The organism is Rathayibacter sp. AY1G1 (assembly GCF_002932095.1).
Classification (GTDB): Bacteria; Actinomycetota; Actinomycetes; order Actinomycetales; family Microbacteriaceae; genus Rathayibacter.
In genome coordinates this window covers 1-111,639 of sequence record NZ_PSUZ01000003.1, presented here as the reverse complement: position 1 = coordinate 111,639, position 111,639 = coordinate 1, and the positions used below count along the sequence as shown (strand labels likewise).

Here is a 111,639-nt window from a genome sequence, read left to right as displayed (position 1 = left end):
CGCCCACGAGTCCGCGAACCGGGGGCTCCTCGCCGAGAGCTCCCCGACGACCGTCAGGAACTCCCGGTCCCCCCGGTGCCGCTCGAGCGAGTCGCGGAGCATCGCCGCGACCTGGTCGGCGGCGGAGCCCCAGCAGGGCAGGTCCTCGACCTCGGACGAGTCCAGGAAGGTGAAGCGGGCGATGCTCACTCCCGGGGCGAAGGCGGGCGAGAGCGCCCGCGCGAGCGGAGTCGCGCTCAGCACGCGCAGGTGCCGGTCCAGCAGCACCGCCGCCCTCCCCGCCCACGGCAGGAGCGCCGCCTCGTGATCCTCCGCCATGTCCCCGTCCCCTCCGCGCGTCCCTCCCTCAGCGCAGCGGAGTGATCCCCTGCGTCCCGAGCGGGAAGGTCGCCAGCACCTCCTCCGGGATGTTCAGGTGCTGCGCGACCAGCGACGGCGGCAGGTGGCTCAGCCACTGGGCGAGCGACACCTCCTCGTAGCGGGAGCTCTTGAACGTCTCGATGTAGACGAGCGTGTCGTCGCCGGTGTTCTCCACGTAGTGGCCGAAGTTGCGGCGCACGACGCCCACGTCTCCGGCGTGGAAGTCGGTCGTGTTGGCGTGCGGGCCGGTGTTGAAGACGGTCATCCGAGCGGATCCGCGGAGGTAGTACTGCCACTCGTCGGCGTTGGGGTGCCAGTGCAGCTCGCGCATCGAGCCGGGCTCGACGGTCGTCAGCGCGGCCGAGACCGTGCGCGAGGCCGGGAAGTTCGTGCTGTCGGCGATCTGGATCCGGCCGCCGCTGTTCTGGTACGCGGGCTCGGAGCGGGAGAGCCGGAAGATCACCGCCTCGTCGCCGTCCTGCACCCCGGCCGCGGCCCGGTCGGCCTGGAGGTCGCCGGGCACGTCGCCCGGGAAGATCCAGAGGTCGTGCAGCGGGATGTCGCGGAAGACCTCCTGCGCGACGCCGAAGTTCTTCGCCAGCACGTCCGGCGGCGTGTGCGCGAACCAGTCGGTGAGCAGGAGCGTGTTGCTCTCGGACTGCTCGCCGTCGTCGAACGCGAGCACGAACTCCGCCCCGTCCGGGCCGAGGCCCTGCAGGGAGTGCGGCAGGCCGGGCGGGAAGTACCAGAGGTCCCCCTCCTGCACGTCGTCGACACTGGGCCGGCCGGTGCGGCTGAGCGTGGTGATGCGGCAGTTCCCCTTGGTCATCAGCGCCCACTCGGCGCTCTGGTGCCAGTGCAGCTCGCGGATCCCGCCGGCCTCGAGGTACATGTTCACGCCGGCGATCTCGTTCGAGATCGCGAAGTCGGCCTGCGTGAGCTCGCGCGCCCAGCCTCCCCGCTGCACCCGCCGCGGCGAGATGTTGAAGGAGGACCAGAAGAACGGCTGCGTGCTGATGTCCGTCGCGGGCGCGGCGATCTGGTTCGGGAACAGTCCCTCCAGGACGCGGTTCTGCGGGCCGGTCATCGTGTTCGCCGAGGGATCGCCCTCGGTGTTCACGATCCCCTCCTGGGGGAGGTCCGGGTCTCCGAAACCGGGGGTCTCGTGGTGCGGAGCGGTGCTGTCGTCGGGTTCCACGGCGTTCTCCCTGCTGATCGTCCTGCGCGCCTGCGCTGCTCCGATCCCACCGCTCCGGCCCGGGCGGCACCACGGTCATCCGACTCGATCCGCGCCCCGACGACCGGCCCGGGTCAGCCGCCCAGGCCCTCGAGCACGTCCCGCGAGGGCACGAAGTAGACCCCGCCGGTCGTCGCGGTCGAGAAGTCGAGGAGGCGGTCGTGCCGGCCCGCGGGCACGCCGACGAACATCCGCGTCAGCATCGTCTCGATCACCGACAGGTCGGCGGCCAGGCCGAGGAAGTACGTGCCGAACTCGCCCCTGCCGGGCCGGCCGAAGGGCATGTTGTCGCGGAGGATGTCGTGCTCGGTCCCGCCGGCGTCGACCACGGTCGCGAGCCCCTTGTGCGAGAGCTGCGCCGGATCGTCCTCGCGCTCGACGTTGTCGGCCTTGCTCCGGCCGATGACCCGCTCCTGCTGCTCGGTGGTGAGCGCGTGCCAGGCCGTCAGGTCGTGCAGGTACTTCTGCACGACCAGGTAGCTGCCGCCCGCGAACGCCGCGTCCTCCGCGCCGATCAGCGCGACGCGGGGCAGCGCCTCCCCGGTCGGGTTCTCGGTGCCGTCGACGAATCCCAGCAGGTCGCGGTTGTCGAAGTAGCGGAAGCCGACCACCTCGTCGCGGACGACGACGTCCTCGCCGAGCGCGTCGAGCAGGAGGCGCTCGAACTCGAAGCAGGCGTCGTCCCGCTCCGCCCGGATGTGGAACAGGAGGTCGGTCTGCGTCGAGACGGCCGTGTGCGCCGCGCCGACCACCTCCCGGAACGGGTGCAGCTGCGCGGGGCGCCCCTCCCCGCCGAAGCGGTCCCACGCGTCGCTCCCGATCCCGACCAGGCAGGAGAGGCGCAGGCCCAGGTCGCGGAAGCCGACCGCGCGGAGGATCCCGCCCACGTCGGCGACGACGTCCCGCACGCGGTCCGCGGCGTCCTGCCCGCCGACGATGTCGAGCGAGAGGAAGACGGCGGACCGGCTGAGCGGAGCGACGACCGCCTGCGGCTCGATGGGGACACGGTCCTCGACGGTCACCGGAGCACCGCCGGCCGGGGCGTCGTCGGCAGGGGCGTCGGCAGCGCCGTCGTCGTGGGCGTCGTCGTGGGCATCGCGACCTCCGATCCGCGCGCCGCGGGAGGGCGCGTCCGCCGCGATCCTGTCAGCGCCCGCGGTGCCGGTCACGAGTCATCCGACCCCACTCGGCGAGCGCGGCCGGCGGCCTCGGCACCTCCCAAGCGACCAGGTCTGGACGATCGTCGGAACATCTCCCCGCGCTCTTCAGGGAGCGCTCCCACGCCCCTATCGTGGAGCCGCTCCCCACCCTCATCCGGGGAGGCACCACCTTGGACACGACCCGGGCCGGGCTCGGGATCGACACGAGCACGGAGGTTCGAAGATGCCGTTTGTGACCACGGACGACGACGTCGAGATCTACTACAAGGACTGGGGCAGCACCGACGCGCAGCCCATCGTCTTCCACCACGGCTGGCCGCTGTCGTCCGACGACTGGGACGCGCAGATGCTGTTCTTCCACGCGCACGGCTACCGCGTCATCGCGACCGACCGCCGCGGGCACGGACGCTCGACCCAGGTCGGCACCGGACACGACATGGACCACTACGCCAGCGACGTGAACGCGGTCGTCGAGCACCTCGACCTGCGGAACGCGATCCACATCGGCCACTCCACCGGAGGCGGCCAGGCCGCGCGCTACGTCGCGAAGTACGGCGAGCCCCAGGGCCGCGTGGCCAAGGCCGTCCTCGTCTCGTCGGTCCCGCCGCTGATGGTGCAGACCGAGGCGAACCCCGAGGGCACGCCGATCTCGGTGTTCGACGGCTTCCGCGACGCTCTCGCGGCGAACCGCGCCGAGTTCTACCAGGCCGTGGCCTCCGGGCCCTTCTACGGCTTCAACCGCGAGGGGGTCGAGCTCTCGCAGCCCGTGGTCGACAACTGGTGGCGCCAGGGCATGACCGGATCCGCGCTCGCGCACTACGAGGGCATCAAGGCCTTCTCGGAGACGGACCAGACCGAGGACCTGAAGGCGATCACCGTCCCCGTCCTCGTCACCCAGGGCGACGACGACCAGGTCGTCCCCTACAAGGACGCCGCGCTCAAGCAGCACGAGCTGCTGCAGAACTCGACGCTCAAGATCTACGAGGGCTACCCGCACGGCATGCTGACCGTCCACGCGGACGTCATCAACCCCGACCTGCTGGCCTTCATCCAGGAGTAGCGCGGCACGCTCGCAGGCGCGTCCCGGCCGTTCCGGGGCGCGCCTGCGCGTCTGCGCTCGAACGAGGGCCGGGTGCCCCTGCGAGCGGAGTCCGGCCTCAGGCGTCGGCGCCCGCGTCCCTGCCGAGCACCGCGGCGAGCTCGCCCCGCCCGCCGATCCCGAGCTTGCGGTACGCCGCGTACAGGTGCGCGCCGACCGTGCGCGGCGAGAGGAACAGGTTCTGCGCGATCGCGCGGTTCGACAGCCCCGTGCTCGCGAGAGCGCAGATGCGCAGCTCCTGCGGGGTCAGCGTGGCCGCGGCCGGCGACGGCGCATCCGCGATCCTCCCTCCGGCGGCCCGGAGCGCGTCACGGGCCCGATCGGCCCAGGCGTGGATCGGCAGCTCCTCGAGCATCGCCAGCGACTCGCGGAGGAGGGGCCGCGCCTCCGCCGCCTGACCGGCCCGGCGCAGCCCGTCGCCCACGAGCAGCAGCGCCCGCGCCCGCACGTACGGGAGCGGCGGCGGAGTCCGGCGGAGCAGCCCGGCCGCGGCGTCCGGCGCTCCGTCGGCGAGCGCCACGGCGATCTGCGCGTACCGGAGGGCCGCCTCGATCATCGGCTGGTGCCAGCGCTCGAAGAGCGATTCCAGCCTCGCGGCGTGCAGGCGCACGACTCCGACGTCCCCGATCGCGAGAGCCGCGTCGACGAGATCGGGCGTGGTCAGGATCGCGAAGCCGGGGTTCAGGGAGTCGTCGTCCGTGTCGAGGAGGGGCAGGAGCTCCGGCACGGCGTCGCCCGGTCGAGACTCGAGGACCGCCACCGCCGCTCGCGATCCGCGGAGCGTCGCCCGCATCACGCTCGAGCAGAGGACGGCCGCGCCGATCGCGCTGCCCGCGCTGATCGCCTCGGGATCGGGCGCGACGCCCTCCATCGCGTCGAACCAGGCCAGGCAGGCCCGGGACGCGGTCTCGAAGCCGACGTCCCCCAGGTCGCTCCCGAGGACGAGCGCCTCCTCGGCGAAGGAGCGGGCGCGCGAGATGCGGCCGGCGAGCGACGTGGTCATCGAGGCGGCGAGGAGCGCCTGCGGGAGGATCCGGATGTCGCCGCGCGCGCGCAGCCCTGTGATCGCCGCCTCCAGGAGCTCCCGGGCGACCTCGACCTCGCCCGCCGTGTTCAGCGCGTAGCCGAGCCACCACGCCTCCTCCGGACCGCTCGCCCCGCCGGCCGCCGCGAGCGCCCGGCGGACGACCTCGTCGCCGCGGGCGATCGGCTCGGTGACCGCCGCGAGCAGGACGGCGCGCGGGTCGGAGTCGTCGAGGGCGAGCGCGCGCACCGCCTGGATCATCGGCTCCCCCGGCGACGCCTCGCGGTTGTGGTCCCAGGCTATGGCGGCGAGGTGCAGGAGCGCGGCGGTCGCGGCGTCGACGGCTCCGTGGCTCTGCAGCGCCGTCACTGCGGCGAGCGCGGGCGAGAGGTCTCCCCGCGAGAGGGCCGTGCGCCCGGTCGGCAGCGTCTCGCGCGTCCAGGCGGCGCGGGCGGTGAGCACCGGATCGACGGTCTCGCCCGCCGCGCGGTGCACGAGCAGCGCCGCCTCCGCGGTCCGGCCGGCGAGTCCGGAGTACTCGGCCGCGTCGATCAGGCGCGAGACGCGCAGCGGCCCCGCGGGGGTCAGCTCCGCCGCCCGCTCCATCGCCTGAGCCGCCAGGACGACGTCGCCCGTCGCCAGGCCGGACGCCGCGAGACCGGCGAGCTCCTCGCCGACCGGCCCGTCCGAGCCCGTCGCGAGCTCCGACCGCCACCAGAGCGTCCGGCTCGGGTCGTCGCGGTGCTCCTGGACGAGCGTGCGGAGCACGGCCGCGCGCTCGGAGGGGCGGCTCACGCTCGTCACCGCGGACTGCACGAGAGGGTGCCGGAAGCGGAGTCCGCTCCCCGGCGTCCAGCTGAGCAGCGACGCGGCGACGGCCCTGTCGATCCAGGAGGGGTCGGGGTGGCGGCCGATCGCCAGGTTCGCCAGCCGGCTCGCCTCCTCCGCCGTCGCGACGTCGCCCAGCGCCACGGCCAGCACGGCGAGCCGCGAGGGCTGGTCGAGCTCGGCGAAGCGCTCGGCGAAGGCCGATTCGAGGCGTCCGGTCACCGCGCGGTCCTCCGCCTCGTCGGCCGACGGGTCGCGCCCGGTCAGCTCCACCAGGGCGAGCGGATTCCCGCGGGCGAGGTCGAGCAGAGCGCGCCGGGCGGCGCCGCGAGGAGGATGCGGGAGCGTGTCGAGGAGAGCGGCCGAGTCGGCGGCCGACAGCGGCCCGAGGTGGAGGTGCTCGAGGCCGGAGTCCTCCTCGGGCCGGTCCCTCGTGGTCATCACGACGACGACGCGGTCCTCGCCGATGCGCCGGGCGAGCATCCGCAGCGCCCACGCCGACTCCGGGTCGATCCGGTGCAGGTCCTCGACGACGACCAGCAGGGGCCGATCGGCGGCGGCGTCGCTCAGGAGGGTCAGGGCCGAGAGGCCGGCCAGGAGCGGCGTCGGCTGCACTCCGTCCGCCAGGTGGAAGGCCACGCGGAGCGCGTCCTGCTGCGGCAGGGGCAGGCCGTCGAGGCCCGGGCGGAGCGGGTGCAGGAGGAGCTGCAGCGCCGCGTACTGGTCGCCCGACTCCGCTGCGGAGCCCGCGGTGCGCAGCACCCGCACATCGCGTGCGCGGGCGTAGGCGACGACCTCCTCGACCAGGGTGGTCTTGCCGACCCCGGCGTCCCCGTCGATGACGAGCGCCGACCCGTGGGCGGCGATGCCGTCGACCATCAGACGGAGCCGCGCGAGCTCCGATCCCCGACCGACGACGAGCGCGTCCCGCTTCACGCGTCGAGTATCGCACCCTCGCGCAGACACTCCTCGACCCGGTGGCGGGCCCGGATGAAATCGATCGCGGCGGCCGCGGCGCTGCCGGGGGCGCCGAAGAAGGAGGTCAGGAAGTGGTCGCCTCCGTGCACCTCCAGGGTCTGCCAGCGGAAGGCGATGAAGCCGAAGGGGTCGACGCGCACCGGCGACGAGCCCTCGCGGAGCGGATACGCCTCCTGGCTCGCCCAGACGCGGCGGAACACCCGCGAGCGGCCTCCGAGCGAGGCGACCAGGACCCGCAGACGCGGGTCCGCCGGGTCGGAGTGGAAGCGGAGGGCGGCCGTCATCACGGCGATCGTGCGGTCCCAGTCCTCGTGCCGCTCGGCGTCGGTCTCGAGCGCCGCGGCGTCGACGACGGCCTCGATCATGTTGGTCCCCTGCTCGCAGGCCAGGGGGAGGAGCAGGCGGCCGAGCTCGTTCACGGCGACGAGGTCCAGGTAGCGGTCGACCACGTAGGCGGGCGTCGTGGTCCAGGACGAGACCATGCTCGTCAGGCTGCCGACCTGCGCCGGGGTCGGCCCGGCCTGTGCCCAGCCCGGTGAGCGGCGCGGCGCGGCGTGTCCGCCGAGCCGGAAGAGGTAGTCGCGCCCGTCCGCGTCGAGGCGGAACGCCCGGGCCAGGGCGTCCAGGACCTGCGCCGAGGGGCGGCGGTCCTTGCCCTGCTCGAGCCGCAGGTAGTAGTCCGGGCTGATCCCCGCGAGCACGGCGACCTCCTGGCGGCGCAGCCCGCTGACGCGGCGCCTGCCGTCGGCGCCCAGGCCGACCTCGTCAGGGCGCAGCCGGTCGCGGTGCCCCCGGAGGTAGGCGCCGAGCCGTGCGGTGTCCGTGTCCACGATCCCGCCCTTCTCTCCCTTCGAGGCTAGGGAGGAGGCGGGCCCGGCTCCACGCGACGCCGACCTAGATCCGCGGCGGGGTGCGGAGGTGCGCGGCGGGGTGCGGAGGAGCGCACCGGCACTCGGCGCACCCCTCCGCGGTCAGGCGACTCCGCGGTCAGCTCAGCTCCGCCGCGGCGTCGGCGATGACCCGCGCGACCTCCTCCGGGTGCGAGCGCATCACCAGGTGCGGCGCGTCGAGCTCGACGACCGAGCGCACGCCCGCCCGCCGGTAGCCGAACCGCTCGACGTCCGGATTGATCGTCCGGTCCGCGGCGGCGACGACGCCCCAGCTCGGCCGGGTCCGCCAGGCGGCGACGGGAGCGGCCTCGCCGAAGGCCAGAGCGGCGAGCGGGCGCTGGCCGACCGCGAGCACGGCCGCCTCGGCCGGATCGATCCCGGCCGCGAGCACCTCCGGGAACGCCGACACCGCGACCGACACGTCCGTGCCCGGCTCCGCTCCGTCGATCGGGAACGGGGTGTAGACGAGGTTCGCCGGGAGGTCGGAGTCGGGGAAGGCGCCCTGCAGCTGCCCGAGGCTCTCCCCCTCCTCGAGCGCGTAGGCCGCGAGGTAGACGAGGCCGACCACGTTCCCGGCGGCGCCCGCCACCGTGATCACGGCGCCGCCGTAGGAGTGGCCCGCCAGCAGGACCGGCCCGTCGAGCTGCTCCACGAAGGAGCGGAGGTACTCCGCGTCGCCCAGCAGGCTGCGGTTCGGCACTGCAGGGACGCGCACGGCGTGGCCGGCGTCGAGCAGGATCCGCGTGACCGGGGCGAAGCTCGCGGCGTCGGCGAACGCTCCGTGGACGAGGACGATGGTGGGTGCGGGCATGGGCTGTCCTTCCGGTCGGGCTGCGGTCCGGCAGCCGGCTGCGCAGCCGATCCGGACCCGGGCCGAACCTAGGACGGCGGACGGCGCGCGTCGTGACCCCGCGACTCCCCTGCCGACCGGGCGGCCGCCTGTCGCCCGCCCGAGGACACGCTCCAGCGCTCGTCCCGCCCGCTCACGGCGGGCCCGGCCCGCTGCAGCGTCCGCGTCCTGGTCCCGGCGGGGTCACCCTTCGACGGCTGGACCGCCCGGGATCGCGGCGCGGTCGGCCGGCGGCCTCTCCGGCCGGATCGCCGGCGACAGCGGCGGATCGGCACGCGGACTCCTGCGGCCCGAGACCCGGGCCGCGGCGCGTCAGCTCGCGAACTCCTCCGGCCAGCCCAGCGCGGCCAGCGACCGGCGCACGCGCTCGATGTCCTCCTCCGAGGGCAGCTCCGAGGTCACTCCGGCGATCGCGGTGCCGACGTCCGCGCGGGAGGCGGGCGCGTCGGCGGCGAGACCGGCGGCCACCTCGGCCACCTCCTCGTCGCTCAGACGGCGGCGGAGGAGCGCCAGCAGCGGCACGAAGTCCTGCTCGGGCAGCCCGGCCGGATAGCCGGCGCGCAGCCAGCGGACGATGCGCGCGACCAGGCCCTCGCGGGTGTCCGGCTCGGCCAGCGACTCCGGGCCCGCCAGCGGCCAGCCCGCGCTCGCGAGCCGCGAGGAGACGCGGGCGACGTCCTCGGGCATCGCCGGTCCGAGCAGCAGCTGCTCGATCCGCTCGCGCACCACGGCCCGTGAGACGACCGTCTCGGCCCGCTCCGACTCCGACAGGAGCCGCGCGACGACCTGCTCGACCTCGTCCGTCGTGAGGCTGCGGCGCAGCAGGCCCAGCAGCGGCAGGTAGTCCTGCTCCGGCACGCCCGACGGGTAGCCCGCGCGCAGCCAGCCGACCACGCGGGCGACGATCCCCTCCCGCGCCGCGATCGGATCGGTCGAGGCCATGCTCAGCCCTTGGGCACGAAGGTCGGGATCACGTGCTCGAAGCTCACCGACTGGCCGAGGCCCGTCGCGATGATGACGCTCAGGCCGATCACGACGGAGCCGACGACGAGGGCGAAGCAGAGCACGCCGATCCCGCGCAGCACCGGGGCGGGCAGACCGCTCCGGACCGCGCGGGCGTCGGACCCGCCCGAGGCGGGAGCACCGGCGGCGACGGCGAAGGAGCGGACGCCGACGGCGAAGAGCACGGGCAGGCCTGCTCCGAGGAGCACGGCGACGAGGGCCACCTGGCCGGCGGCGGAGAGGAAGAGGGAGAGCACGGTGCGGATCCTTTCGCTCAGACGCCGGCGGTCTCGGGCGCGGGGCGTGCCGCCGCGTCCTGCCACTCGTCGTTGACGTTGTGCGCGCCGATGCTGTCGCGGCGCGAGCGGATGTAGATGAGGGAGGCGACGGCGACGAGGATCGCGGCCATCAGGAGGCCGCCGGCCGCGCCTCCGACGAGGTGGCCGATCCACCACATCACGGCGCCGACGAGGGCGGCGGCCGGGAGCGTGATGACCCAGGCGATCACCATGCGCAGCGCCACGCGCCAGCGCACCTGCGCTCCGGGGCGGCCGACTCCGGAGCCGAGGATCGAGCCGGTCGCGACGTGGGTGGTCGAGAGGGCGAAGCCGAGGTGGCTGGAGGCGAGGATGACCGCGGCGGAGGCGCTCTCGGCGGCCATGCCCTGCGGGGTGTCGATCTCGACGAGGCCCTTGCCGACGGTGCGGATGATCCGCCAGCCGCCGATGTAGGTGCCGAGCGAGATGGCCAGCGCGCAGCTGAGCTTGACCCAGAAGGGGACCGACTCGGTGTCGCTCCAGCCGCCGGCCGCGATCAGCGCGAGCGTGATCACTCCCATGGTCTTCTGCGCGTCGTTGGTGCCGTGCGCGAGCGAGACGAGGGAGGCGCTGCCGATCTGACCGAAGCGGAAGCCGCGGTGGAGGCTCTTCTCGGCGAGGTTGCCGATCACCCGGAAGACGAGCCAGGTGCCGATCGCCGCGACCGCTCCGGCGAGCACGGGCGACATCAGCGCCGGGAGGATCACCTTGCCGACGACGCCGTCGAGCTTCGTGCCGTCGCCTGCCCAGTTGACGCCGTTGAGGCCGAGGCCCGCGAGAGCGGAGCCGATCAGGCCGCCGAAGAGGGCGTGCGACGAGCTCGAGGGCAGGCCGAGCAGCCAGGTCAGCAGGTTCCAGACGATGCCGCCGATGAGGCCGGCCAGCACGATCAGCAGCAGAGCCGAACCGCCGTCCTCGAGCAGCGCCGGATCGGGTGCGCCCGAGGAGTCCTGGATCTTCACGACCGCGTTGGTGACGGTCAGCGCCACCTCGATGCTGAGGAACGCACCGACGAGGTTCAGCGACGCCGAGAGGGCGACGGCGGTGCGGGGCTTCAGGGCACCGGTCGCGATGGACGTGGCCATCGCGTTCGCCGTGTCATGGAAGCCGTTGGTGAAGTCGAAGGCGAGGGCCGTGACGACGACGAGCGCGAGCAGGATGAAGGGATCCACGCAGACATGATGCTCCCGCGGCGGGAGGCGTTCCGGCGTGGTCGCGAGGCTTCACCTGCTGTTCACCTCGCGGGGCACGCCCGCCCGAGTACCCTGTGCGGATTCTCAGGCGGGCGGCGCATCGGTGGGTGCGATTCACCTGAGTCCGCACCGGCATGCGGCGCTCAGACGGGTGCGCTCAGGAGGCCGAGCGCGGCATCGGCGGGGTGAGGTCCGGGGTGTGCGCGGGGTCGGAGTCGGGGGCCGGCTCCTGCTGGGCGGCGGACTCGGCCGCGGCACCGGTGTCCTCGGCGGACTCCTGATCCTCGGCGGGCTCCTGCGAGCCGGGCAGCGGCGGGGTGAGGTCGAGGGCGCCGACCGCCGGCTCGGCGGCGTGCTTCGGCGTGGTCGGGCGGTTCTCGGCCGCGGCCGCCTTCTTCGCCGCCTTCTCCTGGGTCCGCTTGAGCTTCTCGGTCTGCTCGGCCAGCTTGCGGGCCTTCTTGCGCAGCTTCTTGCTGGAGTCGCGGACCGCCTCGTGCGCCGCGCGCACCGACTTCTCGGCCTTCTTCAGCGCCTTCTTCGCGCGCTTCTGCGCCGCCTTGTCGCGTGCGTCCTTGTCGTTGCCGGTCCCGGCCATGTCCGCTCCTCCGCTCGTCGACCGCTCCGGCCGACTCCCCCACGCTACCGAGCGGCACCCGCCCCGCGAACCCGCTGGCGAGCGCGCCCGGGCCGCGCTAGGCGCGCGGGCGGCGGCCGTTCTGCGCCCGTGCCGTCCCGCCTCCCCTTCCCCCTGGTCGCCGCCTCTCCTCCTTTCTCCTCGGCTCTCGCTTCAGCCCTGCGGTGCCATTCGCGGCTGGGAGTCGCGGGCGAGTCGACCCCGCGACGGGCGCGGGTTCGGCAGGCTGGGGGCATGGTCTTCCAGCACGATCCCGGCGGCTACCAGGGCCGCGCCGGTCTCCGGCGTCCCGTGCGCGGGCCCAGGCGCGACAAGTGGATGTGGTGGCGCCTGGGCTCCGGAGTCGCGGCGACGGTCGCCGGTGTGATCGCCCTGCTCGTCTTCACCGCCGACCGCTGAGCACGCCCACCGGCGGCCCGGCGCACCCCCGCCGCTCCGGATCGAGAGCCGATCGATGCGCTCAACCGCTTGACTCCGGAGGTTTCTCTCAGGTCGGATCCGGCGGAACGCGGGTAGTTTGGAGGGTCGCATCGGCTCAGCCGTGCGATCAGCCCCACTGCCCCACCCGGCGCTCGCCTCCCCCCTCGAGCGTCGGCAGACCTGGAACCTCCTCTGCATGCACCGTTCGTCACGCGCCTCGACTCCCACCCCCGCAGGAGCCGAGACCGGCAGTCCGTCCGCCCTCCCGACCCGTCGCTCGCTCCGTGAGCAGGAGTCCCGCAGCCGCCGCACCTCCCGCGGCCCGTCGCGCCCCCGCGTCTCCGCCGTCGCCGCGATGACCCTCGTGGCCGGCATCGCGATCACCTCGACGATGCCCGCATTCGCCGTGGGCGGCACCGCCGACTCCGAGCTGACCCGCGACACGGCCACCGCCGTCGCCGCGGCCCGCCCGCAGAGCTTCGTGGCGGCCGGAGTCGTGCAGCAGAGCGTCACCCGCGACGCCTTCGCCGCCGAGGCCAAGCCCGAGGTCCTCGTCCCCACCGCGTCCCTCGACGCGATCACCGCCACCTCCGGCGAGTCGACCGCGGCCGCCGCGGGAGCGTCCGGAGCGTGGGTCGTCCCGATCTCCGGCCACATCAGCAGCAGCTACGGCCCCCGCCCCGACGCGCCGGTCGCCGGCGTGAACCTGTTCCACAAGGGCACTGATCTCGCCGGCGCCTGCGGCACGCCCGTCCTCGCGGCCTCCAGCGGCACCGTCGAGGAGGCGTCGTACCAGGGCAGCTACGGCAACTGGATCCTGCTCGACAACGGCGGCGGCATCGAGACCGGCTACGCCCACAACAGCGAGCTGATGGTGTCGGTCGGCGAGACCGTCACCGTCGGCCAGGTCATCGCGCTGCGCGGCTCGACCGGCGCCTCGACCGGCTGCCACCTGCACTTCGAGACGCGGGTCGACGGCGAGGCGGTCGACGCCGTGCCGTTCATGGCCGAGCTCGGCGTCCCGATCGGCTGACGCCCCGGGCGACTCGAGAACCCGGACGTCGCGGTGGCCGCTCTCGACCACCGCGACTTCTGCGTTCTCGGAGGGCGCGGACCGGCGTCAGGGCCCGGGGACCGTTCGCGCCCCGGTCGAGACGGCGGCCGACCAGTGCGCGTCGTCCGGCACCGTCGTCACCCTGATCTCGGCGTCCTGCTCGACGGCGATCTGCATGGTGCCCGTGTTGCCGCCTCCCGTGCCGGTGCGGGTCGTGCTCGGGCTGTAGACGCACGACGATCCGCTCGTCATCAGGCCGACGACCTCGATCGTCACCTCGGCGTTCGCGGTGTCGCAGGCGACCGAGACGGTGATGTGCAGCGGATCGCCGCTGAGGTACACGGTCTGCGGATCGACGGGGCCGACCTGATCGGTCCACCGCACGGCGGCGGTCGCGCCCTCGGGCAGCGTCACGGGCCCGAGCGGAGCCTCGGTGGGCGTCGCGGTCGGAGCGGCGGTCGTCGGAGCAGCGGTGCCGGGAACGGCGGGTGTCGCCTCCTCCGCCTGGTCGGCGCCGCTCGTGCAGCCGCTCAGAGCGAGCGCCGCGAGCAGTGCCGAGGCGCCCAGCACGGTCGCGCGCCGTCCGGCCCGGAGCCCCGTCGCCCGGCGCGGAGCGGTCGTTCTCGTGGTGTCCATGGTGGTTCCCCCTGTCCACTGGCGTCCCTCCGGTCTACCCGAGCCCGCGCGGCCGCGGACCGCACTCTGCGGCGGTTGCCAGGGTCGGGAGCCGTGCTGCGGATCGATGTGGAGCTCCTCCGTACCGGCGCGGCGGCCCGTCGATCCACTCGGGTGCCGCGGATGATCGGCACCGGGCGGATCCGACGCCCGCCGCACCCGACGCACCCCGCCGAGCCGCCCCTCTGCACCCGGAAGGCACCGCCATGATCGCCTCGAACACCTACCCCTTCGCCGGACGCACCGTCCTGGTCACCGGAGCCGGCTCCGGCATCGGCCGCTCCATCGCACGCGCCTTCCTCGAGCAGGGCGCGAGCGTCGCGGTCGCCGGGCGCACCCCCGCCACGCTCGAGGAGACCGTCGCCGGCTTCCCGGCCGAGCGCGTCCTGGTCGTCCCCACCGACGTCTCGGTCCGAGCCGAGGTCGACGCGCTCGTCGAGGGCACCGTCGCGAGGTTCGGCGGGATCGACGTCCTCGTGAACAACGCGGCCGGCCACCTCGGCGGCCCGATCGAGGAGGTGGAGGACGACGCCTGGCGCTCGCTCTTCGCCACGAACGTCGACGCCCTCTTCTACGCGGTGAAGGCGGCGCTCCCGCACCTCAAGGCGAGCCGCGGCAACATCGTCGTCGTCTCCTCCGTGTCGGGCATCCGCGGCGACTGGGGCCAGGCCGCCTACAACGCGACCAAGGGCGCCATCACGACGTTCGTGCAGTCGCTGGCCCTCGACTTCGGCGCGCACGGGGTGCGGGTCAACGCCGTCGCCCCCGCCTTCACGCAGACGCCGCTGACCGAGTCGATGGCCTCGACCCCCGAGGAGCTCGCGCCCTTCATCGACCGCATCGCCCTCGGACGCCCCGGGCAGCCGGACGACATCGCCCCGCCGGTGCTGTTCCTCGCCAGCGCGGACGCGTCGTACATCACCGGCGCGATCCTGGCCGTGGACGGCGGAACGAGCGCCTCGACGGGGCAGCCGCACCTGTAGGCGGGCGAGCGGCGGATCGGCGGCGACTCGGCGACTCGCCTGCTCGGCCGGGGCGACTCGGCGACTCGCCTGCTCGGCCGGGGCGGCTCGGTCGCCCGGAAGCGGCGGCCAGGCGAATCGGGGTCGGGGGGCGGCGGCTCTGCCCAGAACCCGAGTGCTCGCGTCGGATCCTGCGGCCCCGCTCGCGAGGGTCCACCGGGCTCGACTGCGGGCGCCCGCAGCCCGGATCACTCCATCCCTGACCGCGCACTCAGACTCAACCGACACCTGTGGAGTATCGTGGAGCCAATTGCATGCAGACGCATGGATACGGACTCGCCGACCACACGGCCTCCGAGCCCATCCCTCTTCGAGCAGGAGTCGTCATGACCACCACCAGCACCCGCTTCACCGACCGCGTCGTCCTCATCACCGGAGGTGGATCCGGCCTGGGCCGCGCCGCAGCCGTCCGCCTCGCCCAGGAGGGCGCGAAGCTCGCCCTCGTCGACATCTCCGAGCAGGGCCTCGCCGCCACGGTCGACGTCCTGCCCGAGGGCACCGAGTCGATCACCGTCCTCGCCGACGTGTCGAAGGAGGCGGACGTGGACGCCTATGTCGCGCGCACCCTCGAGGCCTTCGGCCGCATCGACGGCTTCTTCAACAACGCCGGCATCGAGGGCCGCCAGAACCTCACCGAGGACTTCACGGCCGACGAGTTCGACAAGGTCGTCGCGATCAACCTCCGGGGCGTGTTCCTCGGCCTCGAGAAGGTGCTGAAGGTGATGCGCGAGCAGGGCTCGGGCATGGTCGTCAACACCGCGAGCGTCGGCGGCATCACCGCGATCGGCAACCAGTCCGGCTACGCGGCCGCGAAGCACGGCGTCGTCGGCCTCACCCGCAACTCCGCGATCGAGTACGGCGAGTTCGGCATCCGCATCAACGCGATCGCGCCCGGGGCCATCTGGACCCCGATGGTCGAGAACTCGATGAAGCAGCTCGACCCGCAGAACCCGCGCAAGGCGGCCGAGGAGTTCATCCAGGTCAACCCGACCAAGCGCTACGGCGAGGCCGACGAGATCGCCTCGGTCGTCGCCTTCCTCCTCTCGGACGACGCCTCCTACGTGAACGCGACCGTCCTCCCGATCGACGGCGGTCAGTCCATCAAGTACTGAGGTCCCGCGGAGGGAGCGGAGGGAGCGGAGGGAGCGCCTGCTGCGGCCGGCGGGCCCTCCGCTCTCCCGCTGACGCCGTGCCGTTCGTGGGACGGACTCGGCCGCTCCTCCACAGGTGCTCCCTCCGACGTGCGTCCCCACCGGGCCTCCGTCGCGCAGCACCCGGCACCGCGGCGGGAGCAGAATGGGGGTCGGTCCCGCCAGCGGCCGGACCTCGACCGCTACGGAGACATGCATGAACCCCACCGGGAGCTTCCGCGCCGCCCGCGACACCCTCCTGCAGCACCGCACCGATGCGGTCGCCGCGAACGAGGCCTTCCAGTGGCCGGACGTCGGGCCCCGCTTCAACTGGGCGGTGGACTGGTTCGACGCGATCGCCATCGGCAACGAGCGCCCCGCCCTCTGGATCGTGGAGGAGGACGGCTCCGAGGAGAAGTACTCCTTCGACCGGATGCGCTGGCGCTCCGACGAGGTCGCCGCCTGGCTCCACTCGGTCGGCGTCGAGCAGGGCGATCACGTCATGCTCATGCTCGGCAACTGCCTCGAGCTGTGGGAGTCGATGCTCGCGATCATGAAGCTCGGCGCGGTCATCCTCCCCACGACGACCCTGCTCTCACCCGCCGACCTGGCCGACCGCCTCGAGCGCGGCGAGGTCGCGCACGTCATCGCGGACGCCTCCGAGACGGCCAAGTTCGACGAGATGGAGGGCGGCTTCGGCCGTATCGCGGTCGGCGGCGCCGTCGAGGGCTGGCTCGACTACGCCGACTCGCTCGAGCCCTTCGGCATCAGCCCGACCGTGGTCGTCCAGAGCTCCGATCCGTGCCTGATCTACTTCACCTCCGGCACCACCTCGAAGCCCAAGATGGTCGTGCACACGCACGAGTCGTACCCCGTGGGGCACCTCAGCACGATGTACTGGCTCGGCGTCCAGCCGGGCGATGTGCACATGGCGATCAGCTCGCCGGGCTGGGGCAAGCACGCGTGGAGCTGCTTCTTCGCGCCGTGGAACGCCGAGGCGACGGTGTTCGTCTACAACTACAGCCGCTTCTCCCCCACCGCACTGCACGAGCAGCTCGACCGGGCCGAGGTCACCACGTTCTGCGCGCCGCCGACCGTGTGGCGGATGCTGATCCAGTCGGCGCTCGGAGCGAAGCCGCGCGCGCTGACCGAGATCCTCTCGGCGGGCGAGCCGCTCAACCCCGAGGTCATCGCGACCGTCGAGCGGGAGTGGGGCCTCACGATCCGCGACGGCTACGGCCAGACCGAGACCACCGCGATCATCGCGAACCCGCCCGGCGCCCCCGTGGTCCCCGGAGCGATGGGGCGCGCGCTGCCCGGCGTCGCCATCGCTCTCGTCGACCCCCTGACCGGCGAGCCCGCCTCCACCGGCGAGATCTGCCTCGACCTGTCCGTCGAACCCGTCAACCTGATGTCCGGCTACCTCGGCGACGAGGACCGCACCGAGCGCGCCCGCGCCGACGGCTACTTCCACACCGGCGACGTGGCGGTCCGCGCAGTCGACGGCACGATCACCTTCGTCGGCCGCACCGACGACATCTTCAAGTCCTCCGACTTCAAGATCTCGCCGTTCGAGGTCGAGAGCGTGCTGCTGCAGCACCCCGCCGTCGCCGAGTCCGCGGTGGTGCCGGCTCCGGACGAGGTGCGCCACAGCGTGGTGAAGGCGTACGTCACTCTCGCCGAGGGCTGGGAGCCGACCGCCGAGACGGCGAGCGCGATCTTCGCCCACACCCGGGAGCTGCTCTCCTCCTTCGAGCGGGTGCGGCGCCTCGAATTCCACCCCCTGCCCAAGACGATCTCGGGCAAGATCCGCCGCGTCGAGCTGCGCGAGCGCGAGGAGGAGGCGTTCCGCCGCGGCGAGGAGATCCCCACGGAGTGGCGCGCCGACCGCCTCTAGGCGCGGGGGCCCTCGTCCGCCGGGACACCGCCGAGACCGCCGCAGCACTGCTGAGACGGCGGCGCCTCGGCGGGGCGGTGGTGTCTCGAGGGGATGCGGTGGGCCGGGACGCCGGCCGCCGGTGACCAGCGGGAGCGGGAGCCGTCAGCGCGGAACCAGCGCGGCGTCGGCGGCGTCCGGATCAGAGGCCGGCGATCAGCTCGGCGTCAGCGCGGGAGTACAGCGATCAGCTCGCCGTGGTCGCGGACGCCGGGGGCGCTGCGGTGGAGCGAGTGGGTCACCTCGAGGCCGGCCTGCTCGGCGAGCGCGCGCATCTCGGCGAGCGGGTGAAACCACGCCGGTGCGACGGCGTGCGCGAACGCCTCCGAGCGCGGCCCTTCGAAGAAGCCGATCAGCAGGCTTCCGCCCGGTCGGAGGTGCGCGGCGAGCGCCGCGACCGCGCCGGGCAGCTCCGCCGGCGGCAGGTGGATGAGCGAGTACCACGCGAGAACGCCCCCGAGGCCGTCGACGTCGAGCTCGAGCGCCGAGCCGAGCCGGAACGGGACGTCCGGGAACCGCGCTCGAGCCAGCGCGACGAACTCCGGCACCGGGTCGACGCCGACCGCGGCGGCTCCGCGGCGCCGGAGAAACTCCGTCCAGTGCCCGGGCCCGCAGCCCACATCGGCGACCGTGCCCCCCAGCCCGTCGGCCCACGACCCGATCAGCTCGCGATCGGCCGCGGGCCCCGCGTCGACCGATCCGAGCAGCGCCGCGTACTCCTCCGCCCGCGCGCCGTACGCGTCCCGCACCTCGTCCATCCGGTGAGCGTAGGCCGTCTCGAAACAGCGCGCAGCGGGCACGCGGAGGCGCGTGGCACGTTCCGCGGTGCCGTTGGCACAGCTCGGCGGCACGGTCCACTGGCGCGTTCTGACGTTCTGGCGCGCCTGCCTCGTGAGCGTTCGCGCCCGGCCTCCCGAGGCGCTCCGCGAGGACGGATCATCGAGGTGCCGCGCCCCGTCCCCGCCCCGAAGGAGACCCGATGACCCCTGCCGACGCCGCCCCCGCCCTGCCCGCCGCCGCCCTCGTCTTCCCCCTGCTCGTCGGCGTCGCGCTGCTCGCCTCGGGCGCGACCGCCCTGCTCCGCGCCGCTGGTCCTCATGGCGTCCGGAGGCGCCTCGAGGAGTCCCGCGCCCGCGCCGCGGCCCTCGGGGGAGGCCCGGGCGCGCGCGGATGCAGCGCTCCCGGCGTCCTCCCGGCCTGCCTGCGGGTCGTCGTCGGCGCCCTCCTCCTGCTGGCCGCCGGCCCGGCCTACACCGCGGCCGCCCTCGTCGCCGCAGCCCTCTGCGCACTCGCCCTCGCGCACGCCGTCCGCCGCTTCGCCCAGGACTCGGAGGGCGACCCGCCCGCCCCGGCCGCGGTCGCCGCCACGGCCGCGCTGCTCGCCTTCGCCACCGTCGCCGCGGCCCAGGGGATCCTCGGATTCACGGGCGTCCCGGCGCACCTCCGGGAGTTCGACCAGCAGGACCTGAGCTGGGCGGCCGCCCTCGTCGGAGTGGTCGCCGCGTGCGGCCTCCTGCAGCTGGCGGGACGCGCAGCGGAACCGGTGGCCGCACCGGCGGCGGGCGTCAGGCGGCGCGGCTGATGCTCGGAGCTCCGACGCTCGATGCGCCTCCGCACCTCGTCCTCGACGGCAGCGCGGTGCGGCTCGCGCCCGCGTGCGGCTCCGTCGCCGTGATCACCTTCTGGATGCAGTTCCACAACTCCGGCACCTCCGCCCTGCACGACCTCGCCCTGTTCTGCGGCTCCTTCACCGACGGCTCGGGCGCCGAGCTCGACTACGACGAGGCCCCGGTCACCGTCGTCGGCCGGCCCGAGCGGGTCGCCCCGGGAGCGGGGTTCGTGGCCGTCGCGCACTACACGATCGCGCCGCTGAGGGCGCCCCGGACGCTCCGCCACTCCATCGTGCTGCGGGGCCGCACGAGCGACGACCGGCCGTTCACCGACGTCGCCGCGCTCGAGGTCCACGTCGATCCGAGGCGCACCCCGGAGGTCAGGTTCCGTCCCCCGATGGCGGGATCCGACACCTTGCGGTGGAGGTGAGCGACGATGCGATCGCATGAAGACTTCTCACCACCGGGCCGGATCGGCCAGGGTAGAGGGATCGCGTCGTACGGAGGACGCGCCAGAGGAAAGGACTCCGCCGTGAGGGGAATCGCAGAAGGCAGCCGACCGATCGTCGATCGCGGGGTGTCCCGCCGGGACACGGCGGCGGCCGCGTGGCTGGCGCAGAGCGGCGTCGACGTCCGCGCGAACGGCGCGTTCCGCATCGTGGCCGACACCCTCTGCAGCGACGGCGTCGACGTGCTCCGGATCTGGCACTCGCCGGCCCGCCTGCACCGCACCTCCGCCGCCGGCCCGGGCGTCCGCCTGATCATCCCGCTCGAGGGCGCGCTCGTGATCCAGCCGGACGATCCGGCGGCGCTCGAGGTCCGCGTCGCGCCGGGTGACATCGCCTTCCTCCACTGCGACTCCCCGTTCACGATCGTGACCGACACCCCGAGCGCCCGCACCGAGATCGCCCTCGACCGCCCGCTGCTGGGCCTGGTCGACTCGGCCGACCGTGGCGCCGTCGTCACCGAGGCCGACGCGGCCAGCCGCGGAATCCTGCTCTCGACCGTCAACGCGACCTTCGGCTCCACCCTCGACGCCGACTCCCCCGCCTTCCCCCTGGTGCGGGCCGCCGTCGAGCAGCTGGCGGGCGCTGTGCTGGCGACCTCGCTGCCGCGCGAGAGCAGCGAGGACGTCTACACGCGCGCCCTCGCCCTGATCGCCGCGATGTCCACCGACCCCCGCCTCTCGGTCCAGGAGATCTGCGAGCGCCTCGGCGTCCCGAAGCGGACGCTGCAGCGCACCTTCGCGCGGAACGGCACCACCGTGTTCGACGAGATCCGCCGCGCACGCCTCACGACCGCGCGCGCCCTCCTCGGCGGGAGCGACTCCCCGCCCTCGCCCGAGCACGTGCTGAGCAGCTACGTCCGCTCGCAGCGCCTGCGCCGCGACCTGCTCCACCTCGAGACGGTGCCCGCCTCGAAGCTGGGCTGACGCCGGGGGCGAAGCTCTCCGGGTCGACAGCCCTGTCGGCGGCCGGCGACAAATGCGCGGGCGCACGCCTCCGGTCCGGAAGCTCCAGCTCGGTCGCACCGTCTCCGCAGCCGCCCCGCGCTCAGCCCGGGTACGGCACCGCCGCCGCCGGCCACCCCGAGGCCGCGAGCTCCGCGCGCAGACGGTGGTGGTGCTGCACCGCGCCGAGGGAGTCGGTGCGGAAGGCGATGGCGAGGGCCGCGTCGGCCCAGTAGGCGTCCCAGCCGGAGTAGCGCTCGAAGACGCGGTCGCCGACCGCGGCCAGCAGCTCCCAGGCCCGCGCCGCCGGGAGGTAGCCGGCGACGTAGGCGTAGCGGATCGCGCCGATCGTGCGCTCGGCGTCGCCCGCGAGCAGGAGCAGCGGCGGACGCCCGTCGACCGCCTGGGCGAGCTCGAGGAGGTGGAACTCGCTGCCGCCGGTGAGCGCGGCGACCCGGGAGCGCATCCGCTCGGCGTCGGCGGAGGCCGAGACCTCGGCGAAGCGGGTCGAGAGCGGCCCGCGGGTGAGCACGTCGGCGACCAGCAGCTCCACGTCGTCGGCCGAGGCGATGCGGAAGTCGCGGTCGAGCGCGACCCGGTGCTCGACGAGCGGATGCAGCGGCAGCTGCTGCCAGGGCGCTCCTTTCGCTCCGTCGGCGTAGCGGCGCCGCAGCTCCTCCGGGAGCTCGGCCCAGGAGGGCTGGAACGCGAGGGAGGAGTTCCAGCCGGCGAACGAGAAGTCGCTGACCGCGTCGAGCGCGAGCAGCTGCTGCTGGCGGAGGGACGGGGTCGGCGAGTCGGCCGCGCCGAGGTAGGCGAGCTGCTCGCGGCGCGGCGCGCGCGCATCCCACTGCTGGAAGCCGACCGTGGCGGCGAGCAGCCCGAAGGCCAGTGCGAACGCGAACGCCGTGAACGCGACGACGCTCTCGCCGCCGCCGAGCGCGAGCCCCCATGCGAAGCCGACCAGGCCCACCGGAGCCGCGAAGGCCGTCACCAGGAGGGCGCGGCGTCCGGCGCCCTGCCCGCGACGGTGCGCATCGGCCGCCCGCGCGTAGCGCAGCCGGGGTCGGACGGGGAACTCGACGTCTCCGGGATGGTTCTGCAGCGGCACGGTCGCAGCCTAGGGGCGCGGGTCGCGCCGATGTGTGCTTGCCTGGTCGCATGACTCTCGCCGAAGCACTCCTCGAGCGGGCCGACCTGCAGAAGCGGATCGAGGCCCTCCAGTCGCGGATCGTCGCGAACGCCTCCTACCAGGAGGGGGAGGAGCCGACCGAGGACCCGGCCGAGCTGCTCGCCGATTGCACGCGCGCACTGGGCGAGCTCGAGCGGCTGGTCACGGCGATCAACCTCACCAACGCGACGGCCACCACTCCCACCGGAGAGGTGCTGACCGCGGCGCTCGCCCGGCGCGAGGCCCTGCGCGCCCGGCACAGCCTCCTGACCCGCGCGGCCGACGCGGCCGCCGGCGAGCGCGGCTACCGCCAGCTCCGGAGCGAGCTGCGCCGCCTGCCCGCGCTGCCGGTGCGGGAGCTGCGCGAGCAGGCGGACGCCGTGGCGCGCGAGCTGCGCGGGCTCGACGCCGACGTCCAGAGGACGAACTGGGGGGTCGAGCTGCAGAGCTGACACGAGACGCGGTGAGTCGGTAGGCGCACCGGAGCGAGCACGCACCGTCGGGCCGGCGGTTCATCCGGCCCTCTGTCACGCGGTGGGCAGCGTCCCGGCTCCGGCCGTCACTCACAGCCCAGCACCGAGGACCGGTGACCGCGCAGACAGGACACCTCATCACCATGTGCTGGCCGGTGCGCCGAGGGCGGGTTCGGGGACCTCACCGCGTCTCGGGCGTGCGCGGACGCACGTAGGGTCGGGCCGGGATCTTCTCGAACGGGCGCGTTGACGCACGCCGGGCTCGGGGCTGCGGCTCCTCGAACGGGCACGCGGACGCCTGCCGGGTCCGGGCCGGCGTCCGGCCGACCGCGCCCGCCCCGTAGCTCAGTACTCGATGCGCCCGCGCCGGTCGTGGAACTCGCCCGTCGGCCCGTCGGAGCCGAGCAGGGCGAGCGCGACGGTCGCGTCCGTACCCTCGGTGACGGTCTGGTGCCCGCCGTGTCCGTTGAAGTCGGTCGCGGTGTAGCCGGGGTCGCTCGCGTTGATCCGCATCGCCGGCAGGTTCTTCGCGTACTGCACGGTGAGCGCGACGACCGCCGCCTTCGATGCCGCGTACGGGATCGCGGTGATGGGGAACTCGTCGTGGCCCTCGGTGCTCAGCCAGCGCGGCCAGCCGACTCCGGACGCCACGTTCACGACGACCGGGGCCGCGGAGGCCCGCAGCAGCGGGAGCGCGGCCTGCGTGACGCGCAGGATTCCGATGACGTTCGTCTCGAGGACGCCCGCCATCGCCTCCGGGGTGAGGTCGTCGACGCCGAACGATGTGCCGAGCACGCCGGCGTTGTTGACGAGCACGTCGAGCCCGGGCAGGGAGGCGATCGCGGAGTCGACGCTCGCCTGATCGGTGACGTCGAGGCGGACGGGGTGGGCGCCGAGCGCGCGGGCGGCGTCGCCGTCGGCGGTGTCGCGCATGCCGGCGTAGACGGTGTGGCCCGCCTCGAGGAGTCGGCGGGCGGTCTCGAGGCCGAGGGAGCGGTTCGCTCCGGTGATGAGTGTCGTGGTCATGGGCCCATCCTGCGCGGGTCGTCGGGCCTCGACCAGGCCGCGCTCGACGGGGGGACCGTCAGTACCTGGCTCGGCGACGGCGGGCGGAGGAGGATGGGCGGCATGGAGGAGTTCGCCACGGTGCTGCGCTCGTGGCGCGACCGCATCCGTCCCGCCGACGTCGGCCTGCCCGCGGGCTCGGGCCGCCGCGCCACGGGCCTGCGGCGCGAGGAGCTGGCGGCGCTCTCGGGAGTGAGCGTCGACTACCTGGTGCGGCTCGAGCAGGGACGCGCGCGGAACCCGTCGCCGTCGATGCTCCGCTCGCTCGCGGTGGCGCTCCGGCTCACGGACAGCGAGCGCGACCACCTCTACCGGGTCGCCGGTGCCGCCGTCCCCTCGCCGGGCGTCGTGCCGCAGCACGTGAGCCCGGGCGTGCAGCGGATCGTCGACCGCCTGGGCGACGTGCCGCTCGCGGTGTTCACGGCGGCCCACGACATCCTGCTGTGGAACCCGCTCTGGGCCGCCCTCAACGGCGACCCCTCGGTGTACACCGGGCTGGAGCGGAACCTCGTCTGGCGGCACTTCACCTCCGGCCACGCCGGCACCGAGTTCGACGCGCAGCACGAGGAGGACTTCGCGAGCGACCTCGCGGCCGACCTGCGCGCGGCGACCGGACGCTACCCGCGCGATCCGGCGCTCGCCGCCCTCGTCGCCCGGCTGCGCGAGGAGTCGCCCGAGTTCGAGCGGCGCTGGGCGGAGGCGCGCATCGCCGAGCACCGCGCGAGCCGGAAGACGGTGACGCGGACGCCCGTCGGACCGGTCACGATCGACTGCGACGTGCTCACGGCTCCGGGCACCGACCTGCGGATCGTCGTCTACACGGTGGCGCCGGGCAGCGAGGACGAGGCGCGGCTCGACCTGCTGCGGGTGACGGGGCTGCAGGCGCTGAGCACGGCGCCGGCGTGAGGCGGACGGGACCGAACAGTGGCGGTGGAGGCGTCGGTCGCTGCGGGCAGCAGTGCGGCGCCGCCCGCCACCCCTGCTCAGGACGCGCAGTACGCGGTGATGAACGCGTAGAGCTCGCCCTTCTGCTCGGGGGTCGCGGCGACGACGACGGTGCCCTGCCGGCCCGCGGTCTCGACGGTGACCGGCAGGCGCGTGCCGACCTTGTCCTCGGCGAGCGCGTGGGTGTCGCAGCGGGTGGGGACGGCGTCCAGGACCACGGAGCCGAGGGTCCCGGCGGGCACGGAGCGGTCGAGGGTCCAGGCGTCGGCGGCCTCGGGCGGCTGCAGCAGGATCGTGGCGTCGACGCTGCGGAGCACGACGGGGGTGCCCCGGACGTCGGCGGTGATCGTGAGGCGCGCCGGCTCGTGCGCGGCGCCTCCGGACGTGTCGATCCGCAGGGCGAGGTCGGCGTCGACGGTGCGGGCGAAGCATCCGGACCGGGCGAGAGCGTCGACGAACGAGAACGGGTCGTCGGCGGGGTACGCGCGCTCGCCGTGGCCGTCGATGGCGAGGACGACCTCGAGCGCAGCGGGCGCCTCCGCGGCAGGGCAGGCGGGCTCGGGCACGTCGACGCGGAGGTCTCGCGAGGTCCCGTCGGGGACGCCCGTGCCGCCGGTCCAGGTGAGCGGGGCGGCGAGGCGCGGGTCGGTGAGGCGGGCCGCGGTGACCTCGATCGGGGCGCCGCTGCCGTTGTGGACCTCGAAGGCCATGGTGCCGCCGGCGATGTCGGAGCGGTTCTGCTGGACGGAGACGGTGACCCCGGGAGCCGGGGCGGACGGGGCGGAGGAGCGGGCCGGGTCGGGGGCGGCCTGAGCCGGGGTGGCGGTGGTCGCAGCCGCGGTGGCCGCAGCCGCGGTGGCCGCCGCGGTGCCGCTCGGGGCGCCCGTCGCGCCTCCCGGCGCGCAGGCCGCGAGGGCGGGCAGGAGGAGCAGCGCGGCGGCGAGGGCGCGGAGGCGTCGCATCGTGCCTCCCTCCGCTCGCCGTCAGTCTGGCGCCCCGGCCCCCTCTCCGCGAGCGGGCGCTCCGCCTCCCCAGCTCGATCGATGCGTCACGAACGGTCGCCACGGCGGGCGGATGACGACCGTTCGTGACGCATCGCCGGAGCGACAGGGGGTGAGGACCCGGGGACGCGCACCCATCCGGGTGTGCGTCCGCTCCGAAGAGAGGCGGGGATTTCAGGAGGAGACAGATGGCACGCGGCAGATGGCACGTCGGCACGATCGTCGCGCGAGTGCGCGCATCCGCAGCGATCGGGGCCTCCGGGCTCGACGCGGTGGAGCGGGCGGAGCGCCGGACCGAGGTCCTGCGCATCGCCGGAGGAGTCGACTCCGGCCGTCTCGGCGACGACCAGGCGATCGCGGCGTTCGGCCGGATCGTCGACGGCCTGCAGAGCGACCTGCCCGGCTCGGCGCTCGGCGTCTAGCCCGCGAGGCCGGCGTCCCGGTACCCGCCCGGAGCGGACACCCGCCGGGCCGACATCCCGAGCCTCCGCGGCGCTGAGACCCGCCGGGCGAGCGTGCCGACGGCCCACTGGGCGCGGAGACCCGGCACCCCGAGCGCCCGCGCGCCGCGGAGCCCCGCTACCCCAGCGTCCCGAGCGCGATCCGCGGCAGCAGCCGCTGGATCGCGACGGCCGCCGCGCCGCGCGCCCACTCCACGAGCCCGCCGTCGTCGACGAGCAGCGCCAGGGGCGGAGCGTCCGGGTCGCGCGTGGCCGCGATCGCGGCGTCCACCACCGCGGCCTGCTCCGAGTAGAGGGCGACGCCCTCCCCGGCCAGGATCACCGTGCCGGACATCGAGAGGTTGCCGATCGCGGCGATCATCGTCCCGAGCGCGCGGGCGGAGTCGGCGAGGATGCGCTCGGCACCGGGGTCGCCCGCGCGAGCGGCGGCGAAGCCCTCGGCCAGGGTCAGCTCGCGGCCGGTGGCGACGAAGAGCTGGCGGAGGAGCGAGGGCAGGCTGAGCATCGCGGTCGAGCAGCCGCGGTGGCCGGCCTCGCAGACGGGCCCGGTGGGATCCAGCGGGTAGTGGCCGCCCAGGCCGAGCCCCGCCTCCGGGGGCGCGACCACCCGGTCGTGCACCACCAGTCCGTAGCCGACGCCCGCGCCGACCGTGAGCACCGCGAAGTGCGGGATGCCGCGGCCGCGCCCGAACCAGTGCTCGGCTCCCGTGAGCGCGACCACGTCGTTCTCGAGGGCGACCGGCAGCCCGAGGGCGGCCGAGAGCGGAGCGGCGAGGTCGACGTCGCGCCAGCCGAGGAACGGCGCGCGGCTCACCCGGCCGTCGGCGGCGATGCTCCCGCCGAGCGTCACGCCCAGGCCTGCGAAGGCGGAGGGGCCGCCGAGCTCGTCGACGACCGAGACGATCGCGGCGATCACGTCGGCGGGCTCCGTGCCCGGCAGCGGGCGGACCAGCTCCCGCTCGGTGCGCGCGCGCAGGTCGGTGCGGACGGCGAGGACCTCGGTGCCGGTGATCTTCACGCCCGCGAAGCTCAGCGCGTCGGCGCGGATGTCGAGCGGGCGGGCGGGGCGGCCGACTCCGGTGCTCTGCTCGGGGCCCTCGACGACCAGGCCGCCGTCGAGGAACGGGCGCGCGAGCCGGGTCAGGCTGGCGGGCGAGAGGCCGAGGCGGCGGCCGAGCTCGGCCCGCGAGACGGGACCGTGGATCAGGACCTCGCGCGCCAGGAGCTCGGAGGAGCTCCCGGAGGCGTCCTCGGCGACGATGGTGTCGGTCACGGGGCTCCTTCTTTCCGGCCTGGTAGAAAGCTACCGGCACTGCGCCGAACCAGGAACGGATCCGGCCACTCCTGCCGCTCTTGACACCCCTATTACTTCTGCTCTAGAAATAAGCCATGCACCGCAGCATCGCCCCCACGAACGACTCCGTGACCCTCTCCGGCCGGGAATCGCGCCTCTTCCACTTGCAGGACGGGGGCACCAGCGTCGTCGTCGACGCCCGCCTCGTCACCTTCCCCACGATCGTGCACTGGGGCGCCGCGCTCGGAGATCTTTCCGCCGCCGAACTATCCGCCCTCGCCGACGCCGCCCTCCCCCAGCGCGTCTCGGGCGGACTCGACGCCTTCGCGCCGTTCGGCCTCGTCGCCGTCGAGGCCGACGGCTGGCAGCACGCCCCCACCTTCGAGGGCACCCACGAGCGCGCGGCCGCGTCGGAGCGGTTCGAGGTCGAGAGCATCGAGGCGCTCGGCTCCGCCCTCCGGACCGTCGCCACGGGCGCGGGCGTCCGGCTGACCGTGGACCTCGAGGTCGATGCGGCCGGCCTGCTCACCCAGCGCGCCCGGGTCGAGAACCTCGACGCCCGCCCGTTCCGCCTCGAGCGCTTCGAGCTCGGCTTCCCGCTCCCCGCGACCGCGCGCGAGATCCTCGACACCACCGGGCACCACCTCCGCGAGCGCCACCCGCAGCGCCGCCCGCTGACCATCGGCGAGCACACACGCCGCACCCGCCGCGGCCGCCCCGGCGCCGACGCGACCCTCCTCCTCGCCGCGGGCACGCCCGGCTTCGGCTGGGAGCGCGGGCTCGTGCACGGCGTCCACCTGGGCTGGAGCGGCGACACCTCGCTCCGCGCCGAGCGCACCGTCGAGGGCGTCTCGCTCCTCGCGGCCGGCGAGCTGCTGCGGCCCGCCGAGATCGAGCTCGCGCAGGGCGAGAGCTACGAGACCCCGGTCGCCTACGGCTCCTGGGGCGACGGGCTCAGCGCTCTGCAGGCCCGGTTCCACGCGTCGCTCCGCGCCCGCCCGCAGCACCCCGTCGCTCCGCGGCCCGTCACCCTCAACACCTGGGAGGCCGTCTACTTCGACCACGACCTCGCTCGCCTCACCGCCCTCGCCGAGCGGGCCGCGCGGATCGGGGTCGAGCGCTTCGTGCTCGACGACGGCTGGTTCCTCGGCCGCCGCGACGACACCGCCGCGCTCGGCGACTGGACCGTCGATCCCGCGGTCTGGCCGGAGGGCCTCACTCCGCTGACGGACGTCGTCACCGGCCTGGGCATGCAGTTCGGCCTCTGGGTGGAGCCCGAGATGATCAGCCCCGACTCCGACCTGGCCCGCGCGCACCCGGAGTGGATCCTCGGCCCGGCCGGCCATCTCCCGGCCTCGGGGCGGCAGCAGCAGGTCCTCGACCTCTCGCAGCGCGGCGCGTTCGAGCACGTGCTCGGCGCCCTCGACGCGCTGCTGACCGAGTACCCGATCGCGTACCTCAAGTGGGACCACAACCGCGACGTGATCGAGGCGGTCTCGCCCGCCACCGGCCGCTCCGCCGTCCACGAGAACGTGCTCGCGCTCTACCGCCTGCTCGACGAGCTGCGCTCCCGGCATCCCGGCGTCGAGATCGAGTCGTGCGCCTCCGGGGGCGCCCGCGTCGACCTCGGGATCCTCGCCCGCACCGACCGCATCTGGACGAGCGACTGCATCGACCCGCTCGAGCGGCAGACCATCCAGCCCTTCACCCAGCTGGTGGTGCCGCCCGAGCTGATGGGGCAGCACATCGGAGGGCCGCGGTCGCACTCGACGCAGCGCACCCACTCGCTCGCCTTCCGCGCCGGCACCGCGCTGCCCGGCCACCTCGGCATCGAGTGGGACGTCTCGGATCTCGCCCCCGCCGTCGAGGAGGAGCTGACCGCCTGGGTCGCCTTCCACCGCGAGCACCGGGCGCTGCTGCACACCGGGACGGTCGTGCGCGCCGACCGCGCCGACGACGCCGCCTCGCTCTCCGGAGTCGTCGCCGCCGACCGCTCCGCCGCCCTCTTCACCTTCGCCCAGCTGCGCACCGGCGAGACCTACCCGCCCGGCCGGATCACGCTCCCGGGCCTGGACCCGGAGCGCACCTACTCCGTGGCGCTCGCCCCGGTCACGTCGCCGCTCGGCGGCCCCGGGCAGTCGCCGCTCGGCTGGGCCGAGCACGGGACCGCGCTCCGCGGCCGCGTGCTGGGCACCGTCGGGCTCCAGGCCCCCGTCCTCGATCCGGAGCAGCTCGTCGTGCTCGTGCTCACCGCCCTCTGACCCGCCCTCCCGGCTCCGGAGCCGACCCCGCTCCCCCGCCGCCGCACCTGCTCTCGCACCGCCCTCCGCGGTCGAGCGCGCCCTGAGACCTGTCCCCACGCGCAAGGAGGCGCCGCATGTCCGCTCATCCGCATCCCCCCGGGTTCTCCCGGCGGCTGTTCCTCTCGGTGCCGCTCGCCGCGGCGTCCGCCGCGGCCCTCGCCTCCTGCGCCTCCCCCGGCGCCGGCGACGGAGTGACCACGCTCGACTTCTTCCAGTTCAAGGCGGAGGCGGTGGCGGACTTCGCGCGGATCATCCGCGAGTTCGAGGCGGCCAACCCGGACATCCGGGTCATCGCCAACAACGTGCCCGACCCCGACACGGCCATCCGCACTCTGCTCGTCAAGGACAAGGTGCCGGACGTGCTGACCCTGAACGGCAGCGGCTACTACGCCGACCTCGCGAAGGCCGGCGTGTTCCACGACTTCACCGGCGACGAGCTGGTCGAGCGGGTGAACCCGGCGGCCCTCGACATCCTCGCCGCCCTCGGCAGCTTCGAGGGGAAGGAGGTGAGCGCGCTCGCCTTCGCGAACAACGCGGACGGGATCCTCTACAACCGCACGATCTTCGCCGAGAACGGGATCGAGGTGCCGACCACCTGGGACGAGCTGATCGCCGTCTGCGAGACGCTCACCGCCGCCGGGATCACTCCCTTCTACGGCGCCCTGCTCGACAACTGGACCGGCGCCCCCGCCTTCAACGCGCTCGGCGGGCAGCTGCAGCCGGACGGCTTCTTCGACGCGATGCGCGAGGAGGGAGCGGCGCTCGGCCCCGACTCCCCCGTCTCGTTCTCGAAGGACTACGCGACGACGATGGAGCGGCTCGGGCAGCTCTTCTCGTACACGCAGGAGGGCTCGTTCGGCCGCGGCTACGACGACGGCAACCAGGCCTTCGCCGCGGGCGAGGCGGCCATGTACCCGCAGGGCATCTGGGCGATCAACCCGGTGCGCACGAACAACCCGGACATCGACCTCGGCGTCTTCCCCTACCCGGTGCTCGACGACCCGGCGGACACGCGGGTCACCTCGGGCGTCGACGTGGCCGTCGCCATCGGCCGCGGCACTCCGAAGCTCGACGCGGCCCGCCGCTTCGTCGACTTCCTGCTGACCCCCGGAGTCGTCGAGCCGTACGTCGCGAGCCAGGCCGCCTTCTCGCCGCTGGTCGGCGCCGCACCCAACTCGGACCCCACGCTGGCCGAGCTGCAGCCCTACTTCGAGCAGGGACGGCTGATCGGCTTCGTCGACCACCAGATCCCCGCGAGCATCCCGCTCAACCCCACGCTCCAGGCGTTCCTCGCCAGCGGGGACGCCGACGCGGCGCTCCGGACCCTCGACAGTGAGTGGCGCAAAGTCGCGGCACGCACGACCAGGAAGTGACCCCATGACCACGACCACGACGGCCGCCGCGCAGGCGGTGGCGACCACTCCTCCGCCGCCCGCGCGCCGCAAGCGCACCATCGGCCGCACCTCGAAGACCTTCTACTGGATGACGGTCCCCGCCGTCCTGCTCTTCTTCGTGCTCCACACGGTCCCGGTCCTCACCGGAATCTTCTTCAGCTTCACGGACTACGCGGGCTACGGCTCCTGGGACCTGATCGGCGCCTCGAACTACCTCGCGCTCCTCCAGGACGACCGCGTCTGGAAGGCCTACGGGTTCACCTTCGGCTTCGCGATCGTGGCGACCGTGCTGGTGAACGTGATCTCGCTCGCCATCGCCGTCGCCCTCAACGCGCGGATCAAGTTCCAGACGGCGTTCCGCGGGATCTACTTCATCCCCTACGTGCTCTCGACCCTGGTCATCGGCTACGTGTTCCAGTACCTCTTCGCGAACTCGCTGCCGCAGATCCTCGGCGCGATCCCGGTGATCGGCGAGAACATCCTCGCGAACGCCGACTGGGCGTGGGTGGCGATCGTGGTGCTGGCGGTCTGGCAGGCCTCGGCCTTCTCGATCATCATCTACCTCGCCGGACTCCAGACGATCCCGGGCGAGCTCTACGAGGCGACCTCGCTCGACGGAGCGGGGAGGTGGCGGCAGTTCACCTCGATCACGTTCCCGCTGATCGCCTCCTTCTTCACGATCAACATGGTCATCTCGATGAAGAACTTCCTCCAGGTGTTCGACCACATCATCGCCCTCACCAACGGCGGTCCCGGCACCTCGACGGAGTCGATCACGCTGCTGATCTACCGCGGCGGCTTCCAGGGCGGCGAGTACGCCTATCAGACGGCCAACGCCGTCCTCTACTTCCTCATCATCATCGTGGTCTCGCTGATCCAGTTCCGAGTCCTCAGCCGCAGAGAGGCATCGTTCTGATGACATCGACCATCACCCCCACGACCGCGATCGCCCTCGGCGAGCCCGAGGGGCGGCGCCGGCCCTCCCGCGACACCTACCGGATCAACTGGTGGGCGACCGCGCTCATCGCGGTCTGCTCGCTGACGATCCTCCTGCCGCTCTACTTCGCCGTCGTGACCGCGCTGAAGACGCCCGACCAGCTCGGCGGCACCGGGTTCGAGCTGCCGACCTCGATCTCGTGGGGCAACTTCGCCGAGGCGTGGACGGCGACCCGCTTCCCGCAGGCCTTCGTGAACACCGCGCTGATCACGGTCGGAGCCGTCGTGCTGACGCTGTTCTCGAACTCGATGGTCGCCTACGCGGTCGCCCGGAACATGCACAGGCCGTTCTTCAAGGGCGTCTACTTCTACCTGCTCGCCGCGGTCTTCGTGCCGTTCCCGATCATCATGCTGCCGGTGGTGAAGGAGACGGCCCTGCTGGGCCTGGACAACCAGGCCGGGCTGATCCTGCTCTACGCCGTGTTCGGGCTCTCGATCAACACGTTCATCTACACCGCCTTCATCCGCTCGATCCCCATCGAGCTCGAGGAGGCGGCGCGCACCGACGGCGCCTCGACCTGGCGGACCTACTGGCAGGTGATCTTCCCGCTGCTCGGCCCGATGAACGCGACCGTCGGGATCCTGACCTGCGTGTGGGCGTGGAACGACTTCATCCTGCCGCTCGTGGTGCTCTCGGACCCGTCCGCCCGCACCCTGCCGCTGGCCGAGTACGTCTTCCAGGGGCAGTTCAACACGAACTACACCGTCGCCTTCGCGTCCTACCTGATGGCGATGGCGCCGCTGCTGATCGTGTACCTCTTCGCGCAGCGCTGGGTGGTCAGCGGAGTGATGCGCGGGTCGATCAAGTAGCGGTCGCGGCGAGCGCCGCCTCGAGCAGGTCCGTGAGCACGGTGCCTCGCGAGCCCGCGTCCTCCGGGTGCCACTGCACGCACCAGAGCGGCGCGGACTCGTGCTCGAGGGCCTCGACGGTGCCGTCGTCGGCGCGGCCGACCACGACGAGGCCCTCGCCGGGACGGTCGACGGCCTGGTGGTGGGAGCTGCGGACGTCGAGCTCCGCGGCGCCGAGGATGCCGGCGAGGGCGCTGCCCGGCTCGAGCGCCACGCGGTGGTCGACCATCCCCGACAGGTGCTCGCCGGGGACCGACCGGCCCACGTGGCCGGCGCCGGGCAGGTGCTGCACGAGGTCGCCGCCGAGGGCGACGTTGACCAGCTGCATCCCGCGGCAGATCCCGACCAGCGGGGTCCGCGTCTCGACGGCCCGGCGGACGAGCGCGATCTGCGCGCGGTCGGCGGCGGGGAAGGACTGGCCGCGGTGCGGGTCGTCGGGTCGGCCGCCGTAGAGGGACGGGTCGACGTCCTCCCCTCCGGTGACCACGACGGCGTCGGCGGCGGCGAGCCGGCGCTCGAGCTCGGCGGCGCCGGCCTGCTCGGCAGGGACGCGGTCGACCACGAAGCCCGCGGCGGTGGCGGCCGAGACGACGCTCGCGGTCAGCAGCTGGAGCTCGATCTCGAACTCGGGGTCCTCGCGGCCGCCGTCGGCGACGTCGACGACGAGCAGGACGGGGCGGTCGGAGGCCATGCGGACATCGTGCCACCCGGCCGGCTCCGGCAGAACGTCGGCGGAGAGGAGGGCCTCTGCGTCGGCGGGCGAGGGACCGCGCTCTCGGCGTGCGTTCTGCAGGAGCCCGCAGACCTCTCCCGGGGACTGGTCAGGATCCGGCACCGCGATTTAGGATGTTCACGTTCACATACCGTGCGAAGACGCACACCTCCGCGGCCCTGCGGATCGTGCCTCGACGCCGCATCCGATCACGAGGGCCTATCTGCATGAGACGATCACGATCGGCGGTGAGGACCGCTCTGGCGGTCGCGACCGTCGCCGCCACGGCGCTGCTCGGCGCCACGGTCCCCAGCTCCGCCTTCGGAGCCACCGAGACCCCGCTCCTCCACTACACGTTCGACACCGCCCCCACCGGCACCACGGTCGCCGACACCAGCGGCAACGGCTACAGCGCGACGCTGCGCGGCTCCGGAGCCCAGTTCCGCAACGGGCTCATCAGCCTCCCCGGCGGATCCGCCGCGGCCGCCCCCTACCTCGAGATCCCCACCGCCGGCCTCGTCGGCAAGAAGGACCTGACCTTCTCCACCTGGCTCGCCCACAAGGGCGGCACGGGCAACGTCGCCGCCGCGTTCGTCGGAGCGCCCGTCGCCTCCGGCGCCTCGTTCTCCTCCGGCTACTGGCTGCTCAACCCGAGCAACCTCTCCGGCTACACCAAGTCGGTCGTCACCAACTCGGTCAACGCGGGCGCTCCCTACAACACCGAGGTCGGAGCCGGAGCGACGGGCACCCCGACCGTCGGCGCGCGCACCCCCTCGGGCCTCTCGCTCTACACGACCGTCATCGACGGCTCGACCGGCAAGCTCACCGTGTACGTCAACGGCGCGCAGATCTCGCAGAGCACGATCGCCCGCGACGTCTCCTCGTTCGGCCCGTCGCTCGTCGCGTACATCGCGCGCTCGACCTACAACGACCCGGGCTGGAACGGCGAGATGGACGACTTCGCCGTCTACGACAGCGCCCTCAGCAGCAGCTCCGTGCAGGCGCTCTACTCCTCGCAGGCCCTCGACCGCGCCGTCGCGTCGGTCACGGTGCCCACGGAGGCGACCGCCGGCTTCACGGTGCCCACCACCGCCAGCGGCGTCGGCATCACCTGGACGTCGAACAGCGCGGCCGTGGCCATCACCGGCGGCACCGCGACCGTCACGCGCCCCGCCGCGGGGCAGCCGGACGCCACCGCCACCCTCACCGCCACCTACAGGGTCGGCACCGAGACCCGCTCGGTCGACTACGCGGTGCGCGTCGCCGCGCAGCTGGACGACGCGACGAAGGTCCAGCGCGACCTCGCCGCGATCGCCATCCCGAACGTCGGCGACATCCGGACGAACGTCTCGGTGCCCACCACCGGCACGCTCGGCTCGAGCATCGCCTGGAGCGTCGTCAGCCCGAGCGGAGCGACCGTCCGCGACGGCAGCGCCGCCGGCACCCGCACCATCGACGTCGACCGCCCCGCGACCGGGAGCCCCGCGATCGACGTGGTCGTCCGCGCGACCGCGACCAGCGGATCCACCACCCGGACCCGCGACTTCACCCTCCGGGTGCAGCCGCTCCCCGCCGGCACCGACGACACCGAGGCGTACGTCTGGGCGTTCTTCACCGGAGAGGGCGACGGCGCCGAGCGCATCAGCCTCGCCGCCTCGAAGGGCAACGACGCGCTGAGCTGGAACACGCTGAACGGCGGCAAGCCGGTCTTCACCTCGAACCTGGGGACGATGGGCCTGCGCGACCCGTTCATCATCCGCTCGCACGAGGGCGACAAGTTCTTCATGCTCGCCACCGACCTGAAGATCGACGGGCTCCCCGGCGGCTTCGACACCGCGCAGAAGTCGGGCTCGAAGTACATCGAGGTCTGGGAGTCGACCGACCTGGTGAACTGGTCCGCCCAGCGCCACGTCAAGGTCTCCACCGACTTCGCCGGCAACACCTGGGCCCCCGAGGCGTACTGGGATGACGAGCTCCAGACCTACGTCGTCTTCTGGGCCTCGAACATGTACCCGACCACGAACACGGCCGATCGCGCCTCCGTCACCTACAACCAGATGATGTACGCGACGACCGAGGACTTCACCTCCTTCTCGGAGGCGAAGCCGTGGATCGACGTCAAGCGCGGCGCCGGCAAGGGCACCATCGACTCGACGGTCGCGAAGGACGGCGACACCTACTACCGCTTCACCAAGGACGAGGCGTCGATGACCCTCCGCGAGGAGAAGAGCACCGACCTGCTGGCCACCGTCTCGGGCTCGCTGCCCGGCACCGGCGGACCGGCGGACGAGTGGTCGCTGGTCAAGGAGAAGGTGGCCTCGGGCCTGCCCAACGGCGAGCCCGGCAAGACCTTCACCAGCGGTGAGGGCCCCAACGTCTTCCCCGCCAACGAGGGCGACGTGAACGGCCTCGACTGGTTCCTCTTCATCGACCAGCCGAACTACCACGACGGGCCGAACCACTACATCCCGTTCGGCACCGACGACCTCGCGAACGGCGACTCCTGGCAGCCGCTCGGAGCGAAGCTCCGCACGGGCCTGCCGCAGAACGCCGACGGCGGCAAGCCGCGCCACGGCACGGTCATCCCGGTGACGCGCTCCGAGTACCAGAAGGTGCTCGAGGGCTACGCCCCCGGCCTGGCCGTCGCCTCGGTCGCTCCGCTGACCGCGACGACCACGGTCGGCGCCGCGCCGGTCCTGCCCCGCGCCACGATCACGACCGCCGCCGGCACCACCAGCACGGTCGACGTGGCCTGGGACGCCGTCGCGCCCGCCGCCTACGCCACGGCCGGGACCTTCACGGTCTCGGGCGTCGCGCAGGACGCGTCGCGCATGCCGGTGCAGGTCACGGTCACCGTGCAGTCCTCGCTGAAGGTGAGCGCGACCGCCACGTCGCGCTGCGTCGCCGGCAAGGTCGTGCTGACGGTCGTCGGCAAGAACGGCGACACGGTGCCCATGGACGTCTCGATCAGCACCCCCGAGGGCGTGAAGACGATCGCCGGCGTGAAGCCCGGCGCCTCCGGCTCCGCCGCGTTCACGGTGCGCTCGACGCAGCTCGCCGCGGGCGAGGCGACGGTCACCGGCACGGCCACGGTCGGCGGCAAGACCGTCACGGCCACGGCCACCGCGCCGTACAGCGCGCGCAGCTGCGGCTGACGCACGGCACTCCCCGGGAGCCCGGCGCACCTCACCGGTGCGGCGGGCTCCCGTCGTCGTGCGGAGGAGTCGGGAAACCGCCCTGACGCCGAGACGCCACTCCCTCGGCGGCGCTTCGACGGACGGCGCCTCGTCACGCGGGCAGGCCCGGGACGGCCCGCCCGGCGTCATCCGGTGACGGCTGCCGGTCCGGCTTCGAGCAGGTCGCGGACGCTGCGCGGCTCGCGTCCGAGGAGGCGCCCGAGCTCGGGGCCGGTGCCCGCGAAGAAGCCGCGCTCGGCCGCCCGGTGCATCCCGAGGGTGAAGCGCACGAGGAACTCGGGCCGACCCGCCGCGACGCGCGCGGCGACCCACTCGTCATCGCCGAGGACGCGCAGCTCGACGGGCCGCCCGCCGACCTCGGCCGCGATCCCGGCGATCTCCTCGAACGTCGGAGCCTCCGTCGCGGTCAGCATGATCGGCCCGTCCTGCGGGCTCCCCGAGAGGAGGAGCCGGGCGGCCGCCTCCGACTCGTCCTCGCGGGCCGTCCACGAGACGCGGCCGTCGGAGGGGACCTCGATCACTCCGGTCTCCCGCCACGGTCCGAGGAAGAGGCCCAGGCTGTGCGCGTAGAAGCCGTTGCGGAGCGACGTCCAGGCGAGCCCGGACTCGGCGAGCAGGCGCTCGGTCGCCGCGTGGTCCCGGCCCGGGCCGAAGGGGGTGTCGGCGGCGGCGCCCTGGTGGCTCGTGTAGAGGACCCGTCCGACTCCGACCGCGACGGCCGCCTCGACGGCGGTGCGGTGCAGGGCGACGGCGTCGGCCCGCGGATCGCTCGAGGAGACGAGGAGCAGCTGATCCGCTCCGTCGAAGGCGCCCGGGAGGGAGGCGGGGTCGGCGTAGTCGCCGACGCGCACCTCCACTCCGCGCTCCGCGAAGCGGGCGGCCTTCGAGGCGTCGCGGGCGACGACGGCGATCCCGGAGGCGGGGACGGAGTCGAGGAGGTGGTCGACGGTGGCGCCGTTCAGAGCGCCGGTGGCACCGGTCACGATGATCATGGGGAGAGCCTTCCGATGAGGGGTATCAGCGATACCACGACGAAGATAACCACGGAGTTCCCTTGATAGCAACCGTGCGCTACCGTCGATACGTGACCAGCTCCACTCCTCCGACCGACACGCGCCTGCGCATCGTCGAGGCGGCCGCCGGCCTCCTCCGCGACGAGGGCCCCGCCGCCGTCACCACGCGAGCGGTCGCCCAGGCGGCCGGGCTGCAGGCCCCGGCGATCTACCGCCTCTTCGGCGACAAGGACGGCCTGCTCGAGGCGGTCGCGGAGCACGTGCTGGCCACCTGGGTCGACTCCAAGGCGCGGACGGTCGAGGCGGCCGTCGCCGGGGGCGTCGACCCGGTCGAGGACCTGCGCGCGGGCTGGGCCGCGCAGGTGGAGTTCGGCCTCGCCAACCCCGCGCTCTTCCGCCTCCTCAGCGATCCGGGCCGCGCCTCCGGATCACCGGCCGCCCTCTCCGGGCGGCGGGTCCTCGCCGCCCGCGTGCAGCGCGTGGCCGCCGAGGGCCGCCTCCGAGTGCCGGAGGAGCGCGCCGTCGGCCTCATCCAGGCGGCGGGCACCGGCGTGGTCACCACCCTGCTCTCCACCCCCGCCGCCGACCGCGACCCCGGTCTCGCCGACGCCGCGCTCGACAGCGTGCTCGCGGGGATCCTCACCGACCCGCCCTCCCCCGGCGACGGCGGGCGGCTCACCGCCCTCGTCGGCGTCCGTGCCCTCGCACCGGAGCTCGCCGGCCTCACGCCCGCGGAGCGCCTGCTGCTCGCGGACTGGCTCGACCGCGCCCTCGCGGCGGCCGCGCAGGAGTGACGGGCACGCAGGAGTGACGGGCGCGCTTCCACCACAGGAGCGACGAGCGCCGTCCCGCCGCGGAAACGACGGCGCCTCCGTCCCGCAGAGACGCGGGCTTCGCGGCTAGGCGCGCCTGCCGTCGGGCGGGAGGATCGACGCCTGGATGAGCGGCACGGGGCAAGGAGGGCATGTTGAAGCTGTGGAGCGCATCGAACGCGTTCCTCTACCTCGGCAGCGTCAAGGAGAACGACTTCCTGCAGAACGTCTCCGAGCTCGTCGGTGACTACGACCGCGAAACGACCTCCGCCAGCTATAACAAGGGCGTCCGCTCGACCTCGACCGCCTTGAAGCGCGAACGGATCCTGACCGTGGACGAGCTCGGAGCGATGCCCCGCGGCCGCGCCGTGATGCTCTCTACTGGCTCCCGCGCCGCGCTGCTGCGCACCGTTCCCTGGTACGAGGGCACGAAGGAGAAGGTCGCAGCGATCAAAGCCAGACGTGTTCTCGGGCGCGGACCGGCTCGTCGCTGACGAATGTGCTTGTGCTACGCGCTGCGGCGGGAGATGAGCGAGTGCTCGACGACGATCTCGCTCGGGTGCGCCGGAGGGCCGTTCCGGATGCGCTGAGCGAGGAGGTCGACGGCCGTCTTGGCGATCTGGCGGCTGCCGGGATCGATCGTGGTGAGGGCGGGTATCGCGTAGGCGGCGGCGGTGACGTTGTCGAAGCCGACGACCGCGATGTCCTCCGGTACGCGGATGCCGCGAACGTGCAGCGCGTGCAGTGCCCCGAAGGCCAGGGTGTCGTTGAAGCAGAAGACGGCGTCCAGAGGGACGCGGGAGTCGAGCAGCTGCGTCATCGCGACGGCGCCGTCGGCGTGGTGCCACTCGGTGGCGACCGCGACGAGGGCGGGGTCGAACGGGATCGCGTTCGCCTCGAGGGCACCGCGGTATCCGTCCAAGCGGAGTGCTGCGGCGCTGACGGATCCGCCGGCGGGGTTGCTGCCGATCGCGGCAATGCGCCGGTGTTGGCGGTCGATCAGGTACTGCGTGGCGGTGGCCGCGGCGGCTGTGTTCGCCATGGTCACGTGATCGACCGGGCCGTCGAAGATCCTGTCGCCCAGGAGAACGAGTGGGCGGTCCCCGACGAGTACTTTCTCGTCTCCGGGGCCGAGTGCGTGAGGCTGGAAGATCAGTCCGTCCGACAGCTGGCGGCTGGAGCCGGAGAGGACGGCGATCTCGGCGTCTCGGCGCGCTCCGGTCTGCTGGATGATCACGGTCCAGCCGTGCCGCTCGGCCTCCGACATGATGACCGTCGCGAGCTGGCCGAAGTACTCGATCGCGAGATCCGGGATCGCGAGGGTGATGAGCCCGGTCTGGCCGGTGCGCAGTCCGCGCGCGGAGACGTTGAGTTGGTATCCGAGATCGCGGACTGCCTTGAGGACGAGATCGCGGGTCTCGGGTCTGACGTTGGCGTTGCCGCTGAGCACGTTGGAGACCGTGCGAGCGGTGACGCCTGCAGCAGCGCCGACATCGGCCATGGTCACCGGGCGGGTTCGCGATCGCGGCATCGGCATTATTCCTCCCATGAGCGTTCCCCGATCATCCCAGGTCGACGGTCGGCGAGAGGCGCACGGTCACCCAGGCGATGGCGGGGATCCGGAACGAGAGGACGCCGTCGGACAGCGCAACGGCGAGGAGTCGCGGAGTGACGGTGTCGGGGAGCTCCGCCGAGTTCGTCGCGAACGGGTCCTCGTGTCGGAGGATCAGCGCCTCCGTCACGGTGAGGGCGGGGAACGCGGTGAGGTCGACCGTGGTCTCCGTGACGCCGTCGGTCGCGCGGTTGACGATCATCAGGTCGAGGGAGCCGTCGGCGTGTGCCGCTGCGGCGAAGGCGAGGACGGGAGCGGAGTCCTCGCCCCCTCCCGTGCTGTCCGCCTCGACGACGGTCCGGAGCGCGGTCGCGCCGGCGGAACGCCGTGCCTGGGCGAACGGCCAGAAGGTGCTCTGCCGCCAGGCGGGGCCGTCCGGTTCGGTCATGATCGGACCGATGACGTTCACCAGCTGAGCCATGCTCGCTGCACGGACGATGTCGGCTCTGTTGATCATGCTGATGAGCATGTCGCCCACGACGACGGCGTCCGCTGCCGTGTAGCGGTCCTCGAGGAGTCGGGGCGCCTCCTCCCATTCGAGCCCTCCGGCGACGCGCTCGTCGTGGGCGACGAAGTCCCACACGTTCCACTCGTCGAAGGAGATGGCGATCGGACGCTCTGATCGCGTCTGTGCGCGCACCTGTCCGATCGTGTCGGCGATGGCGGTGATGAAGCGGTCCATCGCGACGCCGGAGGCGAGGAACGCGGCCAGGTCGCCGTCGTAGCGGAAGTACTGGTGGCAGGACACGAAGTCGACGTGCTCGATCGTGTGCAGCAGTACCTCCTGCTCCCAGGCTCCGAAGGTGGCCATCCGGTCGTTCGAGCTGCCGCAGACGATCAGTTCGAGGCAGGGGTCGAGTGCGCGCATGGCGGCGGCGGTGCGGGCGGCGAGACGCCCGTACTCGTCGGCGCTCAGGTGGCCGATCTGCCACGGCCCGTCCATCTCGTTGCCGATGCACCAGAGACGGATGCCGTGCGCCTCGTCGGCGCCGTTCGCGCGCCGCTCGTCCGAGAGAGTGGTGCCGCCGGGGTGGTTCGCGTACTCCAGCAGGTGCAGGGCCGAGCGGATTCCGTCGGTCCCGAGGTTCAGCGCCATCATCGGCTCGACGCGTGCCGCCCGGCACCAGCGGACGAACTCGTCGACCCCGAAGCGGTTCGGCTCGACGGTGTGCCAGGCAGGATCGAGCCGGACGGGACGGTCCTCGACCGGACCGATGCCGTCGCGCCAGTCGTACGCCGAGACGAAGTTACCGCCCGGGTAGCGGACGGTCGTGACCCCGAGCTCCTCGACGAGCGCGAGGACGTCGGTGCGGAATCCGTCGGCGTCGGCACTCTCGTGCGAAGGATCGAGCAGGCCGCCGTACACGCCTCGGCCCAGGTGCTCCACGAACGATCCGAAGAGCCGCGGATCGATCGTCCCGACCGTGAAGGCGGGGTGCACGATGCCGTGCGCTCGGTGGACGGGGTGCGAGGTCATGGCCATTCCGTTTCATCGATGAACTGGTGCGCACAGTATGCACGCCTCGACCAGCACACCGCGATCCGAAAGGGATGGTGTCGAATGTTGACGGGGTCGGCCCGGCGGCTCTACTATCGCCGACAGCGGTCCTCGATTTCATCGATGAAATGCCTGCACCAGGTGGCCGAGTCAATGAAGACAGTGAAAGCGAGGCACGTCGTGAGGCGTCACAGCACCCGGATCAGCATCGTCGCAGCGGTCACAGCCGCGACTGCGGCCCTTCTTCTCAGCGGCTGCACGCCGTCGTCCGCGGGAGGCGCCTCGGCCGGGAACGGCGGCGACACCTTGACCGTCTGGCACTACTACTCCGTCGACGGCCAGACCGCCGGACTCGAGGAGCTCGCGTCGGACTTCGAATCGACGCACGAGGGGGTCGCGGTCGAGAACGTCTACGTTCCGTTCGACCAGCTGACGAACAAGCTCGTGCAGGCCGCGGGAACGGGCACCGGCCCCGATGTGGTCGTCTACAACGCCGCCGATACCTTCACCCTCACCGAGGCGAAGGCCATCGAGCCGATGAACGAGTGGTGGGACCAGTACGCCGACGCCGGGCAGTTCCCCGACGCCGTCGTGCAGAAGGTCGGCGACGACGTCATGGGCGTGCAGGGCTTCGTGAACCTGATCGGCCTCTGGTACAACCAGGACATCCTCACCGAGCTGGGTGTCGAGGCTCCCACCACGTTCGAGGAGCTCGAGGCGGATCTCGCCTCGGCCACGGCCGCCGGCAAGGACGGCATCACGCTGACCGGCAAGGCGAACTCCGAGGGCGAGTGGCAGGCGTTCCCGTGGCTCTCGCGTGCCGGGTGGGACTACGCCGCACCCGAGCAGCAGCCTCTGCAGGACGCGTTCGCGATGGTGCAGGACTGGACCGCGAAGGGCTACCTGACCAAGGAGGCGGCGACGTGGGACCAGACGGTCCCTTTCCAGCAGTTCGCCGCGGGGAACACGGCCTTCGCCGTCAACGGCAACTGGCAGATCACCTCGGCCGAGAAGGACGCCGCGTTCGAGTACGGGGTCGTGCCGATCCCCGTCGGTGAGGGCGGCTCGGTCTACCTCGGCGGTGAGGTGCAGAACGTGGGCGCCTTCTCCGAGAACAAGGCGCTCGCGCAGGAGTACCTCGAGCAGGAGTTCTTCTCGAAGCAGGGGCAGCTGACGCTGCTCGACGCCTTCGGCTCGATCCCCGCCCGTGCCGATGCAGCTGCCGACGACAAGGTCGGCAGCGACCCGATCCTTTCCCAGTTCGCGGCGATCCTCCAGGACGACGGCCACACCTCGCCTGACCCGGCGATCCCGTCCGAGAACGTCGCGAAGGTGCTGCAGACCGTCGGTGAGTCCTGGAGCGCGGCGGTCGCCGGCAGCGGGACCCCCGAGCAGCTCTCGAGCGACCTGATGACGACCCTGACGCCGCTGCTCCAGCAGTAGCAGACCCCGACGAGAGAATGGAGCGACCGTGAGCAGCACCTCGACCACGACCCGGAGACGATCCGGCGTCGGCGGCGGCCGACTGGGCTTCGCCGCACCGGGAGGAGTGCTGCTCGCGGCGCTGTCGCTCTACCCCATCTACCTGCTGATGAGGATGAGCGTCAGCGAGGTCAGCTCCGGAACCCTCAACGGGGACTGGCCGTTCGTCGGAGTGCAGAACTTCCTCGCGCTGCTCCAGGGCTCCGACCTCGGCGGCGCCACGCTGCGCACCGGGGCCTTCGTGGTCCTGGTCACGGTCGTCGGGGTCGTCGGAGGACTCGGAGCGGCGATCGCCCTCCGTTCCTCCCGGCTGGGCAGTGCCTTCCTCCTGGGGATGATGGTGTTCATCTGGGCCATGCCGCCCGTGGTGAACGGCAGCATCTGGAAGTTCCTCCTCGCCGATCAGGGTCTGGTCAACACGCTCGTGCGGGCGACCGGCCTCTCGGCGGAGGGCGTCCCCTTCCTCTACGACGCGAGGTTCGCGCTGCTCTCGGTCGCGATCGTGAACGCCTGGGCCGTCATCCCCTTCAATGCGCTGGTCTTCCGGTCGGCTCTGCTGGGCATCGACCCCGAGATCCTCGAGGCGGCCTCGGTCGACGGCGCGAGCCGCTGGCAGGAGATCCGGAGCATCCTCATCCCCGCGGCGCGGCCGACCGCCGTCATCCTGGCGATCCTGACCGTCGTCTACGCCTTCCGCAGCTTCGACTTCATCTACGTGATGACCGCCGGCGGCCCCGGAGACGCGACGTCCACGCTGCCCTACCTCAGCTACTCCCAGGCCTTCGTCCAGCACGACTACGGACTGGGTTCCGCGACGGGCATCATCGCCCTCGCCATCGTGGCGGTCCTCGCCGTCGTCTACGTCCGATCGACCAGGAGCGAGTCCTGATGAGCACCCTCACCGCCCCCCTGACCCGCCTGCGAGGCGGCGCTGCGACCCGCGTCGCGCGACCGTCCCGCACCCGGGAGCCGGTCGCCTTCACCGTACGCGTGGTGCTCTACGTCCTGTACGGGCTGCCCCTTGTCTGGATCGTGCTCACCTCCCTCAAGCGCCAGGGCGACGTGGTCGGCGGAGCGATCCTCTCGGCGCCCTCCTTCGACGCCTATGCGGAGGCGCTCGCGAACCCCGCCCTCGCGACGGCGCTCGCCCAGTCGGCGCAGATCGCCCTCGGGACCACTGCACTGGTGCTCGCGCTCGGCGTCCCGTTCGCCTACGCGCTGCGCCGCGTCGACGGCGTCGTCGCCGGTCTCGTCCTCGGGCTGCTGATCTTCCTGCAGATGGTGCCGCAGACGGCGAGCATCATCCCTCTGTTCGCGATCTTCAGCAGGCTCGGTCTTCTGGACACCACCGCCGGTCTCGTCCTCGCCGATACGGCGATGTTGCTGCCGTGGGCCGTGCTGCTGCTGCGACCGTTCTTCGCCGCGGTGCCCGACGCCATCGAAGAGGCCGCCTCCATCGACGGGGCCGGTCGGCTGCGCACCTTCTTCGCCGTCGTCGTCCCGATCGTTCGAAACGGCATGGCGACGGTCGGCTCGCTGATCTTCCTCGTCGCCTGGGGCGAGTTCCTCTTCGCGATCAACCTCTTCCTCTCTCCGGTCAACTACCCGATCAGCGCTCTCATCGCGCAGCAGACGTCGGGGTACGGGATCGACTGGCCCGGGCTGATGGCTCTCGCGGTCATCTCCTCGCTGCCGCTGCTGGCCGTCTACGTGCTGTCGTTCCGGCTGCTGCGTGAGGGCCTCGCCGTCGGCAGCGTCAAGTAGCAGTCGTCCTTCCTCTCGTCCCGCGCCACTCTTGAAAGATCCCGTCATGACCTTCTCCCCAGCCCTGCCCGTTGACCCGGCCGCCGGGACCCTGACACCCCTCGCCATCGACCGGGTCCAGCTGGACCCGGAGGGGTTCTGGGGACGTCGGGTCGCCGTCAACGCGACCGCCACCTTCGAGCACAACCTCGGCTGGCTGGAGCGCGCCGGATGGCTGCGCAATTTCGAGCTCGCCGTCGGGGGCGGACTCGCCGAAGGCCGTCGCGGACGCGAGTTCGCCGACTCCGAGGTCTACAAGACCCTCGAAGGGCTCTGCTGGCACACCGCCGGACGTGAGGACCCGGAGACCGAATCGATCATCCGCGCTCTCACCGCCCGCATCGTCAGTGCGCAGGAGAGCGACGGCTATCTCGGCACCCGCTTCGGCCGGCACGGTCAGGCTGAGCGTTACAGCGACCTCGAGTGGGGCCATGAGCTGTACAACGCCGGACACCTCCTCCAGGCCGCGGTCGCGCGACTGCGCACCCACGGTGAGGACGGGTTCACGCAGGCCGCGCGCCGTCTCGCCGACCACATCTGCTCGGAGTTCGGGGCGGACGGCCGCCAGACGGTCTGCGGACATCCGGAGATCGAGGTCGCGCTCACGGAGTTCGCCCGCGCCACGGGGGAGGAGCGCTACCTCGAGCAAGCCCGCGTGTTCTTGGACCGCCGCGGTCACCAGAGCCTGGAAGACGTCGAGTTCGGTCGCGCCTACTTCCAGGACGACGTCCCGATCCGCGAGGCCAAGGTCCTCCGCGGACACGCGGTGCGCGCCCTCTACCTCACGTCCGCGGTGGTCGACGTCGCCGTGGACACTGATGACGCCGAGCTGCTCGCGATCGTCGAGCGGCAGTGGGAGGCCACAGTCGCACGCCGGACCTACATCACCGGTGGAATGGGCTCGCATCACCAGGACGAGGCGTTCGGCGCCGACTTCGAGCTACCCAACGACCGCGCGTACTGCGAGACCTGCGCCGGCGTGGGCTCGATCATGCTCTCGTGGAGGTTGCTGCTCGCCACCGGCCGCCCGCGCTACGCGGACCTGATCGAACGCACTCTGCACAACATCATCGCCACCGCCGTGTCCGAGGACGGCCGCTCCTTCTTCTACGCGAACACCCTCCACCGGCGCGAGCCGGGCGTCGCGTCCTCCCCGGAGGAGCAGTCCAAGCGCGCGGACTCCAGTCAGCGGGCGGCGTGGTTCGACGTCGCCTGCTGCCCCAACAACCTCGCCCGCACCTTCGCCTCGCTGTCCGGCTACCTCGCCACCACCGATGCGAAGGGTGTGCAGCTGCACCAGTACGCGTCCGCCACGATCTCCGCCGCTCTCCTCCAGGGAGACGTCTCGATGGAGGTCTCCAGCGACCTGCCGGAGCGGGGGCGAGTCGCCGTGACCATCACGCGCACACCCGTCGAGCCGTGGACTCTGACGCTGCGGATCCCGACCTGGGCGACGAACGCGGACGTCGTCGTCGTCTCCGCCGACGGGGATGCTGCCGAGACGCCGACCGGACCGTTCCACGGCACGCTCCACCTCGAACGGCGTTTCCGCGTCGGCGACCGGATCGAACTCGACCTCCCCTTCGAACCCGTCCTCGTGCAGCCCGACGAGAGGATCGATGCCACCCGCGGCACCGTCGCCGTCCAGCACGGACCGGACATCCTCTGCCTCGAGTCCGTCGACCTCCCCGCCGGCGCCCACGTCGACGACATCGCCCTGGACGCCGGAGCGGTCCCGATCGCACGAGAGGGGCGTGTGACGCTCGCCGGCAGCGTCGCCGAACGCGACGAGCACGAATGGCCCTTCTCCAGAATCCCTCGAACCCCGCACCGACGGCCGTTGACCGTGGCGCTCACCCCGTACCGGTCGTGGGGATCCCGAGGTCCCGTGTCGATGCGCATCTGGCTTCCCGTGAACCACTCCTGATTCCCGGGCGAGCTCCCACCGCCGGGCGGATCCTCGCTCCTCTGCGGCGGCCGCCGGTCACCGCATCCGCACTTCGACGAAGAAGGCAGGACATGTCCCTCCTCTCACGCAGAGCCTCTCGGCTGCTCGCGGCACTCACGATCGGCGTCATCGCCGCAGCAGGATCGGTGGTGGTCGGCCAGACCGCCGACGCCGCCACCAGTTACCCCTACACGCTCGCCTCCGACAAGATCCGCGCGAGCTTCGCCGCGGACGGGTCGATGCAGTCGCTCAAGATCGTCGGCGACCTACACGACACCGAATACCTGATGAACCCGGACAGCGCTCCGGAGCAGGCCCGCGAGACGAACAGCAAGTACCGCCAGTGGTTCGGGAACCTGATGTTCTCCTACGCGAACGGCACGGGAGCAGTGTCGACCACCGGTGTCGGCGCGAACCCCTGGAAGACCGCGTGGACCTCCCAGTCGGCCGACGGCCGCACCGTCTCGGCGACGTCGAGCAGTGTGACGGTCACCCACCAGAACTCCACCAACGCGGAAGGCGTGAAGGGCTTCACCGTCACCGAGACGTACTCTCTCGCCTCCGACGGCTCCCTGGTCTGGAAGCAGGACGTCAAGAACACCGCGGCCACGCAGCTCGTCATCGGCGACTGGGGTGTCCCCGTTCCCGGCAACGAGCTATGGAGGCAGGGCGACTCGATCTACGAGACCCGGGTCCTCACACACTCCTACGTGGGTAAGAACGGCTCATACGTCACTCTCGAGCGTCCCAGCGGCCAGGGCCCGTTCATCGCCATGACCGCCGACACCGCATCCGGCTCCGGCTTCGAGTACCAGGACCGCTGGCGCACCGAGGAAGTCGGCAACACCTCCTGGGCCTGGAACTCGGCGAACGAGAGCTCGAACATCAAGGGCCTCAACATCTACTACCCGCACTCCACCGCGATCCAGAAGACCAACCGCGGCTACCTCAGCTCCACCAGTGTCGCCATCGCGCCGGGCGCGACGAAGAGCTACACCTATCGCATCGGCAAGGTCGATGACGACGCAGCACTCAAGCAGACGATGTTCGATCGAGGGCTGCTCGACACCACGGTCGTCCCCGGACTCATCGTGCCCATCGACCGGCGCGCAGAGATGGCGTTCCGGATCAAGGGCACCATCACGTCAGTCACCGCGCGCAACCGCAACGACCTCAAGGGGTCAGCGCCCACGAACCCCGTCGTGACGTTCTCCCGGAGCAACGGCGACTACCGGATCTACGGGATGACCTTCGACCGCACGCAGCTGGGCGCCAACGACGTCACCGTCTCGTACACGGACCAGACCGGCGCCGCGCGGCAGTCCGTCCTCCAGTTCTCCGTGATCGACAGTGTCGCGGGACTCCTCGACACGCATGCGAAGTTCATGGTCGAGAAGACCCAGTGGAAGCCGTCCGACGGACTCTCCGCGAGCGACATCCGCAACTACACCTTCGACGACTGGATGATGAACGCCCCCGACGGCAGCCTCGCCACCACGACGAATGCCCCTCAGGGCCGCCGCAACGAGTACGCCGGCTACTACGGGCTCGGCGACGACTGGGGACTCCCGCACGGCCAGTTCCTCGCGGAGAAGCTCGTCGCCCTGCCCGACGCCATCCAGATCAAGGCCCTCGACGACTACCTCCAGAAGGCCGTCTGGGAGAACCTGATGGGGAACACGTCGCCCAGCGCCGCGCCGAAGTACACCGTCTACGACTTCTGGGAGCAGGGGAAGCCCGGCAGCCTGAACACCACGCCCGGCTACCGCGGCTACGCCTACCCGCACGTCTACAACACGTTCTTCGGCATGTACAACATCGCCAAGCAGAACCCCTCCGCGATCGCCTACGCCCACCCCGCTCAGTGGTACCTGACGACGGCCTACGGGATCTTCAAGGAGCTCTACGAGGGACCCGTCGCCTACAACTGGGAGACCGGACTCATGGGTGAGCTCTCGACACCCGATCTCATCGCCGCATTGCGCGCCGAGGGACTGGACACGCAGGCCAACGACATCGAAGCGAAAATGGCGATCAAGTACGCCAACTTCTCCTCCAACGCCTACCCCTACGGCTCCGAGTACAGCTACGACAACACGGGGGAGGAGGCGGTCTACACCCTCGCCAAGCTCAATGTGAACGACGACAAGACGAACGCCCTGCGCGTCATGCGCGACATCGTCGCCAAGACGGAGGCCGCCCGCGGACGCATGCCCGTCTGGTACTGGTACTCCGACCCCACCACCATCACGGGCGAGAACTGGTGGCAGTTCCAGTACAGCGCCTCCCTCGCCGGCTACACGATGGACGACTACATCAACCACACCGCAGCACTCGAGACCGGAACCACGGCCATCACCGCCGCGCGCCGCGCCGAGCTGCAGCGCCTGAACTACGCCGGCAAGGTCGCAGGACTCGCGACCATCAACTCCGGCCAGATCAGCAACGCGCCGGCCAACATCGGAGCCGCATCGTGGTCGTACCAGGCCGAGCGCGGCAACCTCGGCACCCTCGGGGTCGGCGGAGGCGCGAACGTCAAGCTGAACAACGGCTGGCGGGGCATGACCGGCGAGAGCGATCTCGGACTGTGGGGCACCCTGCAGACCCTCAGCGCCGACGTCGTCACCGATGACCCGATCTTCGGAGTCGTCGGATACGGAGCGGACGTCTCGCGGGACGCCTACTCCACCACCGTCATCCCGAAGGACGGCCTGCAGCGCCGCCTCAACCTGGTGACCCAGCAGCTGTCGGTCGACCTCGAGAACGACGCCTACTCGCAGGCGATCGTCGGCTCGAACAGCGCCGACCTGCGCCTGGACATGCTCAACCGCACCGGCACCGCACACTCCGGCATCGCGGAGGTCAGCGGCCTCGCGCAGGGCAGCTACGCGGTCATCGTGAACGGCGTGCGCCAGCGCACCGTCAACGTCTACCGGCCCGCCTCTCTCGCGGGAACGCTTCCCGCGCCGGTCCGCGTCCCGTTCGATGCGCCCGCCGGCAGCACGTACATCGTCCACCTGGTCTCGACCGCCCCGGGCGCGAATGCGGCGCCGACCGTCAACGCCGGACCCGACCAGGCCGGGCTGTCCCTCGGACTCGATCCGATCCAGCTCAGCGGATCCGCCTCCGACGACGGACTCGGCTCGCCGAACGGAACCCTGACGACGCAGTGGAGCGTGCAGTCTGCTCCTGCCGGTGCCACCGCGACCTTCGCGTTGCCGACTGCTCGCCGCACGTCTGCGTCGGTGAGTACCGCCGGCAGCTACGTGTTCGCACTCCGGGCAAGCGACGGCGTCCTTGCGACCACCGACACGGTGTCCGTGACCGTTCAAGCCCTGCAGCCGCTCCCGGCCGACTGGGTGACCTACACCTTCGACTCATCGTCGAACGGCACCGTCCCCGACGCCTCCGGCAACGGCAACGCGCTCGCGCTCAAGGGGACGGCGGCAACCGCCACCGACGGCACGGCGAGCGTGCTGCGGCTGAACGGAAGCGACGGGGCCTTCGCCCAGCTGCCGTCGGACATCCTGTCACGCTCGAAGGACCTGACCATCTCGATGAGGGTGAAGGTCGATTCGATCTCCACCTTCAGCCGGCTGTTCGACTTCGGCAGCAGCACCCAGAAGTACGTGTTCCTCACGCCGAAGTCGACTGACGGGAAGCTAGGGCTCGCCCTCACGACCTCCGGTAATGGAGCGGAGACACGGATCTCGACGAACTTCACGATGCCCGCTGGGCAGTGGACCGACATCAAGGTGACCTTCAAGGCGAATACGAACGGCACGACGACGGGAACGATCTTCGCCAACGGAGTGCAGGTCGGGCAGAACACCGCCATGCCGCTCGCTCCGAAGGACCTAGGCCGCACCAGCGGCAACTTCCTCGGCAAGTCACAGTTCCCCGACCCGTACCTCGCCGGCAGCTTCGACAGCTTCGAGATCGACGGAGTCGTGCGCTAACGACACCCGAAAGACCAGCGCTGAACCGCTCGTCGCCCCCTCCTCACGCGGCGACGAGCGGTTCAGCACCTCTTCCCGCGCACAACTTCTGCGCATCAGCCCTCGCCCGCTGGCGCCACCGAGGGGCGAGCTGGTTGAGGTTGCTCGAGACGTACCCGATCGTGCTGCGGATGTTCATCAGATCCGCGGCAACTGACTTGAACTCCGCGTCCGTGATGACCGCGTCCTCGGCCGTCGCGGACTCGAACGGGGAAGTGCGACGCCCGCAGCGGGTCGAGCAGGCTGTCGCCGGCGACTACTCGCCGTCCTTCGCCCTCGCGCTGATGCAGAAGGACGCGGGGCTGATCCAGGCCTACGCGGACAGCGTCGGCGCACCCGTCCCCGGCGTCGCGACGGCCCGCCACTACATCGACGAGGCGATGGCCGCCGGCTTCGGCGGGGAGAACGCCTCGGCGCTGATCAAGGCGATCGCCGCGGAGGCCGACGTCGACCTGACCCGGCGCTGACCCTCCGCCCCGGGGTGCCCCTGCCCGGCCGTGACGGCCGCCGCAGGGGCTCCCCCGGCACCCTCCCCGTCCCGGCCGCGCCGCGTGCTTCACTGGAGGGATGACCACGCGTGACGACCACATCGCCGACTTCGCCGAGTTCCTGACCGCCTCCCCCTCCTCGTACCACGCGGCCGCCGAGGCGGCACGGCGCCTCGAGGGAGCCGGATTCACGGGGCTGGACGAGACGCAGGCGTGGCCCGCGGGGCCCGGCCGGTACTACGTCGTCCGCGACGGCGCGATCATCGCCTGGCACCTGCCCGAGGGCTCCGGGGCGACCACGCCCTTCCGCATCCTGGGCGCCCACACCGACTCCCCCGGCTTCATGCTCAAGCCCCGGCCGACGATCGGTTCGAAGGGCTGGCTGCAGGCCGGCGTCGAGATCTACGGCGGCCCGCTGCTCAACTCCTGGCTCGACCGCGAGCTCGAGCTGGCCGGGCGCGTGGTCACCCGCGACGGCTCGACGCGCCTGCTCCGGACCGGCCCGCTGCTGCGGATCCCGCAGCTCGCGATCCACCTCGACCGCACGGCGAACGAGGGACTCACCCTCGACCGCCAGAAGCACAACGTCCCCGTGTTCGGCATCGGCGACGCCTCCGAGGTCGACCTGCTCCAGCTGCTCGCCGCGCACGCCGGGCTCGACGACGCCTCCGACATCGCCGGCTACGACCTGCTCACCGCCGACACGCAGGCGCCGCGCCGCTTCGGCCTCGACGAGATGCTCCTCGCCGCCGGGCGGATGGACGATCTCAGCTCCGTGCACGCCGGCCTCGTCGCGCTCCTCGCGGCGAGCGCCGATCCCGCGGCGCCGCCCGCGCACATCAGCGTGCTCGCCGCCTTCGACCACGAGGAGCTCGGCTCGGCGAGCCGGTCCGGAGCGAGCGGGCCGTTCCTCGAGGACGTCCTCTCGCGCATCGGCACGGCCCTCGGCGCCGGCGTCGACGAGCGCGCCCGGGCGATCGCCGCCTCCTGGTGCCTCTCGGCCGACGCGGGCCACTCCGTGCACCCCAACTACTCCGAGAAGCACGATCCCGCGAACCAGCCGGTGGCCGGGAAGGGGCCGCTGCTCAAGATCAACGCGACGCAGCGCTACGCGACGGATGCGCGCGGCGCGGCGCTGTGGGCGGGCGTCTGCGAGCGCGCCGGGGTCGGGTACCAGGAGTTCGTCTCGAACAACTCGGTGCCGTGCGGATCGACGATCGGCCCGCTGACCGCGACCCGGCTCGGCATCTCCACGGTCGACGTGGGAGTGCCGCTGCTCTCGATGCACTCGGCGCGCGAGCTAGCCCACGTGGACGACCTGGTCGCCCTGACCGCGGCGATCGAGGCGTTCTTCACTCCCTGAGCCGGGTCGGGCGCGATCGGGGTCCGCGGCGCCGCGCAGTGTGCGGGCGGACCCTGCGACCCCGCGCAACCGCCAGGCGGACCCCGCGGCTCCGCTCAGTCGCCGGGCGGCCGGCGGCGCTGCCGCTTCGTCTCGGAGCGCTGCTGCTTCGCGGCGAGCCGCCGGCGGGTGGAGCCGCGCGTGGGCCGGGTCGGGCGCCGCGGGGCGGAGGGCGGCGCGAGGGCCGCGGTGATGATCCCGCGGAGCAGCTCGAGGGCCGTCTCGCGGTTGCGCAGCTGCGAGCGCTCCTGCGCCACCGTGACGGTGACCGCCCCGGAGACGAGCCGCCGCCCGAGGCGCTCGAGCAGGCGCGAGCGCTGCTCGTCCGAGAGGGCCGTCGACTCCTCGACGCTCCAGGTGAGCTGCACGCGGCTGTCGGAGGTGTTCACGTGCTGCCCGCCGGGCCCGGAGGAGCGCGAGAACCGCCACTGCAGCTCCGATGCGGGGACGACGAGCCCCGGCCGCACCTCGAGATCCATGCGGCAAGCCTGGCACGCGCCCACCCCGGAGCGGCAGCGCCGACGATCCGCTCCCGGGTGCGGTGTCCTCTTGCGGACGTGTCCGCTACAGGCTCTTGTCCCCGCCGTGGTCACGTCCCGACACTGGAGAGGTGCCCGGGCGGGCGCATCGGCCGACTCCTCATTGCCACCCGAAGGCGTCGAGGGGTCGGCCGCACGGCTCGGTCCCGCGGGAGCTCAATCGCGCGGCACCGTCTCGGCGAGGTCGATCTCACCGTCGTCCAGCGCTCCCGGCTCGAGCGCCTCCGGATCATCGAGCACCGGCTCTCCGGCACCGGCGTCGCCGTCGCGGGTGCGCGAGTCCGCCGCCCACGCCGTGCCGAGCGCGAAGAGCGTCGCCACTCCGTAGTGCTCCATCGCGGCGGCCACGCGGCGGCGGCCGGTCCGCGGATTCATGCCGAGCCGGTGCGACGCGGTCTCGAGCGTGACGCCCTGGCGCATCAGCCGGAGCAGCGGCAGCCAGCTCTGGTCGACGGCTCCGATCGGAGCGGCCTGCCGCCACAGCACCTCGAAGTACGACTCGACCAGACCGGCCAGCGCCGCATGGCGCACGCCGAGCACGCTGGTCGGCTTCGTCTCGCCCCACTCGAACGGGACGGCGAGGTGGTCGCCGTCGACCCAGAACCAGCTCGGTGGACTCTCGAGGAGCCGGTACTCGACGCCCGCCGCCTGGTACGCCTCCACCCGCGCGAGCACCTGCGGGTCGCGCGCGCCGGCGGCCGGCATGATGACCCGTACCCGGTCCTTCGCCGCGAGCGCGTGCCCGAAGCGGATCGCCCGCTCCGTCGGCGGGTCGAGGAACCGCTCCACGTTCGGGAGCACCGCCACGAGCGAGCCGGAGTCGCGGCGCACGAGGTCGAACCAGAGGTCCTCGGACGCGTGCGGACCGTGGCGGAGGAGGGTCGGCACGGGATCCGACGTGTCCTCGCCGACCCGCCAGGCGCCGAGCAGCATCGGCAGGCCCGCGACGACGCGCTCGATCCCGTCCAGGGACTCCCTGCCCGCCCGCCGCGCCGACTCCGTGTGCCGGGCGATGGCCGCGGCCGCCCACTCCATCGGCGCCGGGAAGTCGAGCTGCTCGCCCTCGCCGCCCATGAGCCCCCGGCCGCGGAGCCGCTCGATCGCCGCAGCGACCTCGGCCTCGTCGATGTGGGTCAGCTCCGCCGCGTCGGCCAGCGTCGCCGGCCGTCCCCGCAGCAGCGCGGCCAGGAGTCCGTCGTCGTCCATGCGTCTCCTTCGCCGTGGGCCGTCACCCGAGGGTGCCGTCTCCGCGGTCGAGGAGCAAGGGACGCGCGGCGGACGGCGGGGAGCGGCCAGGCGGGGGCGGGGGATGAACTCGTGACGGGCACGGACCTCGGCTCACCTGAGGACTTCCAGCGGAGACCTTCTTCTTCGCTCTCGATCGCACTCTTTCGCAGTGGCGCCTCGTCACCGGGAAGGCGGTGGTCACTGCGGACGTCCGGGATCGATCAGGAGCGCGGTACTGCGGTCACTCGGACAGCAGCGGGATCGAGCGGCCCAGGCGCCTGCCGTACTCGGCGATGGCGCGGCCGACGGGGAGCCGCTCGGCCTCGTAGCGCTCGAGCGCCTCGTCGACCGGGTGCCGCGCGAGGGAGGCGGCGAGGGCCAGCGCGTCGCCCGCCGCCTTGGCCGCGCCCATGGCCGTGTGCGGCCGCACCGTCACGGCGGCGTCACCGAGGAGGGCGACCCGGCCGCGCACCGTCCGCGGCGGGACGTAGTCGACGATCGCCTGCAGGAAGGGCTGCGGCTCGGCGAGGACGGAGGCCGCGAAGGGCGGCGGCAGGCGGTCGACCGCGTCCTCCTCGAGCCGGCGGCGGAGATCGGGAGCGAGGTCGCCGGGCGCGAGGGACACGCTCTCCGGCGGACGGCCGGACGCCGTCATCACTCCGCGGAGGGCGTCCTCGGAGAGGGGCCGGTACCAGACCCAGTTGTAGCGCCGTCGGCCGGGCTCCACCTCGCCGGCTGGTCCGGGGACGAGGTAGCCGAGCATGTGCTCGCCGGGCGCGGTGTAGAAGGCGAAGCGTCCGAGCAGAGTCGCCGCGGCCCCGGCGGGGAGCGCCGACTCCGGGATCAGCCCGCGCCAGGTCGAGTAGCCGACATAGCGGTTCCCCGGCGCCTCGGGCGCGACCGCCGCGCGCACGACGGATCCGAGGCCGTCGGCTCCGATGACGACGTCGAAATCCAGGCCGCTCCCGTCGCGCAGCTCGACGACGACCGGGTCCGTCCCGGTCGAGGGGCGCACCCCGGTGACGGCGTGACCGAGGAGGTAGCGGTCGGCGGGGATCCGCGAGCGGAGCGTGTCGTAGAGGTGGTCCCACGACACCTGCGTCTGCGGGGAGGGGTCGCGGCCGATCACGCGCCCGGAGCGGTCGAGGGTGATCCGCTCGTGCGCGACGACGCCGACCCGCGCCTCGTCGTCGCGGCCTATCGCGTGCAGGAGGTCGATCAGGTCCTGCTGGGCCACGAGCCCGGCTCCCCGCCGCGACAGGCCTGTCGCCGACCGCTCGAGGACCGTCACGCGGTGCCCGTCGCGGACGAGCAGGGCCGCGGCGAACAGTCCGCCGATCGAGCCGCCGACGATCCCGACGTCGAGCGGGCTCACCGCTCCTCCTGCTGCCATGAGCGCGACCGTACCGGCGAGCGGGCGGCCCTCGTTCCTACAGACGGCGGAACAGCGCCCCTCAGGCGCGGTCGTCCGCGCGCAGCGACCGGATCATGCCGCGGAGCAGGCGCGCCGCCGCCTGCCGCTCCTCCTCCGCGAGCCCCTCCAGCATCCGCAGCTCCACCCCGCGGACGGCGGCGGACGCCTCGGCGAGGCTGCGGCGTCCGCGCTCGGTGAGCCGGGCGGGGAGCACCTTTCCGACCGGAGCCGCGTCGGGGCGGGTGACGACGCCGTCGCGCTCCAGAGTCTGCAGCAGGACGTTCATCGACTGCCGGGTGACGAAGGCGCCCCGCGCGAGCTCCGAGTTCGAGAGGCCCGGCCGCTGGGCGAGGAGCTCGAGGCAGGAGTAGTGGGTGACCGTCATCCCGAGCGGGCGGAGCACGGCCTCCATCGCCGCGCGCAGGGCGCTCGACGCCTCCTTGAGGAGGTAGCCGAGCGAGGTCTCGAGGTCGATGCCGTCTTGACTCATGTCAGTATTCTGACATACGCTCCGGTGTGTCAGAAAGCTGACACAACCGAGGAGGAACCCCATGCCCGTCACCGGCCCCGACTTCGTCTCGCTCCAGGTCCGCGACCTCGCGGCGTCCCAGGCGTTCTACGAGCAGTACCTCGGCCTGGTCCGCTCGCCCGCCGGCCCGCCGCACGCCGTCGTCTTCGCGACGACTCCGATCGCCTTCGCCCTGCGCGACCTCGCGCCCGGCACCGACCTCGACTCCGCCTCCCGCCCCGGTGTGGGCGCCGCGATCTGGCTGCACGCGACCGGCGTGCAGGAGATCCACGACGCGCTCGTCGCCGACGGGCACCCCGTCGTCGCGGCTCCCATCGACGGCCCGTTCGGGCGCACCTTCACCTTCGCCGACCCGGACGGCTACCACGTCACCCTGCACGACCGCGCCTGAGCGGGACGGTGCGGACCGCGCCTGAGCTGAGCGGGGCGGAGGACGAGGCCGGGCGCCTCAGCCCATCGCGCGCAGCTGAGCCGCGAAGAGATGCAGCGAGCGGTCGACCTCGGGCAGCGCCGGCGTCCGGTTGAGGTGCCCGTGGGGCATGCCGGCGGCCAGGTGCCCGGTCACGGCGACGCCCGCCTCCGCGAGCTGGCGCAGGAGCAGCTCCGCTGACCCCCGCAGCTCGTCGTACTCGTTCACGAGGACCGTGACCGGAGGCAGACCCGCCAGCGGCGCGGAGCCGGGCAGCGCCTCGACGGGGAGGTCGGAGATCCGCCCGAGGTAGGTGCGCACCATGCCCTCGATGCTCGACGGAGGGAAGCGGAGGACCGGCGGCAGCTCGCGCAGCTCGGCCGCGATCGCGTCGTCGACGGCGGGGTTGGGGAAGTGGGCGAAGGGGTAGGCCAGGAGCACGTGCTCCGGCAGCCGCGCACCGGCGTCGCGCTCGCGGAGGACCGCACCGAGGGCCAGGGCCGCTCCCGCGCTCGCGCCGCCGATCGCGACGGGTGTGGATCCGGACTCCGTGCTGCGGAGGTGCCGCCAGGCGGCGTGCACGTCGTCGAGCGGGACGGGGTAGCGGACGTCGGGGCCGGCGAGCCGGTAGTCGACGGAGACGACCCGGGCCCGCGCCCGGTGCGCGAGCTCCGCCGCGACGACGTGCGACTCGCGCATGTCGATGCTCCCGGCGGCGAACCCTCCTCCGTGCACCCAGAGCAGAGCGCGCTCGGGCGCGGCGGGCGAGTACACGCGCAGCGGGACCGGTCCGTGCGGGCCGGACGCGGTCTCCGTGACGACGTCGATCCCCTCGGGCAGCCACCAGGGCCCCGGATCCTCCTCGAAGGCGGCCATGCGGGCGGCCTGCTCGGCGTCGAGCGGATACGCGAGGCCGGCCAGGAGGGGCAGCCGGGCGGCGAGATACGGATCGAGCGGCATCGGCGCCTCCTGCGGGGTCGGGGTCGCGGACCACGCTAGCCCGGCCGCGGGTCCTCGAGCGGCGCCTGCTCAGCCGCGTCGCTGCAGGAGCATCACGCCGTCCAGGAGCACGGCTGCCGTGCCGTCGGGAGCGGTCACGGCGCGCTCCCTCGTCTCGACGAGCTCCGCGGTCCACTCGGCGGGGTCGAGGGCCAGCTCGGCGAGCTCCTCCTCGGGGCCGACGAGGTGCATCGCTCCGTGGCGGTGGTCGTCGCCGCTCGCCCACGGCGGGGGTGCGGCGTGCGAGACGACGGCGAGGCGGCCGCCGGGAGCGACGACGGAGGCCGTCCGCCGCAGCACGTCGATCCGCGGGAACTCGGCCATCGAGTGCAGGAAGCTCGCCGTCACCAGATCGAACTCCCCCACGACCGGCCAGTCCTCGGCGAGGTCGGCCTGCACGAAGTCCACGTCGGCGCCCCGCTCGGCCGCGGCCGCGCGCGCCCGGCCCAGCGCCGTCTCGGAGAGGTCGAGCCCGGTCACGCGCCAGCCGAGCGACGCCAGCCACAGCGCGTCCGCCCCCTCGCCGGCGCCGAGGTCGAGGGCGCGGCCCGGCGGCAGCGAGCCGACCAGCCCGACCAGCGTCGCGTTCGGCCGGCCCGACCAGATCCGATCGGAGTCGGCGTAGCGCGCCTCCCACTGCTCGCGTGCGGTGCTCATGCTGCTCCTCGTCCCCGGGCGCAGGGGCACCCGCGTCGAGGATGCCGCGCCGCCGCTCCGGCCGCCAGCCGTCGTGCCGAACCGGCACGGGCACCCGTCCCGCGGACGACACGGCCGGACGGAGCCGCGGCGCCGCGCGGACCCGCCGGACGCACTTCCCCGACACGCCCCGCGCCGATTAGCGTCGGTGCATGGCCCTCCGACTCGAAGAGATCATCGTCGACTGCACCGACTTCCGGACCCTCGGGCACTGGTGGCAGGAGGCGCTCGGCTGGGACGTCGTGGACGAGGACGAGGACGGCATCGAGCTGCTCGCCCCGTCGGGCCGCGGGCCGAGCCTGCTCTTCCTCGACGTGCCCGAGCGCAAGACCGTGAAGAACCGCCTGCACCTGGATTTCGTGCCGGACGACGAGGAGGCGGAGGTCGCGCGGCTGGTCGGCCTGGGGGCGACGCGGTCCGATGTCGGGCAGGGCGAGCAGTCCTGGGTCGTGCTCGCCGACCCGGAGGGCAACGAGTTCTGCATCCTCTCGGCGCGGGAGTGAGAGCGCTTCCACTTTCCGGGACGGTTGTCGGGAAAGCGCTTCCATGCGCACGCATCGAAAAAGAATCTGAGAAGTCAAGGGTAGAACGATCGTTCTCGACTCCCTAGCATCGCGTCCGACGCGTTTCCCGACCGGGAGCGCGCGGAGCCGAGGAGTCACCGTGACCACCTACGACAGACCCGTCGCCGCCGTCGGCATGACGCAGTCGCAGCAGCAGGGCGAGCTGCTCGCCGGCCGCGCCCTCGAGAACCGCGCCCTCGGCCTCTACGCGTACGCCTACCGGCTCACACTGTCGGACTCCGCGGCGAGCGCCGCCCTCCGTCACGCGGCGGTCACCGTCCGCAGCGGACGGCCGCAGGGACTCGACGACACGGGCGCCCTCGACCTGATGCGCTCCGAGGTCGGGCGCGCGAGCGTGCAGTGCGGCGGCTCCGCGATGGAGCGCGCCGAGCAGGCCCCCGCGGCGATCCGCGAGGACGACCTGCTGCGCTCGGGCTTCCACCGCCGCCTGCACGCCCTGCCGACGCTCGAGCGCCAGGCCTGGCTGCTCCGGCACACCGGCGGCCACGACGTCGACGCGATCGCGGCGATGCTGCAGGAGCCGGCGGAGCGCATCCGCTCGGCTCTCGCCTCGGCCGCCCGCACGCTGGTCGAGGGCGAGCTGGCCGAGAGCGAGTCCGCGGAGTAGCGCGGCACGAGGTGCCCGAGAGACGCCGGGTCCAGCCGGCGGCGCCCCTCAGGCGTCTGGGACCCGGCCGCGACTCGGCGCGACCGGGAGGACGGGGTCAGTCGAGGTAGTCGATGTCGTCCCACGGCTGGTGGACGTCACCGGTGTCGCGGTCGTCGTCCGGCACCTCGAGCTCCTCGAAGATCACCGGAACACCCGTCGAGATCAGGACGCTGACCTGGCGGTTGCCCACGATCACGAAGTCGACGAGGCCTCCTCCGGCCTGCGTCGCCTCGGTCGCCGACCGCTTCAGCTCGGCGACGTCGGTCCCCTGGGACAGCCCGTAGGTCTTGCCCTCGATGGTGACGGTGGTGCGGATCATGTGGCGCTGCTGCTCCTCGGCTCGATGGGTTCAGCGTACGAATCGCGCGCGAGCGCTGCCAGGCCTTGCGGTGGAGGCCCGCGGCTGCCACGGGTGAAGGGGCCGGCTGAGGCGAGCGGCGTCCGGAGCCGAGGCCGGAAGCAGCGTGACGGGCCGCTCGGGCGGATCCGCCGCTCCTGACCTCGGTTCCGGACACCGGGCGGCGGAGTCAACCGGGCGCGCTCCACGGAGCTCCCGCCGTAGCGTGGAACCTGTCCGCACGTTCCGCATCCAGCGACAAGGAGGATCCGATGACCGAGAAGAACACTCCCGAGGACCCGCAGACCACCGACCCCGAGCACGTCGACCCCGAGACGGCCACCGACCCCGAGGGCGACCCGGTCGAGAACCCGTCGGGCTGACGCCCGCACCGGAACGGCCCGCGACCGCCGGGACACCGCTGAGAAGGCGGCGTCCCGGAGGTCGCGGGCCGTTCCCGTGTCCGGCACCGCCATACTGACGGAGTGCAGGCCGAGGACGACGAGCGCAGGGATCTCGAGCGGATCCTGTCGGCCCGACCCCGCGACGACGGCGCCGACCGGGACGAGCGGCGCGAGGCGCTGCGACGGCTCGGCGAGCTGGAGGCGGAGGACGCTCCTCCCGGAGTGACGCGGTCCGGCGCGCGGACCGGCGCCGCGCCGTCCGTGGCGCAGACGGGCGCGGCGCATCCCGGGACGGCGACCGACTCGCGTCTCCCCCTGCCCGCGACCGCACTTCCGCTGTCGGCGACCGCCGGCTCCGAGACTGCGGAGTCGCCCGCCGAGCACCCCGACGGGCCGGCCCCGCGGACGCCGCACCCGCGCCGCCGCCGCCTCGTGCTCGCTGCCGCGATCGTCGGCGGAGCCGCGGTCGGCGCGATCGTCCCCACCGCGCTCCTCCTCCCTCCGCCTGCGGACCCTGTCGCCCCGCCGACCGCCTCCGCGGATCCCGCCGACCGCTTCGCCGCGCTCGTCGAGGGCTGGGAGCCGACCACCGACGTCCCGCCGGGCCTCGCTCTGCTCGCCGGGGAGGCCACGGTCTACGGCTCCGGGTTCGACACCGCCGAGAACGACCGCCTGCTGATCACCGAGCCGAACGGCACCACGGTCTGCCTCGCCGTGCAGCGCCCGGACGCGTCCTTCTTCGCCGGCTGCACCGGCTCGGAGGCGTTCTTCGCCGGGGAGCCCCTCCGGGTCAGCGGTACGACGCTCCGCAGCGGCGCCCCGGTGTACACGCAGATCCTGCTCCGCCCGGACGGGACGATCGAGGGCGGCTACCAGCTGGTGCCGGAGTCGCCGCAGCCCGAGGCGGCGGAGTCCGGATCGGTGGAGTCCGGGTCGGTGGAGTCCGGGTCGGTGGAGTCCGGGTCGGTGGACCCCGCGACCAGCGAGCCCTGAACCGCCGAGCCCGCGACCAGCGAGCCGTGAGCCTGCGACCAGCGAGCCTCTAGGCGCGCGTCGCCTCCGCCGCGTCCGCGATCACCTCGGCCGCGGACGCCGTCCGCTCCCACACCGCGCGCTGCCGCTCGGCGCCCGTGCCCCGCGCCAGGACCCGCTCGACGCCGCACGCCGCGACCTCCTCGTCGCCCGACTCCGCCAGCGCCCGACCCGCGTGGTCGAGCAGGCGCGCCAGTACCGCGGAGGCGGGGGCCGGGCAGCCGTCGACCGGATCGATGAGGTCGCCGGTCGTGCCGTGGCGGCTCGCCAGCCACGAGGAGACGGCGATCACCGGAGTCGGCAGCGGCACGGGCGGAACCCCGGCGCCCGCGTCGCGCACGGCCGTCTCGGCGAGCGCCCGGATCAGGACGGCGATCAGCGCCGAGTCCTCGGCGTGCAGCGGGACGTCGGCGATGCGCACCTCGACGGTCGGGTGCGCACGGGAGAGACGGGCGTCGAAGTAGAGCATGCCCTCGTCCAGCAGCACGCCGCAGGAGGTGAGGGAGGCGACGACGCTCCGGTACTGCTCGAGGTCGCCCCAGATCCCGACCGGGCCGGCGGTGGGCCAGCGCCCCCACGACTGGTAGCGCCAGCTGGCGAAGCCGGTGTCGACGCCGGCGCTCAGCGGGGAGTTGGTGCTCAGGGCGAGGAGGGCGGGCAGCCAGCCGCGCAGCCGGTCGAGGACCGCGATCCCCTCCTCCGGCGACCCGATCCCGACATGGACGTGCAGGCCGCAGGTGAACTGCTCGCGGGCGACGAGGCCGAAGCGCTCGGCCATCCGGTCGTAGCGCTCGTCGGCCGAGAGGTGCGGCTCGAACGCGGCGGGGCTGGTCGCGACCGCGACGGCGCGGGCACCGACCTCGCGGGCGGAGTCGTCGGCCAGGCGGCGGCCCTCGCGCAGTCCGGCCAGCAGCGCGTCGTGCGTGCGGGCGGGCGAGCCGACCGCCTCGATCTGCTCCGCCTTGAGCTCGGCGGCCAGGGCGACCGCCGCGGAGCCGCGGACGGAGCCGAGCAGCAGCGGCGCCGCAGGCGTCGGGAGGAACGTGCCGGCGTCGACGAGGAGGTACTCCTCCTCCACCCCGAAGGTGCGGGCGCTCATCGGAGCGCCTTCCGCTCGAGTCCCCCGCCGCAGCCCACCCGGTCATCCCACCGTGCCGGGCGCCCGCCGGGCAACCGTCCTCGGCCGATGTTCAGCGTCGGGACGCCCGCGACGCCGGTCCGCGGGCGGGCTGTCAAGGCCGGGTGCAGCGGGGCGCGGAGCGGCAGGATCGGAGCACACCCAGAACCGGAGGTCCCCGTGCCCGACAGCACTCCCGAGCAGGCCGAGTACGACGTCGCCGTCATCGGCGCAGGACCCGCGGGGACGGCCGCCGCCCTCCGCGCCGCGGAGCTGGGAGCGCGCGTCGTCGTGCTCGAGGCCGCGCGCGTCGGCGGCACCTGCGTCAACACCGGCTGCGTGCCCACCCGCGTCCTCGCGAAGACGGCGCGGATGATGCGCGAGACCCGCTCCGCCGGCGACTACGGGATCGAGATCGGCACTCCCGTCCTCGACTGGGCCGCGACCGTGCGCCACGTGCACGAGCGCGTCGACCTGGTGCGCTCGATCAAGAGCGAGGCGCAGCGGTTCGAGGAGGCGGGAGTCGACCTGATCCACGAGGGCCGCGCCCGCTTCGTCGACGAGAGCACCCTCGTGCTCGACAGCGGGCGGCGGATCCGCGCGCGCTCGATCATGGTCTGCGTCGGCGGGCACTCGCGGCGGCTGCCGATCCCGGGCGCCGAGCTCGCGACCGTGCCGGAGGACGTGCTCGGGCTGACCGAGCTGCCGCGCCGCGTCGCCGTGATCGGCGGCGGCAACACGGGCGCCCAGCTCGTCACCGTCTTCAACGCCTTCGGCTCGGAGGTGACGCTCCTCGACGTCGCCCCGCGGATCCTGATGACCTCCGACTCCAGCATCTCCGAGCACGTCGGCGCCGCCTTCGAGCGCCAGGGCGTCCGCGTCCGCACCGGGATCGAGACGGTGTCGGGCATCGAGCGGCAGGACGACGGCTCGCTCGCGATCGCGTGGCGCGAGGGCGGCGAGGACCGCACGGCCGAGGTCGACGTGGTGATCATGGCCACCGGCTGGCCCGCCGACGTCGAGGACCTCGGACTCGAGAACGCGGGCATCGAGGTCGTCCGCTCGGCGATCCCCGCCGATCAGTACTTCCGCACGGTGGTGCCGCACATCTTCGCGGTCGGCGACGCGAACGGGCGCGACATGCTCGTGCAGGCGGCGCAGTTCGAGGCGGAGGCCGCCGCCGAGAACGCGGTGCTCGGCGCGAACCGGCGCACGCCTCAGTTCCTCCTGCCCGCGGGCGGATTCACGGACCCTGACTACGCGGGCGTCGGCTTCACGCAGGAGCAGGCCCGCGAGCGCGACCCGCAGTGCGTCGTCGCCTCGGTGCCGTTCTCGCACCTGGACCGCGCCGTCATCGACGACCGCGAGAACGGGTTCCTCACGCTGATCGCCGACCGGCGCCGCGAGCTGCTGCTCGGCGCGCACGCGGTCGGCGAGAACGCGATCGAGGTCGTGCAGTCGGTGACCACGGCGATGGCGGCCGGAGTCGACCTCGCGACCCTCGCGAACGTCCGCTTCGCCTACCCCACCTACAGCGCGGTGATCGGGATGGCGGCGCGCGCCCTGCTGGCCGAGCCGGCGCGCCCGACCGAGCTGGACTGACGCGCTACCCGATCCTCGGAGGCGGCGCCAGCCCCGAACCGGCGGCCCGCCGCCTCCGAACAACTGGAGACGGGCACTCCGCCCGCCCCGCCGAGAGGAACCCCTGTGCCGATCCCCGCTGTCGACTACAACCACGTCCGACTCACCGTCCGCGACATCGCCGTCTCGCGCCCCTTCTACGACTCCGTCTTCGGCTTCGACGTCGCCTTCGAGGCGCCGCCGGCCGACGCGTCGCCGGAGGAGAAGGAGCAGCTGGCGTTCGTGTTCGGCGGCGTGATCTACCAGTTCCCGGGCGGACTGCTCGGCCTGCGCCCCGTCGCCTCCGGCGACGACCGCTTCGACGAGGACCGGGTCGGGCTCGACCACGTCAGCTTCACCGTCCCCGACCTCGACGCGCTGAAGGCGGCCGCGGCCGTGCTCGACGACCTCGGCATCGCCCACGAGCCGATCAAGGACGCCGGCGGCATGAGCCTCCTCGAGTTCCGCGACCCCGACAACATCGCGCTCGAGATCACGTCCCCGAGCTGATCGGAGCAGCGCGCGTATCGAGATCTCCACGCACGAACGGGCAGGTCTCGATACGCCGCTTCGGGCTACTCGACCAGCAGAAGTCCCCGCCGTGCTGATCGAGTAGCGCGCACCGCGCGCGTCTCGAGATCCCCGCGCACGCCCGGAGAAGCGGACTACGGACGCCGTCGACGGTACGGGGTCGTCGTCGACACCCGGACGAGGCCCGCGCGCTCCAGGATGGGCCGCGAGTACTCGGTCGAGTCGCTGTGCACGAGGGTCTTCCCGAGTGCCTGTGCGGAGGCGGCGCGGGCGGCCGTGACCAGGCCGTAGAGCCCGCGTCCGCGGTACTCCGGCAGCGTCGCTCCGCCCCAGATGCCGGCGAAGGCGGTGCCCGGGACGGGCTCGAGCCGGCCGCCGGACGCCATCCGCTCGTCGACCTCGGCGACCCACAGCTCCATGCCGTCGCCGCGCGCCAGGCGGGCGACGAGCGAATCGGCGATCGACACGTCGACCTCCTCCTCGAAGGCGGCGTCGATCATGGCGCTGAACGCGCGGACGTCCGGCTCGTCGACGACCCGCCGCAGCACGACCCCCTCCGGGACCGGCCGGTCCGAGAGCAGCGCCTCGACCGGGCCGATCATGATCGACTCGGCCTCGTCCGGCGCGAAGCCGTTCGCGACGAGGGCGTCGTGCAGGCCGGGGGCCTCGTCGTGGCCGCGGGTCTTCCACTCGACGCGGGTGATGCCGGGATCGGCGTCGAAGTGCGCGCAGGCCGCGGCGACCAGGCGGGCGATCTCCGCGGAGGAGGCGCCGGCGAGGTCGCGGTAGGTGACGAAGCCGCGTCCGCTGGCGAAGGTCACCAGACGCAGAGGCCCTTCGCGCGTCACGGAGACGGCGCTCGGGGTCTCGGCGTCGGAGCGGAGCTGGTCGTCGTAGGCGCGGAGGTAGTCGGAGCTCATCGCCCCGACGCTACCCCCGGACCCGGGCGATCAGGTCCTGGATGAAGGGGATGACGTCCTTCGCCTGGTCGACGCTGGCGAATCCGGTCGCGACGAGCGGCCAGATCGAGCCGATGAGCGTCGCGATCACGGCGGCCACTGCGGCGACCCAGGCGAGGGCCGCGTTGCGGGAGAGGAACGCGACGGCGAGGCAGGCCAGGCCGACCGCGTAGCTGAGGACGATCGAGAGGACGATCGCGCCGACCGGGACGTCGAGCGCCCCGGCCGTGGTGCCGTCGGCCGCGCCGATCAGCCCGAGGACGGGCAGCAGCACGGCGACGACGACCACGAACGAGAGCACGACGCCCGTGCCGAGCGCGATCCAGGCCGCACGCGGCTTGCGTCGCGCGCTGTACGAGCGGGTGCGCACGGGACTACTCCCGACCGGCGGTGGACGACGCGCGGTCGTCCTCGGAGCGGTCGGCGTCGTCGGACGCGTCGTCGCGATCGGCCGCGGCCTCGTCGCGCTCGACGTGCTCGGGCTCCTCCGCCGGAGCGACCTCGACGGTCGCGGTGCGGGGGTCGCCGTCGTCGTCGACCGGCTCGACCTGGACGCGGACCACGAACTCCGCGGTCTCGACGACGGCCGGGGCCGCGTGCGTCTCGACGCGGGGGTCGTCCTCGTCGCGCTCGGCGGCGCGCTCGTCGTCGGCCGTCTTCTGGGCGGCTGCGCGCTCGTCGCGCTCGTCGCGCTCGTCGGCCGCGCGGTCCATCGCGTCCGCGGCGTCGTCGGCGGCATCCGCCAGGCGTCCGCGGGCGGAGTCGACGGCACCGGAGACGGCGTCGCGGGCGTTCCCGGCGGCCTCCTTGGCGGAGTCGCGGGCGTCGGACGCGGCGCGCTTGGCGGTGTCGACGAGCGGCTCCTCGTCCTCCTCCGGCTTCTCGATCGGGTCGAACGGGCCGTGGACGTCGGTCGCCTCGACGTTGACGACGACGTGGCCGCCGGCGACCGGCTCCGCCACGCGCTGCACCTGATCGCGCACGGCGTCCAGGACCTCGCGGACGGGGTGAGGATACTCGACGACGAGGTCGATGTCGACGGTGGTGACGCCGTCGGCCTTCGAGACCGTGACTCCGGGGACGGTGCTGGTGCCCAGCACGCGGCGGGAGGCGCGGTCGAGGCCGCGGGCGACGGCTCCGCCGAGGTGGTGGACGCCGGACACGCGCTGGGCGCTCTCGCCGGCGGCGGTCGCGACCCGGCTCTCGGTCGACTCGGGCTCGGACGGCTTCCCGTCGCGGCGGGCGGACTCGCGCCGGCTCTGCTGGTTCGGGGTCGGCTGCTCATCGGTGCGGATGCGCTCGACGGTGCCGGGCTCCATCGGATCGGACATGGGGTGCTCCTTCAGAAAGACTTCCATCCCGCCTGAGCGGGGCTCTCCGGCCCTCCCGATCGGGAGGGCCGGACGGTGGTGCCGGCGGCTACTGCACGCGGGCGGTGCCGCTCATCTTCGTCCGCAGACCGCTGACGATCTGGATGACGACGGGCGTCTCCTCGCCGAGGAGGGCGTCCCACTGGCGGACGGCCTGGTCGACCGTCTGCCGGGTGCGGGCGGGCGAGGCGCCGCGGCGGGTGTGCGCGGTGACGCGCAGCACCTTCTGGTGCTTGATCTCGAACGCGGTCACGTCGACCGCGACGATGGACGGCTCCTGCGACAGGGCCTCCTCGAGGACCTGCTCGGCGACCTTCGCGTCGATGGTGACGGAGCCGCCGGTGGGCGTCCCCGCTCCCTCTCCGGAGCCGACGCGCAGCAGCGTGGAGGTGCGGCCGCGGCCCTGGCGCACGATGAAGCGCACCAGCAGCAGGATGAGGACGAGCGCGACGACCGCGATGACCCAGAGGATCCACGGGGTGCCGCCCGAGAGGGCCTGGCTCGTGGGGTCGGCCGCGTCCTGCGCGGCGGTGGACACGTTCTCCTGCACCTGCGGGAGCAGCGACCCCACCGCGACGGCGCCGCCGGCGAGGAGGAGGACGAGGCCCACGACGAACAGGAGCAGCCGGTTGAGGAATCGGTTCGTGGTGGTCATCAGCGGACCGTTCCCTTCTCGGACAGGCGCACCTTGGAGCGCAGGCGCGGGGTGCAGTCGAACGTGGCGAGCTCGGCGTCGACGGCCTCGCGGATCGGCGTGACGTCGATGCTGCGGCCGGAGGTGCGGGAGACCGTCACGTCGACGACGCGGGATCCGACCGACACCGACACGTTGTCGGGGTCGACGTCACCGGCGTAGCCGGCGGTGCGGGCGACGGCCTGCGCGATGACGCGGTCGTCGACGATCGCCGCGGTGCGGTCGGTGCTGGCGGCGCGACGGCCGCGACGGCCGGGCTTGAGCGACACGACGATCAGGACGAGCCCGATCAGAGCGAGCACGGCGCCGGCGGCGGCGGTCAGCGCGATGGGCGCCGCGGCCGCGTTGAGCAGCGAGGACGCTCCGTCCTGCGGGGCCACGAGCAGCGCGGGCTGGCCGAGGACGGCGAGGACCGCCTCCGTGCCCAGCCACGCGAACAGGAGGATGAGCAGGACGGCGAGGACGATCGCCGATCCGGAGCGGGACGAGTGCGTCTCGCGCCGCACCAGGCGCGGGTAGATCGCCCGGCCGGCAGTGGTGGGAGTCGTCACGACACCCTCCTTCGTTCTCGGAGGTCGGCACCGGTGATCCGGAGGTCGACCCGGCCGATCGTGGAGCCCGTCAGTTCGAGGCAGCGCGAGCGGATGGTCGTCTGCGCCCGGCTGAGTCGGTCCAGCAGCGTCCCGGAGGAGCGGCGGCCCGTCTCGCCCAGGGGCGTGACGTGGATGGGGGCGTGCGCGACGACGTGGAGGCGTCCTCCCTCGTCGTCGAGCTCGACGGACACGTCGGACGAGTTCACGTCCAGCGCCTCCGCGGTGACGGCCGACACGACTCGGCGCACGGCGCGCGAGCTGATCGTCGTGCGGCCGTGGCTGGCCTCGTCGGCCATCACCGCCGCGGTCACGAGGACCGCCGCCCGCGGAGGGTGTCGCCGAGGGAGCGCAGGTCGAGCTTGCCCTCGACGACCCGCCCGACGCCGTAGCCGATCGCCATGGCGAGGGCGACCCAGAGGAGCGCCCAGAAGCCGAAGACGAGAGCGGTCAGCGCGAGGACAGCGCCGAGGACCAGGCCGATGTGGGACGGAGTCACTTGACGCGGCTCTCGGTCTCGTCGTCCTTGTCGTCCGAGGGGATGAAGACGTCGGAGATGGTGACGTTCACCTCGGCGACCTCCATGCCGACGACCGAGGAGATGGCCTCGGAGACGGCGGAGCGGATGCTGTCGGCGAGCTTCTGCAGCGCGACGGGGTACTCGGCGACGACGGTGATGTCGGCGGCGACCTGCTTCTCGCCGACCTCGACGGAGATGCCCTGGCCGCGGTCCTGCGCGTTGATCGCGTTGCGGATGGCGCCGATGGCGCGGGCGGCGCCGTTGCCCAGGTCGTGCACGCCGGGGACCTCGCGGGCCGCGATGCCGGCGACCTTCTCGACGACGCCGTCGGCGATCGTGTTCTTGCCGGCCGAGGTGGCGGTGCCGTGCTTGGCCGAGGAGGCGTTGGCGAGGCTGGTGGGGGTGACGTTGGTCATGATCTTCTCCAGATGGTCAGAGGTCGTGGCCGGGGCCGCGGTGCTCACGATCCGTGGCACATGATGAAGACGTGGCCCGGGGCCCGGACGTCCCGGTGGCTCAGCCAAGGTGCAGGGAACGTCGAGCGGAGATGCGTTTCGCGGCCACCGGCGTCCACAGGCCTCGGCGGCGCACTCGCTGAGCGGCCAGCGGAGTGCACAGCCGCGTCAGGCCGCGGTCGCCGTCGCCGCCGGGAGCCGGCGGTCGCGCCGACGGGTGAGGGCGCGGCGCCAGGCGGGGCTCCACCGCTCCTCGGCGACCGCGTTGACGCCCCACGACAGCAGGAGGACGACGACGAAGGCGACGAGTCCGGCTCCGTCGCGGCCGATCAGCGGCCAGAGCGCGCTGATGATCGCGCTGCCCACGACCAGATGGAGGATGTAGAGCGAGTAGCTGATCCGCCCGAGCCAGAGCAGCGGCGCCCATCGCAGCACGGCGGTCCGGCGCCGCACCGCGACGACCGTGACGGCCGCGCAGACGCCGAGGACGACCGCTCCGTCCGGCCCGCCGTGGAGGAGCTGGGCGTTCAGGGCCGCGATCAGAGCCGCCGGCACGGCGAGGAGCTCGAAGCGCCCCTGCCGTCGCGAGAGGAACAGCAGCATTCCGACGCAGAAGAGGGGTCCGTACTCGGCCAGCGTCAGGTTCGCCAGGACCCGGACGGCGACCGGCGCCGAGACGACGTCGACGCCTCCCGAGACGAGGTGGGCGGCGACGGAGGCGGTCGCGGCGACGCCGAGCCAGACGACCACCAGCACGCGGACCAGCCGATCCGTGAACCGGCACTTCGTGAGGACGAGCACGAGCAGCACCAGCAGGTAGAACTGCATCTCGACGGCCAGCGTCCAGAACGCGCCGTTCACGTTGGGTACCAGCAGCAACCGCTGCACCATGGTGAAGTTGAGCAGCAGCTCCAGCGGCGTGAGGTCGGTGCCGGGGACGCGGGCGAGAGCGCCGACGACGATCGAGACGACCACCGCGATCCAATAGGCCGGGTAGAGGCGGCTGACGCGGGAGATCGCGAAGTCCGACGGCCGCCGCGCGCGGTCCGCGGACATCAGGATCACGAAGCCGCTGATGACGAAGAAGAGCTGGACGCCGAACTCGCCGAACGGGAGCGCGAAGGATCCCGGCGGTGCATCCGGATGATCGAGCGAGAACGCGGTGGTGAAGTGGTAGACGACCACGCCGAGGGCGGCGAGGCCGCGCAGACCGTCGAGCTCGACGAAGCGTGACGCCACGGCTCCCCCGCTCCGGAGCCCCCGCCCCTCGCTCGAGTGTTCCAGAGCGCTCCGGCCGCCCGCGCGTCGGCCGTCCGTCGTTCCGCGCCGCGCCCGGCACCCGCCTCGACCCGCATCCCGGCGGCGGAGGCGCGGGGAGGGCGGCGCTCAGCTCTCGGGACGGATGCGGAGCGCGCGGGCGAGGGCATGCCGACCTGACCGAGCGGTTCGTCGCGGATGCGATCGCGTCGGCCTCGCGCATGACCGAGCGCGGACTCCTCCCCGCGGAGGAGCAGCGCGTCAGGCCTCGTGCAGGTGACGGTCGAGCGTCATCCAGTTCTCCCGGCTGAGGCGGGCGGCGCCGTCGGTGTCGCCCGCGCGGAGGGACTCCACGATCGCGCGGTGCTGCTCCACGGATCCACGGGCCGCGAGGGAGGCGAAGCGCTGGCGCTCGGCACGGCGGATGAGCGGAGTGGCCTGCTCGAGCACGTCCTCGATCATCCCGTTGCCGCTGAGCCCGGTGAGCACCGCGTGGAACGCGTCGTCGGAGCGCAGCGCCAGCTCGACGTCGCCCTCCGCCAGCGCCCGCGCGAAGTCGTCGTTCACCGACTCCATCGCGGCGAGCGCCTCCGGAGTGACGGCCGGGCCGGCGAGGCGCGTGGCGAGCTCGTGCATGGCGGCGGCGATCTGCTGGGCGTCGCTGATGCTCTCGGCCGTGGCGGGGGTCACGATCGTCGCCCGGCCGGGCTTGGCCGAGACGAGGCCGACGCGGGCCAGCCGGAGCAGCGCCTCCCGGATCGGCGTCCGGCTGACCCCGAGCCAGGCCTCGAGCTCCTGGTCGCGGAGGCGCTCCCCAGTAGGCGCGCGAACCTGATGCCCCCGCCGGCGCCGGAGAAGCCTCGCGCTCCTCGATGAGCGACAGGACATAAGCTCGCACACGTGGCAGCCGGCGCAGTGATGTACAACTTCGCGATACAGCTGGCCGATGTGGACCGCGGCGTCTACGAGGACATCACGTTGCGAGCCGCTCGGCACCCCTCCGAGACCGACGCGTACATGATGACGCGCGTGCTCGCGTACTGCCTCGAATACGTGGAGGGGATCACGTTCAGCGAGGGGATCTCGTCGACGGCGACCGAGCCGGCGGTGCTGGTCCGCGATCTCACCGGCAGGCTGACCACGTGGATCGAGGTGGGCGCGCCGGATGCCGAGCGACTGCACTTCGGGAGCAGACTGGCCGACCGCACGACCGTCTACACGCATCGCAACCCGGAGAAGGTGATCGCGGCGTGGTCCGGCAAGCGCGTCCACCGGCTCGAGCAGATCTCCGTGCAGAGCTTCGACCAGGGGTTCCTGGATGCCGTGGTCGCGGTACTGGAGCGCCGCAACACGCTGACCGTGTCGGTCGTCGAGGGGCAGCTGTATCTCGAGTTCAACGGCGTGACGTCGAGCAGCGATATCCACGTGCATCAGCCGGGCTGAGCCGGCGCCGAGTGTCACGAGGTCCGTGTCCGGAAGACCGGTCGGAGGACACGATGGAGCATCCTCCGAAACGGCCCCTCGGGACGCACCCGGAGACGACGAGGGCCCGGCACCGTCCTGAGACGGTCCGGGCCCTCGGGCTCGCAGGGGCTGCGCGTCAGCGGCGCAACGTGTGGCTCGGCTTCTCGTCGAAGCGCACCTGGTACGCGCTCGCGAAGCGGCCGAGGTTGCCGAAGCCCCACTCGCGGGCGACCGCGGCGACGGTGGTCGAGCAGGGGTCGCCGGCGACCAGGTCGGAGTGGGCGCGGTCCAGGCGCACGTCGCGCAGGTAGACCGACGGCGACACTCCGAGGTGCCGCTTCGTCGCCTGCTGCAGCGTGCGGGTGTGCAGACCGGCCGCGCGGGCGGCGTCGGCCGGAGTGATCGGCTCGTGGGCGTGGTGCTGGAGGAAGTCGAGCGCGACACGGGTGCGGGAGGCGGACGGGCGCCGCAGCACGGCCGGCACGTCCCACGCGCGCCACGGGAACAGCAGGAGCAGCACCCGGGCGAGGTCGAGCTCGGCGGTGAAGCGCACGAGCGGCGTGATCGCGGCCGTCGCGAGCGCGGCGCTCGCCTCCGTCACCGCGGCGCGCCAGCGTGCGAGGACGCCGGGGTCGGCGTCCGCCCCGTGGTCGAAGGAGACGGGCTGGCGGGGGCCGGCGTGCGTCTCGGTCGCGACGTCCTCGAGGAACCCGGGGGCGAAGTGGATGAGGTTCTGCCGGTGCGGCTCGAACTCGAGCCCGAACTGGCGCTCCGCGGGGAACAGGAACGGGGCCGACAGCGCGCCGGTCCGGGTGAACGGCGGCAGGTTCAGGCGTCCGCCGCCGGCGCGGAACCAGCCGACGACGTACTCCTTCAGGTGGGGGACCTGGCCGGTGAGGGCGCCGGAGCAGTCGGAGGTGCGCAGGGTCACCCGGTCGCTGCCGCGGACGGCGTAGCGGTAGGAGAAGCCGCGCTGCGACGGAGCGACGCGGAACTCGCCTCCGCCGTACGCCTCGGAGTAGACGGCGGCCGCGGCGGTCGGATCGTCGCCGGAGGCTTCGTAGCGCCGGTCGGCCCGCTCGTCGCCCGCGAAGGGGCTGCCGAGGGTGAAGGTCGACTCGCTCATGACGTCCGCCCGGGGCGGCGGCGGAGGGAGCAGTGCATGGGGGACTTCTTCCGGGTTCGGGGTCCGTGCGCTCCGGGGGACGCACGAGGGGTACGGAATCAAGACGTGTCGAGGAGCCGGAATGTCACGAATCCCGTCTCGAGACGTCCCCCATCGGCGGCACTCGCAATCCGGCCAGCGGATTCGGCGGCCCGTTGTCAAGGCTGGTAGTCATGCCGGACGGCGCCCCACACTGAGGGCACCGGCGCGCGGGGACACCGCGCGCGGGACCGCGGAGGAGGCGCTCATCGACGACGACCCCCTCCTGAACGCGTCCGACGCGACCCTAGCCGCGCGCGCCGTCGACGGCGACGTGCAGGCGTTCGAGCAGCTCGCCCGCCGCCACGGCGCCCTCATGCGCGTCTACGCCGCGAAGCTCCTCGGCTCCGAGGCGGAGTCCGAGGACGTGGTGCAAGAGGCGTTCCTCACCGGCTGGCGGCGTCTGGCCGATCTCGACAGCCCGGCGCACATCCGCAACTGGCTGATGCGCATCGTCACCCACAAGGCGATCGATCGGATCCGCGTCCGCCGCCGCCACGACGACATCGACGACTGGGATCCGCCCGCGCCGCCCGAGCACTCCCCCGAGCGCATCGTCGAGGCACGACTCCAGCTGGACGCGGTCTGGGAAGCGCTGGACCGATTGCCTGCTGATCAGCGACGCTGTTGGCTACTCCGCGAGACCGCCGGCTACAGCTACCAGGAGATCGCCGACGCTCTCGAACTCCCCGTCTCGACGGTCCGCGGCCTCCTCGCCCGGGCCCGTCGATTCCTGCTCCACGAATTGGAGGCATGGCGATGACCGACGACGCCGCCGTGCCCGAGGACGACCTCGACGGCCACACGCTCGAGGAGCTGGGCGAGTACCTCGACCGCGGTCGCGAGCCGCGCGACCCCTCGATCGAGAACTCCGCCGCGTGCCGGCTCGCTCTCGCGAACCTCACCCGCCTCACCGAGCTCTCGGCGCGGGCGCTGCGGCAGGAGGCCGACCGCGAGCCCGACCGCGACGAGGTCTGGATCGCCGGCCTGCTCGACGCGATCCGCTCCGAGGTGCGCTCCGGCCGCGACATCCCCGTCCGCCACCCCGACCCGACCCTCCGCCTGGCGCTCACGGAGGCGGCCGTGCGCGGGATGATCCGCCGCGCCGGCGACACGATGGGCGGCGTCATCATGGGCCGCTGCACCCTCGACGGCGACGTCTCGGCTCCCGGCGCCGTGGTGCGGATCGACGTGACCTGCGCCCTCGAGTTCGGCCTGCCGGTCGCCGTGGCCGCCGACCGCCTGCGCGAGCGCATCCGCTACGCCCTGGAGCGCCACACCGAGCTGACCGTCGGCGCGATCGACGTGACGGTCGACGACGTGTACCCCCACCGGGAGGAGCGGGAATGACCGACGACACCGAGCTCTCGCAGCGGCTGACCGCCGAGATCCGCGACATCGAAGGCGTCGCGGGGGTCTACCCCGCCCAGCCGATCGTCGAGGCCGCGGCCGACGCGCTCGCCGTGAAGCTGGACCTGCGGCAGCCCGACGTGCTGGTCGACATCGACCGGTCGGAGGGGTTCACCACGGTGAGCGCGCACATCGCCGCGTCCGCCGCACTGCCGGCCCCCGAGACGCTCCGCCTCGTGGGCGAGCGGATGCACGCGCTGCTCGCCGCCGACCCGTCGATCACGGGGCCGCTCGCCGTGAACGTGAAGGTGCGCCTCATCGAGGACTCGGGGCGCGCCGAGCACTGAGCGGTGCCGCCGCCGTCCCCTCCCGGGGGAAGCCGCTCGGGTACGCGGCGTGCCGCGTAGCGGAGCGGCATCCCGCGGAAGGGATCAGGGGCAGCCCGACCGGGTCAGCAGGAGACGAGGCGGTCGAAGCGGGACGCGACGCCCGAGCTGTCGCTGAACTTGCGGTTGATGACGCTCATCGTGTTGCAGCCGCTGTCCGGGCCGTTCCTCCAGATGACCTTGACGTTGCTCGCCTGGTCGCAGTGCCACCACACCGTGACCTGCGCGCGACCCAGGGAGTCGCGCTGCGAGCGGACCTCGTAGCAGTTGCCCGGGCCGCCGTTCTGGTAGACGAGCTGCCCGGCGGAGGCGGGGGTCGCGACGGCGACGGCCCCTCCGAGGGCGAGGGCGATCGCGGCGAGCGTGGCCGTGAGACGACGATGCATGGTGTTCTCCTTCGAACGGGCGATCGGAGGCGACGGCGGCCGCCCCTCTGCCAGCACCCTGGACCCGGCCCGGCCGAGCCCGGTCGTGAGCTTTCGTGCCGGAGATCACCCCGCCTGGAGGGTGGGGGGAGAGCGAGTACTCCTCACTAGCGTCGAGGCGCGTGCAGCTGCGCGCCCCTTCGACGCAGAGGACTCGCCATGCCTTCACGACTCCTCGACCGGCCGCGACTCGCCCTCGCCCTCGCGGCCCTGTGCCTCGGAGTGCTGGCGGCGACACCCCCGCAGGCGGTCGCCGCACTCGCACCGGCGTCCACGACTCCGACCGCCTCGTCCGCCGGCCAGGCCGTCACGGCGGCACCCGCCGACGCCCCGGGCTGGACCACGCTCCTGCGCGACGACTTCACCGGGCCGGCGGGCGCGCCGGTCGGGAGCCAGTGGGAGCACGAGGTCGGCACCTGGGGCACCGGGGCGGTCGACCGGACGACCGCGTCGACGGCGAACGTCTTCCTCACGGGCGGCGGCGCTCTGGGAATCCGCGCCCTCCGCGACTCCGCCGGAGCATGGACGTCCGGGCGGATCGTCACCGCCGACAAGTCGTTCTCGGCGCCGGCGGGCGGCCGACTGCTGATGACCGCCTCGATCCAGCTGCCGGACGTCGCGCAGGCCACCGGCTACTGGCCCGCCTTCTGGGCTCTCGGGCGGGACGCGAACGCCGTCATCGACTGGCCGGCGACCGGCGAGTTCGACATGCTCGAGGCCGTCAACGGCACCGCCCAGGTGATCCAGACGCTGCACTGCGGAGCGCCGGACGGCGGCCCCTGCGACGAGCCCGCCGGCCGGACGAGCGGGATGCTGGACTGCGCGTCCTGCGTGACCGGGTTCCACCGCTACTCCGCCCTGCTCGACCGGACCGTGCCCGGCGACGAGCGCGTGGAGTTCCTCGTCGACGGCGTCACCCGGCACGTGGTGCGGGAGTCGGAGGTGGGGACGGCCGCGTGGCAGGCCGCGGTCCCGAACGACGTGCTGCTGATCCTGAACCTCGCCATCGGGGGCGGGCTGCCGAACGGGGTGTGCGGGTGCGACAGTGCAGCCGCTCCGAAGAGCTCCGGCGGGACGATGCTCGTCGACCACGTCGCGGTCTACCGGTCCGACGCGGCGCCGGCTCCGGTCGTCGTCGGGACCGCCGCGGTGGGCGCGACCCTGTCCTCCTCCGCCGGCCGGACGGGACCGCTCGTGCATCGCTGGGCGGCGGGAGGCGTCGACATCGTGGGAGTGACGGGTCCGGATCTCGTGGTCCCCTCCTCCGCGGTCGGCAAGCGGGTGACCGTGACGGTGAGCGCCGCCGACGGCTCCGGCCCGACGACCTCGCAGCCGACCGCACCGGTCGCCGCCGGCACCCTCGGCGCCGCGACGCCGACCGTCACGGGCACGGCCCGGGTCGGAGCGGTGCTCACGGCAGCCCCGGGTCCGTGGACGCCGACTCCCGTCAACCTCACCTACCGGTGGAAGGCGGACGGCGCGGCCATCGCGGGAGCGACGTCGCCGCGGTTCACGCTCACGAAGGCTCAGGCGGGGAAGCGGATCACGCTGACCGTCACCGGGACGAAGACCGGCTACTCCACCGCGAGCCGGACCTCCGCGGCGACGGCGGTCGTGGGACGGTGACGGGCGCGGGCTGTCCCCCGCCCGCCACCGTGTCTCAGACCTCGCGCTTGCGGCGAGGAGCGATGCGCAGGACGGCGGTCCCCGCAGCGATGAGGGCGAAGGCCGCGAGTGCCAGCCAGACCGAGTCGAACCCGGTCATGGCGAGCGTTCCGGCACCGACTCCGGCTCCGGCGGCTGTTCCGATGTGGTTGTACATGTCTCTCTCTCTGTTTCACCAGTCGCGCCGACGGCGTGTCAGCGCATCCAGGTAGGCCTTGGTGTGGACGACCTGCAGGAACAGGTCGACGACGAGCTCGTACATCGACGCGGCGGCGAACATGTACCGCCAGCCGCGGTCGCGGACCGTCACGATCCGCTCGACGACGAAGATCGCGGTGACGGCCAGCCAGAACGGCTGGAGGCTCAGCTCGCCCCAGCCGACGGCGTAGACGATCGTGGCCAGGTAGACGTAGGTGATGATGCAGCCGAGCATCGTGAGCAGCTGGCGCCCCCAGTAGGGAGCCGTGACCCGCGTGAAGCCGTACTGCACGCAGTTCTCGACCGCTCCGCGCTTCCAGCGCAGGCGCTGACGCCAGAGGTCTCCCCACGTCGGCATGACCTCGGTGACGAGGGTGCAGCCGGCAGGGCTCAGCACGTCGTAGCCGAGGTGGCGGATCGCGAACGTGAGCTCGTTGTCCTCGGTGAGGACGGTGGTGTCGTAGATGCCGCCGATGCCGTCTCCGGAGGGGAGGGAGCCGGCCAGGCGGGCCGCGCTGATGCGGCGCATCACGGCGACCTGGAGCACGGCCGCGGTGCCCGTGACGACGAGGCACTTCCCGTTCAGCCGGCGCACGTCGCGGGCGTAGCGCGCGTACTCGTTGCGCTGGAGGTGGCCGACGAAGCCGCCGCCCTCGCCGCCGCGGAACACTCCTCCGACCGCGCCGATGCCGCCGTGCAGCCTGCCGCGGGCGATCTCGAGGAACCCGGGGTCGAGCGCGGAGTCGGCGTCCTGCACGAGAACCAGGTCGTCGTCCTGCAGCCCCGGGAGGACCTCGGCGAGGAACTGGTTGAGGCCGCCCGCCTTCTTGTGGCTGTTCCCGACGGTGACGAAGACCTCGGCGCCGTGCGCGAGAGCGATCTCGACCGTGGCGTCGGTGCAGTTGTCGGCGATGACGACGATCCGGTCCGGCGGCCAGGTCTGCCGGCGCAGGCCCTCGATCGCTGCGGCGATCCCGGCCTCCTCGTTGTGGGCGGGGAGGGCGGCGACCAGGTCGCCGATGCGCGACGAAGCGCGGCGGCCGCTGCGGGGGCGCGTGCCGGCGATCGGGGTGGATGCCGGAGGGAGCCGGTCGGCGTCGACGGCGGGGAGCCCGGTGCGCTCGAGGACCGCAGTGGGGGCCGGCGGACGCTCGAGCAGCGCGGTCGGGGCGGCCTTACGCTCCGGGACGGCGGTAGCGGCGGACGAACGCTCGACCACGGCGGTCGGCGCGGCCGGACGCTCGTTCATCGCGGCCCGACGCTCCAGCACCGCGGTCGGGGCGGCTGGGATCGTCACCGCTCCAGCGGGGACCGTCACCGCTCCGGCAGGCGTCGCGGACGCGAGGCGGCGCGGAGCGGAGACCCGCTCGCGCCCGGAGCGGGCGGCACGGCGTCCCGAGAGCGGGCGCGAGGCCGTCTCGTCGTGCGCCTCCCAGGTCGCCCGGCGACGGGGAGCCGTCGGCTCGTCCGCGCCGTGGCCGGGCTGTGTGCTCATGACTGTTCCTCTCCGCGGCCGGGGGCCGATGTGCGCTGATGAGCGCCCGCGCGGAACGGAGGTCGTCGCCGGGGTGGGCGCGACCCGAGTGAGGAACGGCGTCCGACGGGGGGATCGGAGCAGGGCCTGACAGAGGACAGCATCGGGGGGTGCTGCGATCAACCTAGGGGCACGGAGATGATGGAAGCAAGCAAAATTTGTCACCCTAAAGGGGCTGTACAAGGTCCTTGCGGCTTCTTTGTCTTCGTCGTAATTGATCCCTCGCCTCGCTGAGCCTCCTCCACACCCGGCGCACCCCTCTCCGCTCGGCCCCGCGGCGGGCCGTTCGGGGGTCGGCGGCGCTCTTGTGCGCCGAGCCGCCGGGGTCCACCATCGAGCGACGGCCCCCGCCCGGGGCGGCCGCACCCGACGGGTCAGGGGCGCCATGCGGTCGCGAGGTCTGCTCTTCTGCCTGATCCCGCCGATCCTCTGGGGCGGCATGCTCCCCGTCGCGGACAGCATCGCGGCGACGGTCGACTCCTTCTTCATGACCCTGATCCGCTACACCGCCGCCGCGGTCGTCCTCGCCCTGCTGCTCGCCCGGGCGGAGGGGCTCCGCGCCTTCCGGCTCGACGGCCGCGGGTGGCGGCTGGCGCTGCTCGGCGCCTCCGGATTCGCCGGCTTCGGCCTGCTCGCCTTCACGGCTCTGCGGTTCACCTCGGCCCCGAACGTCAGCCTGATGATGGGGATGATGCCGGCGATCGGCGCGGTGCTCGCGAGCATCGGCGCGCGTCGCCTGCCGCCTGCCGCCACCGTCGGCTGCATCCTGCTCGCGCTCGCCGGAGTCGCGCTCGTCGTCACCCGCGGCGACGTCGCCCTCCTCCTCGACGGCGAGCTGGGGTTCGGCGAGCTGCTCGCCCTACTCGGAGCGATCTGCTGGGTCGTCTACACGCGCGGAGCCGCGGCGTTCCCCGGCTGGTCGGCGCTGCGGTACTCGACGCTCACCACCGCGCTCGGCTGCCCCTCGATCGCCGTCGCGGTCGCCGTGGCGACGGCCACCGGCTCCGCGCACCCGCCGACCGGGGCCGAGGTGCTCGCGGCCTGGCCGCAGCTGGCCTACCTGATCCTCCTGGCCGGCGTCGTCGCCGTGCTGCTGTGGAACACGGGCATCAAGCTGCTCGGCGCCCTCAACGGCACGCTCTTCCAGAACCTCGTCCCGGTGACGACCTTCGCGATCAGCATGGCGGGCGGCTACCGGCCGGGGCCCGTCGCCCTGCTCGGCGCGGCCATCGTCGTGACGGCGCTGCTGCTCAACAACTGGGCGACGCGGCGCGCGGCCGCGGTCGCCGCGCGTCCCGCGGCGGTGCCGGCTCCGGTGCGCTGAGCGCACCGCCGGAGCCTCCCGCTCGGGGCGGTCACTGGTCGGAGTTGCTGGCCCAGCGGACGGAGCCCTGCGCCTCCTCCTTGCTGATCGGGGACACGGTGCCGCAGTGCGAGCACTCGAGCAGGTAGCGGGTCGAGACGGTCAGGACGGGGACGAAGAAGAGCGAGAGGCGCGTCCGGCGGCGGAGGATCCGCTGCTCGTCGCGCTGCCCGCAGACGCGGCAGACGAAGACGAGCGTGCGGAGGAGGTCCTCGACGGCTCGGGTCCCGAAGATGAGGAGCATGCGTCCGAGCGTAGGGAGCAGGGCGCGCTCGGCGGAGGGGGTTGCCGGGGCGCCGTCGCCGCGAAGCGCCGGGCGCAGACGACCACGGCGAGCGCCGTCTCGAGCAGGTCGCCGCCGTAGAACAGCAGGAGCGCCGCCTGGCGTCCGGTCTCGTCCGGAGCCTCCGCGTAGAGCACGGTCGCGAGCAGCCCGTGCGCGGCGATGCCCGCTCCGAGCACCCCCAGGCGCAGGCCGAACGGGGCGCGGTGCGGGTTCGGATCGACTCCGGCGAGCGCCGCCGTCAGCAGGCAGCCGCTGAGCAGGAAGTGCAGGCCGAGTGCGAGGTGCAGCAGCGGGTCGGCGTGCGCGGCGGCGAGCAGTCCGGTCGCGTGCACGAGCCAGAGGGAGCCCGTCGAGAGCAGGAGCGCCGTCACGGGGTGGGCGAGGAGACGGGCCGGGCGGCTCCGGAGCAGCCGCGAGAGCCGTCGGGCCGCGGTGACGTCGAGCGCGCGCAGTGCCAGAGTGACGGGGGCCGAGAGCACCAGGAGGAGCGGCGCGAGCATCCCGAGGACCAGGTGCGTCAGCATCGCTCCGCGCGGATCCGCGTGCGACCACTCCGCGAGCGGTCCCGTGAAGCAGAGCGCCGCGGTCGCGAGCCCGCCGAGGAGCAGGGCGGTGCGGTGGAGCGGCCACGGCCGTCCGCGCCGCCGCTCGAGGGCCGCGGCGCCCCCTCCGAGCGCCGCCGCTGCGCCCAGCGGGACCAGGAGCAGCAGGCTCGGGTCGAGCAGGGGGTGGTCGGCGTGCGGGGTCACGCCGTCGCGCGCCGTCGCCGCGGCAGGAGGAGCAGCCCCGCCGCGAGCAGCACCGCTCCCGAGGCGATCCAGGCGGAGTCGTAGAGGAGCAGGTCGACGTCGTAGCGGACCTGGTGCACGCGGAGCAGCTTGTGGTCGACGACTCCGTCCCACAGCTGGAACAGCCCCGCCCCCGTGAGCCCCGCGGCCCACGCCGTGCGCGGACGCAGAGCGGATCGGCGCCGGGCGTCGGCGAGCAGGAAGCCGCCGCCGACGAGCGCGAGGATCTCGGCCGCGTGCAGCAGCCCGTCCGAGAGCAGGCCGATCGCCGGAGTGGAGCGGTCGTAGAAGTGGTGCCAGGCGAGGATCTGGTGGAAGACGATCTCGTCGACGGCCGCCATGAGGCCGACTCCGATCAGGAGGCCGCCCTGGAACGCCCGGTCGCCGCGGAGTCCCCGACGCCGCATCCGGTCCCCTCCCGATCGAGTGCCGGGGCCCCGGGATCCCGAGACCCCCGCGCCTCCTCCCGAGGCCCCGCCACCAGGGAAGCGGACGCCCGGATCGCGGCCTAGAGGGTTGACTCCTCGCGCCCGCGCCGGTCGTGCTGCCCCTCCGCTACGGGCTGGGCCGACGAGGCGCAACCCCGCGCGAGGGGCGCTCCCGTTCGGGAGAGTGGAGGCATGCAGCAGCTGACCTACGCCTCCAAGAGCTTCGTGACAACCGACGCCGTGACCGAGGCCCTCCTCGACCTGGTGACCGCGATCGACCGCCAGGAGCACTCCGAAGCGGTCACGGTCCCGGCGTTCACCGAGGACGGCGAGCTCATCGAGGCGAAGATGACGCTCGACGCGAGCAGCGAGCTCGTCGCCGTCCCCGTCGAGGTCTCCATCAAGGACGAGGAGTCGACCACCGGCGCCGTCGAGGCCGCCGTCGAGGACATCCGCTCCCGCATCAAGAGCAACCGCGCCACGATCGCGCGCCCCGTGATCGACGAGGACCCGGAGCCCTACAACTACGAGGAGTTCTGAGCCGCGCCTGCGGGCCTTCACGTCTCAGCACTTCCGCGCCTCCTCCGCACTGAGTTGCCCGGATCTGCTCACGACACGCCGGAGCGGCCAGCCGATCCGGCACCTCAGCGGCCGTCCCTCAGAGCGCGGACGCAGCCCAGCGCGGGTCGAGGGCGTAGTCCGCGAGGCGCTTCTCGAGCGCGGCGCGCACCTGACTGGGAGCGTCGTCGCCCACGAGCAGACGGAATCGGGCGTCGCTCCGATCAGCGACGTGCGCGAGGATCTCGGCCGCCACCACGGCCGGAGGCGTGCCTCCCGGCGGACCGTCGGTCGGCCAGGGGACCTCGGCCGCTCCGAAGACCTTCCGCCGCAGGTCGTCGTACTCCGGCATCGGCGCCGCGAACCGCATGCTGCCGCCGGCCCAGTCGGTGGCGATCTCCCCGGGCTGCACGAGCGTCACGCGGACGCCGAAGGGGGCGACCTCTGCAGCCATCGCCTCCGTCCAGCCCTCGAGGCCCCACTTCGCCCCGTTGTAGACCCCGAGCGTCGGCATCGTCCCCACCGCGCCGACGGTCGAGATCTGCACGATGTGCCCGGCCCCCTGCCGCCGCATCACAGGCAGCGCGGCCCGGCAGAGCCAGAGCGGACCGAGCAGGTCGACGTCCAGCAGCTCCCTCACCTCGTCCTCGCCCACCTCCTCCGCCGTGCCGATGAGCCCGTAGCCCGCGTTGTCGACGAGGACGTCGAGGCGCCCCTCGATCGCCGTGGCCGCGGCGACGGCGCCCGCGGCTGCGGAGGAGTCCGCGACGTCGATCCGGTGGACCTGCAGCCGCTCATGCTCGGGCAGGGAGTGCGCGCCCCGGACGGCGGCGAGGACGCAGTGGCCTTCGGCGAGCGCCGCGAGGACGAGCGCACGCCCCAGCCCGCGGGAGGCTCCGGTGATCAGCCAGGTCTGTCGAGTGGTCATGCCCGCACGCTACTCCGAACAAGACGCTCCGTCTCGTTTCGCGGTAGGATCGGAGAATGGCCACCAGCAGGACACGGCAGCGCGTGCACGCCGCCGTGCTCGACCTCGTCGGGACCGAGGGGCTTCCGCGCCTGACGATGGAGGGCGTCGCCGCCCGCGCCGGAGTCGGGAAGCAGACCCTCTACCGCAGCTGGCCCTCCACCGGTGCGATCCTCTTCGACGCGCTCCTCGCGCGGAGCCTGACTCCTGACGGGGTGATCGCCGTCCCGGACTCCGGAGATCTGCGCGCCGACCTGCTCCTCCTGGTCACCGGCACTGCCGCCGAGCTGAGCGACCCAGTGGCCGAGCCGCTCCTGCGCGCGGTGACCGCTGCGATCCAGACCGACACCGAGCTCGCCACGCAGTACCGCACCCTGCTGCTCGAGCCCCAGCTGAGCGCGATCGCCGCGCGTCTCGCGAGTGGAGGAGCGGCCGACCCCTCCGGCGCGGCGGAGCTCCTGCTCGGCCCGATCCTCCACCGATGGCTCCTCCGGAGCGGCCTCTTCACCGGCGCGTGGATCGAAGGGCACGTCGAGCGGGTCCTGCGAGCGCTCCGAGCCTGACGCGTCCCCACCGACCGGCCGGCCCGCCGGGGCCGCATTCCAGCTGCGCCTCTTGACCGGGGGAGCCGCAGGGAGTCGGATGAGGGCGTGCGCGCGCTGGTCCCCGTCTCCGATCCGTGGTCCGTCGACGGGAGCGGGCGGACGGACGACGGGCCCGTCGACGACCTCTCGGTCCGCGCCGAGCGGGACGCCGGCTCGTACTCGGTCCGCACGCTGCGGCTGACCGGTGTCCGCCTCGGCCCGCGTGTCTCGGTGCACGGAGTGGTCACCGACCCGGTCGCGACGGCCGCGCTCGCGATCGGCTCGCTCCTCCTCTCGGCGATCCCCGCCGGCCTGCCCGGGGACCGGACGCGAGCGGCGATGGTGGCGGCGGAGGCGCGGGCCCAGGAGCTGGCCGCCGACCGGCCCGCGTGGGACGTGAGCCCCCTCCCCCTCGACGGGATCGACTACGCGCTCTTCACCCGGACCCTGCCCGAGGGCGCCGTCGCCCACGCCGACCTCGGCTGGGCCGTCGTCGCGCTGTGGAGCACAGGCCCGCTCCCCCGGGGCCCCTTCCACCTGCTCGAGATCCCCGACGAGCCCGTCCCGCGCTGAGTCGCCCGGATCGGCTCGCGACACGCCGCAGCGGGGAGCCGATCCGGGCGACTCAGCGAACGGGTCAGCGCACTCGGCCCGGGTTCACGCGCCCGCGACCGTGGAGCCGCGCACCAGCAGCTCGGTCGGCAGCAGCGTCACACGCTGCACCTCCTCGCCGGCCAGGAGTCGCACCAGCACGTCCGCCATCGCCTCGCCGAGGCCCGTGGAGGGCTGGCGCACCGTGGTGAGGCGCGGCTCGCTCGCCTCGGCGAAGTAGTCGCCGTCGAAGCCCGCGAGCGCGATGTCGCCCGGCACCGTGAGGCCGCGCTCGCGCAGCGCCGTCAGGGCGCCCGCCGCCATCTGGTCGTTGGAGGCGAAGACCGCGTCGATAGGCCGCCCGGAGTCGAGCAGGCGGCGCATCGCGGTCGCGCCGTCCTCGGGCGAGTAGTCGCCGTACTCGACGAGCGAGTCGTCGAGCCCCGCGGCGGTGACGGCCGAGCGCCAGCCGGACAGGCGGTCGATCGCGGCGGGCATGTCCTGGCGGCTCGCGATCATCGCGGGGCCCGTGCGGCCGAGGCCCAGGAGGTGCTCGGTGACCGTGCGCGCCGCTCCGGTGTTGTCGACGTCGACGAAGTAGCTGCCGCCCTCCTCCGTCAGCGGCCGCCCGCCGAAGACCACAGGGAGGGAGGCGCCGAGCTGCGCGTAGGAGTGGTCGCCGCTGTGGTGCGAGACGACGAGCGCGCCGTCGACGTTGCCGCCGAGCAGGTAGCGCCGCGTCTTCTCGGGAGCCGCCTCGGACGCGATCACGATGGTGAGCGTGTACTCGGTGCCGGCGAAGGCCATCGCGGCCCCCTGCACGACCGAGGCGAGGAACGGATCCGCGAACACCTTCGCCGCCGACTCCGGCACCACGAGCGCGACGGTCTGCGTGCGGCGGCTGGCGAGGGAGCGCGCGGCGCGGTTGGGCACGTAGCCGAGCTGCTCGATCGCGGCGAGCACGGCCGTCCGGGCGCCGTCCTTCACGCGCGGGGAGTCGTTGACGACCCGGCTGACCGTCGCACGGGAGACTCCGGCCAGCGCGGCGACGGCTTCGAGGGTCGGGGCGGCCGAGGCGGTGTCGTGGGTCATGCAGGCCTTCCTCGCGGGTGCCTCCGAGGCTAGCCGAGCGCCGGAGGAGCGGGCTCGTGCGGGGCGTCCGCGGCGTGAAGGGGCGCGGATCGCGGCCATTCGGGGGTGATGCGGGGCGGCGGAGCGGGCCGGCGGAGTGAGTCCGCGGCCTGCGAGGGCGCGGATAGCGGCCGTTCGGGGTGGCGCCGGGCGGTCGGGGCGCCGCCTCGGCGATCACCGGCGCGACCGGCGCACGGCGATCGGTCGCGCACTGGCGGAGGCAGGGAGCCTCGCGCCCGTCAGCGCCCGCGACGGAAGCGCGCGAGGAAGCCCCGGAGCCGCTCGGCCTGCCGGTCGGTGAAGTCGTTCGACAGCCGGAACGCCTCGCTCGTCGGGTCCGCCCCGTTCGCGACATCGCGGATGGCGCGAAGCGCCTGCTCGGACGGCGTCGGCCCGTCCAACGGACGCGGCTGCGCCGGCCCGCTCGAGGGGTCCTCGTCGCGCGGGTCCTTCGGCTCCATGTCGCCTCCTCCGCGCCAGCCTAGGCGGCGGGAGGTCGGGCCAGGAGGTCTCGGGCGGAGCGTGATCGGCGGGATCCTGCGCGGCAGTGGTCGGGATGCTCCGAGCACGACGACCGGCCGGGTCGCGAACCCACCGGCCGCCCAGTGCACTGCCCGATCCCTCCCCGCAGCCCCCGACCCGGTCCCGCGGGAGTCTCCGGGCCTCAGCCCTTCACCGCTCCGCTCATGATGCCCGCGATGAGCTGGCGTCCGGCGAGGAGGAACAGCACCAGCAGCGGGATCACCGAGAGCACGGCGCCGGCCAGCACGATCGAGTAGTCGACGTAGTAGCCCGACTGCAGCTGCGCGAGCGCCGTCTGCAGGGTCGGGTTCGTGGGGCTGAGGACGATCAGCGGCCAGAGGAAGTCGGTCCACGCCATCATGAACGTGAAGAGCCCGAGGATCGCCATCGCCGGTCGCGCGGCCGGGACCGCGACGGTGAGGAACGTCCGGAACTGGTTCGCTCCGTCCACGCGCGCCGCCTCGATCAGCTCGTCCGGGATCACGTCGACCAGGTACTGCCGCATGAAGAAGACGCCGAACGCGGTGACCAGCGTCGGCACGATCACGGCGCCGAGCGAGCCCGTCCAGCCGAGCTGCCGCATCAGGATGAACAGCGGGATGATGCCCAGCTGCGTCGGGATCGCCATGGTCGCGACCACTCCGATCATCAGGCCGTCGCGCCCGCGGAACCGCAGCTTCGCGAAGGCGTAGCCGGCGAGCGTCGAGAACGACACGACGGAGAGCGTGATGATCCCCGAGACGATGACGCTGTTCAGCAGCGCCGTCCAGAACGGGATCGCCGTCAGCACCTGCGACGCGTTGGCGAGGAAGTTGCCGCCCGGGACGAGCGGCAGGGTCTCGCTGCGGGTCGCGTTCGAGCCGCTCGCCACGACGAACGACCACCACAGCGGGTAGGTCGAGCCGAGGATGAAGGCGCTCAGCAACCCGTACGTGAGGAAGCCGGGCCGGTCGACGCGGCCGGCGCGGGAGGCGCGGACGCGGCGCACCGGGAAAGCGGCGGAGGTGGCGGGGGCGGTCATCGCTCGCTCTCGTTCTGGCCGAGGCCGGTGGTGGTGAGCAGGGGGTCCGCGGCGGCGATCTCGTCGGCGGTCGCGGGGCGGGCGGAGCGGCGCTTCGAGCGCTGCGAGATCCGGTTCTCGACGGAGGCGATCCGCCGCGAGATCGCGAAGTTCAGCAGGCCGATCAGCACGATCAGGAGGAACAGCAGCCACGCGATCGCGGCCGCCTCGCCGAAGTTCTGGCGGAAGAACGCCATCTCCCAGAGGTAGAGGACGGTGGTCTGGAACTGCCGGTCCGAGCCGCCGATGCCGCCCGCGTTCGACACGTCGAACAGGCGCGGCTCCGCGAAGATCTGCAGGCCGCCGATGGTGGCGGTGATGATCACGAAGATCAGGGTCGGCCGGATGCTGGGGATCGTGATCGAGCGGAAGCGGCGGAACGCGTTCGCTCCGTCGATCGCGGCCGACTCGTGCAGCTCGCGCGGCACGGCCTGCATGGCGGCGAGGAGGATGAGGGCGTTGTAGCCGGTCCAGCGCCAGTTGACCATCGTCGCGATCGCGACGTGGCTGGCGAGGCGGTCGTTCGTCCACTCGATCGGGCTGATGCCCACGAGGCCGATCAGATTGTTGATCAGGCCCTCCTGGTCGCTGAACACGCTCGAGAAGATCAGCGCGACCGCGACCGGCGAGACGATGTACGGCAGCAGGACGCTCATCCGCCAGAAGGTGCTGGCCCGCAGCGCCTGGTCGAGGGCGGCCGCGAGCAGCAGCGCGACGGCGAGCTGCGGGATCGTGGAGAGCAGGAAGATGCTCAGCGTGTTGACGATCGAGTTCCAGAAGAAGCGGTCGCCGAGCACGGCCGCGAAGTTCGCGAACCCGACGAAGTCGCCCTGGCCCTGCAGCAGCTGCCAGTCGTAGAGCGACACGACGAGCGTGTAGACCAGCGGGAACGCGCCGGTGAGCGCGAAGAGCAGGAAGAACGGCGAGATGTAGAGGTAGGGCGAGGCCTTCACGTCGAAGCGGCTCGCGCGCTGGCGGAAGGTCAGCGGGAGTCGGGGCGCCGGGCGCCGCTTCCCCGCGGGGGGCGTCGCCGTGGCCGGCGGGGTGAGTGTGCTCGTCATGGCGCTCTCTTCGAGGTCGAGTCGGAGTCGGAGGGGGTGCGGCGGGGCCGACCGGGAGGAGTCGCGGGCGGCGGGGCCGGAGAGGCCTCGGGCCGGCGGGCGGCAGCGTTTGTCCCGTGCGGCGGGGCGGCCCGGGATGCGGGCTGCCCGGCCGCACGGGGACCGGGAGGTCCGGTGGCGGCCGGACCTCCCGTGTCGGTTGGGCGTCGGCTCGGAGGGGTCAGCCCCCGGGCGTCGGCCCGACCGGATCAGTCGACGAGCTCACCGAGGAGCTGGAGCGCCTCGTTCCAGCCCTCCTTGCCGTCGATCTCGCCGCGGTCGACCTTCTGCAGGACCGGTCCGAAGACGTTCTCCTGGATCAGCGAGTCGTCCGGGCCCTTGTACTGGGCGACGACGCCCTCGGCGCGCTGCGCGAGGATCGCGCCGGTCGGGGAGTCGTTCATGCCGGGGTCGGGAGCGGCCGCCGAGGCGAGCTCCTTCTGCGCGTCGAGGGTGCTCGGGAACGGTCCGGCCGCCTCGAACGCCTTCAGCTGCTGCTCCGGCTCGCTCAGCCACGACGCCAGCGCGGCGGCCTCAGCGGGGTGCTTCGACTGGGTCGGGACGGAGAGGAACGAGCCGCCCCAGTTGGCGGGGCCGCCGGGGAAGACGTCGGCGAAGTCCCAGCCGGTGGCCTCGGCGTTCCCGCCGCCGGCCTCGACGTTGCTCTTCAGCGTGCCGAACATCCAGCCCGGGCAGACGAAGGTGGCGAAGGTCTGGTCGGTGAACGACTTGCCCTTGTTCCAGTCCCACGCCTTCTGCGCGGCCGAGAGGCCGGAGGCGGTGGCGTCGGTCAGCTGGCCCCAGCGCTCCTCGAGCTCCGGGTTGCCCTCGACGTTCAGCTCGCCGTCGGAGGTGTAGTACCCCTCGGGCAGCTGGTTGACCATGGCGTTCCAGACGAATCCGGAGTGGTCGAACCAGGCCTTGCCGGTGGCGTCGTGGTACTTCTGGCCGGCGGCGAAGTAGTCGTCCCAGGTCGCGTCCGGTCCGCCGAGCATCTCTGCGACGGCGGCGCGGTCGGTGGGCATGCCGGCGGCCTCGAAGGCGGCCGTGTTGTAGCAGAGACCCTCGGGTCCGATGTCGGTGCCGTAGCCGATGACGCGTCCCTCGGGGTCGGTCGCCTGCTCGTACTTCCAATCGACCCAGTCGGCCTTGCGGTCCTCGATGCCGTGGTCGCGCAGGTCGACGAACTGGTCCGAGACCTCCATGACGGAGCCGAGCCAGCCCTCCTCGATGGCGACGACGTCGGCGAGCCCGGAGCCGGCGGCGAGCTTGGTGAACGCGTCGGTCCGCGCGTTGCCGCCGGTGTCGATGTTGTTCGGGACGATGGTGATCCCCGGGTTGGCGTCCTCGTACTCGCCGTAGAGCTCGTCGAAGCCCATGGCGTTGAACGTGGTGACGGTCAGCTCGATCTCGCCGCCCTCGGAGGCGTCGGATCCCGACGAGCATCCGGTGACGATCAGGGCGAGGGCCGAGGCGCCGGCGATCGCCGCGGCGATCCTGGTGCGTCGTGAATAGGGCACGGTCACTCCTTCGTGATGGTGGTGGGGCACCCCTGCGAGCGCTCTCACGCGTGCTGTTCCGCGTATGTGAGAGCGCTCTCACGAGGTGTGCGGCGAGCTTACGCACGCCCCCGCAGAGAGGTCAAGCGTTTTCGAGAGAGCGCTCTCATCGAATTGATGGTCCGCGCCCAGCCGCGCGCCTCCCCGCCGCCCTCGCCCCCGCGAGAACGCAGAAGTCGCGGTACTCGAACGCGAGTACCGCGACTTCCGTGGACTCACCGCCCCCTGCCGATCGAGCAGCGGCTACTCGACCAGCAGGGCCGACCTCAGCCCACCAGCACCGCGAAGCCCTGCGCGGGCAGCTGCACGGACACGGCTCCGGACGGCGCCGTCTCGCTCACGAGCGCGCCGTCCTGCGAGTAGACGCGCAGGGTGCCGGAGCCGCCCGAGACGCCGATCGCCGTGGTGCGCACCCCGTCGGTGGAGTTGCGGATCAGCTCGGTGCGGCCGCCCTCTCCTCCGACCACGAGGCGCGTCACCAGCGGGCGCACCAGCAGCGCATCGAGGCGCGTCTGACCGCTCAGCGGGCGGACCTCGACGCTCGACGAGCCGGCCGGCACGGTGCGGCGGAGCTTCTCCGGGAGCAGCGCGCCCGACGCCTCCGTCACCCCCTGCGACCCGACGGTCGAGCGGAGCAGGTCGAGCGGGCGCTTGCCGGACGTCCAGACGCTCAGCGGCGTGCGCTCCGTGCCGCGCTGCGGCTGGTCGATGACGGCCTCCACCACGCGGTCCTGCGTGGACGAGCCGATCGGGATCGACACCGCGCGGCGCGGGTCGGTCAGCGAGAGGTACGAGCCGCTCCAGCCGGCCTCCCCGGTCCAGGACGACTCGGGCGTCACGACGGTGCCGCCGCGCGCGCTCTCCGCCTCGACCAGCGTCAGCCCGTCGCGCGAGCGCTCGGTGGCGACGGAGCGGGCGCGGTCGGCGACGTCCGGGTGTGCGTCGAGCGCCAGCATCGCCAGCAGGCCGTGGATGGTGCTCTCGGCTCCGCTGTTGCGGTTGACGGACCCGTCGGCCTGGACGCCGTCGAAGACGACTCCGGTGGCCGGGTCGTAGACCGGGGCGAGGCTGCGGTTCAGGCCGAAGAACCAGGCGCCCTGCACGGCCGCGAGGTAGGTGAAGGCGCTGGAGCCGGTGGCGTCGGCCAGGGCGAGCGAGTTCTGCAGGCGGGAATCTGCTCCGTAGGCGATCTGCACGCGGTCGGTCGGAGTCGGGTTCCAGCCGTTGTCGGGGCCGCCGGCGGTGAGCAGCTCCGGAGCGAAGCGGGCGCCGTCGACGAGCGCGGGCTCGAGGAGGGAGGAGTCGTCGAGCGCCGCGGACGAGGCGGCGAGTCCCCCGGCCATCTGCGACGACCAGGAGTGCCAGAGCGTGCGCGACTTCGTCCACGGCAGGATCGCGCCGTACGGCCAGGCGGTGGTGTCCGCCTCCGTCGTCGTGGTGCGGGCGTAGGCGGCGACGCCCTCGGCGAGCTGGGCCGTGCTCGTGCGCACCGCGGAGTCGTCGGGGGCGGCCTCGAGGTAGGCGGACAGGCCGAGCAGCGCCTCCGAGGTGGCGTCGGCGCCGTCGACAATCAGCCAGGCCGGCACCTGCACGCCGTCGGCCTGCGCGTACTCGCCGTAGCGCGTGAGAACCTCGCGGTCGACCGCCGCGACGCCGAGCCGCAGCCGCTCCTGCAGGAAGGCGGCGAAGTCCGGATCCGTGTCGCGGAACGCCGCGTAGCCCTCGCCGAGCGCCCAGAGCGTGCGGGCGAGCCAGTAGCTGTCCTCGGAATCGCTCGGATCCGGCAGCTCGACCGGCTCGGCGCTCGCGTTCAGCTCCCCGTCGGTCTGCATCCAGAGCACCACGTTCCCGGCGTCGTCGCCCTCGGTGGTCTGGAAGTAGGCGAGGGCGCGGAGCGTCTCGAAGGCCTTCTCGCGGCTCTCGGTCGATCCGGTCTGCTGCCAGTGGCGGAGGTAGACGACCGCGGCGCGCGAGATGTCGTCGGTGTTGAACGCGCCCTGCTCGTAGTCGCCGGTCGCCGGATCGAGGCGGCCGCCGCCCACGCGCTCGAAGGCGCCGCCGTCGCGGGCGTCGGCGTAGGTCCACGGCATCACCAGGGTCGGCTCCTCGTCGAGCCGGTAGGTGGTGTGGCCGGGCTCGGGCACCGGAGTGGCGGTGTCGAGGAGGAAGTCGAGGTGCGCCGTGTTCGTCAGCGGCTCGGCCGCCTGCGCGGGGGTCGCGCCGAGGGCGAGGCCCCCGACGGTGAGGGCGGCGGCGGCCAGGACGGCCGCCGATCTGGTGAGCGTGTTCGTCATCGAACTCTCCTTGGGTGGGGTGTGAGGGGCGGATCTCGATAAGCCCGCGATGCGGGCTGCTCGATCAGCGGGAGGCGCCGACGGACTCGATCAGCGGCGTCAGCCGTCCGTGCGGACGAGGCGGGCCGCGCCGATCTTCGAGTCGGCCATGCCGTAGAAGACGTAGTGCTGCCCGTCGATCTCCTCGATCGCCGTCGGGAAGACGACGTTCGGGACGATCCCGCTGCGCTCCTCCTCCGTCTCGACCTCGAGCAGCGGCTCGGCGGTGCGCGCGATCACCCGCGACGGGTCGTCGCCGTCGAGGAGGATCGCTCCGGCCGAGTAGTTCACGTGCTGCTGCTGCGCGAAGGCGCTGTCGATCACTCCGGTCACCCCGTGGTGGATGAGCAGCCACCCCTCGGGCACGCGCAGCGGCGCGGGGCCGCCGCCGACCTTCAGCTCCTCGAACGGGAACTCCGGGCCCGCGAGGAACCGGTGCCGCGTCCAGCGCGTGAGGCTCGCCAGGTCGCGGTCGACCTCGTCCACCGGCACGTAGCTGATCCAGATGCTCTGCCGCGGGTCCTCGATCCCGGCCGGGAGGCGCACGCCCTCGCCCGGCCGCGTCTCGCCGAGGTCCCACATCGGCCGGTGCAGCACCGCGAACGAGCGGGTGCCGTCCGGGGCGGCGACGATCTCGGGGAAGAACACGCAGTCCTTGTTGTGGAACAGGCCCAGGTCGATGTCGAGCGCGTCGTCGTAGGCGAAGGTCACCGGGCCCAGGCGCCGCCAGTCGCGGAGATCCTCCGACACGGCGAGCGCCGTCCGGGGCCCGAGCGGCCCGTAGGCGACGTAGGTCATCACGTGCAGGCCGAGCGCCTCGATGAAGGTGATCCGCGGATCCTCCACGCCGGCGTTGTGCGCGCCTCGCTCGAAGCCGCGGTCGGGCGCGAGCACGACGCCCTCGCGCTCGACTCCGACGGGGACGCCGCCCTCGACGACCACGCGGGCGAGCCCGACGCGGGAGACGTTGCCGGCGGCGACCATCCGGGGCAGGAGGTACAGCTCGCCGTCGGGTCCGCGGCCGCTGCCGGGGTTGAGCACCCCCTCGGCTTCGAGGGCGTCGCCCGGGGCGGGCTCCATCACGACGCCGACGCGCTCGAGACGGTAGGGGACAGTGGTGAGGGTGGGAGACATGGTCAGCCTTTCACTCCGGATCCGAGATCGGTCGAGACGAAGTAGCGCTGGAACACGATGAACAGCACCACGACGGGCGCGGCGAGCACGACGGCTCCCGCGAGGATCGCCCCGAACGGGTTGTCGGTCGACGACGCCACGTTCGAGATGTAGTTGGCCAGGGACACGGCGAGCGGCTGCAGCGACGCGTCCTTGGTGATGAGGAACGGCCAGAGGAACTCGTTCCAGGGGCCGATGAAGGTCAGCAGCACGGCGGTCACCAGCGCGGGCCGCACCAGCGGGAGCGCGATGGTCCACAGCAGCTTCAGCTCGCCGGCGCCGTCGATCCGGGCAGCCTCGAACAGCTCCTTGGGGAGCTGCAGGAAGTACTGCCGGAAGATGATCACCGCCGTCGAGTTGATGGCGAACGGCAGGATCATCCCCAGGTGGCTATCCGCGAGGCCGTAGTCGCGCGCGATCAGCACGTAGAGCGGGATCTGCAGCAGCTGGAACGGGATGACCTGCACCAGCAGCGCGAGCGCGAACACCGCGTTGCGCCCCCGCCACTGCAGCATCGCGAGCGCGTATCCGGCGAGGACGCCGAAGAACACCGTGCACAGCAGCACGCCGCCGGTGAAGATCCCGGAGTTGACCAGTCCGGTGAGCAGGCTGATCCGCTCGTTCACGTTGACGTAGTTGTCGAGCGTGAGGTTGCCCGGCTCCGGGATCGCTCCCGCCAACGTGGGGTCCGGATCCGTCTGCAGGGAGCCGACGATCATGTAGTAGAAGGGGAAGAGGAAGACGATCGCGCCGATCGCGAGCACGACTCCGCGCAGGATCACGGCTCCGCGGCTGGAGCCGACGGGGCGCCTCCGCGGCGACGTCTCCTCATCGAATTAAAACGGACGCCACTTTTGTTCTGAAATGCGAGATTTGTCGCGATCCTCACTTCCCGAGGTTAGGCTCGAAGCTCCTTTTGGGAAGTGCTGGTCCGCGGCACAGCAGCCATCAAGGTAGCCAAGGTCAGGAAGGTCCGAAGGTCTTGTCTACCGATGCGAGAGCCTGTAATAGGTCCTCCGCGAGGAAGGCTGTCGAGACAGCGACCTGCTGCGGGTCACCGACTCCGAACTCCGCACGACCTGCCATATAAGAACCTGCTGCGTCTGGGCCCGCGGCAAAGTTGATAGCGAGCGACTGCAATGCTTCAACAGTGGTTTCGTGGCTAAGCTCGTCCTTCAATAGACGTGAAAAACGGTCACGGAGGTCCGAAGTACTGACACTTCGGAGAATCCGGTACGCGTCGTGTGCGTCCTTATCATTGAGACGCGTCGGGGTTTTAAGTCGCTCCGTGATCTTGTGAATCTTTGCTACAAGTAGCGCGGCAGGGCCCGCGACTTTCGCTGCTATTCGGCGCCCATCTCGCGCATCCAAGGCAACGATCTCCTGGATGTCATAGTCCACGAGCGTTGCTTCAATTCCCCGAGCTTTCCGGGCCGAACGGTTGCCGTGCGGCGGTATACGGACGCTACGGCTTGCAGGGCCAGCCAGTCGTTCCGGAACCATCAGATCTACAGGGATTCCGTCGGGTCTAAGCCAGGCGCCCGGTTGGGTGTCGGGGAGGAACCCTGCCCGCCGCATAGCTTCCTCTAGGAGAGGGTCGTCATGGAGAACCCGTGGGTCAAGGGAAAAATCACTGTCCTTTGTTGCTGGCGCGAGAGCGACATCCAGATCACCTGTTCGGAGATACACGGCTTGAGCGCCGATCAAAATGAGTGCGTCTCGTTGCTCCTCCAGCGCTTCGAGCGCATCGAGCAACGCCCCCCGCGCCCGGACAAATAGGCTCTCAGAGTCACCGCCAATCGCGCTCATGGGCCACCATCCAATCGATAAGTTCCTCCGCTTCACTGGGGGCTCGGCCGGGGCCGGTCAAGAGGTCGGCGGCGACCTGGGTGGGCGCCGCTATCGATAGGCCGTCTTCACGCCGTCTAGCGCCTCGAATTAGCGCAGGATAGGCAGGTTCCGCGATCAGCACATTTGCACCCGTCTCTGTTGCGCGTAAACCCCACCGCTCGGCGATATCCACCGGATTAGTCGCGTAAGTCATGACTGATCGTGCTGGCGCGTAAGATGCCCACGTAGTTGCAGCGACCGAACCTGTGATTGCATATTCCCTAGCGTCCGTGTCGAGCGCGGCCCGGATGACACTGTCGACTCCGCGAGGGGCGATCCACCGCGAGATTATGTTTGCCTTCATGAACTCGTAGTCCTCCGACCATCGGCGCAGCACTGGTACCCAGTTCGGCACGGTGACGGTGGCATCCTCGTTCCGCACGAGTAGGTCTTCCGCTTCCAAGAAGTCGATCACCCGGTAGACCGAGCCTGTAGACGCTTGAGCTGAAGCAACAAGCTCCCGCATCCGCCACGGTCCGCGTGCATCGACCAGCGCGCGGACGACTTGGGCGGCGGGTGCGCCCTTTAGCGTGCCGCGGGGACGGCCAGGGCCTCGCCACGGGTCGCTGTCCATCCCGCGGTCCGAGATGAATAAAGGCGGAACATCAGAGCGAAGGTAAACGTTTCCTGTGGCATCGACAAAAGACAGTCCCGCCTCGATAAGCCGCTTCCGTACGGTGGCAGGAAGGTAGCGAGCCGCTACCAATCCAATGTCCCACGCTCCGCCGCTGTTCGCAGGATCAAGCCTGTTATGCATGCGTGAGACGTCCCGCGGCTCCACGATGCGTCTCGTCTCAACCGCGATCCGCGGCGACTGGCCCATCGGCCCCGAAACGCTGAGGGTGGCATCACAACGCAGATCGGGTGCAACAGCCAAATGCTGCTCGCTAACCACCCATCCACCAGGAAGGCGATCCTGGAGGGCGCGCCGAACGATGTCAACCAGCATTCGCTCGCTTACGCGCTCCATCGGCTCCAGGGCTCGCACCATGTTCAGATAATACACCCGTTCCGTCTGCGCCGGAGCGGGTGTATAAACCGAACATTCCCACCTGTCCTGCTGTCCCGCCTCGTGGCAGGCGCCCGGTCGCGCGGCTGCTCGTTGGAGGCGGTCAGCTCGCCGCGGCGCCGGGCTCCCTCTCCGTCTTGTATGCGTCGGGCTCGGAACGCAGGTAGGCGCGCCGGTCTAGGGCGGTCGCGGTGGGGATGTCGATCCTGCGCAGCTCACCAGTTCGAGCAAGCAGCAGCGCTGGCGCTGCCCGATCGTCGACCTGCAGCGTGGCGAGGGCGATCGACGTCTCGCCAGGAGCATGGCGCGAGCACCCCCGTCACACGAGTCCGTGAGATAGGCGACGCCGCGAAGCACGGAGCACCGCATGGGTGCCTTCAAGCACCCGCTCGGCCAACTGATCGGAGAACCGATGCACCACACGCGCGACAACACCCTCCTGCTGTCACCGGTGGTCGTTCCGCCCGAGGCCGAATGAAAAAGGCCCTGCTGCTGAGCGAGCGGTTCTCCACGATCGCTCCGCGAGGATTCCCATCCACCGAGACCCTCGCCGAAATTTATTATCGAGGCTGGTGGATCGCTGCTGACCTCGACGAGCACACGCGAGAGCAGGCCGTCGGCGAGTGCATCCGCGCCGCTGCGCGGTACACCTTCACGACCGACGACTGGAAACAGTCCGACAGGCTGTTCGCCCGCAAGCTCCCCTACGAACTGGAGCACTGGCTCCTTGCAAACGACTACCTCCGGCCCGCTTCTCACGACGGCTCTCAGTTCCGAGCGACCAGGGAGAACCTGGTCCCCGCGCTCCTCGCGATCTGCGGCCGACGCCTCTGCCAGGCGAAGGGCTGGCAGTACGGCGTGGCCACGACCGCGACTGCCCGGCAGGCGCTGTTCTCGATCGACGACGCCTCCGGCCAGCGCGTACTCGCCCTCACGCTCTACGACATCCCCGAGCCGCATCCGGATGCGACCTTCGACGACATCGTGGCCTTCCGGCAGAGCAAGGAGAAGCTGCTAGCCCGGTACATCGACGGCCTCCGCGACGTGCGGCTCGCCATCGCCGAGGCGGACGACGGCAGAGAGCTCGAGGAGGCACTCCTCACCTACAAGGCGCGTGTCTCCGAGCTGCATCGAGCATCCGGCCCGCTGAAAGGCGAGGGCGGCGGGCGACTCGATCCGATGACTCTGCTGATCCCGATGACCGAGGTCGGCGTCGCGGTCGGAGACTGGTTGACCTCAGGGCCGAGCTTCGCTCCGATCGTCCTGGCGGTGCGAGCCGTCGCCTCGGTCGTCACGCTGCGCCGGCACGACGCGACGTCCTACCTCTCCGCCGCGGTGGCGAAGAACCTGATCGAGGCCCCGGAGAGCCGGGCGGTGACGGTCGGCCTGCGGGACTGACCAGCGGCTCACGTCGCGACAACGCCGTCCCGGGCGCGACCAGGGTCCTGCCACCACCGCTTCGGTACCGTCTCCCCCATGCCCGACCCCACTCCCGACGCCCCTGAGGTCGCCGCCGAGCACCTCCGCGCGGAGTTGCAGCTGCGGCGCTTCGGGCGGCTCCGCCTCACCATCGACATGGCGCTGGGCAGCGGGTTCCTCGCGCCCTACGACCTCGTCGTCCTCCGCCTCGACACCGGAGCCGAGATCATCCGCGTGAAGGCCGATCTCGCCGATCCCCACTACCTCCTCGGGCAGGTCGAGCTCGACCTCGAAACGAAGACGGTCGCCGAGTTCCTCGAGGAGTGGCGCCCCGCCTGACCGGGCCGGCACAGCCGCGATCCCGGGGAGAGCACGGCGCTGAAGCGACCGGAGCAGGACGGTGGAGATCCGTACCCCCTCGCCTCACAGATCCGCAGGAACCTTGTCCCGCTCGTCGGCGACCACCACCGGCACCCACGCGCCGCGCGCCGGCCGCCCCGCCCACCACACGTACACCCCAGCGGCGACCACGGCGCCTCCGGCCGCGACCGCCCACCACGGGAACCCGGCGACGTCGGGCGACTCCCCCGCCGCGTCCACGTCCGACTGCGGCGTCGGGATCACCCGTTCGCCGGTGACGAGGATGCGGTGGGTGTTGATCCCGAGCGGGGTGCAGGTGACGAGGGTCAGGAGGTCCTGGCCGGGCTGCACGAGGAGGCTCTGCGTGTCCTCCGGCTCGACGACCAGCGTCTCGCGCACGCGGTAGGTGACCACCTCGCCGTAGACCTCGATGGTGAAGGTGTCGCCCACGTCGACGCGGTCGAGGTGGGTGAAGAGCTCGGCCGAGGCGAGGCCGCGGTGGCCGGTGAGCACCGAGTGGGTGGAGGGGCCGCCGACCGGCAGGGCGGTGCCCTCGAGGTGGCCGACGCCCCGCTCGAGGACGGCGTCGCTCGTGCCGTGGAAGATCGGCAGGTCCACGTCGATGGCGGGGATCCGGATCCGGGCCATCAGTCCCTCGGCGTCGCCGCGCAGGAGGGAGGAGTAGCGCTCCCGGTCGGCGACCTGCTCGTCGTCGGCCAGGGGGAGGCGCTCGTTCGCGGCGACGGCCGCGCCGCCTCCGCTGAGGCTCTGGTTGTAGGCGCGGGCCTCGACGAGGTTCTGCCGGAGGGTCTCGGCGCCGAGGTCGGTGATGCCCTGCGTGAGGGAGTCGATCTCGCGCGCCTGCTCGACGGCGCTCAGCCAGCTGGCGGCGACGGGGTACAGCAGCAGCGCCACCCCCGAGAGGCTGATGAGCGCGATGACCAGCGGGGCGATCGGGAGCCGCCACCGCGGCCGGCGGTGGATCCGCCTCCGCGGAGGAAAAGGGCCGGAGACAGAGGAATGCGGGGCACCCGACGGGTGCCCCGCATTCGACTTCGTCATGGTGTGACGTTACTCGGCGGTCTGAGCAGCCAGCGCGGTGCGGCGGCGCGAGGCGATCAGGCCCGAACCGATCGCGAGGGCGAGGAGCGCGCCCCCACCGAGGGTGAACCACTGCGCGCCGCCACCGGTGAGGGGCAGGGCGAACGCGGGCACCTGGGTGTGGAGGAACTCGACGTAGTTCTGGATCGGCGCGGTGGCCGAGCTCGGTCCGGCGACGACCTGCGTCAGCACCTGGGCCGGGGTGGGCAGACGGAATCCGGCGGGCGGGGTCAGCTCGCGGACGTAGTAGTTGCCCGGCGTGATGATCGGGATCTCGACGATGCCGTTCGCTCCGGTCGTCCAGTTCTGGTTGCCGTTGATGAACACCGGGTTCTGGCCGAGGTTGGCGTCGTTCTCGGTGAGGAACACCTGGTAGATCGCACCCGCGAGCGGCACGCGGTTGGCGCCGTTGTTCTGGTAGGCGTACACGGTCAGCTGACCGATCGGGGTGCTGCCGGTGACCGTCTCCGTGGCCCCGTTCACGACGCTCGTCGCCGAGTTGGTGATGATGCCGTTGGCCGGGATGGCGGTGGCGCGGGTGAGCACCGTGAGGGTGACGACGCCGCCCTGAAGACCCTGGAGCTTGGTGAGGCCGGACTGCAAGAAGTTCAGCGTCACGTTCCGGGTCGCGGCGTCGTAGCCGAGCGTGTAGTCCGTGTTCGCGATGAAGGCCGGTGCGGGCGCGGTGCCCGCGGCGCTGGTCACCGTGATGCCGGTGGGCGCGACGCCGGCCGGGCCGGTCGGCAGGTAGGTCAGCTCGGCGGGGAGCGTGTCGGTGAGGGTGAACGCCTCCAGCGAGTCACCGGCGGCGAGCACCGGCACGTCCGAGGCGATGGCCCAGCGGATGAGGTCGGGGTTGCGCGCCTCGACCGAGTTCGCCGCCGCGGGGACGCGCGTCTTGGTGAGCTCCGTGACCGCGTTCTTGGGGTAGACGTGGACGTCGTAGATCCACTGGTTCGCAGGCGCACCGGTCGGGCCCGTCGGGAACGGCAGGGTGACGAGGAACGGCGCCGCGCCGTTGGTGGCTCCGGCGGGGAGCTGGGTCTCGGTCACGAGGTAGAGGCCGAGCGGCATGCTCGCGCCGTTGTTGAACACGGCCTCGCCGTCCGTGCCGCTGGTGGCGGTGAAGGTGTCGGCGGCGGTGACGCGGGTCGCCGCGGTGCCCGGGGTCAGGTTCGCGACCTGGTTCCAGCCGTCGGGCGTGGTGAGGTCGACGCCCTGGACGCGCGCGGCGGTGAACACGGCTCCGGGCAGCGCGTCACCGGGGACCGTGATCTCCTGGCCGGTGCCGATCGCCTGGCCGTTGTTGGAGCCCAGCGCGAGCTTGTGCACGGTGAGGGTGCGGCTGATGGTCGGGTCGATGTTGCCGGGCAGCGTGACCGCTGACGCCGGCGCGACGGCGGTGAAGACCGCCGCAGCGCTCAGCGCGAGGACGCCGGCTGCGGCGGCGAGCCGCCTGGTGAGTGAGCGGGACATGTGATCTCTCCTACTGAGGTCGTGAGTGCTGGTGTCGTGGAGTCGAAGGTGTGCGGGAAAGGGTCTGCGGGAGAGCGCCGGGGCTCTCGGTCGGGGCGTCACCGGGAGGGGCCTCGCAGCCTCCGGCGCCGCTCCCAGAGGAGGAGGCCGAGTGCGAGAGTGAGCACCGACCCCCCGCCCAGGAGGAACGCGTCGGTGCTGGCGCCGCCGGTCAGCGGCAGGCGTGTGGGGTCCACGGGGGCGTTGACGAAGCGGTAGACCGCCGTCTGACCGGCCGTGGGGGCCGTGATGGTCCGCGAGGCGACCGGGGACCACGTCGTCCCGGTCAGGCGCTCGAGACGCAGTTCCTGGTAGGCGAGGCGGCGGGTCGGATCCGTCGCCGCCTCGGACAGCGTGTAGCCGTGACCCGGTCGCACCTCGAAGGTGCTCGCCGGGTTGCCCGCGGCGACGTACTCCGCGCCGACCCGGGTCTCCGTCGGGAGCGTCGCTCCGGCCAGTGCGGCGGGCGTCGCGGTGACGCGCCAGTCGGCCGCCTGGAAGCCGGTCTGGGGGCGCAGGACCTGCTTGACCAGGGTGATCGTCGCGCTGGCGTTGTCCACGGTGCAGGTGACGGCGGCGCCGTTCGTCGGGGTCACGTCTCCGGCCGCGCTCACGGTGAGGGCGGCGCCGGTGTCGGTGCGGCACTGCCAGGGTGCGGTCTGCACGGAGGTGGCGGGGCCCCCGGTCTCGGCGAGCCGGTAGGCGGCACCCGGGGTGACGGGGATCGCCGACACGCCAGCGGAGCCCGCGCGGCCGGTCGGGCCGGGCAGGGCGCCGGTCGGGCCGGTGGCGCTGAGCGTGAAGTCGCTGGGCAGCGCGCTGCCGGAGCTCACCGTCTTCACCAGCGTGAGGGAGGCCGTGGGCCGGTTCACGATCGAGCACTCGACGACCGCCGCGGAGGCGATGCCGGTGAGGCTCGCGCTGATGACGGTCCCCGACTGCGAGAAGGTGGTCGCCCGGGCGGTGCCGTTGACCGTGCAGGCGCCGCTGACGAACGCGAAGCCCGTCTGCTGCACCTCCGAGACGGTGAGCGTCGCCCGCGACGCCTCCGTGCCGAACAGGACGGTCCAGGCGGCCTGACCCGCCGCGTCCGTCTGCTGGCGGGGCGACTGCTCCGGCAGCAGGGCGACGGAGCCGGCGGTGGCCGTCGCCGTCGTGCCCACCGTCCAGTCCACGCCGGGGCGGGTCGTGCCGGAGGCGTCCCGGATCGTCTTGGTGATGCGCACCGTGGAGGCGGGGCGCGGGGAGTTGAAGAAGGTGCAGGTGACGTTGACGCCGAGCCGGTTCGGGAGGGTGACCGTGCCGGTCGGGTTCGAGCCCGTGCTCACCCGCACGCCGTCCGCGTAGCACTCGTAGATGCTCGTGTAGGCGGTGATCGGGGAGGCGGAGCCCGCGGCCATCGCCTCCGAGACCGTCACCGTGCTGTTGATCGGAGTGGGGAAGGGGCCGATCTGCGCGGTCTGGCGGCCGGTGGTGGCGCCGGTGGTGGTGGCCGTGGCGAACGCCGACGCCGGGGAGCCGGCGGCGGCCGTGAGCTGGAACTGGTCCGCCGCGGCCAGGCGGCCCACCACGCTCTTCTGCACGGTGATCGTGGCCGGCGAGGAGCAGCCGGAGAGGTCGACGGCGTTGACGCTCACGCGCGGCGTGCCGCTGACACGGGTCCACGTGGTGGCGTCGAACTCGTAGGCGCTGCCGGGGATGGCGGGAACACCGTTCGCGGCGGCGACGTCGCCGTTGGCGAGGTAGACGGTTCCGCGCGGCGAGAAGGCGATGCCGTTGATGTTCGCGAAGGCGGCGTCGGTTCCCGTCACGGCCTTCGCGATCGAGGTGTTCACCGGGAGGGTGCCGCCGGTCGCCGCGGCCAGGGCGTCGGCCGGCACGGTGAAGATCGCGGCGCTGCTCGCGTTGTTGACCGAGCCCGCGCCGACGACGTAGAGGTTGCCGCGAGCGTCGAACGCCATGTCGCCGTTGCCGTTGGGGGTTCCGGAGGTGGGGAAGGAGCCGACGAGGGCGAACCGGGTGGCGACGGGGTTGGCCTCGGTGAAGCTCCAGATGTAGAACTGGCCGCTCGCGAAGCTGCCGAACAGGTACCGGCCCGTCCGGAGGTCGACCGCGCCGGCGACGATGCTGCCGGCCACCTGCGCTCCGCCGGCCACGGTCGTGTACGCGCTGTTCGCGATCCTCTGGAAGCCGGCGTCCGGCGTCCACTTGAGGACGGCGTCGACGTCCGTCGCGTCGGACGAGCGGTCCAGCGCGTAGGCGAAGGCGCCGTTCGCGCCGACGCCGAGCGCGTTCGCCTCGGCGGTCCCCGACCAGCTGCCGATCGAGGTCAGGGATCCCGTGACGATGTCGGCCTGCTGCAGGGCGCCGGCCGCCGTGAGGGAGTAGAAGCGGCCGGTGTCGCAGAACAGGCGGGGCGTCTGCACGGTGTTCGTGAAGGTGCAGAGCACCTCCGCCCCCGCCTCGCTGGGGATCGTGATCGACCCCGCGGCGGAGGCTCCGGAGGCGATGACCGTGCCGCCGCGCGAGCACTCGTAGCTGTTGGAGTAGCCCAGGCCCGCGCCCGCGGTCTGCGCCTCGGCGATCGTGTACGTCGCTCCGGACTGCACGGTGAGGCGGCTGATCTGCGCGGCCTGGATCCCGGTGGCGGTGCCCGTGGTCGTGGCCGACGCGAGGACCGTCGTGCCGCTGCGCACCGAGAGCGTGAACTGGTCGCCCGTGGCGCTGCGCACCGGCAGGTTCTTCCGGACGGTGAGGGTCGTCGCGGCCTGGACCGTCACCGACGTGGGGGCGGCGGCGATGAGACCGGTGGGAGTCGTGGTCCCGGTGCTGTACGTCCCGGCGGCGGCGGCCACCACGTCCACCGAGATCGTGCAGGAGGTCGCGCCTGCGGCGAGGTCGCCGCCGACGGTCGAGACGGAGGAGGATCCGGCGGCCGCGGTGACGGCGAACGCGGTTCCGGTGACGTCGGTGCAGGACCCGCCGACAGCAGGCGTCGGGGCCACGACGAGGCCGGCCGGGAGAGCGGTCGAGAAGCGCCAGTCCGCCTTCGCGAGGAGGTCGCTGGTGTTGGTGACCGTGTAGGTCAGCGTGGTCGGCACCGTCGCGGTCGGCACGGCCTGCGTGAAGGCCGCATCGAGAGCGGGGGTGACGTCGAGCACGCGGAGGTCGTCGACGGCGAAGGCGCTTCCCGTGCCGGTGACCGTGTTCACGAGCTGCACCTGGGCCGCGGCGATCTGCGCCGGAGTGAGGAGCGCGGTGCTCGTGCCGGTGTAGGCGGCGGCGCGAGCGGAGGCGGGGAGCGCGGGATCGACGAGCGAGCCGAGCCCGCCGACCAGCGGGAGGGTCGGGGACGTGTAGAACACGCTGCCGGTCGCGGCGCAGGGCACGACCGGTGCGGCGAATCCGGTGAGGACGGTGGACCCGCCCGAGACCAGGTTGAGGGAGAGGGACGCGTTGTTCGTCCCGCACTGCCCGCCGGCGGCGTTCATGCCGACGGCGTAGTAGCGGGCGGCGGGAGCGGAGACGCCGATCCCCGCGGCGCTCTGGGCGACGGTCGTGCCGCCGGTGATGGTGGCGTACGGGTACTCGACCAGGGCGTGGTTCGCCTGCGTGCCAGTGTTCGAGCCGTTGGCCGGTGCGGTGCTGGAGGTGGACCCCGGCACTCCGGCCGCCACCTGGCCGAGGACGTCCGCCATGCGGCGGGTCTCGCGTGCGGCCGACGATCCCGTGCCGACGGTGAGGAGGGGCCGGGTCGGGCAGAAGGCGGCGTTGGGGTACGGCGCCGTGTAGTTGACCAGGACGCCGGTGCAGTTCGTGGCGGTCGACCAGCCGGTGGCTGCCGTGTAGCGGCCGTTCGCGTAGGCGGTGAGCGCGCTCGGTGCGGTCGTCAGACCCTGCTCGAAGGTCTCCGTCCACACCTGTCGCGGGGCCTCGGCGACGCCGGCCGCGAGCGTGGAGAAGCCTCCCGCTGCTCGCGCCGTCGCGGGCGGGCCGCGGTCCGACTCCTGATCGTCGTCCGAGGCCGCCGGAGGAGCGAGCGCCGACCCGGCCGGCGCCGGCTCGACGGGCTGCTCCGTCTGCGCGGCGCTGCGGGGCGCTGCGGGATCGGGCTCGTCCTGAGCGGGCTCCTCCGCCGTGGCACTCGGCGACTCCGCGGCCTCGGCGGGTGCGGGCGGGGCGGACGTCGACGGGGCGGACGCTGACGGAGTGGGTGCCGACGGAGCGGGTGCCGGGTCGGCCTCGGGGGCTGTCGGCGGTGTCGGTGCGACCGGCGTCGGGAGAAGGGCGGGGGCGTCGCCGGCGACCGGATCCGCCTGGTTCGCGGCCTGAGCGGGAGACGAGGCGGAGACGTCGCCGAGCCCCCACGAGCCGACGAGGAGAGCGCCGATCGTCGCGAAGACGACGGCCCGCATTCCGAGGCGCGACGGCGCACGGTGCCGTGAGTGGCGGCGCCGCCGGGTCGTGAAAGCCATGGTTCTGCTTCTCAGTCGTGTTGTCGATCGTGGAGATGAGCGAAACGTCGACACGACGAACGACACGGATGTCGCAGCGAGTGCGGAGGCCCCAGACTCCGGAGGGGAGCACGCATTCCCCGCGGGCTTCCGAAGATGAACGTATAGGTCGGCCTCCCTCTCGCCATAGAGAAGTGAGCCCCCCTTGTCGGGGCCATAACCGATGAGAAAAGGACCGGGGTGAAGCCGAATATGGCGCCTTTTGACGGGTCCTCGCGAAGGAGTTCTAAGAAGTGAGCGCGCGCGACCGGCTCGGCTCACTCCTCCCGTCAGGTCCCGTGCAACGCTCGGGCCCCACCCGGCCACGTACTCGGTAGACGCCCGACCGACGAAGGATGGACCCGATGACGCGACGCACACTCGACGACCTGCTCTCCCGCAGCGACCCCGCGACCGACGACCGGGCGCCCGGTGTCCGCACCGCCCTGCACAGCGTGATCGCCGAGACCCGCGAACGCGCGCCCCGCCGTCCCGCGCGGTCGAGGGCGTGGTGGCTGGCGGCTCCCGTCCTCCTCGTCCCGGGTCTCGTGCTGGCGACCAGCGCCGGCACCGACGTCCGCTCGGTCCCCGACTTCACGATCCCGATCAGCTACACCACCGACTCCGGCGCAGCGGTGTCGTGCTCGATCGACTACTTCAACGGAGAGATCGACTACCGCGAGGTCACCACCTCCGCGACCGACTACCTCCGCGCGCAGGACTGGAGCGGCGTCGGCCAGCGGATCCACGACGACGCGGTCGCCTACACGACCGACCCCGTCTGGCTGGCCTCGGACATGAACAGCGACGGCCCCGGACTCTCTGACGAGACGATCCGCTGGCGCGCCTGGATCACCGCGGCGGACGACCACATCCTCGACACGATCCCCGAGGGCGTGATCGTCGAGGGCGACGGCGGCCTGGGCGGCAGCACCGACTGCACGGGAGAGCTGTGATGAGCGCCGGCGAGGCGGCGCCTGCGATGGCGCGCAGCGTCGTCCGCTCCCCCGCGCGCGACCGGGAGGCCGAGATCACGGCCCTGGTCGAGCGGGAGGCGCCGGACCTGCTCCGCTACTTCGCGCGGCGGACGGCGAGCCCCGAGGACGCCGCGGACCTCCTCAGCGACACCCTCCTGATCCTCTGGCGGAAGGAGCGGTCGATCCCCGAGGACGAGACGCGCGCGCGGATGTGGGCGTTCGGCGTCGCCCGGCGGGTGCTCTCGGGCCAGCGCCGCACCGCGACCCGGAGGAGCGCGCTCGTCGAACGGCTGGCGGAGGAGCTCCGCATCACGCCGCCCGCACCCGCCGACGACGCGGCCGAGGACGTCCGCGCCGCGATCGCGCAGCTGAAGCCCGTCGACCAGGAGATCATCACCCTCGTCTACTGGGACGGCTTCTCCCTCGCCGAGGCGGCCGAGATCCTGTCCCTCCGCGCCACGACCGTGCGGAGCCGGCACGCGCGGGCGCGGGCGACGCTGCGGGGCGCGCTGGGGGCGGCGATGTGAGGAGGGTGAGGGCTCCAGGTGCCGCACGCACTACGGTCTTACGCGGATCGGCTCACCACTAGGCCTTTATCGATGGCATCCACGCAAACCGCCAGCGTTTGAATCGCTGGCGCGAGATCAGATGGCTCGCACAGCGCCATAATGGCGAAGGTGAGGAACTCGTCGTCCATGGCACTTCCCGCGATTCCATACGAATCCGGTTGCTCGCGAGCCGCTGATGCCCACTCGTCGAGAGATCTGCACTGATACGCGGTGCCTGCAAGTGCACTGTCAGCTGCTGTCGAGCTGTAGGGGGCCTCTGTGACCTTCGTAAAGCTCTCGTCACACTGCCAACTGATGTCGACGGTCTCGAACGTGTGGATCTCCACCGCGGGCTGCGGTGCCACGGGCGGGACATAAGGAGCATCCATTTGGCGCGGCCCCGTATACGTGGGTGACGCACCGGCCGGATCTTCGGCACTACATCCCGACACGGCCCCGCAAAGTACGAGCCCGACGAAAACGGCCGAAAACCACTTGATCCTCATGAACTGAAGATACGACACTGCAACCCTTCATTTCTCGGCCGAGAGCGCCCGACGCCTCGAAGGCCTGAGGAAGATCAGTCCCCTTACGCCAAGTCGGTGAAGCGCGAGAATGCTCGACCGCGTCCAAATGCAGATGCAGATGCTGCTGCCTCACACGAACCATGAAAGAAATTCGCTACCTCCGCCCCGACCCGCAGGCACCTAGTCGAGGAAGTACGCGTTCACCTTCTCGTCGGTGTCCAGGATCTCCTCCGAGGGCACCCCGACTCGGGCCGCGAGGTCGATCGCCCCGAGAAGCGCGACCTCGATGTCGGGAGAGAACGCCCGGTCGAGGATGTCGATGAAGTGCAGCATGCTCGTCTCGAGCTTCGCCAGGAGATCGGCGTAGTCGGCGGCCAGCTGTTGATCGAGTGAGCGCTGGTCCTCGAGATATCCGGCGATGAGCGCTTCTTCCCGGGCGGAGAGCGAGGACGACGCGACGCTGAACATGACGGAGCCGACGGTATTGCCGATGACGGCGCCGAGGACGGGGACCGGGATGAGCACCTGCCCGACGACCGAGGACAGCGCGCTGATGCCGGCCTGGAGGCAGAGGATCTCGGAGTTCTCGATGAACTCGATCTCAGAGATGTCGCCCGCTCGCAGCCTGCTCGCCTGGCCCGCGATCCCCAGCGCGGCGGTCGTGACCGTGTTCGCCGTGGCGGCCGAAGTCGCAGTGAGATTGGTGAGTGAGTAGATCGTGAGACCGCGGATACCGCCCTTCACCGCGCCGAGACCGGAGGCGTTCGCGATGTCCTTCCAGTCGTCGGCCGAGAACTCCTTGAGCTTCGTGCCTTCGCGGCGCTTGGCGAGGACCGCGGAGACGAACGCGGTCCCACCCTCGATCCCGGCGGCGACGACGGTGACCTGAGCGCCCTGGCGCACCGTCGCCCGGTTCTCCCGAACGGCAGCCGTGCGGGCGGCCTCGTCGGTCGCCGTGATCCTTCCCTCCTCCGCCGCGAACGTGTCGGTGTACGCACCGAGCTGCACGTCCCGGTACTCCAGCCGGGAGGGCTCGAGTGCCGCGATGTCGATCGTCTCACTCGAGAAGAACGCCTTCACCCGGTTCCAGTCGCGGAGGGACGGGCCGTCCCCGCTGCGGGAGAGGACCTTCGCCGCATCCTCGGCGGACATCGCATGCAGCTTCTGGATGACCTCGAAGTGGTCGCTCGGGATCTGGTACCTGCCGCCGTTCCTCACGAAGTCCGGGTACCTCTCGAGGTGCTCCGTGATCGCGCCGAGGCCGAACCGCCCGCCGGCGGCGGAGAACTTCTGCTGGATCAGCAGGCCGTTCCGCATCAGATCGACGGGGCCGTTGTCGTTCACCCAGGCGTTGCCGCCGGTCTCCCCGAGCACAGCGGCACGGGCGTTGCCGATACCGACCTCGGCGACCTCGGCGATGAATCCGTGCGCGCCCTTCACTCCACCGCGGTTCGACGAGACCACGTCGCCTATGTGCAGGAGGGCCGTATCCAGATGGTCGAGAGCCGTCGAGAGGTTCTGGTCCTGCCTGCTCAGGGCGCCCATGAGGCGATCGACGCGCACCTGCTTCAGGTAGCCCACCCAGGCGGCGACGGCCTGCTCTTGAGTGCTTCGGGCGACGTCGGCGAGATCAGGCATCGTCGGCGGCCTGCTCCACACGGGCGCTCAGCAGTGCCGCACTCGCTTTCGCGACGTTCACGAGCGCGCCGAGCTGCGACTGCTGAGCGGGAGCCAGGGTCGCGAAGTCCGCCCCGAAGAGCGGCAGCGCCTCGCCGTAGACCTTCAGAAGCAGCTCTCGAGTAGAGGCGGTGCGCTGGAGGAGGTCGTCGATCTGCGCGTCCATCGCCTGCACCTGCGCGATGTTCCGCATCACGGCGGTGAGCATCTCGTGCTTCGTCTCGCGGTTCTCGAACTTCTTCTTCGTGAACAGGACGACCGAGGTGAGGACGGCGGCGCCTGCGAGGCTCCAGCCGACCGGGCCGGCCAGCGCGAGCAGCGCTCCTCCCGCGACGGTCCCTCCGCCACCGGCAGCGACGGCCCCGCCGCCGAGCCATGCCAGGGCGGCCTGGCTCGCAGCGGCACCGGACAGGGTCGAGATCGCGGTCCCGGTCGACGCGGTGCCGAACGTGGTGGCGACCCACATGGCGGCGGTCGGCGCGACGCTCGCGATCGCCGCGCCGGCGGTGACACCGGCGCCCGCTCCCGCCGCGGACTTCCGTGCAGCGACGAGATCCGCGCGGGCGATCTCCTCGGCGTCCAGGAACCGGGCTCTGTCGAGCTCGATCTGCTCGAAGTCCCTGCTGAAGGACTTGGGCGTGTTGGCGATGCTGTTCACCACGAGCTCGACGAGAGCGATCAGGTCGGTGGAGCGCTCGCGTTGCCGGAGGAGGGAGAGCCCGTCGTCGCTCATCGCCGTGAAGGCGCGGTTGTATTCGGCCGTGACCTCCTCGTACGACTGGAGGCTCCTCGGGCCGAACTTCTCGGCGGCTGCTTCGCGGAGATCGCCGGCCTGCTCCATCACCTGCGTCGTAGCGCTCCGCGCACGCTTGCTCAGATCGCCGGCAGCTCGCGCGACTCTCTCCTTCGCCCTGTCCAACTCCGGTCGCTCGACCATCACCTGTACCTGTTCCCCGTAGACGCCTTTTCCCGGCTCGACACTATCCAGCCGCGTATCGAAAGGTGATCGGGAACACCGCTGCCGACGCTTCTCGGACACCCCTGCCGGATGAGTCGCCCCCGCCGCTCTTCCTCCGGCTCGCGGCCCTCCGCGCCCCTTCACCCGGCACCCCCGCCTGAGTAGCATCCCCCGCATGAGCAGGCTCGTCGTCTCCGTCCTCACCTCGCTCGACGGCCGCTTCGAGGGGCCCGGGCACGACCTCTCGGCGCTGCCGTTCGAGGACGCGTTCAACGACCGCAACCTCGAGCTGCTGCGCCGCGCGGGCACACTCGTCTACGGCGGCCGCTGGTTCCGCGACAACTGGGACAGCTGGAGCGCCGTCGCCGCGGACGGGACGGCGGGCGAGCGGGAGCACGAGACCGCGCGGCTGGTCACGTCGCTCGACGCGCTGGTGATCAGCGACTCCCTGGCTCCCGATCCGGAGGCGCCGTGGGCCGCCACCACCCGGATCGTGCCGCGGAAGCAGGGTCCGGCCGAGATCGAGCTGCTCAAGCAGGGCGACCGGGGCGACCTGCTGATGTTCGGCAGCGGCACCACCTGGAACCCGCTCCTCGAGCAGGGCCTGGTGGACGAGCTGATCGTCCTCGTCGGCGCCGGACTCGCGGGCGGCGGGACGCCGCTCTACTCCGGGGCGCCGCAGCACGGGCTGCGCCTCCTCGACGCGACGGTTCTGCCGGGCTCTGAGCTGGTGCGGCTCCGCTACGACGCGAGCGGGGCCGGCGAGCGGCCGCACAACCTCCGCTGAGACAGGGCGGCCTCCCTCAGGAGCCCACGCCCCTCCTCTCAGCTGACGTCGTACGCGCCCGAGGCCGGGGCAGCTGGTGAGAGCGAGCCTCCAGCGGACTCCTCCGGCCGGCGGAGTGCCCGAGCGCACAGCCGGACCCCCAGAAGCGCAGTCGCCGCGCCTCCCGCCAGCATTCCGGCCCCCACCACCGTCCACGTCGTCAGGCTGGAGCTCGGCGCGCCGAGCAGACCGTAGAAGAGCCCGACCCCGCTGCCGACCAGAGCGGCCGCGACCAGCGGGATCGCCAACGCCGATCCCTTCTCCGACCGCGTCCACGCCGAGCTGCAGAGAACGGCGACGGCGCCGATCAGCCAGCCGACGCCGGGGATCAGCAGCCAGCCGAAGGCGAAGACCAGGGAGGCCACGACCGCGAACCACCGACGGTGGAGGACCGTCCGCTCGTCACCGCGATGGACTCCGGCCTCGACTCCGCTCGTCATGCGTCGGAGCCTACGGAGACGGCCCGGACCGTGGCACGAAGTGGCGCGGGATCGGCCGGACGGCGCCACTCCCTCCTCCGCTCGGTGCTGAGGAGCCGGTCCTGCCGAGCAGGTCCTCGAGCGCTGACACTCGGCCCACCTGAGGCGCCTCCCGCCCTCCGCTCACCCCGCGACTGTCAGCGACACCTCGACCGCCACGTCCTCGGGCCCCTCCCCCAGCACCGTCTGCCGCACCTCGACCCCGTCGAGCCGGAGGCCGCGGTCTCCGGCGGCGTCGAAGAGCGCGACGATCGCCGGATGCAGAGTCCCCTCGGGCAGTTCCTCCCCGTCGCGAGGCCGCCAGGTGGCGACCAGCTCGGTGCGCGCCGGGAGGACCGCGGCGAGATCAGCGAGGTCGCCCTCCGCCTCCGCCGACGTCGGCCAGGTCCTCACGATCGCCCTGGACGAGGCCGACGGGCCGGGCGACGACGAGGCGAACGAGATCCTCGGCGCGCTCGCCACCCGAGTGCACG

General features: G+C 72.5%; 111 protein-coding genes and 1 pseudogene (1 of these 112 only partly in view). 46 read left to right on the top strand and 66 right to left on the bottom strand.

The annotated features are described in order from the left end of the window. From C5C36_RS02855 to C5C36_RS02845, 3 genes are all read right to left on the bottom strand, one after another. Positions 1–318, bottom strand: the 5' portion of a protein-coding gene (locus C5C36_RS02855) for a hypothetical protein (protein WP_104308305.1). The gene continues 276 nt to the left of window position 1, outside the view; 318 of the gene's 594 nt are visible here — the first part of the coding sequence; it begins with the start codon at positions 316–318; its stop codon lies off the left edge, out of view. Between the two features lie 28 nt (positions 319–346). Next, positions 347–1,558: a cupin domain-containing protein gene (locus tag C5C36_RS02850; RefSeq protein ID WP_258062876.1), complete on the bottom strand. Its 1,212-nt coding sequence runs from the start codon at positions 1,556–1,558 to the stop codon at positions 347–349. 113 nt (positions 1,559–1,671) lie between these two features. Then, a complete protein-coding gene (locus tag C5C36_RS02845; RefSeq protein WP_308470892.1) occupies positions 1,672–2,766 on the bottom strand; it encodes a Dyp-type peroxidase in 1,095 nt (364 codons plus the stop codon). A gap of 214 nt (positions 2,767–2,980) precedes the next feature. On the opposite strand from C5C36_RS02845, the gene C5C36_RS02840 reads away from it, so the two are divergent. Continuing rightward, entirely contained in the window at positions 2,981–3,817 is an 837-nt protein-coding gene (locus tag C5C36_RS02840) for an alpha/beta fold hydrolase (RefSeq protein ID WP_104309212.1), read from the top strand. Positions 3,818–3,914: 97 nt separating this feature from the next. On the opposite strand, the gene C5C36_RS02835 is transcribed toward C5C36_RS02840, so the two are convergent. From C5C36_RS02835 to C5C36_RS02805, 7 genes are all read right to left on the bottom strand, one after another. Further along, the gene (locus C5C36_RS02835; RefSeq protein WP_104309211.1) at positions 3,915–6,644 is read right to left on the bottom strand and encodes an AAA family ATPase; all 2,730 of its coding nucleotides are present in this window, start codon (positions 6,642–6,644) and stop codon (positions 3,915–3,917) included. Then, positions 6,641–7,516: a helix-turn-helix domain-containing protein gene (locus C5C36_RS02830; protein WP_181133763.1), complete on the bottom strand. Its 876-nt coding sequence runs from the start codon at positions 7,514–7,516 to the stop codon at positions 6,641–6,643. Before C5C36_RS02830 ends, C5C36_RS02835 begins: the two co-directional genes overlap by 4 nt. 157 nt (positions 7,517–7,673) lie before the next feature. After that, positions 7,674–8,387 (bottom strand): alpha/beta fold hydrolase, encoded by a 714-nt coding sequence (locus tag C5C36_RS02825; RefSeq protein ID WP_104224009.1) that lies wholly within the window; start codon positions 8,385–8,387, stop codon positions 7,674–7,676. Positions 8,388–8,738: 351 nt separating this feature from the next. Beyond that, complete coding sequence (locus C5C36_RS02820; protein ID WP_104224010.1) at positions 8,739–9,368, bottom strand: DUF3349 domain-containing protein; 630 nt, start codon at positions 9,366–9,368, stop codon at positions 8,739–8,741. A 2-nt stretch (positions 9,369–9,370) separates the two neighbouring features. Then, positions 9,371–9,685, bottom strand: coding sequence for a hypothetical protein (locus C5C36_RS02815; protein ID WP_104263561.1), 315 nt, complete (start codon positions 9,683–9,685; stop codon positions 9,371–9,373). A 17-nt stretch (positions 9,686–9,702) separates the two neighbouring features. Further along, positions 9,703–10,917: an inorganic phosphate transporter gene (locus C5C36_RS02810; protein WP_104224012.1), complete on the bottom strand. Its 1,215-nt coding sequence runs from the start codon at positions 10,915–10,917 to the stop codon at positions 9,703–9,705. Positions 10,918–11,095: 178 nt separating this feature from the next. After that, positions 11,096–11,533: a hypothetical protein gene (locus tag C5C36_RS02805; protein WP_104288719.1), complete on the bottom strand. Its 438-nt coding sequence runs from the start codon at positions 11,531–11,533 to the stop codon at positions 11,096–11,098. Between the two features lie 273 nt (positions 11,534–11,806). Here C5C36_RS02805 and C5C36_RS17445 point away from each other — a divergent pair, with 273 nt between their 5' ends. Beyond that, on the top strand, positions 11,807–11,971 hold the full coding sequence (locus tag C5C36_RS17445; protein WP_159940529.1) for a hypothetical protein: 165 nt from the start codon (positions 11,807–11,809) through the stop codon (positions 11,969–11,971). Positions 11,972–12,188: 217 nt separating this feature from the next. Then, on the top strand, positions 12,189–13,025 hold the full coding sequence (locus C5C36_RS02800) for a M23 family metallopeptidase (protein WP_104257449.1): 837 nt from the start codon (positions 12,189–12,191) through the stop codon (positions 13,023–13,025). An 87-nt stretch (positions 13,026–13,112) separates the two neighbouring features. Here the strand turns inward: C5C36_RS02800 and C5C36_RS02795 are convergent, their stop codons facing one another. After that, positions 13,113–13,682: a hypothetical protein gene (locus tag C5C36_RS02795; RefSeq protein ID WP_104257450.1), complete on the bottom strand. Its 570-nt coding sequence runs from the start codon at positions 13,680–13,682 to the stop codon at positions 13,113–13,115. Positions 13,683–13,927: 245 nt separating this feature from the next. On the opposite strand from C5C36_RS02795, the gene C5C36_RS02790 reads away from it, so the two are divergent. The 3 genes from C5C36_RS02790 (at position 13,928) to C5C36_RS02780 (ending at position 17,770) form a co-directional block, all read left to right on the top strand. Further along, a complete protein-coding gene (locus tag C5C36_RS02790) occupies positions 13,928–14,704 on the top strand; it encodes an SDR family NAD(P)-dependent oxidoreductase (RefSeq protein WP_258064102.1) in 777 nt (258 codons plus the stop codon). Between the two features lie 365 nt (positions 14,705–15,069). After that, entirely contained in the window at positions 15,070–15,855 is a 786-nt protein-coding gene (locus tag C5C36_RS02785) for a glucose 1-dehydrogenase (protein ID WP_167299040.1), read from the top strand. Between the two features lie 235 nt (positions 15,856–16,090). Then, entirely contained in the window at positions 16,091–17,770 is a 1,680-nt protein-coding gene (locus C5C36_RS02780; protein ID WP_104309208.1) for an AMP-binding protein, read from the top strand. Between the two features lie 206 nt (positions 17,771–17,976). Here C5C36_RS02780 and C5C36_RS02775 read toward each other — a convergent pair whose 3' ends face one another. Beyond that, positions 17,977–18,567: a trans-aconitate 2-methyltransferase gene (locus C5C36_RS02775; RefSeq protein WP_104248165.1), complete on the bottom strand. Its 591-nt coding sequence runs from the start codon at positions 18,565–18,567 to the stop codon at positions 17,977–17,979. A 221-nt stretch (positions 18,568–18,788) separates the two neighbouring features. On the opposite strand from C5C36_RS02775, the gene C5C36_RS02770 reads away from it, so the two are divergent. The 3 genes from C5C36_RS02770 (at position 18,789) to C5C36_RS02760 (ending at position 20,851) form a co-directional block, all read left to right on the top strand. Continuing rightward, positions 18,789–19,391: a hypothetical protein gene (locus C5C36_RS02770; protein ID WP_104256547.1), complete on the top strand. Its 603-nt coding sequence runs from the start codon at positions 18,789–18,791 to the stop codon at positions 19,389–19,391. Continuing rightward, positions 19,391–19,849, top strand: coding sequence for a hypothetical protein (locus tag C5C36_RS02765; RefSeq protein WP_104227480.1), 459 nt, complete (start codon positions 19,391–19,393; stop codon positions 19,847–19,849). The genes C5C36_RS02770 and C5C36_RS02765 overlap by 1 nt, the downstream gene beginning before the upstream one ends. A gap of 147 nt (positions 19,850–19,996) precedes the next feature. Continuing rightward, a complete protein-coding gene (locus C5C36_RS02760; RefSeq protein WP_181027279.1) occupies positions 19,997–20,851 on the top strand; it encodes a helix-turn-helix domain-containing protein in 855 nt (284 codons plus the stop codon). A 121-nt stretch (positions 20,852–20,972) separates the two neighbouring features. On the opposite strand, the gene C5C36_RS02755 is transcribed toward C5C36_RS02760, so the two are convergent. After that, a complete protein-coding gene (locus C5C36_RS02755; RefSeq protein ID WP_104248304.1) occupies positions 20,973–21,980 on the bottom strand; it encodes a DUF1266 domain-containing protein in 1,008 nt (335 codons plus the stop codon). A 50-nt stretch (positions 21,981–22,030) separates the two neighbouring features. On the opposite strand from C5C36_RS02755, the gene C5C36_RS02750 reads away from it, so the two are divergent. Beyond that, positions 22,031–22,492 (top strand): DIP1984 family protein, encoded by a 462-nt coding sequence (locus C5C36_RS02750; protein WP_104224023.1) that lies wholly within the window; start codon positions 22,031–22,033, stop codon positions 22,490–22,492. 366 nt (positions 22,493–22,858) lie between these two features. Here the strand turns inward: C5C36_RS02750 and C5C36_RS02745 are convergent, their stop codons facing one another. Then, positions 22,859–23,539 carry an SDR family NAD(P)-dependent oxidoreductase gene (locus tag C5C36_RS02745; RefSeq protein WP_104308294.1) on the bottom strand — a complete coding sequence of 227 codons (681 nt, stop codon included), beginning with the start codon at positions 23,537–23,539 and terminating at the stop codon, positions 22,859–22,861. 102 nt (positions 23,540–23,641) lie between these two features. On the opposite strand from C5C36_RS02745, the gene C5C36_RS02740 reads away from it, so the two are divergent. Next, positions 23,642–24,484, top strand: coding sequence for a helix-turn-helix transcriptional regulator (locus C5C36_RS02740; RefSeq protein WP_104257455.1), 843 nt, complete (start codon positions 23,642–23,644; stop codon positions 24,482–24,484). Between the two features lie 77 nt (positions 24,485–24,561). Here C5C36_RS02740 and C5C36_RS02735 read toward each other — a convergent pair whose 3' ends face one another. Further along, complete coding sequence (locus C5C36_RS02735; protein ID WP_104309207.1) at positions 24,562–25,485, bottom strand: hypothetical protein; 924 nt, start codon at positions 25,483–25,485, stop codon at positions 24,562–24,564. Positions 25,486–25,712: 227 nt separating this feature from the next. Between C5C36_RS02735 and C5C36_RS02730 the strand changes: the two genes are divergently transcribed. Beyond that, positions 25,713–25,946: a hypothetical protein gene (locus tag C5C36_RS02730; RefSeq protein WP_104269771.1), complete on the top strand. Its 234-nt coding sequence runs from the start codon at positions 25,713–25,715 to the stop codon at positions 25,944–25,946. 157 nt (positions 25,947–26,103) lie between these two features. On the opposite strand, the gene C5C36_RS02725 is transcribed toward C5C36_RS02730, so the two are convergent. Beyond that, positions 26,104–27,258 (bottom strand): ROK family transcriptional regulator, encoded by a 1,155-nt coding sequence (locus C5C36_RS02725; RefSeq protein ID WP_104273722.1) that lies wholly within the window; start codon positions 27,256–27,258, stop codon positions 26,104–26,106. A 116-nt stretch (positions 27,259–27,374) separates the two neighbouring features. Between C5C36_RS02725 and C5C36_RS02720 the strand changes: the two genes are divergently transcribed. The 4 genes from C5C36_RS02720 to C5C36_RS02705 all read left to right on the top strand — a co-directional run bounded on the left by C5C36_RS02720 (position 27,375) and on the right by C5C36_RS02705 (position 32,782). Further along, positions 27,375–29,540: an alpha-galactosidase gene (locus C5C36_RS02720; protein ID WP_104309206.1), complete on the top strand. Its 2,166-nt coding sequence runs from the start codon at positions 27,375–27,377 to the stop codon at positions 29,538–29,540. A 116-nt stretch (positions 29,541–29,656) separates the two neighbouring features. Beyond that, positions 29,657–30,955 carry an ABC transporter substrate-binding protein gene (locus C5C36_RS02715; protein WP_104309205.1) on the top strand — a complete coding sequence of 433 codons (1,299 nt, stop codon included), beginning with the start codon at positions 29,657–29,659 and terminating at the stop codon, positions 30,953–30,955. A 4-nt stretch (positions 30,956–30,959) separates the two neighbouring features. Beyond that, positions 30,960–31,892, top strand: coding sequence for a carbohydrate ABC transporter permease (locus tag C5C36_RS02710; RefSeq protein ID WP_104225874.1), 933 nt, complete (start codon positions 30,960–30,962; stop codon positions 31,890–31,892). After that, positions 31,892–32,782, top strand: a complete 891-nt coding sequence (locus C5C36_RS02705; protein ID WP_347877594.1) for a carbohydrate ABC transporter permease — start codon at positions 31,892–31,894, stop codon at positions 32,780–32,782. The genes C5C36_RS02710 and C5C36_RS02705 overlap by 1 nt, the downstream gene beginning before the upstream one ends. On the opposite strand, the gene C5C36_RS02700 is transcribed toward C5C36_RS02705, so the two are convergent. Further along, on the bottom strand, positions 32,775–33,512 hold the full coding sequence (locus C5C36_RS02700; protein WP_104287996.1) for a gamma-glutamyl-gamma-aminobutyrate hydrolase family protein: 738 nt from the start codon (positions 33,510–33,512) through the stop codon (positions 32,775–32,777). The genes C5C36_RS02705 and C5C36_RS02700 overlap by 8 nt on opposite strands. 269 nt (positions 33,513–33,781) lie before the next feature. On the opposite strand from C5C36_RS02700, the gene C5C36_RS02695 reads away from it, so the two are divergent. Next, the gene (locus tag C5C36_RS02695) at positions 33,782–36,688 is read left to right on the top strand and encodes an immunoglobulin-like domain-containing protein (RefSeq protein ID WP_181065478.1); all 2,907 of its coding nucleotides are present in this window, start codon (positions 33,782–33,784) and stop codon (positions 36,686–36,688) included. A 167-nt stretch (positions 36,689–36,855) separates the two neighbouring features. Here the strand turns inward: C5C36_RS02695 and C5C36_RS02690 are convergent, their stop codons facing one another. Then, on the bottom strand, positions 36,856–37,722 hold the full coding sequence (locus C5C36_RS02690; protein WP_104309203.1) for an NAD(P)H-binding protein: 867 nt from the start codon (positions 37,720–37,722) through the stop codon (positions 36,856–36,858). Between the two features lie 92 nt (positions 37,723–37,814). Here C5C36_RS02690 and C5C36_RS02685 point away from each other — a divergent pair, with 92 nt between their 5' ends. Together C5C36_RS02685 and C5C36_RS02680 are read left to right on the top strand one after the other, a co-directional pair. Beyond that, on the top strand, positions 37,815–38,537 hold the full coding sequence (locus C5C36_RS02685) for a TetR/AcrR family transcriptional regulator (protein ID WP_219814875.1): 723 nt from the start codon (positions 37,815–37,817) through the stop codon (positions 38,535–38,537). Positions 38,538–38,707: 170 nt separating this feature from the next. Continuing rightward, complete coding sequence (locus C5C36_RS02680; protein WP_104287999.1) at positions 38,708–39,049, top strand: TraM recognition domain-containing protein; 342 nt, start codon at positions 38,708–38,710, stop codon at positions 39,047–39,049. A 14-nt stretch (positions 39,050–39,063) separates the two neighbouring features. Here C5C36_RS02680 and C5C36_RS02675 read toward each other — a convergent pair whose 3' ends face one another. Next, positions 39,064–40,086 (bottom strand): LacI family DNA-binding transcriptional regulator, encoded by a 1,023-nt coding sequence (locus tag C5C36_RS02675; RefSeq protein ID WP_104224058.1) that lies wholly within the window; start codon positions 40,084–40,086, stop codon positions 39,064–39,066. A 31-nt stretch (positions 40,087–40,117) separates the two neighbouring features. Beyond that, positions 40,118–41,644: an alpha-N-arabinofuranosidase gene (locus C5C36_RS02670; protein ID WP_104247258.1), complete on the bottom strand. Its 1,527-nt coding sequence runs from the start codon at positions 41,642–41,644 to the stop codon at positions 40,118–40,120. Between the two features lie 201 nt (positions 41,645–41,845). On the opposite strand from C5C36_RS02670, the gene C5C36_RS02665 reads away from it, so the two are divergent. The 5 genes from C5C36_RS02665 to C5C36_RS02645 all read left to right on the top strand — a co-directional run bounded on the left by C5C36_RS02665 (position 41,846) and on the right by C5C36_RS02645 (position 50,857). Continuing rightward, positions 41,846–43,108: an extracellular solute-binding protein gene (locus C5C36_RS02665; protein WP_181027149.1), complete on the top strand. Its 1,263-nt coding sequence runs from the start codon at positions 41,846–41,848 to the stop codon at positions 43,106–43,108. Between the two features lie 28 nt (positions 43,109–43,136). Then, the gene (locus tag C5C36_RS02660) at positions 43,137–44,036 is read left to right on the top strand and encodes a carbohydrate ABC transporter permease (protein ID WP_104247247.1); all 900 of its coding nucleotides are present in this window, start codon (positions 43,137–43,139) and stop codon (positions 44,034–44,036) included. Further along, positions 44,036–44,911 carry a carbohydrate ABC transporter permease gene (locus C5C36_RS02655; protein WP_104224039.1) on the top strand — a complete coding sequence of 292 codons (876 nt, stop codon included), beginning with the start codon at positions 44,036–44,038 and terminating at the stop codon, positions 44,909–44,911. The genes C5C36_RS02660 and C5C36_RS02655 overlap by 1 nt, the downstream gene beginning before the upstream one ends. Positions 44,912–44,957: 46 nt before the next feature. Next, positions 44,958–46,877 carry a glycoside hydrolase family 127 protein gene (locus tag C5C36_RS02650; protein ID WP_104225865.1) on the top strand — a complete coding sequence of 640 codons (1,920 nt, stop codon included), beginning with the start codon at positions 44,958–44,960 and terminating at the stop codon, positions 46,875–46,877. 92 nt (positions 46,878–46,969) lie between these two features. After that, complete coding sequence (locus C5C36_RS02645; protein WP_104309201.1) at positions 46,970–50,857, top strand: DUF5695 domain-containing protein; 3,888 nt, start codon at positions 46,970–46,972, stop codon at positions 50,855–50,857. A gap of 43 nt (positions 50,858–50,900) precedes the next feature. Here C5C36_RS02645 and C5C36_RS17935 read toward each other — a convergent pair whose 3' ends face one another. Further along, positions 50,901–51,035: a hypothetical protein gene (locus C5C36_RS17935; protein WP_258067579.1), complete on the bottom strand. Its 135-nt coding sequence runs from the start codon at positions 51,033–51,035 to the stop codon at positions 50,901–50,903. Positions 51,036–51,111: 76 nt separating this feature from the next. Here C5C36_RS17935 and C5C36_RS02640 point away from each other — a divergent pair, with 76 nt between their 5' ends. Continuing rightward, positions 51,112–51,363, top strand: coding sequence for an NAD-binding protein (locus C5C36_RS02640; protein WP_181027148.1), 252 nt, complete (start codon positions 51,112–51,114; stop codon positions 51,361–51,363). 100 nt (positions 51,364–51,463) lie between these two features. After that, positions 51,464–52,747: a M18 family aminopeptidase gene (locus C5C36_RS02635; RefSeq protein ID WP_104309200.1), complete on the top strand. Its 1,284-nt coding sequence runs from the start codon at positions 51,464–51,466 to the stop codon at positions 52,745–52,747. 95 nt (positions 52,748–52,842) lie between these two features. On the opposite strand, the gene arfB is transcribed toward C5C36_RS02635, so the two are convergent. The 4 genes from arfB to C5C36_RS02615 form a co-directional block, all read right to left on the bottom strand. Beyond that, positions 52,843–53,265 (bottom strand): alternative ribosome rescue aminoacyl-tRNA hydrolase ArfB, encoded by a 423-nt coding sequence (gene arfB, locus C5C36_RS02630; protein ID WP_104309199.1) that lies wholly within the window; start codon positions 53,263–53,265, stop codon positions 52,843–52,845. 216 nt (positions 53,266–53,481) lie between these two features. Continuing rightward, entirely contained in the window at positions 53,482–54,531 is a 1,050-nt protein-coding gene (locus C5C36_RS02625) for a hypothetical protein (protein WP_104309198.1), read from the bottom strand. Positions 54,532–54,793: 262 nt separating this feature from the next. Further along, on the bottom strand, positions 54,794–55,945 hold the full coding sequence (locus C5C36_RS02620; protein ID WP_219814874.1) for an FAD-dependent monooxygenase: 1,152 nt from the start codon (positions 55,943–55,945) through the stop codon (positions 54,794–54,796). A gap of 61 nt (positions 55,946–56,006) precedes the next feature. Further along, positions 56,007–56,456: a MarR family winged helix-turn-helix transcriptional regulator gene (locus C5C36_RS02615; RefSeq protein WP_104232916.1), complete on the bottom strand. Its 450-nt coding sequence runs from the start codon at positions 56,454–56,456 to the stop codon at positions 56,007–56,009. A 61-nt stretch (positions 56,457–56,517) separates the two neighbouring features. Here C5C36_RS02615 and C5C36_RS02610 point away from each other — a divergent pair, with 61 nt between their 5' ends. Next, a complete protein-coding gene (locus C5C36_RS02610) occupies positions 56,518–56,886 on the top strand; it encodes a VOC family protein (protein ID WP_104238135.1) in 369 nt (122 codons plus the stop codon). A gap of 57 nt (positions 56,887–56,943) precedes the next feature. Here C5C36_RS02610 and C5C36_RS02605 read toward each other — a convergent pair whose 3' ends face one another. Then, complete coding sequence (locus C5C36_RS02605) at positions 56,944–57,864, bottom strand: alpha/beta hydrolase fold domain-containing protein (RefSeq protein ID WP_104266510.1); 921 nt, start codon at positions 57,862–57,864, stop codon at positions 56,944–56,946. A gap of 69 nt (positions 57,865–57,933) precedes the next feature. Continuing rightward, positions 57,934–58,560 (bottom strand): class I SAM-dependent methyltransferase, encoded by a 627-nt coding sequence (locus C5C36_RS02600; RefSeq protein WP_104309196.1) that lies wholly within the window; start codon positions 58,558–58,560, stop codon positions 57,934–57,936. A 191-nt stretch (positions 58,561–58,751) separates the two neighbouring features. Between C5C36_RS02600 and C5C36_RS02595 the strand changes: the two genes are divergently transcribed. Both C5C36_RS02595 and C5C36_RS02590 read left to right on the top strand, forming a co-directional pair. After that, complete coding sequence (locus C5C36_RS02595; RefSeq protein ID WP_104309195.1) at positions 58,752–59,102, top strand: VOC family protein; 351 nt, start codon at positions 58,752–58,754, stop codon at positions 59,100–59,102. A gap of 160 nt (positions 59,103–59,262) precedes the next feature. After that, positions 59,263–59,790, top strand: coding sequence for a hypothetical protein (locus tag C5C36_RS02590; protein ID WP_104309194.1), 528 nt, complete (start codon positions 59,263–59,265; stop codon positions 59,788–59,790). A 97-nt stretch (positions 59,791–59,887) separates the two neighbouring features. Here the strand turns inward: C5C36_RS02590 and C5C36_RS02585 are convergent, their stop codons facing one another. Beyond that, positions 59,888–60,151 (bottom strand): hypothetical protein, encoded by a 264-nt coding sequence (locus C5C36_RS02585; protein WP_104224053.1) that lies wholly within the window; start codon positions 60,149–60,151, stop codon positions 59,888–59,890. Positions 60,152–60,654: 503 nt separating this feature from the next. On the opposite strand from C5C36_RS02585, the gene C5C36_RS02580 reads away from it, so the two are divergent. Beyond that, entirely contained in the window at positions 60,655–61,566 is a 912-nt protein-coding gene (locus tag C5C36_RS02580; RefSeq protein ID WP_104309193.1) for a hypothetical protein, read from the top strand. A 49-nt stretch (positions 61,567–61,615) separates the two neighbouring features. On the opposite strand, the gene C5C36_RS02575 is transcribed toward C5C36_RS02580, so the two are convergent. Next, the gene (locus C5C36_RS02575) at positions 61,616–62,704 is read right to left on the bottom strand and encodes a glutamate--cysteine ligase (RefSeq protein ID WP_104269571.1); all 1,089 of its coding nucleotides are present in this window, start codon (positions 62,702–62,704) and stop codon (positions 61,616–61,618) included. Between the two features lie 198 nt (positions 62,705–62,902). Here C5C36_RS02575 and C5C36_RS02570 point away from each other — a divergent pair, with 198 nt between their 5' ends. Both C5C36_RS02570 and C5C36_RS02565 read left to right on the top strand, forming a co-directional pair. Continuing rightward, on the top strand, positions 62,903–64,324 hold the full coding sequence (locus C5C36_RS02570; RefSeq protein WP_258072170.1) for an NAD(P)/FAD-dependent oxidoreductase: 1,422 nt from the start codon (positions 62,903–62,905) through the stop codon (positions 64,322–64,324). A 105-nt stretch (positions 64,325–64,429) separates the two neighbouring features. Further along, positions 64,430–64,852: a VOC family protein gene (locus C5C36_RS02565; protein WP_104309191.1), complete on the top strand. Its 423-nt coding sequence runs from the start codon at positions 64,430–64,432 to the stop codon at positions 64,850–64,852. Between the two features lie 155 nt (positions 64,853–65,007). Here the strand turns inward: C5C36_RS02565 and C5C36_RS02560 are convergent, their stop codons facing one another. The 11 genes and pseudogenes from C5C36_RS02560 to C5C36_RS18230 form a co-directional block, all read right to left on the bottom strand. After that, on the bottom strand, positions 65,008–65,793 hold the full coding sequence (locus C5C36_RS02560; protein WP_104309190.1) for a GNAT family N-acetyltransferase: 786 nt from the start codon (positions 65,791–65,793) through the stop codon (positions 65,008–65,010). 10 nt (positions 65,794–65,803) lie between these two features. Continuing rightward, positions 65,804–66,202: a hypothetical protein gene (locus C5C36_RS02555; protein ID WP_104309189.1), complete on the bottom strand. Its 399-nt coding sequence runs from the start codon at positions 66,200–66,202 to the stop codon at positions 65,804–65,806. 4 nt (positions 66,203–66,206) lie between these two features. Continuing rightward, on the bottom strand, positions 66,207–67,163 hold the full coding sequence (locus C5C36_RS02550) for an Asp23/Gls24 family envelope stress response protein (RefSeq protein WP_181133762.1): 957 nt from the start codon (positions 67,161–67,163) through the stop codon (positions 66,207–66,209). 88 nt (positions 67,164–67,251) lie between these two features. Further along, positions 67,252–67,857, bottom strand: a complete 606-nt coding sequence (locus C5C36_RS02545; RefSeq protein ID WP_104238125.1) for a hypothetical protein — start codon at positions 67,855–67,857, stop codon at positions 67,252–67,254. Beyond that, on the bottom strand, positions 67,857–68,447 hold the full coding sequence (locus tag C5C36_RS02540) for a DUF6286 domain-containing protein (protein ID WP_258072169.1): 591 nt from the start codon (positions 68,445–68,447) through the stop codon (positions 67,857–67,859). The genes C5C36_RS02545 and C5C36_RS02540 overlap by 1 nt, the downstream gene beginning before the upstream one ends. Continuing rightward, positions 68,444–68,800, bottom strand: coding sequence for a hypothetical protein (locus C5C36_RS02535; protein ID WP_244230558.1), 357 nt, complete (start codon positions 68,798–68,800; stop codon positions 68,444–68,446). The genes C5C36_RS02540 and C5C36_RS02535 overlap by 4 nt, the downstream gene beginning before the upstream one ends. Further along, complete coding sequence (locus C5C36_RS02530; protein ID WP_104223990.1) at positions 68,797–68,985, bottom strand: DUF2273 domain-containing protein; 189 nt, start codon at positions 68,983–68,985, stop codon at positions 68,797–68,799. Before C5C36_RS02530 ends, C5C36_RS02535 begins: the two co-directional genes overlap by 4 nt. Then, entirely contained in the window at positions 68,982–69,422 is a 441-nt protein-coding gene (locus C5C36_RS02525) for an Asp23/Gls24 family envelope stress response protein (protein WP_104223989.1), read from the bottom strand. Before C5C36_RS02525 ends, C5C36_RS02530 begins: the two co-directional genes overlap by 4 nt. 207 nt (positions 69,423–69,629) lie before the next feature. Then, the gene (locus tag C5C36_RS02520) at positions 69,630–70,700 is read right to left on the bottom strand and encodes an acyltransferase (RefSeq protein ID WP_181133761.1); all 1,071 of its coding nucleotides are present in this window, start codon (positions 70,698–70,700) and stop codon (positions 69,630–69,632) included. A gap of 279 nt (positions 70,701–70,979) precedes the next feature. Beyond that, entirely contained in the window at positions 70,980–71,408 is a 429-nt protein-coding gene (locus C5C36_RS02515; RefSeq protein WP_258072168.1) for a GntR family transcriptional regulator, read from the bottom strand. A gap of 9 nt (positions 71,409–71,417) precedes the next feature. After that, positions 71,418–71,606: pseudogene (locus C5C36_RS18230) on the bottom strand (GntR family transcriptional regulator); the annotation flags it as partial. A gap of 12 nt (positions 71,607–71,618) precedes the next feature. Between C5C36_RS18230 and C5C36_RS02510 the strand changes: the two are divergent. Continuing rightward, positions 71,619–72,161, top strand: coding sequence for a YaeQ family protein (locus tag C5C36_RS02510; RefSeq protein ID WP_104309185.1), 543 nt, complete (start codon positions 71,619–71,621; stop codon positions 72,159–72,161). Positions 72,162–72,318: 157 nt separating this feature from the next. Here C5C36_RS02510 and C5C36_RS02505 read toward each other — a convergent pair whose 3' ends face one another. Then, positions 72,319–73,308 (bottom strand): helix-turn-helix transcriptional regulator, encoded by a 990-nt coding sequence (locus tag C5C36_RS02505; RefSeq protein WP_104309184.1) that lies wholly within the window; start codon positions 73,306–73,308, stop codon positions 72,319–72,321. 352 nt (positions 73,309–73,660) lie between these two features. Between C5C36_RS02505 and C5C36_RS02500 the strand changes: the two genes are divergently transcribed. From C5C36_RS02500 to C5C36_RS02490, 3 genes are read left to right on the top strand one after another with little or no spacing between them, the layout of a single operon-like run. After that, complete coding sequence (locus C5C36_RS02500) at positions 73,661–74,149, top strand: RNA polymerase sigma factor (protein ID WP_244248147.1); 489 nt, start codon at positions 73,661–73,663, stop codon at positions 74,147–74,149. Next, complete coding sequence (locus C5C36_RS02495; protein WP_146076902.1) at positions 74,146–74,736, top strand: Asp23/Gls24 family envelope stress response protein; 591 nt, start codon at positions 74,146–74,148, stop codon at positions 74,734–74,736. The genes C5C36_RS02500 and C5C36_RS02495 overlap by 4 nt, the downstream gene beginning before the upstream one ends. After that, complete coding sequence (locus C5C36_RS02490; protein ID WP_104225842.1) at positions 74,733–75,083, top strand: hypothetical protein; 351 nt, start codon at positions 74,733–74,735, stop codon at positions 75,081–75,083. Before C5C36_RS02495 ends, C5C36_RS02490 begins: the two co-directional genes overlap by 4 nt. Before the next feature lie 104 nt (positions 75,084–75,187). On the opposite strand, the gene C5C36_RS02485 is transcribed toward C5C36_RS02490, so the two are convergent. Continuing rightward, positions 75,188–75,508 carry a hypothetical protein gene (locus C5C36_RS02485; RefSeq protein WP_104309183.1) on the bottom strand — a complete coding sequence of 107 codons (321 nt, stop codon included), beginning with the start codon at positions 75,506–75,508 and terminating at the stop codon, positions 75,188–75,190. Between the two features lie 198 nt (positions 75,509–75,706). Between C5C36_RS02485 and C5C36_RS02480 the strand changes: the two genes are divergently transcribed. Further along, positions 75,707–77,173 carry a family 16 glycosylhydrolase gene (locus C5C36_RS02480; RefSeq protein ID WP_104309182.1) on the top strand — a complete coding sequence of 489 codons (1,467 nt, stop codon included), beginning with the start codon at positions 75,707–75,709 and terminating at the stop codon, positions 77,171–77,173. Between the two features lie 34 nt (positions 77,174–77,207). Here C5C36_RS02480 and C5C36_RS17440 read toward each other — a convergent pair whose 3' ends face one another. Further along, positions 77,208–77,369, bottom strand: a complete 162-nt coding sequence (locus C5C36_RS17440; protein ID WP_167305255.1) for a hypothetical protein — start codon at positions 77,367–77,369, stop codon at positions 77,208–77,210. Positions 77,370–77,384: 15 nt separating this feature from the next. Continuing rightward, positions 77,385–78,905, bottom strand: coding sequence for a glycosyltransferase family 2 protein (locus C5C36_RS02475; RefSeq protein WP_258072167.1), 1,521 nt, complete (start codon positions 78,903–78,905; stop codon positions 77,385–77,387). A 424-nt stretch (positions 78,906–79,329) separates the two neighbouring features. Between C5C36_RS02475 and C5C36_RS02470 the strand changes: the two genes are divergently transcribed. Beyond that, positions 79,330–80,268, top strand: a complete 939-nt coding sequence (locus C5C36_RS02470) for a DMT family transporter (protein WP_104309181.1) — start codon at positions 79,330–79,332, stop codon at positions 80,266–80,268. A gap of 31 nt (positions 80,269–80,299) precedes the next feature. On the opposite strand, the gene C5C36_RS18225 is transcribed toward C5C36_RS02470, so the two are convergent. Genes C5C36_RS18225 through C5C36_RS02455 form a run of 3 tightly spaced genes read right to left on the bottom strand, consistent with a single transcriptional unit; the run spans position 80,300 to position 81,788 of the window. Next, complete coding sequence (locus tag C5C36_RS18225; protein ID WP_374954343.1) at positions 80,300–80,458, bottom strand: hypothetical protein; 159 nt, start codon at positions 80,456–80,458, stop codon at positions 80,300–80,302. Further along, entirely contained in the window at positions 80,410–81,342 is a 933-nt protein-coding gene (locus C5C36_RS02460) for a cytochrome c oxidase assembly protein (RefSeq protein WP_104309179.1), read from the bottom strand. Before C5C36_RS02460 ends, C5C36_RS18225 begins: the two co-directional genes overlap by 49 nt. Further along, complete coding sequence (locus C5C36_RS02455) at positions 81,339–81,788, bottom strand: DUF2243 domain-containing protein (RefSeq protein ID WP_104268776.1); 450 nt, start codon at positions 81,786–81,788, stop codon at positions 81,339–81,341. Before C5C36_RS02455 ends, C5C36_RS02460 begins: the two co-directional genes overlap by 4 nt. A gap of 213 nt (positions 81,789–82,001) precedes the next feature. On the opposite strand from C5C36_RS02455, the gene C5C36_RS02450 reads away from it, so the two are divergent. Then, a complete protein-coding gene (locus C5C36_RS02450) occupies positions 82,002–82,349 on the top strand; it encodes a hypothetical protein (RefSeq protein WP_104223965.1) in 348 nt (115 codons plus the stop codon). A 118-nt stretch (positions 82,350–82,467) separates the two neighbouring features. Here the strand turns inward: C5C36_RS02450 and C5C36_RS02445 are convergent, their stop codons facing one another. Further along, positions 82,468–83,295, bottom strand: a complete 828-nt coding sequence (locus tag C5C36_RS02445; protein ID WP_258072166.1) for an SDR family NAD(P)-dependent oxidoreductase — start codon at positions 83,293–83,295, stop codon at positions 82,468–82,470. Between the two features lie 56 nt (positions 83,296–83,351). On the opposite strand from C5C36_RS02445, the gene C5C36_RS02440 reads away from it, so the two are divergent. Both C5C36_RS02440 and C5C36_RS02435 read left to right on the top strand, forming a co-directional pair. Further along, a complete protein-coding gene (locus tag C5C36_RS02440; RefSeq protein WP_104266527.1) occupies positions 83,352–83,897 on the top strand; it encodes a TetR/AcrR family transcriptional regulator in 546 nt (181 codons plus the stop codon). An 87-nt stretch (positions 83,898–83,984) separates the two neighbouring features. Continuing rightward, positions 83,985–84,491 carry a hypothetical protein gene (locus tag C5C36_RS02435; RefSeq protein ID WP_104309178.1) on the top strand — a complete coding sequence of 169 codons (507 nt, stop codon included), beginning with the start codon at positions 83,985–83,987 and terminating at the stop codon, positions 84,489–84,491. A gap of 84 nt (positions 84,492–84,575) precedes the next feature. On the opposite strand, the gene C5C36_RS02430 is transcribed toward C5C36_RS02435, so the two are convergent. The 10 genes from C5C36_RS02430 to C5C36_RS17840 all read right to left on the bottom strand — a co-directional run bounded on the left by C5C36_RS02430 (position 84,576) and on the right by C5C36_RS17840 (position 96,283). Continuing rightward, on the bottom strand, positions 84,576–85,601 hold the full coding sequence (locus tag C5C36_RS02430; RefSeq protein WP_104309177.1) for a LacI family DNA-binding transcriptional regulator: 1,026 nt from the start codon (positions 85,599–85,601) through the stop codon (positions 84,576–84,578). 278 nt (positions 85,602–85,879) lie between these two features. Then, positions 85,880–86,101 (bottom strand): hypothetical protein, encoded by a 222-nt coding sequence (locus tag C5C36_RS02425; protein WP_104309176.1) that lies wholly within the window; start codon positions 86,099–86,101, stop codon positions 85,880–85,882. 203 nt (positions 86,102–86,304) lie between these two features. Next, a complete protein-coding gene (locus tag C5C36_RS02420; protein ID WP_104223961.1) occupies positions 86,305–87,183 on the bottom strand; it encodes a carbohydrate ABC transporter permease in 879 nt (292 codons plus the stop codon). Further along, positions 87,180–88,283: a carbohydrate ABC transporter permease gene (locus tag C5C36_RS02415; protein WP_104225835.1), complete on the bottom strand. Its 1,104-nt coding sequence runs from the start codon at positions 88,281–88,283 to the stop codon at positions 87,180–87,182. The genes C5C36_RS02420 and C5C36_RS02415 overlap by 4 nt, the downstream gene beginning before the upstream one ends. Positions 88,284–88,531: 248 nt before the next feature. After that, positions 88,532–89,842, bottom strand: a complete 1,311-nt coding sequence (locus tag C5C36_RS02410) for an ABC transporter substrate-binding protein (protein WP_104224001.1) — start codon at positions 89,840–89,842, stop codon at positions 88,532–88,534. 305 nt (positions 89,843–90,147) lie between these two features. Then, positions 90,148–92,175 carry a hypothetical protein gene (locus tag C5C36_RS02405; RefSeq protein ID WP_104309175.1) on the bottom strand — a complete coding sequence of 676 codons (2,028 nt, stop codon included), beginning with the start codon at positions 92,173–92,175 and terminating at the stop codon, positions 90,148–90,150. A 99-nt stretch (positions 92,176–92,274) separates the two neighbouring features. Continuing rightward, positions 92,275–93,348: a glycosidase gene (locus tag C5C36_RS02400; RefSeq protein ID WP_104309174.1), complete on the bottom strand. Its 1,074-nt coding sequence runs from the start codon at positions 93,346–93,348 to the stop codon at positions 92,275–92,277. A gap of 2 nt (positions 93,349–93,350) precedes the next feature. Then, positions 93,351–94,106 (bottom strand): carbohydrate ABC transporter permease, encoded by a 756-nt coding sequence (locus tag C5C36_RS02395; protein WP_258072176.1) that lies wholly within the window; start codon positions 94,104–94,106, stop codon positions 93,351–93,353. A gap of 244 nt (positions 94,107–94,350) precedes the next feature. Further along, the gene (locus C5C36_RS02390; protein ID WP_104309172.1) at positions 94,351–95,196 is read right to left on the bottom strand and encodes a GSU2403 family nucleotidyltransferase fold protein; all 846 of its coding nucleotides are present in this window, start codon (positions 95,194–95,196) and stop codon (positions 94,351–94,353) included. Continuing rightward, on the bottom strand, positions 95,177–96,283 hold the full coding sequence (locus C5C36_RS17840; RefSeq protein WP_219814873.1) for a hypothetical protein: 1,107 nt from the start codon (positions 96,281–96,283) through the stop codon (positions 95,177–95,179). The genes C5C36_RS02390 and C5C36_RS17840 overlap by 20 nt, the downstream gene beginning before the upstream one ends. A gap of 477 nt (positions 96,284–96,760) precedes the next feature. Here C5C36_RS17840 and C5C36_RS02380 point away from each other — a divergent pair, with 477 nt between their 5' ends. Both C5C36_RS02380 and C5C36_RS02375 read left to right on the top strand, forming a co-directional pair. Next, a complete protein-coding gene (locus C5C36_RS02380) occupies positions 96,761–97,684 on the top strand; it encodes a hypothetical protein (protein WP_104309170.1) in 924 nt (307 codons plus the stop codon). Between the two features lie 78 nt (positions 97,685–97,762). Continuing rightward, positions 97,763–98,044 (top strand): hypothetical protein, encoded by a 282-nt coding sequence (locus C5C36_RS02375; protein ID WP_104309169.1) that lies wholly within the window; start codon positions 97,763–97,765, stop codon positions 98,042–98,044. A gap of 84 nt (positions 98,045–98,128) precedes the next feature. On the opposite strand, the gene C5C36_RS02370 is transcribed toward C5C36_RS02375, so the two are convergent. The 3 genes from C5C36_RS02370 to C5C36_RS02360 form a co-directional block, all read right to left on the bottom strand. After that, positions 98,129–99,127 (bottom strand): class C sortase, encoded by a 999-nt coding sequence (locus C5C36_RS02370; RefSeq protein WP_104309168.1) that lies wholly within the window; start codon positions 99,125–99,127, stop codon positions 98,129–98,131. A gap of 9 nt (positions 99,128–99,136) precedes the next feature. Then, positions 99,137–100,642, bottom strand: coding sequence for a SpaH/EbpB family LPXTG-anchored major pilin (locus tag C5C36_RS02365; RefSeq protein ID WP_104309167.1), 1,506 nt, complete (start codon positions 100,640–100,642; stop codon positions 99,137–99,139). A gap of 98 nt (positions 100,643–100,740) precedes the next feature. Continuing rightward, positions 100,741–105,156, bottom strand: coding sequence for an LPXTG cell wall anchor domain-containing protein (locus tag C5C36_RS02360; protein ID WP_146085297.1), 4,416 nt, complete (start codon positions 105,154–105,156; stop codon positions 100,741–100,743). 383 nt (positions 105,157–105,539) lie between these two features. Here C5C36_RS02360 and C5C36_RS02355 point away from each other — a divergent pair, with 383 nt between their 5' ends. Together C5C36_RS02355 and C5C36_RS02350 are read left to right on the top strand one after the other, a co-directional pair. Beyond that, complete coding sequence (locus tag C5C36_RS02355) at positions 105,540–106,130, top strand: hypothetical protein (RefSeq protein WP_104250223.1); 591 nt, start codon at positions 105,540–105,542, stop codon at positions 106,128–106,130. Positions 106,131–106,156: 26 nt separating this feature from the next. Then, on the top strand, positions 106,157–106,678 hold the full coding sequence (locus C5C36_RS02350; protein WP_104309242.1) for an RNA polymerase sigma factor: 522 nt from the start codon (positions 106,157–106,159) through the stop codon (positions 106,676–106,678). A gap of 38 nt (positions 106,679–106,716) precedes the next feature. On the opposite strand, the gene C5C36_RS02345 is transcribed toward C5C36_RS02350, so the two are convergent. The 3 genes from C5C36_RS02345 to C5C36_RS02335 form a co-directional block, all read right to left on the bottom strand. Beyond that, a complete protein-coding gene (locus C5C36_RS02345; RefSeq protein ID WP_146082431.1) occupies positions 106,717–107,205 on the bottom strand; it encodes a hypothetical protein in 489 nt (162 codons plus the stop codon). A gap of 201 nt (positions 107,206–107,406) precedes the next feature. After that, entirely contained in the window at positions 107,407–108,864 is a 1,458-nt protein-coding gene (locus C5C36_RS02340) for a hypothetical protein (protein WP_104309164.1), read from the bottom strand. Then, the gene (locus C5C36_RS02335; RefSeq protein ID WP_219814872.1) at positions 108,857–109,744 is read right to left on the bottom strand and encodes a hypothetical protein; all 888 of its coding nucleotides are present in this window, start codon (positions 109,742–109,744) and stop codon (positions 108,857–108,859) included. The genes C5C36_RS02340 and C5C36_RS02335 overlap by 8 nt, the downstream gene beginning before the upstream one ends. Before the next feature lie 292 nt (positions 109,745–110,036). Here C5C36_RS02335 and C5C36_RS02330 point away from each other — a divergent pair, with 292 nt between their 5' ends. Continuing rightward, positions 110,037–110,648 carry a dihydrofolate reductase family protein gene (locus C5C36_RS02330; RefSeq protein ID WP_104309162.1) on the top strand — a complete coding sequence of 204 codons (612 nt, stop codon included), beginning with the start codon at positions 110,037–110,039 and terminating at the stop codon, positions 110,646–110,648. Positions 110,649–110,686: 38 nt separating this feature from the next. On the opposite strand, the gene C5C36_RS02325 is transcribed toward C5C36_RS02330, so the two are convergent. Together C5C36_RS02325 and C5C36_RS02320 are read right to left on the bottom strand one after the other, a co-directional pair. Then, positions 110,687–111,127, bottom strand: coding sequence for a hypothetical protein (locus C5C36_RS02325; protein WP_104309161.1), 441 nt, complete (start codon positions 111,125–111,127; stop codon positions 110,687–110,689). Positions 111,128–111,289: 162 nt separating this feature from the next. Beyond that, positions 111,290–111,639: hypothetical protein (locus tag C5C36_RS02320; RefSeq protein ID WP_219814871.1), on the bottom strand; the 350-nt coding region annotated here is incomplete at its 5' end.

Coding starts and splice junctions, on each gene's coding strand:
- C5C36_RS02840 (WP_104309212.1), top strand. CDS start 2,981: ATGCCGTTTGTGACCACGGACGACGACGTCGAGATCTACTACAAGGAC.
- C5C36_RS02825 (WP_104224009.1), bottom strand. CDS start 8,387: ATGCCCGCACCCACCATCGTCCTCGTCCACGGAGCGTTCGCCGACGCC.
- C5C36_RS02820 (WP_104224010.1), bottom strand. CDS start 9,368: ATGGCCTCGACCGATCCGATCGCGGCGCGGGAGGGGATCGTCGCCCGC.
- C5C36_RS02805 (WP_104288719.1), bottom strand. CDS start 11,533: ATGGCCGGGACCGGCAACGACAAGGACGCACGCGACAAGGCGGCGCAG.
- C5C36_RS17445 (WP_159940529.1), top strand. CDS start 11,807: ATGGTCTTCCAGCACGATCCCGGCGGCTACCAGGGCCGCGCCGGTCTC.
- C5C36_RS02800 (WP_104257449.1), top strand. CDS start 12,189: ATGCACCGTTCGTCACGCGCCTCGACTCCCACCCCCGCAGGAGCCGAG.
- C5C36_RS02795 (WP_104257450.1), bottom strand. CDS start 13,682: ATGGACACCACGAGAACGACCGCTCCGCGCCGGGCGACGGGGCTCCGG.
- C5C36_RS02790 (WP_258064102.1), top strand. CDS start 13,928: ATGATCGCCTCGAACACCTACCCCTTCGCCGGACGCACCGTCCTGGTC.
- C5C36_RS02785 (WP_167299040.1), top strand. CDS start 15,070: ATGACCACCACCAGCACCCGCTTCACCGACCGCGTCGTCCTCATCACC.
- C5C36_RS02780 (WP_104309208.1), top strand. CDS start 16,091: ATGAACCCCACCGGGAGCTTCCGCGCCGCCCGCGACACCCTCCTGCAG.
- C5C36_RS02775 (WP_104248165.1), bottom strand. CDS start 18,567: ATGGACGAGGTGCGGGACGCGTACGGCGCGCGGGCGGAGGAGTACGCG.
- C5C36_RS02770 (WP_104256547.1), top strand. CDS start 18,789: ATGACCCCTGCCGACGCCGCCCCCGCCCTGCCCGCCGCCGCCCTCGTC.
- C5C36_RS02765 (WP_104227480.1), top strand. CDS start 19,391: ATGCTCGGAGCTCCGACGCTCGATGCGCCTCCGCACCTCGTCCTCGAC.
- C5C36_RS02750 (WP_104224023.1), top strand. CDS start 22,031: ATGACTCTCGCCGAAGCACTCCTCGAGCGGGCCGACCTGCAGAAGCGG.
- C5C36_RS02745 (WP_104308294.1), bottom strand. CDS start 23,539: ATGACCACGACACTCATCACCGGAGCGAACCGCTCCCTCGGCCTCGAG.
- C5C36_RS02740 (WP_104257455.1), top strand. CDS start 23,642: ATGGAGGAGTTCGCCACGGTGCTGCGCTCGTGGCGCGACCGCATCCGT.
- C5C36_RS02735 (WP_104309207.1), bottom strand. CDS start 25,485: ATGCGACGCCTCCGCGCCCTCGCCGCCGCGCTGCTCCTCCTGCCCGCC.
- C5C36_RS02730 (WP_104269771.1), top strand. CDS start 25,713: ATGGCACGCGGCAGATGGCACGTCGGCACGATCGTCGCGCGAGTGCGC.
- C5C36_RS02720 (WP_104309206.1), top strand. CDS start 27,375: ATGCACCGCAGCATCGCCCCCACGAACGACTCCGTGACCCTCTCCGGC.
- C5C36_RS02715 (WP_104309205.1), top strand. CDS start 29,657: ATGTCCGCTCATCCGCATCCCCCCGGGTTCTCCCGGCGGCTGTTCCTC.
- C5C36_RS02710 (WP_104225874.1), top strand. CDS start 30,960: ATGACCACGACCACGACGGCCGCCGCGCAGGCGGTGGCGACCACTCCT.
- C5C36_RS02705 (WP_347877594.1), top strand. CDS start 31,892: ATGACATCGACCATCACCCCCACGACCGCGATCGCCCTCGGCGAGCCC.
- C5C36_RS02700 (WP_104287996.1), bottom strand. CDS start 33,512: ATGGCCTCCGACCGCCCCGTCCTGCTCGTCGTCGACGTCGCCGACGGC.
- C5C36_RS02690 (WP_104309203.1), bottom strand. CDS start 37,722: ATGATCATCGTGACCGGTGCCACCGGCGCTCTGAACGGCGCCACCGTC.
- C5C36_RS02680 (WP_104287999.1), top strand. CDS start 38,708: ATGTTGAAGCTGTGGAGCGCATCGAACGCGTTCCTCTACCTCGGCAGC.
- C5C36_RS02675 (WP_104224058.1), bottom strand. CDS start 40,086: ATGCCGCGATCGCGAACCCGCCCGGTGACCATGGCCGATGTCGGCGCT.
- C5C36_RS02670 (WP_104247258.1), bottom strand. CDS start 41,644: ATGACCTCGCACCCCGTCCACCGAGCGCACGGCATCGTGCACCCCGCC.
- C5C36_RS02655 (WP_104224039.1), top strand. CDS start 44,036: ATGAGCACCCTCACCGCCCCCCTGACCCGCCTGCGAGGCGGCGCTGCG.
- C5C36_RS02650 (WP_104225865.1), top strand. CDS start 44,958: ATGACCTTCTCCCCAGCCCTGCCCGTTGACCCGGCCGCCGGGACCCTG.
- C5C36_RS02645 (WP_104309201.1), top strand. CDS start 46,970: ATGTCCCTCCTCTCACGCAGAGCCTCTCGGCTGCTCGCGGCACTCACG.
- C5C36_RS17935 (WP_258067579.1), bottom strand. CDS start 51,035: ATGAACATCCGCAGCACGATCGGGTACGTCTCGAGCAACCTCAACCAG.
- C5C36_RS02635 (WP_104309200.1), top strand. CDS start 51,464: ATGACCACGCGTGACGACCACATCGCCGACTTCGCCGAGTTCCTGACC.
- arfB (WP_104309199.1), bottom strand. CDS start 53,265: ATGGATCTCGAGGTGCGGCCGGGGCTCGTCGTCCCCGCATCGGAGCTG.
- C5C36_RS02625 (WP_104309198.1), bottom strand. CDS start 54,531: ATGGACGACGACGGACTCCTGGCCGCGCTGCTGCGGGGACGGCCGGCG.
- C5C36_RS02620 (WP_219814874.1), bottom strand. CDS start 55,945: ATGGCAGCAGGAGGAGCGGTGAGCCCGCTCGACGTCGGGATCGTCGGC.
- C5C36_RS02615 (WP_104232916.1), bottom strand. CDS start 56,456: ATGAGTCAAGACGGCATCGACCTCGAGACCTCGCTCGGCTACCTCCTC.
- C5C36_RS02610 (WP_104238135.1), top strand. CDS start 56,518: ATGCCCGTCACCGGCCCCGACTTCGTCTCGCTCCAGGTCCGCGACCTC.
- C5C36_RS02605 (WP_104266510.1), bottom strand. CDS start 57,864: ATGCCGCTCGATCCGTATCTCGCCGCCCGGCTGCCCCTCCTGGCCGGC.
- C5C36_RS02600 (WP_104309196.1), bottom strand. CDS start 58,560: ATGAGCACCGCACGCGAGCAGTGGGAGGCGCGCTACGCCGACTCCGAT.
- C5C36_RS02595 (WP_104309195.1), top strand. CDS start 58,752: ATGGCCCTCCGACTCGAAGAGATCATCGTCGACTGCACCGACTTCCGG.
- C5C36_RS02585 (WP_104224053.1), bottom strand. CDS start 60,151: ATGATCCGCACCACCGTCACCATCGAGGGCAAGACCTACGGGCTGTCC.
- C5C36_RS02575 (WP_104269571.1), bottom strand. CDS start 62,704: ATGAGCGCCCGCACCTTCGGGGTGGAGGAGGAGTACCTCCTCGTCGAC.
- C5C36_RS02560 (WP_104309190.1), bottom strand. CDS start 65,793: ATGAGCTCCGACTACCTCCGCGCCTACGACGACCAGCTCCGCTCCGAC.
- C5C36_RS02550 (WP_181133762.1), bottom strand. CDS start 67,163: ATGTCCGATCCGATGGAGCCCGGCACCGTCGAGCGCATCCGCACCGAT.
- C5C36_RS02545 (WP_104238125.1), bottom strand. CDS start 67,857: ATGACCACCACGAACCGATTCCTCAACCGGCTGCTCCTGTTCGTCGTG.
- C5C36_RS02525 (WP_104223989.1), bottom strand. CDS start 69,422: ATGACCAACGTCACCCCCACCAGCCTCGCCAACGCCTCCTCGGCCAAG.
- C5C36_RS02505 (WP_104309184.1), bottom strand. CDS start 73,308: ATGAGCGAGTCGACCTTCACCCTCGGCAGCCCCTTCGCGGGCGACGAG.
- C5C36_RS02495 (WP_146076902.1), top strand. CDS start 74,146: ATGACCGACGACGCCGCCGTGCCCGAGGACGACCTCGACGGCCACACG.
- C5C36_RS02490 (WP_104225842.1), top strand. CDS start 74,733: ATGACCGACGACACCGAGCTCTCGCAGCGGCTGACCGCCGAGATCCGC.
- C5C36_RS02485 (WP_104309183.1), bottom strand. CDS start 75,508: ATGCATCGTCGTCTCACGGCCACGCTCGCCGCGATCGCCCTCGCCCTC.
- C5C36_RS02480 (WP_104309182.1), top strand. CDS start 75,707: ATGCCTTCACGACTCCTCGACCGGCCGCGACTCGCCCTCGCCCTCGCG.
- C5C36_RS17440 (WP_167305255.1), bottom strand. CDS start 77,369: ATGTACAACCACATCGGAACAGCCGCCGGAGCCGGAGTCGGTGCCGGA.
- C5C36_RS02475 (WP_258072167.1), bottom strand. CDS start 78,905: ATGAGCACACAGCCCGGCCACGGCGCGGACGAGCCGACGGCTCCCCGT.
- C5C36_RS02470 (WP_104309181.1), top strand. CDS start 79,330: ATGCGGTCGCGAGGTCTGCTCTTCTGCCTGATCCCGCCGATCCTCTGG.
- C5C36_RS02455 (WP_104268776.1), bottom strand. CDS start 81,788: ATGCGGCGTCGGGGACTCCGCGGCGACCGGGCGTTCCAGGGCGGCCTC.
- C5C36_RS02450 (WP_104223965.1), top strand. CDS start 82,002: ATGCAGCAGCTGACCTACGCCTCCAAGAGCTTCGTGACAACCGACGCC.
- C5C36_RS02445 (WP_258072166.1), bottom strand. CDS start 83,295: ATGACCACTCGACAGACCTGGCTGATCACCGGAGCCTCCCGCGGGCTG.
- C5C36_RS02440 (WP_104266527.1), top strand. CDS start 83,352: ATGGCCACCAGCAGGACACGGCAGCGCGTGCACGCCGCCGTGCTCGAC.
- C5C36_RS02430 (WP_104309177.1), bottom strand. CDS start 85,601: ATGACCCACGACACCGCCTCGGCCGCCCCGACCCTCGAAGCCGTCGCC.
- C5C36_RS02425 (WP_104309176.1), bottom strand. CDS start 86,101: ATGGAGCCGAAGGACCCGCGCGACGAGGACCCCTCGAGCGGGCCGGCG.
- C5C36_RS02420 (WP_104223961.1), bottom strand. CDS start 87,183: ATGACCGCCCCCGCCACCTCCGCCGCTTTCCCGGTGCGCCGCGTCCGC.
- C5C36_RS02415 (WP_104225835.1), bottom strand. CDS start 88,283: ATGACGAGCACACTCACCCCGCCGGCCACGGCGACGCCCCCCGCGGGG.
- C5C36_RS02405 (WP_104309175.1), bottom strand. CDS start 92,175: ATGACGAACACGCTCACCAGATCGGCGGCCGTCCTGGCCGCCGCCGCC.
- C5C36_RS02400 (WP_104309174.1), bottom strand. CDS start 93,348: ATGTCTCCCACCCTCACCACTGTCCCCTACCGTCTCGAGCGCGTCGGC.
- C5C36_RS02395 (WP_258072176.1), bottom strand. CDS start 94,106: ATGATCGTCGGCTCCCTGCAGACGGATCCGGACCCCACGTTGGCGGGA.
- C5C36_RS02390 (WP_104309172.1), bottom strand. CDS start 95,196: ATGAGCGCGATTGGCGGTGACTCTGAGAGCCTATTTGTCCGGGCGCGG.
- C5C36_RS02380 (WP_104309170.1), top strand. CDS start 96,761: ATGAAAAAGGCCCTGCTGCTGAGCGAGCGGTTCTCCACGATCGCTCCG.
- C5C36_RS02375 (WP_104309169.1), top strand. CDS start 97,763: ATGCCCGACCCCACTCCCGACGCCCCTGAGGTCGCCGCCGAGCACCTC.
- C5C36_RS02370 (WP_104309168.1), bottom strand. CDS start 99,127: ATGACGAAGTCGAATGCGGGGCACCCGTCGGGTGCCCCGCATTCCTCT.
- C5C36_RS02365 (WP_104309167.1), bottom strand. CDS start 100,642: ATGTCCCGCTCACTCACCAGGCGGCTCGCCGCCGCAGCCGGCGTCCTC.
- C5C36_RS02360 (WP_146085297.1), bottom strand. CDS start 105,156: ATGGCTTTCACGACCCGGCGGCGCCGCCACTCACGGCACCGTGCGCCG.
- C5C36_RS02355 (WP_104250223.1), top strand. CDS start 105,540: ATGACGCGACGCACACTCGACGACCTGCTCTCCCGCAGCGACCCCGCG.
- C5C36_RS02350 (WP_104309242.1), top strand. CDS start 106,157: ATGGCGCGCAGCGTCGTCCGCTCCCCCGCGCGCGACCGGGAGGCCGAG.
- C5C36_RS02345 (WP_146082431.1), bottom strand. CDS start 107,205: ATGAGGATCAAGTGGTTTTCGGCCGTTTTCGTCGGGCTCGTACTTTGC.
- C5C36_RS02340 (WP_104309164.1), bottom strand. CDS start 108,864: ATGCCTGATCTCGCCGACGTCGCCCGAAGCACTCAAGAGCAGGCCGTC.
- C5C36_RS02335 (WP_219814872.1), bottom strand. CDS start 109,744: ATGGAGCAGGCCGGCGATCTCCGCGAAGCAGCCGCCGAGAAGTTCGGC.
- C5C36_RS02330 (WP_104309162.1), top strand. CDS start 110,037: ATGAGCAGGCTCGTCGTCTCCGTCCTCACCTCGCTCGACGGCCGCTTC.
- C5C36_RS02325 (WP_104309161.1), bottom strand. CDS start 111,127: ATGACGAGCGGAGTCGAGGCCGGAGTCCATCGCGGTGACGAGCGGACG.